This window comes from Paenibacillus sp. Marseille-Q4541, assembly GCF_018310695.1.
Lineage (GTDB): Bacteria > Bacillota > Bacilli > Paenibacillales > Paenibacillaceae > Paenibacillus.
In genome coordinates this window covers 112805-228147 of record NZ_JAGXCY010000004.1, presented here as the reverse complement: position 1 = coordinate 228147, position 115343 = coordinate 112805, and the positions used below count along the sequence as shown (strand labels likewise).

Annotated in this window: 113 protein-coding genes and 2 pseudogenes (1 of these 115 cut by a window edge); 92 read left to right on the top strand and 23 right to left on the bottom strand. The window is 43.1% G+C overall.

The window, feature by feature from the left end:
* Nucleotides 1-192 precede the first annotated feature (192 nt).
* A complete protein-coding gene (locus tag KFT32_RS07480) occupies nt 193-852 on the top strand; it encodes a YheC/YheD family protein (RefSeq protein ID WP_211746519.1) in 660 nt (219 codons plus the stop codon).
* Between the two features lie 327 nt (nt 853-1179).
* Entirely contained in the window at nt 1180-1323 is a 144-nt protein-coding gene (gene sda, locus KFT32_RS07475) for a sporulation histidine kinase inhibitor Sda (protein ID WP_211746518.1), read from the top strand.
* 357 nt (nt 1324-1680) lie between these two features.
* On the opposite strand, the gene KFT32_RS07470 is transcribed toward sda, so the two are convergent.
* Entirely contained in the window at nt 1681-2655 is a 975-nt protein-coding gene (locus KFT32_RS07470) for an NAD(P)/FAD-dependent oxidoreductase (RefSeq protein ID WP_211746598.1), read from the bottom strand.
* 557 nt (nt 2656-3212) lie between these two features.
* Between KFT32_RS07470 and KFT32_RS07465 the strand changes: the two genes are divergently transcribed.
* Nucleotides 3213-4403, top strand: coding sequence for an NAD(P)/FAD-dependent oxidoreductase (locus KFT32_RS07465; protein WP_211746517.1), 1191 nt, complete (start codon nt 3213-3215; stop codon nt 4401-4403).
* 3 nt (nt 4404-4406) lie between these two features.
* Nucleotides 4407-4661, top strand: a complete 255-nt coding sequence (locus KFT32_RS07460) for a hypothetical protein (protein WP_211746516.1) — start codon at nt 4407-4409, stop codon at nt 4659-4661.
* Nucleotides 4662-4716: 55 nt separating this feature from the next.
* Here KFT32_RS07460 and hemQ read toward each other — a convergent pair whose 3' ends face one another.
* Nucleotides 4717-5463 carry a hydrogen peroxide-dependent heme synthase gene (gene hemQ, locus KFT32_RS07455; protein WP_211746515.1) on the bottom strand — a complete coding sequence of 249 codons (747 nt, stop codon included), beginning with the start codon at nt 5461-5463 and terminating at the stop codon, nt 4717-4719.
* A 240-nt stretch (nt 5464-5703) separates the two neighbouring features.
* Here hemQ and KFT32_RS07450 point away from each other — a divergent pair, with 240 nt between their 5' ends.
* The 3 genes from KFT32_RS07450 to dnaI all read left to right on the top strand — a co-directional run bounded on the left by KFT32_RS07450 (nt 5704) and on the right by dnaI (nt 9000).
* Entirely contained in the window at nt 5704-5997 is a 294-nt protein-coding gene (locus tag KFT32_RS07450; RefSeq protein WP_211746514.1) for a YuiB family protein, read from the top strand.
* 264 nt (nt 5998-6261) lie between these two features.
* Nucleotides 6262-7800: a DnaD domain protein gene (locus KFT32_RS07445; protein ID WP_211746513.1), complete on the top strand. Its 1539-nt coding sequence runs from the start codon at nt 6262-6264 to the stop codon at nt 7798-7800.
* A 243-nt stretch (nt 7801-8043) separates the two neighbouring features.
* Nucleotides 8044-9000, top strand: coding sequence for a primosomal protein DnaI (dnaI, locus tag KFT32_RS07440; protein WP_211746512.1), 957 nt, complete (start codon nt 8044-8046; stop codon nt 8998-9000).
* Between the two features lie 133 nt (nt 9001-9133).
* On the opposite strand, the gene KFT32_RS07435 is transcribed toward dnaI, so the two are convergent.
* Nucleotides 9134-9292: a YqzM family protein gene (locus tag KFT32_RS07435; RefSeq protein ID WP_211746511.1), complete on the bottom strand. Its 159-nt coding sequence runs from the start codon at nt 9290-9292 to the stop codon at nt 9134-9136.
* Nucleotides 9293-9526: 234 nt separating this feature from the next.
* Between KFT32_RS07435 and trxA the strand changes: the two genes are divergently transcribed.
* Nucleotides 9527-9841, top strand: coding sequence for a thioredoxin (trxA, locus tag KFT32_RS07430; protein ID WP_191802012.1), 315 nt, complete (start codon nt 9527-9529; stop codon nt 9839-9841).
* Nucleotides 9842-10033: 192 nt separating this feature from the next.
* Nucleotides 10034-12007 carry an excinuclease ABC subunit UvrC gene (uvrC, locus tag KFT32_RS07425; protein ID WP_211746510.1) on the top strand — a complete coding sequence of 658 codons (1974 nt, stop codon included), beginning with the start codon at nt 10034-10036 and terminating at the stop codon, nt 12005-12007.
* On the opposite strand, the gene KFT32_RS07420 is transcribed toward uvrC, so the two are convergent.
* Nucleotides 11976-13685, bottom strand: a complete 1710-nt coding sequence (locus KFT32_RS07420; RefSeq protein ID WP_211746509.1) for a CPBP family intramembrane glutamic endopeptidase — start codon at nt 13683-13685, stop codon at nt 11976-11978. The two genes, uvrC and KFT32_RS07420, sit on opposite strands and share 32 nt — an antisense overlap.
* Nucleotides 13686-14068: 383 nt before the next feature.
* On the opposite strand from KFT32_RS07420, the gene KFT32_RS07415 reads away from it, so the two are divergent.
* Complete coding sequence (locus KFT32_RS07415) at nt 14069-15400, top strand: TrkH family potassium uptake protein (protein ID WP_211746508.1); 1332 nt, start codon at nt 14069-14071, stop codon at nt 15398-15400.
* Nucleotides 15401-15420: 20 nt separating this feature from the next.
* On the top strand, nt 15421-16086 hold the full coding sequence (locus KFT32_RS07410) for a potassium channel family protein (protein WP_211746507.1): 666 nt from the start codon (nt 15421-15423) through the stop codon (nt 16084-16086).
* Here KFT32_RS07410 and KFT32_RS07405 read toward each other — a convergent pair.
* Nucleotides 16076-16999 carry a LysR family transcriptional regulator gene (locus tag KFT32_RS07405; RefSeq protein WP_211746506.1) on the bottom strand — a complete coding sequence of 308 codons (924 nt, stop codon included), beginning with the start codon at nt 16997-16999 and terminating at the stop codon, nt 16076-16078. The genes KFT32_RS07410 and KFT32_RS07405 overlap by 11 nt on opposite strands.
* 245 nt (nt 17000-17244) lie before the next feature.
* On the opposite strand from KFT32_RS07405, the gene KFT32_RS07400 reads away from it, so the two are divergent.
* From KFT32_RS07400 to KFT32_RS07365, 8 genes are all read left to right on the top strand, one after another.
* The gene (locus KFT32_RS07400) at nt 17245-17907 is read left to right on the top strand and encodes a succinate dehydrogenase cytochrome b558 subunit (RefSeq protein ID WP_211746505.1); all 663 of its coding nucleotides are present in this window, start codon (nt 17245-17247) and stop codon (nt 17905-17907) included.
* A gap of 23 nt (nt 17908-17930) precedes the next feature.
* Nucleotides 17931-19673, top strand: coding sequence for a succinate dehydrogenase flavoprotein subunit (sdhA, locus tag KFT32_RS07395; RefSeq protein WP_211746504.1), 1743 nt, complete (start codon nt 17931-17933; stop codon nt 19671-19673).
* A 49-nt stretch (nt 19674-19722) separates the two neighbouring features.
* Nucleotides 19723-20496: a succinate dehydrogenase iron-sulfur subunit gene (sdhB, locus tag KFT32_RS07390; RefSeq protein ID WP_211746503.1), complete on the top strand. Its 774-nt coding sequence runs from the start codon at nt 19723-19725 to the stop codon at nt 20494-20496.
* 184 nt (nt 20497-20680) lie between these two features.
* Complete coding sequence (locus KFT32_RS07385; RefSeq protein WP_211746502.1) at nt 20681-21496, top strand: AAC(3) family N-acetyltransferase; 816 nt, start codon at nt 20681-20683, stop codon at nt 21494-21496.
* 27 nt (nt 21497-21523) lie between these two features.
* A complete protein-coding gene (locus KFT32_RS07380) occupies nt 21524-22483 on the top strand; it encodes a metallophosphoesterase (protein ID WP_211746501.1) in 960 nt (319 codons plus the stop codon).
* A gap of 56 nt (nt 22484-22539) precedes the next feature.
* Nucleotides 22540-23313 carry a metallophosphoesterase family protein gene (locus KFT32_RS07375; protein ID WP_211746500.1) on the top strand — a complete coding sequence of 258 codons (774 nt, stop codon included), beginning with the start codon at nt 22540-22542 and terminating at the stop codon, nt 23311-23313.
* 31 nt (nt 23314-23344) lie between these two features.
* On the top strand, nt 23345-23947 hold the full coding sequence (locus tag KFT32_RS07370) for a GNAT family N-acetyltransferase (RefSeq protein WP_211746499.1): 603 nt from the start codon (nt 23345-23347) through the stop codon (nt 23945-23947).
* Complete coding sequence (locus tag KFT32_RS07365; RefSeq protein ID WP_211746498.1) at nt 23925-24887, top strand: DMT family transporter; 963 nt, start codon at nt 23925-23927, stop codon at nt 24885-24887. Before KFT32_RS07370 ends, KFT32_RS07365 begins: the two co-directional genes overlap by 23 nt.
* A gap of 205 nt (nt 24888-25092) precedes the next feature.
* On the opposite strand, the gene KFT32_RS07360 is transcribed toward KFT32_RS07365, so the two are convergent.
* Both KFT32_RS07360 and KFT32_RS07355 read right to left on the bottom strand, forming a co-directional pair.
* Nucleotides 25093-25902, bottom strand: coding sequence for a histidinol-phosphatase (locus tag KFT32_RS07360; RefSeq protein ID WP_211746497.1), 810 nt, complete (start codon nt 25900-25902; stop codon nt 25093-25095).
* A gap of 17 nt (nt 25903-25919) precedes the next feature.
* Nucleotides 25920-26822 (bottom strand): LysR family transcriptional regulator, encoded by a 903-nt coding sequence (locus KFT32_RS07355; protein ID WP_211746496.1) that lies wholly within the window; start codon nt 26820-26822, stop codon nt 25920-25922.
* Nucleotides 26823-27341: 519 nt separating this feature from the next.
* Between KFT32_RS07355 and KFT32_RS07350 the strand changes: the two genes are divergently transcribed.
* The 5 genes from KFT32_RS07350 to KFT32_RS07330 all read left to right on the top strand — a co-directional run bounded on the left by KFT32_RS07350 (nt 27342) and on the right by KFT32_RS07330 (nt 32171).
* The gene (locus KFT32_RS07350; RefSeq protein WP_211746495.1) at nt 27342-27800 is read left to right on the top strand and encodes a chemotaxis protein CheX; all 459 of its coding nucleotides are present in this window, start codon (nt 27342-27344) and stop codon (nt 27798-27800) included.
* Nucleotides 27801-27904: 104 nt separating this feature from the next.
* A complete protein-coding gene (locus tag KFT32_RS07345) occupies nt 27905-28681 on the top strand; it encodes an SDR family NAD(P)-dependent oxidoreductase (RefSeq protein WP_211746494.1) in 777 nt (258 codons plus the stop codon).
* 141 nt (nt 28682-28822) lie between these two features.
* Entirely contained in the window at nt 28823-30175 is a 1353-nt protein-coding gene (locus KFT32_RS07340) for a DEAD/DEAH box helicase (protein WP_211746493.1), read from the top strand.
* 29 nt (nt 30176-30204) lie between these two features.
* Entirely contained in the window at nt 30205-30951 is a 747-nt protein-coding gene (locus tag KFT32_RS07335; RefSeq protein WP_211746492.1) for an ABC transporter ATP-binding protein, read from the top strand.
* Between the two features lie 2 nt (nt 30952-30953).
* Entirely contained in the window at nt 30954-32171 is a 1218-nt protein-coding gene (locus tag KFT32_RS07330; RefSeq protein WP_211746491.1) for an ABC transporter permease, read from the top strand.
* A gap of 124 nt (nt 32172-32295) precedes the next feature.
* On the opposite strand, the gene KFT32_RS07325 is transcribed toward KFT32_RS07330, so the two are convergent.
* The 3 genes from KFT32_RS07325 to KFT32_RS07315 all read right to left on the bottom strand — a co-directional run bounded on the left by KFT32_RS07325 (nt 32296) and on the right by KFT32_RS07315 (nt 34748).
* The gene (locus tag KFT32_RS07325) at nt 32296-32460 is read right to left on the bottom strand and encodes a hypothetical protein (RefSeq protein ID WP_349304875.1); all 165 of its coding nucleotides are present in this window, start codon (nt 32458-32460) and stop codon (nt 32296-32298) included.
* Nucleotides 32461-32650: 190 nt separating this feature from the next.
* Complete coding sequence (locus KFT32_RS07320; RefSeq protein WP_211746490.1) at nt 32651-33949, bottom strand: aminotransferase class I/II-fold pyridoxal phosphate-dependent enzyme; 1299 nt, start codon at nt 33947-33949, stop codon at nt 32651-32653.
* Between the two features lie 175 nt (nt 33950-34124).
* Entirely contained in the window at nt 34125-34748 is a 624-nt protein-coding gene (locus KFT32_RS07315) for a pyridoxamine 5'-phosphate oxidase family protein (RefSeq protein ID WP_211746489.1), read from the bottom strand.
* 132 nt (nt 34749-34880) lie between these two features.
* Here KFT32_RS07315 and pdxR point away from each other — a divergent pair, with 132 nt between their 5' ends.
* Both pdxR and KFT32_RS07305 read left to right on the top strand, forming a co-directional pair.
* The gene (gene pdxR, locus KFT32_RS07310) at nt 34881-36392 is read left to right on the top strand and encodes a MocR-like pyridoxine biosynthesis transcription factor PdxR (RefSeq protein ID WP_211746488.1); all 1512 of its coding nucleotides are present in this window, start codon (nt 34881-34883) and stop codon (nt 36390-36392) included.
* 94 nt (nt 36393-36486) lie between these two features.
* Nucleotides 36487-37272: a helix-turn-helix domain-containing protein gene (locus KFT32_RS07305; RefSeq protein ID WP_211746487.1), complete on the top strand. Its 786-nt coding sequence runs from the start codon at nt 36487-36489 to the stop codon at nt 37270-37272.
* A gap of 293 nt (nt 37273-37565) precedes the next feature.
* Here KFT32_RS07305 and asd read toward each other — a convergent pair whose 3' ends face one another.
* Nucleotides 37566-38387: an archaetidylserine decarboxylase gene (gene asd / locus KFT32_RS07300; protein WP_211746486.1), complete on the bottom strand. Its 822-nt coding sequence runs from the start codon at nt 38385-38387 to the stop codon at nt 37566-37568.
* A gap of 117 nt (nt 38388-38504) precedes the next feature.
* Entirely contained in the window at nt 38505-39602 is a 1098-nt protein-coding gene (locus KFT32_RS07295) for a YheC/YheD family endospore coat-associated protein (protein WP_211746485.1), read from the bottom strand.
* Between the two features lie 434 nt (nt 39603-40036).
* Between KFT32_RS07295 and KFT32_RS07290 the strand changes: the two genes are divergently transcribed.
* The 7 genes from KFT32_RS07290 (at nt 40037) to KFT32_RS07260 (ending at nt 46830) form a co-directional block, all read left to right on the top strand.
* Nucleotides 40037-41020 carry a glycosyltransferase family 2 protein gene (locus KFT32_RS07290; protein WP_349304874.1) on the top strand — a complete coding sequence of 328 codons (984 nt, stop codon included), beginning with the start codon at nt 40037-40039 and terminating at the stop codon, nt 41018-41020.
* A 15-nt stretch (nt 41021-41035) separates the two neighbouring features.
* On the top strand, nt 41036-42103 hold the full coding sequence (locus KFT32_RS07285; RefSeq protein ID WP_249435716.1) for a glycosyltransferase family 2 protein: 1068 nt from the start codon (nt 41036-41038) through the stop codon (nt 42101-42103).
* Entirely contained in the window at nt 42100-42849 is a 750-nt protein-coding gene (locus tag KFT32_RS07280) for a glycosyltransferase family 2 protein (protein WP_211746484.1), read from the top strand. Before KFT32_RS07285 ends, KFT32_RS07280 begins: the two co-directional genes overlap by 4 nt.
* A gap of 25 nt (nt 42850-42874) precedes the next feature.
* On the top strand, nt 42875-43606 hold the full coding sequence (locus tag KFT32_RS07275; protein ID WP_211746483.1) for a sugar phosphate nucleotidyltransferase: 732 nt from the start codon (nt 42875-42877) through the stop codon (nt 43604-43606).
* A gap of 13 nt (nt 43607-43619) precedes the next feature.
* The gene (locus KFT32_RS07270) at nt 43620-44636 is read left to right on the top strand and encodes a GT-D fold domain-containing protein (protein ID WP_211746482.1); all 1017 of its coding nucleotides are present in this window, start codon (nt 43620-43622) and stop codon (nt 44634-44636) included.
* A 16-nt stretch (nt 44637-44652) separates the two neighbouring features.
* Nucleotides 44653-46071 (top strand): glycosyltransferase family 2 protein, encoded by a 1419-nt coding sequence (locus KFT32_RS07265; protein ID WP_211746481.1) that lies wholly within the window; start codon nt 44653-44655, stop codon nt 46069-46071.
* A 141-nt stretch (nt 46072-46212) separates the two neighbouring features.
* Complete coding sequence (locus KFT32_RS07260; protein ID WP_211746480.1) at nt 46213-46830, top strand: DedA family protein; 618 nt, start codon at nt 46213-46215, stop codon at nt 46828-46830.
* Nucleotides 46831-46929: 99 nt separating this feature from the next.
* Here the strand turns inward: KFT32_RS07260 and galU are convergent, their stop codons facing one another.
* A complete protein-coding gene (gene galU, locus KFT32_RS07255; RefSeq protein ID WP_211746479.1) occupies nt 46930-47814 on the bottom strand; it encodes a UTP--glucose-1-phosphate uridylyltransferase GalU in 885 nt (294 codons plus the stop codon).
* Nucleotides 47815-48206: 392 nt separating this feature from the next.
* Between galU and KFT32_RS07250 the strand changes: the two genes are divergently transcribed.
* From KFT32_RS07250 to KFT32_RS07180, 15 genes are all read left to right on the top strand, one after another.
* Entirely contained in the window at nt 48207-49841 is a 1635-nt protein-coding gene (locus KFT32_RS07250) for a lactate permease LctP family transporter (protein WP_211746478.1), read from the top strand.
* A gap of 42 nt (nt 49842-49883) precedes the next feature.
* The gene (locus tag KFT32_RS07245; RefSeq protein ID WP_249435715.1) at nt 49884-50837 is read left to right on the top strand and encodes an L-lactate dehydrogenase; all 954 of its coding nucleotides are present in this window, start codon (nt 49884-49886) and stop codon (nt 50835-50837) included.
* Between the two features lie 132 nt (nt 50838-50969).
* Nucleotides 50970-51110, top strand: a complete 141-nt coding sequence (locus KFT32_RS07240; RefSeq protein ID WP_211746477.1) for a hypothetical protein — start codon at nt 50970-50972, stop codon at nt 51108-51110.
* 87 nt (nt 51111-51197) lie between these two features.
* A complete protein-coding gene (locus KFT32_RS07235; RefSeq protein WP_211746476.1) occupies nt 51198-51536 on the top strand; it encodes a hypothetical protein in 339 nt (112 codons plus the stop codon).
* A 279-nt stretch (nt 51537-51815) separates the two neighbouring features.
* Complete coding sequence (locus KFT32_RS07230) at nt 51816-52865, top strand: CgeB family protein (protein ID WP_349304873.1); 1050 nt, start codon at nt 51816-51818, stop codon at nt 52863-52865.
* Between the two features lie 43 nt (nt 52866-52908).
* Nucleotides 52909-54060 (top strand): CgeB family protein, encoded by a 1152-nt coding sequence (locus KFT32_RS07225; RefSeq protein WP_481856312.1) that lies wholly within the window; start codon nt 52909-52911, stop codon nt 54058-54060.
* 190 nt (nt 54061-54250) lie between these two features.
* Nucleotides 54251-55660: a glycosyltransferase gene (locus KFT32_RS07220; RefSeq protein ID WP_211746473.1), complete on the top strand. Its 1410-nt coding sequence runs from the start codon at nt 54251-54253 to the stop codon at nt 55658-55660.
* Between the two features lie 29 nt (nt 55661-55689).
* Nucleotides 55690-56781, top strand: a complete 1092-nt coding sequence (gene wecB, locus KFT32_RS07215) for a non-hydrolyzing UDP-N-acetylglucosamine 2-epimerase (RefSeq protein ID WP_211746472.1) — start codon at nt 55690-55692, stop codon at nt 56779-56781.
* Nucleotides 56774-57760 carry a polysaccharide biosynthesis protein gene (locus KFT32_RS07210; protein WP_211746471.1) on the top strand — a complete coding sequence of 329 codons (987 nt, stop codon included), beginning with the start codon at nt 56774-56776 and terminating at the stop codon, nt 57758-57760. Before wecB ends, KFT32_RS07210 begins: the two co-directional genes overlap by 8 nt.
* Nucleotides 57757-58587, top strand: a complete 831-nt coding sequence (locus tag KFT32_RS07205) for an SDR family oxidoreductase (protein WP_211746470.1) — start codon at nt 57757-57759, stop codon at nt 58585-58587. The genes KFT32_RS07210 and KFT32_RS07205 overlap by 4 nt, the downstream gene beginning before the upstream one ends.
* Nucleotides 58569-59516: an NAD-dependent epimerase/dehydratase family protein gene (locus KFT32_RS07200; protein WP_211746469.1), complete on the top strand. Its 948-nt coding sequence runs from the start codon at nt 58569-58571 to the stop codon at nt 59514-59516. Before KFT32_RS07205 ends, KFT32_RS07200 begins: the two co-directional genes overlap by 19 nt.
* A complete protein-coding gene (locus KFT32_RS07195; protein ID WP_211746468.1) occupies nt 59513-60235 on the top strand; it encodes a glycosyltransferase in 723 nt (240 codons plus the stop codon). The genes KFT32_RS07200 and KFT32_RS07195 overlap by 4 nt, the downstream gene beginning before the upstream one ends.
* Before the next feature lie 17 nt (nt 60236-60252).
* Entirely contained in the window at nt 60253-60834 is a 582-nt protein-coding gene (locus KFT32_RS07190) for a class I SAM-dependent methyltransferase (protein ID WP_211746467.1), read from the top strand.
* 17 nt (nt 60835-60851) lie between these two features.
* Nucleotides 60852-61553, top strand: a complete 702-nt coding sequence (locus KFT32_RS07185) for a glycosyltransferase (RefSeq protein ID WP_211746466.1) — start codon at nt 60852-60854, stop codon at nt 61551-61553.
* 19 nt (nt 61554-61572) lie between these two features.
* On the top strand, nt 61573-62619 hold the full coding sequence (locus tag KFT32_RS07180) for a glycosyltransferase family 4 protein (RefSeq protein ID WP_211746465.1): 1047 nt from the start codon (nt 61573-61575) through the stop codon (nt 62617-62619).
* A 122-nt stretch (nt 62620-62741) separates the two neighbouring features.
* Here the strand turns inward: KFT32_RS07180 and KFT32_RS07175 are convergent, their stop codons facing one another.
* Nucleotides 62742-64016, bottom strand: a complete 1275-nt coding sequence (locus KFT32_RS07175; protein WP_211746464.1) for an MFS transporter — start codon at nt 64014-64016, stop codon at nt 62742-62744.
* Nucleotides 64017-64188: 172 nt separating this feature from the next.
* Entirely contained in the window at nt 64189-65085 is an 897-nt protein-coding gene (locus KFT32_RS07170; RefSeq protein ID WP_211746463.1) for a LysR family transcriptional regulator, read from the bottom strand.
* Nucleotides 65086-65452: 367 nt separating this feature from the next.
* Between KFT32_RS07170 and KFT32_RS07165 the strand changes: the two genes are divergently transcribed.
* The 4 genes from KFT32_RS07165 (at nt 65453) to aroD (ending at nt 70569) form a co-directional block, all read left to right on the top strand.
* Nucleotides 65453-67438: an NAD(P)/FAD-dependent oxidoreductase gene (locus KFT32_RS07165; protein WP_211746462.1), complete on the top strand. Its 1986-nt coding sequence runs from the start codon at nt 65453-65455 to the stop codon at nt 67436-67438.
* A gap of 135 nt (nt 67439-67573) precedes the next feature.
* A complete protein-coding gene (locus KFT32_RS07160) occupies nt 67574-68437 on the top strand; it encodes a shikimate dehydrogenase (RefSeq protein ID WP_211746461.1) in 864 nt (287 codons plus the stop codon).
* 78 nt (nt 68438-68515) lie between these two features.
* Complete coding sequence (locus tag KFT32_RS07155) at nt 68516-69730, top strand: MFS transporter (protein ID WP_211746460.1); 1215 nt, start codon at nt 68516-68518, stop codon at nt 69728-69730.
* 65 nt (nt 69731-69795) lie between these two features.
* Entirely contained in the window at nt 69796-70569 is a 774-nt protein-coding gene (gene aroD / locus KFT32_RS07150; RefSeq protein ID WP_211746459.1) for a type I 3-dehydroquinate dehydratase, read from the top strand.
* 141 nt (nt 70570-70710) lie between these two features.
* Here the strand turns inward: aroD and KFT32_RS07145 are convergent, their stop codons facing one another.
* Entirely contained in the window at nt 70711-70926 is a 216-nt protein-coding gene (locus tag KFT32_RS07145; RefSeq protein ID WP_211746458.1) for a hypothetical protein, read from the bottom strand.
* Nucleotides 70927-71334: 408 nt separating this feature from the next.
* Between KFT32_RS07145 and KFT32_RS07140 the strand changes: the two genes are divergently transcribed.
* A complete protein-coding gene (locus KFT32_RS07140) occupies nt 71335-71796 on the top strand; it encodes a TrmO family methyltransferase domain-containing protein (RefSeq protein WP_211746457.1) in 462 nt (153 codons plus the stop codon).
* A gap of 450 nt (nt 71797-72246) precedes the next feature.
* Here the strand turns inward: KFT32_RS07140 and KFT32_RS07135 are convergent, their stop codons facing one another.
* Nucleotides 72247-73032, bottom strand: coding sequence for a polysaccharide deacetylase family protein (locus KFT32_RS07135; RefSeq protein WP_249435733.1), 786 nt, complete (start codon nt 73030-73032; stop codon nt 72247-72249).
* A 522-nt stretch (nt 73033-73554) separates the two neighbouring features.
* On the opposite strand from KFT32_RS07135, the pseudogene KFT32_RS07130 reads away from it, so the two are divergent.
* From KFT32_RS07130 to KFT32_RS07110, 5 genes and pseudogenes are all read left to right on the top strand, one after another.
* Nucleotides 73555-74086, top strand: a pseudogene (locus tag KFT32_RS07130) (GNAT family N-acetyltransferase).
* A gap of 238 nt (nt 74087-74324) precedes the next feature.
* A complete protein-coding gene (locus KFT32_RS07125) occupies nt 74325-74831 on the top strand; it encodes a GNAT family N-acetyltransferase (protein WP_211746455.1) in 507 nt (168 codons plus the stop codon).
* 461 nt (nt 74832-75292) lie between these two features.
* Entirely contained in the window at nt 75293-75739 is a 447-nt protein-coding gene (locus tag KFT32_RS27590; protein ID WP_211746454.1) for a LytTR family DNA-binding domain-containing protein, read from the top strand.
* Between the two features lie 13 nt (nt 75740-75752).
* Nucleotides 75753-76181 carry a DUF3021 family protein gene (locus KFT32_RS07115; protein ID WP_211746453.1) on the top strand — a complete coding sequence of 143 codons (429 nt, stop codon included), beginning with the start codon at nt 75753-75755 and terminating at the stop codon, nt 76179-76181.
* Between the two features lie 177 nt (nt 76182-76358).
* On the top strand, nt 76359-77666 hold the full coding sequence (locus KFT32_RS07110) for an alpha/beta hydrolase family protein (protein ID WP_211746452.1): 1308 nt from the start codon (nt 76359-76361) through the stop codon (nt 77664-77666).
* Between the two features lie 218 nt (nt 77667-77884).
* Here KFT32_RS07110 and KFT32_RS07105 read toward each other — a convergent pair whose 3' ends face one another.
* Together KFT32_RS07105 and KFT32_RS07100 are read right to left on the bottom strand one after the other, a co-directional pair.
* Nucleotides 77885-79291 (bottom strand): glycosyltransferase family 4 protein, encoded by a 1407-nt coding sequence (locus KFT32_RS07105; protein WP_211746451.1) that lies wholly within the window; start codon nt 79289-79291, stop codon nt 77885-77887.
* A gap of 20 nt (nt 79292-79311) precedes the next feature.
* The gene (locus KFT32_RS07100; RefSeq protein ID WP_211746450.1) at nt 79312-80382 is read right to left on the bottom strand and encodes a glycosyltransferase family 4 protein; all 1071 of its coding nucleotides are present in this window, start codon (nt 80380-80382) and stop codon (nt 79312-79314) included.
* 204 nt (nt 80383-80586) lie between these two features.
* Here KFT32_RS07100 and KFT32_RS07095 point away from each other — a divergent pair, with 204 nt between their 5' ends.
* The 7 genes from KFT32_RS07095 to KFT32_RS07065 all read left to right on the top strand — a co-directional run bounded on the left by KFT32_RS07095 (nt 80587) and on the right by KFT32_RS07065 (nt 88904).
* On the top strand, nt 80587-81627 hold the full coding sequence (locus KFT32_RS07095; protein WP_211746449.1) for an ABC transporter ATP-binding protein: 1041 nt from the start codon (nt 80587-80589) through the stop codon (nt 81625-81627).
* Nucleotides 81624-82337, top strand: a complete 714-nt coding sequence (locus KFT32_RS07090) for an ABC transporter permease subunit (RefSeq protein WP_211746448.1) — start codon at nt 81624-81626, stop codon at nt 82335-82337. The genes KFT32_RS07095 and KFT32_RS07090 overlap by 4 nt, the downstream gene beginning before the upstream one ends.
* A 4-nt stretch (nt 82338-82341) precedes the next feature.
* A complete protein-coding gene (locus tag KFT32_RS07085; RefSeq protein ID WP_211746447.1) occupies nt 82342-83730 on the top strand; it encodes a GldG family protein in 1389 nt (462 codons plus the stop codon).
* On the top strand, nt 83727-84686 hold the full coding sequence (locus tag KFT32_RS07080) for a DUF4340 domain-containing protein (RefSeq protein ID WP_211746446.1): 960 nt from the start codon (nt 83727-83729) through the stop codon (nt 84684-84686). Before KFT32_RS07085 ends, KFT32_RS07080 begins: the two co-directional genes overlap by 4 nt.
* A gap of 163 nt (nt 84687-84849) precedes the next feature.
* Nucleotides 84850-85686 (top strand): YhcN/YlaJ family sporulation lipoprotein, encoded by an 837-nt coding sequence (locus KFT32_RS07075; protein ID WP_211746445.1) that lies wholly within the window; start codon nt 84850-84852, stop codon nt 85684-85686.
* A 409-nt stretch (nt 85687-86095) separates the two neighbouring features.
* Nucleotides 86096-87721 (top strand): glycoside hydrolase family 13 protein, encoded by a 1626-nt coding sequence (locus KFT32_RS07070; protein ID WP_211746444.1) that lies wholly within the window; start codon nt 86096-86098, stop codon nt 87719-87721.
* A gap of 175 nt (nt 87722-87896) precedes the next feature.
* Nucleotides 87897-88904, top strand: a complete 1008-nt coding sequence (locus KFT32_RS07065) for a LacI family DNA-binding transcriptional regulator (RefSeq protein ID WP_211746443.1) — start codon at nt 87897-87899, stop codon at nt 88902-88904.
* 46 nt (nt 88905-88950) lie between these two features.
* On the opposite strand, the gene KFT32_RS07060 is transcribed toward KFT32_RS07065, so the two are convergent.
* The 4 genes and pseudogenes from KFT32_RS07060 to KFT32_RS07050 all read right to left on the bottom strand — a co-directional run bounded on the left by KFT32_RS07060 (nt 88951) and on the right by KFT32_RS07050 (nt 90837).
* Nucleotides 88951-89277 (bottom strand): hypothetical protein, encoded by a 327-nt coding sequence (locus tag KFT32_RS07060; RefSeq protein WP_211746442.1) that lies wholly within the window; start codon nt 89275-89277, stop codon nt 88951-88953.
* 411 nt (nt 89278-89688) lie between these two features.
* Nucleotides 89689-89778: pseudogene (locus KFT32_RS27180) on the bottom strand (helix-turn-helix domain-containing protein); the annotation flags it as partial.
* A 176-nt stretch (nt 89779-89954) separates the two neighbouring features.
* A complete protein-coding gene (locus tag KFT32_RS07055; protein ID WP_211746441.1) occupies nt 89955-90650 on the bottom strand; it encodes a hypothetical protein in 696 nt (231 codons plus the stop codon).
* A complete protein-coding gene (locus tag KFT32_RS07050) occupies nt 90640-90837 on the bottom strand; it encodes a hypothetical protein (RefSeq protein ID WP_211746440.1) in 198 nt (65 codons plus the stop codon). The genes KFT32_RS07055 and KFT32_RS07050 overlap by 11 nt, the downstream gene beginning before the upstream one ends.
* Nucleotides 90838-91348: 511 nt before the next feature.
* On the opposite strand from KFT32_RS07050, the gene KFT32_RS07045 reads away from it, so the two are divergent.
* The 27 genes from KFT32_RS07045 to KFT32_RS06915 form a co-directional block, all read left to right on the top strand.
* Nucleotides 91349-91624 carry a hypothetical protein gene (locus tag KFT32_RS07045; RefSeq protein WP_211746439.1) on the top strand — a complete coding sequence of 92 codons (276 nt, stop codon included), beginning with the start codon at nt 91349-91351 and terminating at the stop codon, nt 91622-91624.
* 354 nt (nt 91625-91978) lie between these two features.
* Nucleotides 91979-92416 (top strand): hypothetical protein, encoded by a 438-nt coding sequence (locus KFT32_RS07040; protein WP_211746438.1) that lies wholly within the window; start codon nt 91979-91981, stop codon nt 92414-92416.
* Nucleotides 92417-92458: 42 nt separating this feature from the next.
* Nucleotides 92459-94411 (top strand): hypothetical protein, encoded by a 1953-nt coding sequence (locus tag KFT32_RS07035; protein ID WP_211746437.1) that lies wholly within the window; start codon nt 92459-92461, stop codon nt 94409-94411.
* 20 nt (nt 94412-94431) lie between these two features.
* Entirely contained in the window at nt 94432-95682 is a 1251-nt protein-coding gene (locus tag KFT32_RS07030) for an SGNH/GDSL hydrolase family protein (RefSeq protein WP_211746436.1), read from the top strand.
* Between the two features lie 27 nt (nt 95683-95709).
* The gene (locus tag KFT32_RS27665) at nt 95710-97338 is read left to right on the top strand and encodes a hypothetical protein (RefSeq protein WP_211746606.1); all 1629 of its coding nucleotides are present in this window, start codon (nt 95710-95712) and stop codon (nt 97336-97338) included.
* Between the two features lie 615 nt (nt 97339-97953).
* Complete coding sequence (locus tag KFT32_RS07020) at nt 97954-98163, top strand: hypothetical protein (RefSeq protein ID WP_211746435.1); 210 nt, start codon at nt 97954-97956, stop codon at nt 98161-98163.
* A 12-nt stretch (nt 98164-98175) separates the two neighbouring features.
* On the top strand, nt 98176-98475 hold the full coding sequence (locus KFT32_RS07015; RefSeq protein ID WP_211746434.1) for a hypothetical protein: 300 nt from the start codon (nt 98176-98178) through the stop codon (nt 98473-98475).
* 242 nt (nt 98476-98717) lie between these two features.
* A complete protein-coding gene (locus KFT32_RS07010) occupies nt 98718-99245 on the top strand; it encodes a hypothetical protein (protein ID WP_211746433.1) in 528 nt (175 codons plus the stop codon).
* The gene (locus tag KFT32_RS07005; protein WP_211746432.1) at nt 99226-101112 is read left to right on the top strand and encodes a phage terminase large subunit family protein; all 1887 of its coding nucleotides are present in this window, start codon (nt 99226-99228) and stop codon (nt 101110-101112) included. The genes KFT32_RS07010 and KFT32_RS07005 overlap by 20 nt, the downstream gene beginning before the upstream one ends.
* 27 nt (nt 101113-101139) lie before the next feature.
* Complete coding sequence (locus KFT32_RS07000; protein WP_211746431.1) at nt 101140-101373, top strand: DUF6148 family protein; 234 nt, start codon at nt 101140-101142, stop codon at nt 101371-101373.
* A 14-nt stretch (nt 101374-101387) separates the two neighbouring features.
* The gene (locus KFT32_RS06995; RefSeq protein WP_211746430.1) at nt 101388-103004 is read left to right on the top strand and encodes a phage portal protein; all 1617 of its coding nucleotides are present in this window, start codon (nt 101388-101390) and stop codon (nt 103002-103004) included.
* Between the two features lie 19 nt (nt 103005-103023).
* On the top strand, nt 103024-104211 hold the full coding sequence (locus KFT32_RS06990; protein ID WP_211746429.1) for a head maturation protease, ClpP-related: 1188 nt from the start codon (nt 103024-103026) through the stop codon (nt 104209-104211).
* 2 nt (nt 104212-104213) lie between these two features.
* Complete coding sequence (locus KFT32_RS06985; RefSeq protein WP_211746428.1) at nt 104214-104606, top strand: head decoration protein; 393 nt, start codon at nt 104214-104216, stop codon at nt 104604-104606.
* Between the two features lie 15 nt (nt 104607-104621).
* A complete protein-coding gene (locus KFT32_RS06980) occupies nt 104622-105644 on the top strand; it encodes a major capsid protein (RefSeq protein WP_211746427.1) in 1023 nt (340 codons plus the stop codon).
* A gap of 12 nt (nt 105645-105656) precedes the next feature.
* Nucleotides 105657-106013: a DUF7210 family protein gene (locus KFT32_RS06975; protein WP_211746426.1), complete on the top strand. Its 357-nt coding sequence runs from the start codon at nt 105657-105659 to the stop codon at nt 106011-106013.
* A gap of 28 nt (nt 106014-106041) precedes the next feature.
* The gene (locus tag KFT32_RS06970; protein WP_211746425.1) at nt 106042-106401 is read left to right on the top strand and encodes a hypothetical protein; all 360 of its coding nucleotides are present in this window, start codon (nt 106042-106044) and stop codon (nt 106399-106401) included.
* Nucleotides 106398-106964 carry a phage tail protein gene (locus KFT32_RS06965; protein WP_211746424.1) on the top strand — a complete coding sequence of 189 codons (567 nt, stop codon included), beginning with the start codon at nt 106398-106400 and terminating at the stop codon, nt 106962-106964. The genes KFT32_RS06970 and KFT32_RS06965 overlap by 4 nt, the downstream gene beginning before the upstream one ends.
* Nucleotides 106961-107476 (top strand): hypothetical protein, encoded by a 516-nt coding sequence (locus tag KFT32_RS06960; RefSeq protein WP_211746423.1) that lies wholly within the window; start codon nt 106961-106963, stop codon nt 107474-107476. Before KFT32_RS06965 ends, KFT32_RS06960 begins: the two co-directional genes overlap by 4 nt.
* Complete coding sequence (locus KFT32_RS06955; protein WP_211746422.1) at nt 107466-107786, top strand: hypothetical protein; 321 nt, start codon at nt 107466-107468, stop codon at nt 107784-107786. Before KFT32_RS06960 ends, KFT32_RS06955 begins: the two co-directional genes overlap by 11 nt.
* A 2-nt stretch (nt 107787-107788) precedes the next feature.
* Nucleotides 107789-109228 (top strand): phage tail sheath family protein, encoded by a 1440-nt coding sequence (locus KFT32_RS06950; RefSeq protein WP_211746421.1) that lies wholly within the window; start codon nt 107789-107791, stop codon nt 109226-109228.
* A gap of 13 nt (nt 109229-109241) precedes the next feature.
* On the top strand, nt 109242-109766 hold the full coding sequence (locus KFT32_RS06945; RefSeq protein ID WP_211746420.1) for a phage major tail tube protein: 525 nt from the start codon (nt 109242-109244) through the stop codon (nt 109764-109766).
* An 18-nt stretch (nt 109767-109784) separates the two neighbouring features.
* Entirely contained in the window at nt 109785-110135 is a 351-nt protein-coding gene (locus KFT32_RS06940; RefSeq protein WP_211746419.1) for a phage tail assembly protein, read from the top strand.
* A 170-nt stretch (nt 110136-110305) separates the two neighbouring features.
* Nucleotides 110306-113182, top strand: a complete 2877-nt coding sequence (locus tag KFT32_RS06935) for a phage tail tape measure protein (RefSeq protein WP_211746418.1) — start codon at nt 110306-110308, stop codon at nt 113180-113182.
* Nucleotides 113182-113397 carry a tail protein X gene (locus KFT32_RS06930; RefSeq protein WP_211746417.1) on the top strand — a complete coding sequence of 72 codons (216 nt, stop codon included), beginning with the start codon at nt 113182-113184 and terminating at the stop codon, nt 113395-113397. The genes KFT32_RS06935 and KFT32_RS06930 overlap by 1 nt, the downstream gene beginning before the upstream one ends.
* The gene (locus KFT32_RS06925; RefSeq protein WP_211746416.1) at nt 113394-114515 is read left to right on the top strand and encodes a phage late control D family protein; all 1122 of its coding nucleotides are present in this window, start codon (nt 113394-113396) and stop codon (nt 114513-114515) included. The genes KFT32_RS06930 and KFT32_RS06925 overlap by 4 nt, the downstream gene beginning before the upstream one ends.
* Nucleotides 114516-114517: 2 nt before the next feature.
* Entirely contained in the window at nt 114518-114949 is a 432-nt protein-coding gene (locus tag KFT32_RS06920; RefSeq protein WP_211746415.1) for a phage baseplate assembly protein V, read from the top strand.
* Nucleotides 114946-115343, top strand: the 5' portion of a protein-coding gene (locus KFT32_RS06915) for a phage tail protein (RefSeq protein WP_211746414.1). The gene runs 7 nt beyond the window's last position; 398 of the gene's 405 nt are visible here — the first part of the coding sequence; its start codon is at nt 114946-114948; its stop codon lies beyond the right edge, outside the window. Before KFT32_RS06920 ends, KFT32_RS06915 begins: the two co-directional genes overlap by 4 nt.

Genomic DNA, 115343 nt, shown 5'->3' with positions numbered 1-115343 from the left:
GTGAAATGCTCCCTTCCCTATCGTAATCTATTTATTTAATATAGCGTATCTCGGGTGAAAATCCCAATTCTCTTTTCCCTCACAAAAAAGGCGTCTCTATAAGGACAGACATACAAGAGAAGAAAGAGTTACAGAAATATATATATATCAGGACTCTAGCTTCATTTTTTATGTTATGAAGGAGGGAAACGTATGGATCGGACCATTGGAAGCAAGTGGATTAAGACAGAAGTACTCCAAAAGAACCCTTTTATCGCCAATCATATCCCAGAGACAGCAATATTTAGCGAACAGCATTTGAAAACGATGCTAGAAAAACACAAAATGGTCTTCGTAAAACCGATTCATGGCGGCGGTGGCAACGGAGTCATCCGTGTTAAAAAAGAAGGAGAGAAGTATTCTTATACCAAAATGGCACATACTTCTAGCTTTTCAAGTTATGGTGCCATGTATCGTTCACTTATGAGTATCAAATTAAAAAGGAAATATTTAATTCAGCAAGGAATTGTACTTGCTCGTATTGATGGGCGCCCTATAGATTATCGTGTTAAATTCGTAAAAAAAGAAAACCAGTGGACGTTTACTGCGATGCTGGGAAGACTGGCTCGTCCGGGATTAGTTATAACGAATGTATGTAAAGGGGGAACGTTGCTGAAATGCAGGGTGGCACTCAGACGTTCTTTACCTCATATTCATGCCAAAACGAAACAGCAAGAAATGCGTGGACTTACTAGAACCTGTACCGTGCTTTTAGAAGAGGAGTTTCCGGGAATCGGTCAACTTGGTTTTGATTACGGGCTGGATAGGTCCGGGAAAATTTGGATTTTGGAAGTAAACACCAGACCCCAATAATTTGATAATGTACTGTTTAAAATAGATCGAAAAAGGGTAAAACTTCACAGTTATTTCTTTTCTCTTGTCTTTTCCTCATACATTTACTTTAAATCTAGCAATTTTCTTTGAAAAAAATATAAATATATTTTTTAAGCCAAAGTTATTATTTATCCTGTGTATAATTATTGTCCACATATTCTCCCTTACAAAACCTCAATATTTTCAATTTATTAACAGTTTATACACAGGATTTCCACAAATGGGTGTGGATAACAGAACGCTTGTTCTACTTTTTGTTCTCTGCTAGAATAGAGACGAGGAAAAAAAAGAAAGGGTGTGTCGGAGATGGCTATGCTTTCAGATGAGATGTTGCTCGATTCTTATCACATGGCAATCGAGCTCCAGCTTGAACGCGATTTCATCGCTCTATTATTAGGTGAAATCCTCAGGCGCGAACTGAACACCGACGTATCTGCCGTTCTTCATTAGAGATCCTCTTGGTTTAACGGTCAAATACTGCCAGGCACTTCCCATGTTTCCACAGCATAAGAAGTTTGTGTCATACAGTGAGGACAGAACATAAGGTGAATGCAATAGCCCTTGGCTTCAGGTATCGTAAGATAGACGGAAGATGACACATACGGGCTGTACGGCCCGGCGTAGTCTTCCTGTAATCCGTAATCCACGATAGGCTCATGGCAGGTGGGGCAAGGTTGTGAAGGTATATTTAGACCGTTACATAATGGGCACAAATAAGGCAAAGGGTATCCCTCCTGATGTAGTTATCAGGAGTAAGATACCCTTTTTTATTGGCTTCTTATTCTTTTACGTAGTGAATAGCCAAGGTTACATTTTCATATTACTGCTGTGTCCAGGAGACAATTTGGCATTAGGATCTACATATACTTTAGCATTATTGACTGCTGTTGGGGCTTCACCAAAGCCGACGGCAATCAGTTTAAGTTTACCCTCATAGGTTGTAATATCACCGGCTGCAAAAATACCAGGAATACTTGTCTCCATTCGAGTATCCACGACGATCGAGTTACCCTGAATATCGATTCCCCATTCTGCAATCGGGCCAAGAGAAGAGATGAAACCAAAGTTCACGATGACATCATCGACTTCAATTTCTTGTGTTTCTTTCGTTTTTACATGAGAGAGAGTTACTTTAGTAATGCGGTCTTCTCCGTGAAGCTCGGTAATTTCCGTTGGAGTGACCACATTGACCTTGGAAGCCATCAAATTCTCAACACTGTGCTCGTGTGCGCGGAATTTGTCACGGCGATGGATGAGAGTTACTTGTTCTGCGATTGGTTCGAGCATAAGCGCCCAGTCAACTGCAGAATCTCCGCCACCGCTGATTAGTACTTTTTTGCCTGCAAAACGGCTCAAGTCACTTACAAAATAATGAAGGTTTGTTTTCTCAAAACGTGCTGCACCCTCAAGTTCCAGTCTACGAGGTTCAAATGCGCCTACACCTGCAGTAATAATGACGGATTTGGCATGATGTACGTCTTTATCTGTCGTAACAACAAAATGGCGCTCATCTTTTTTCTCTACAAAAACTACTTTTTCTTCTAGGCGAATGTCTGTATCAAAACGGTCCATTTGAGAAAGAAGATTGTTTACCAGTTCTCCTGCTGTAACTTTTGGGAATCCGGCTACATCATAAATGTATTTCTCCGGATACAGTGCTGCGAGCTGGCCGCCAAGTTGAGGCATGCTTTCAACAATTTTCACAGATGCCTGACGCATACCGCCATAAAATGCAGCAAACATACCGGCAGGTCCTCCACCGATAATTAGCAAATCAGTCATTTCGTGAGTGGATTCTGGGGTCGTCACCTTGTAGAACACACCTTTCTCTCTATATTTTAGTGAATCAATTTCGTCACGGATGTTGTTCCACGAGATTCTCGATTCTTATGATTAAAGTCATTTTCATTATAGACACTACCGCAAATTGTTGCAAAGGTCATTTCGATTTGTTTTCATGAAGTTTTCATGATTATATATTAAAATTTCGTCTCCCTTGGACAAGACATTTTTTGACTTGCTATTTTGAAGGCGTATCGCTATTATTTTTGGTGCATGAAAAATTTTTCTTGATTTTTGAGTATTTTCCGTATATTTTATAAAGTTTTGAAACCTCATGACATAAGTTGTCGTTTTATTGAATAGGAATAGAACTATTATTATCTTTTAGGAGAGTAGTAATCGATTTCTATTCAGATTATTATGTTTTTGGGACAGCATTATAGGATGGAATAAGGTTTTTTTGGGAAGTCGACACTTTCACGCGTTAAATCCATGATACATACTTTAGTGACTTCTATAATGAGTTGTGAGTTGAATGATTTCGGAGGGGTAAGCGCATGAGTAACATTCCTAAGATTGTCATCCTTGGCGCAGGCTATGGCGGGATTTTAACCGCACAGCGACTTCAAAAGGAACTGAACTATAATGAAGCAGATGTTACGCTCGTAAACAGGCATGATTATCATTACATAACCACACATCTGCACATGCCAGCTGCAGGGACGGATTCCATTGAGCATGCAAGGGTACCCATCTCCAAGCTGATTGACGAGTTCAAGATCGATCTAGTGAAATCTGCTGTAAAGGATATCAGGCCGCACGAGAAGAAAGTAATACTGGAAGACGGAACCTTGTCATATGACATTCTGGTGATCAGTCTAGGAGGAGAACCGGAAACCTTTGGTATTCCGGGTATGAAAGAATATGCAATGACGATTCGCAGTATTAATTCAGTCAGGTTGATCCGTGAACATATCGAGTACCAGTTTGCGTGTTACAAAAATGATGGAGACGCAAGCCGGTTAAGATTTGTGGTTGGCGGGGCTGGATTTAGCGGAGTGGAATTTGTGTCAGAACTGGCAGACCGTTTACCTCGTCTGTGCAAAGAATTTGATGTGGACCCAGCCAAGGTTGAGCTTTATAACGTAGAGGCAGCACCGACTGCACTCCCTGGCTTTGATAAGGAACTTGTTGAATATGCAATGGACGTACTTAAAAATAAAGGGGTTTCTCTTCGTATCGGAGTTCCGATTAAGGAATGTCTTCCAGGCGGTGTCATTATTGGAGACGGGGAACGAATCGAAGCGGCAACCGTAGTATGGACAGGCGGAATTCGAGGCAACAAACTGATTGAAAATGCAGGCTTTGAAGTGACACGGGGACGTGTGAAGGTCGATGAGTATTTGAGAGCACCGGGTTATGATCATATCTATATTATTGGTGACAGTTCACTCGTATTAAATCAGGAGGGTCGTCCATATCCGCCAACGGCACAAATTGCGATGCAACAGGGGGTTAATTGTGCAAAAAATGTAGCTCTTTCGATTCGTGGGAAAAGTTTGGATAAGTTCACCTTTAGCCATAAAGGGACCGTTGCTTCTTTGGGTCGAGGCGAAGCGATTGCCATCGTGAATGGGAAGAAGTGGAAGGGATGGAAAGCTGCTCAGCTCAAAAAGGTTGTTGATATTCGCTATTTATATGTTATCGGCGGGATACCACTCGTACTCCAAAAAGGAAGGTTCTTTTAAACGATGAGACATTGTAGTGTACAGGTAAGGGGATTGCTGACGAGAGATGAACTGGATCGATATAATGCTTTGATGGAAGTGGGCAGTTATCTCGAGGAGCAGGAGAAGTATGATCTTTCTTATATCGTGCAGAAGGAAGTCGACATTTTAATCTTGCCAGCCATTGAAAGATTGAAAGAAAAAGGTCGCGATCGTGACCGGGCAACAGCTGAATTTCTGGAATCGTTAAAAAAGCTGGAAGAAGAAGAGAACGAATAAAAAAAGGATGCCGAATGATGGCATCCTTTTTTATATTGTCATTGTAAAATGGAAATTACACTTTCAGCATGCTTTCAAAGGATTCCGGTGTAAGCAGACTACCTACATAGAAGGAACCAAATTCACCGTAACGCGCGCTGACTTCGTCAAAACGCATTTCGTAAACCAGTTTTTTGAACTGGAGAGCATCGTCAGCGAATAGGGTAACGCCCCACTCCCAATCGTCAAAGCCGACAGAGCCGGTAATAATCTGTTTCACTTTACCTGCATAACTGCGTCCAATCAGTCCATGACTTCTCATCATGGCTTTACGTTCGTCCATAGACAGCATGTACCAGTTGTCGCTGAGTTCGCGTTTTTTGTTCATTGGATAGAAACAAATATATTGTTTTTTTGGTAGAACTGGTTTTAGACGAGCGACAACTTCTGGATTTTGCATCGGGTCACTGTCTTTACCTGCGAGATAATTACTTAGCTCGACAACGCTGACATAGGAATATGCCTTCGTTGTAAAACGGGCGAATGTCGTTTTGTTAAACGCATTTTCGATGGCATTCAGATCTTCCAAAGTTTCACGTAGATGCATCATTACAAAGTCAGCTTTTTGACCAACAATCGTATAAACGGTTGAGCTGCCTTTTCCAGCTTCTTCATCTGAAGCCCATTCTTGTAAAAATTCTTGCAGATCGTCCAAAGCAACAGCACGTGCTTCTTCATCTGCAGAACGCCAGGCGGCCCAGTTAATGGATCTGAAATCATGAAGGGCGTACCAGCCTTCCAGAGTCGATGCAGCTTCGTTCATTTGTTTCACTCCTATATGATATTTAATTTGTATATCAGATGTTTAGACTATTTTAATCAACGCTTACATTGTATCAAAGGCGGAAGCAGCAGAGCAAATGAAGATCTCATTAAAAATGACAAAAATCGCTACGCTGACCTAGAAAGTTCATTGCCGAGACACATTTTATAGGGTACACTATTTATTATCTATTATGGATCAGTGTTCATGATTTGGTAGAATGAAGGAGGATGTAAGCGAATGCAGTTCTTACCTGTGCTCGTGCTTATGATCTTGTTTTTTGTCATGATGTTTGGGATCGGTTTCATCTTGAATATGCTTATGAAAACAACCTGGTTTCCTTCTTATTTATTTGTAATCGTACTTATACCCATTGTTATTTTCTCTATGTGGGATCGAAGCATGAGCTTTGGTACGCATATGAATTCCTATGGACCTGTCGATTATTTGATTGGCCTTAGTGGTGTTGCAGGTGCCATTCTTAGTGGATGGACGATCCAAAAGCTACGGTTTGGCGGTTACAAAATGTTTTAATGACTATCAATTTGGTATGGTTACTTGCCCTCTTTTCATTTATTGAAAAGGGGGTTTTGTCATGAAAGGGTTCACTTTTCATAGAATAGTAGAGTACAATGGAACATCTGCATTCCAAAAATAGAGGGAATGCGAACATTTGTCGTATAAGAGGGAATAGCGGAAAGATTAAGCAGGAAATTTGGCTATTTTTGAAGATTTAAGACGTCCTTTTTTATGATAGAATAGAGTTCACTACAAATCGGAGAGAAGGAGTAATGAGCAATGCGCGTGAAGAACATGCTGCACTTTACCGAAAATCATCGTTACTGCGTTTTCCGCGAGTTTGGCCTTAGCAGCCTGGACGAACGGATGCTCAGCTCTGCCTATCAGCCGATGGTAGGCGCGTTTGCTATCAGTTTGTACCATTTGCTGTTTCAGCATGTAAGAGCTGATCAGATCGGCTACTCGGTAATGGAACAGCAACGCAAATTATTTTTGACTCTGGGACTTGAACCTAGCGAGAAGGGGCGAACATTCCTAATGGAGCAAACCTCCAAGCTGGAAGCAGTCGGTCTTCTGCAAACTTCCCGGGTTTATGTGCCAGATACAGATGAATATACCTACGAATATGAGCTTAGTCCTCCGCTGTCGCCTGGAGAATTTTTCAGGACACAGCATTTGACTCTGCTCCTCAGAGATAAAATTGGCAAGTTTGCTGTACTTGCTTTACGTTCGCAATTATGGACAGAAGATGCACCTGATGTAGACCTTTCTGTTATGAATAAAGAAAATATATCCGTTCCTTTTTATGAAATATTTGAGCTGAACACCCATGTTATTGATTATGAACTTGAGCAAGCTTTGACAGAAGTATCTAGTGGCAGAGCGGATCAAGGGATGTTATCTGTGCCGGAAGAAAGTAAGCTGAACTATGCCGACATTATTCTTCGGTTCCCAAGGGAATCTGCGAATCGTCGTTATGTGGAGCAGCTTAGATTTGATTCCGAACAGCTTGGCGTAATTAATTATGTAGTACACAAATACAGTTTGGGTGTTCAGGATGTATGCCGTTTGCTTGATGAAGATGGTGTATTTAATCCGCAAGGAGAGATTCTCCTTGATCGTCTCCAGCAGCTGGCAAGCCAAACCTTCCGTCAAGGAAAGAAACGTAAAGAAGAACAAAGCATTCATGCAGCGAAAGTCGTTAATCTTCGTCAGGCGGCTCAAAATGAGCCAAGCGATGATCTTCCTGTTGAACATGTGGTAGAAATGGAATATTATCTGGAAGTTCCGCCTCAATTTGCTTCGAAATGTGACATTCACCAATATAATATGATGCTGCGTAATGAGCCTTATTTACGTTTGCTACAAACCTTTTTCCCTGGCTCTGTGCCAGATAATTTGGTCGATATTTTTGAAAAAGTGGATCTCAGCTACAAGCTGCCTGCGGAAGTCATTAACGTGCTTATTCATTACCTAATGACCTTGCTTGTATCCGGTAGCGAACAGCGAATTAACCGTAATTTTGTGGAAGCTATTGCATCTAATATGCTGCTCAAACAGGTTCATACCTATGAGAAAGCAGTTCAATATATTCGCGATCAAGCGAAAATCAAAGGCAACAAGGAAAAGGCAGGATCAGGTGAACGGGTTACCAAAACGGGACGTCCTCGCTCTTACCAACAGCAAGCCCGCTTAAAACCGGAAATTCCTATTGTTCAGGATACAGGTGGTGGCGACGCGGTTAGCGAAGAAGAACTTGAAGAAATGATTCGTTTTGCAGAAGAGATGCAGGCGAAGAAAAGGACGATCGAATACTAAACGCTCGACTTTTACCTAAACCCCTCCGCTCGTTTCGCTTCGCGAAGCCGAAAGTCGGGTTTCAGTCAAAAGTCCCGCTGGTAGCTTAAGGGCGGGTAAAGGCCAGAACTAGAGATAAAGAATGAAAGATAGTGAGTCGAAATCTAAAAGTTATATATGACTAAGGTCAAAAGTCTCGCTACGCGAGGAAAAGGCTCTACCAAGATAAACAATCAATAAGAAAGGTGGGCACAAACCAAACCTATGGAATCTTTAGGCCAAATGTTGCAACAAATGAATCCATCCTTTCGTCAGCAATCGAAACGCATTGCAGATCAGCTCAAAGAAGACCCTTACGTACAAAGGTTCAGGGAAGAACACCCTGAGGTGGATGACTCCAGGTTTATGCTCTCATTAAGTAAATTTTATCAATTTTCGAAAGACAGTAATCATTGTGCGAATTGTCCGGGGCTTGCCAATTGCCCGAACGATTTTCAAGGACATTATTCCAAGCTTTCGGTTGAATATTTTAATGGACAACCTGAAATTATAGATAAGAAAACCCCTTGCTCCTTACAGATGAAAAGCGAGCATGATAAGCTGGTCAAGGAACGTATTCGCAGTTTCTATGTAGACGAACGTACGTTAAGTGAGGGATATAATGTAGCTGAGATTCTGCGTAAAGATCTGCAACGTGCTCCTGCTGTTAATAAAGTGTTCCATTACATCAATGAAACGAAGCAAAAAGGCTTATCACCAGAAGGGCTTTATCTGGAAGGTAATTTTGGAACAGGTAAGACTTTCTTAATGGGGTACTTACTCCATGAACTAGCCTTGCTTGGGCATACGGGAGTTATTGTCTACATGCCTGATTTTGTGGAGGATTTGAAATCCATGATTCAGGAAGGACAGAAGCTAAAGGAAACGACGGAAATTTTGAAAAACTGTGATTTGCTCATCTTTGATGATATTGGTGCGGAGAACTTAAGCCCATGGGTTCGCGATCATGTTCTAGGATCTATTTTGAATTACCGCATGAACCGTAAGCCTACGTTCTATACTTCTAATTACAGCTTAGACAGTTTGGAACAACATCTCAGCTTTACAAGCAAAGATGGGGAAGAGAGATACAAAGGACAGCGATTAATGGATCGAATTCGTCCATTCGTTGAGGTCGTTCCGGTACGCGGAGACAATCAGCGGGGAAAAAATAAAGCGTAAGGTTTTTATAGGTCACCGATAAAAAATGCATAATATACTGCTCTTGAAGACAAAATAAACAAAGTCTGATTCATTCCCGCGTTAGCTGGGTTGAATCAGACTTTGATGTCTCCTGCCAGGTATTCCCATGAGCTTAGATCATCAGGAATTTAATAATGACCATTCCGAAAAAGATGACAGTCATGAACAGGAACATTCCACCGAATCCGGCCATAAGATCGAATAAATCATTACGGGGTTCTTCATTCTGATGGGATCTTGGATCGTACGGACGAAGTACTTTTGGTTCCATAATGGACCCTCCTCATAAGGCTGTATACGCTATCAGCTCTCGGGAGATAACAGCGTGTACGAACTTCTTCAAGTATAACGGGTTTAGGAATATTTTGTAAAGAACTTGCAGGGATAGGAAATAATCATTCGTTTCACATTACGCATGGTTATATGCTATAATAAAGTAATCGTTTATTACAACGATAAGGTGTTTAAATAATACTAGTGCATTATATAGAAGGAGGACTTTCTCATGGCTATTGTAAATGTATCCGATCAATCCTTTAACACAGAAGTTGAAGGTACAGGTACGGTTCTTGTAGATTTCTGGGCGCCTTGGTGCGGTCCTTGTAAAATGCTTGCTCCGATTTTGGAAGAGCTCGCAGCTGACGTTGGTGACGACGTTAAAATCGCTAAGGTGAACGTGGATGAGAACCCTGAATCTGCTTCCCGTTTTGGCGTAATGAGTATCCCAACTTTGATTCTCTTCAAAGACGGTCAACCTGTTGATAAAGTCGTTGGACTGAACTCCAAAGAAAACTTGAAAAACCTAATTTCCAAGCACTAATAACGCTTGAGATTATGGAAAAACGCCTCTGGCCTTGTGCCAGAGGCGTTTTTTATGTTAACCACACGCTTCCACTTGAATAGAAGAAGCAGAAGCTATACTATAATATAGGGAACATGTATTCGATGATTTTCCAGGATGGGTCTATCCTGTTTTATATAAGCAAGTTCATGGTAGGGAGGGGAAACCGCGATGGATTCGCATTTTGAGAGTATACAAGAACAAGAAAAGGCACTTGAGAATATTAGGCATAAACTTGCTTTACTTCCGGATCTTCCCGGCTGCTATCTCATGAAGAATGCGCAAGGGACGATTATTTATGTAGGAAAAGCGAAAGTTCTAAAAAACCGTGTAAGATCTTATTTTACAGGTAGTCATAACGGGAAAACGCAAAGACTTGTTGCGGACATTCGCAACTTTGAATATATCGTCACGAATAGTGACAAAGAAGCACTGTTGCTTGAGCTGAACTTGATCAAGAAACACCAACCAAGGTATAACGTGCTTCTGAAGGATGACAAAACATTTCCATATTTGAAAATTACGAATGAACGACATCCGAAATTAGAGGTGACCCGGCGAGTATTGAAGGATAAAGCGAAGTATTTCGGACCGTATCCTAACTCTTATGCTGCCCATCAGACCAAAAAGCTGTTAGACCGGATGTATCCGCTGCGTAAATGCGGTGTGATGCCAAAGGAAGTCTGCCTTTATTATCACATGGGTCAGTGTCTGGCTCCTTGTGTTAAAGAAATTCCGAAGGAGACTTATGAAGGGATCAGTCAAGAGATGGCATCGTTTCTTGGCGGTGGTCACGAGGAAATTAAAAAAGATCTGCAGAAAAAAATGCAAGAAGCTGCAGAGGATCTCTATTTTGAACGGGCAAAAGAATTACGTGACCAAATTATGAGTATCGATGCACTTATGGAAAAACAAAAGATTACGACGACAGATACGAAAGATCGAGATGTGTTTGGATTTGCCGTCGATAAAGGCTGGATGTGTGTACAGATTTTATATGTCCGCCAAGGCAAAATGATTGAACGCCACGCCACGACCTTCCCGTTTTATGGAGATGCCTACGGCGATTTTATTTCTTTTGTAACCCAGTATTACAGTGACAATCCGGCGTTACCTAAAGAGATTTTACTTCCAGAAGCAGAAGAGATGGAAGAGCAGCTGGCGAAGAATATGGCCGAAAAATCGGTGCCTGACGAATTGCAGGTGCAGGAGGAACAGGATGAAACCAACGAAGATGCTTCTTCCGATTTGTCTCGAACTGAGAGTACGGAATCAAGTGGAACGCATGATCCGGTCGGAGCGGCTGCCCTTTTGCAAGACTGGCTGGGTATAAAAGTGCTTCTGCCAAAACGGGGCCTGAAACGTCAGATGGTTTCGATGGCTATCCAGAATGCGAGAGTATCCCTCGATGAGAAATTCCGTCTGATTGAACGCACCGAGGAACGGACATCGAAAGCGGCGGAACGTTTGGCTGATGCAATAGGTCTTCCGTCATTAAACCGGATTGAAGCTTTTGATAACTCTAATATTCAGGGAGCGAATCCGGTATCTGGAATGGTTGTGTTTATAGATGGAAAACCGGAGAAAAAAGAATATCGTAAATATAAAATTCGATCTGTACAGGGACCTGATGATTATGAAACCATGCGGGAAGTGATTCGGCGTAGATATGAGAGGGTGCTGAAAGAAGATTTGCCAAGACCAGACCTGATCATTGTGGATGGTGGGAAAGGGCAAATATCGGCAGCCCTAGATATTCTGCATAATGAGCTGGGGCTATTTATTCCAGTCTGTGGTCTCGTAAAAGATGCCAAACATAAGACATCCCAGCTGATGAAGGGGGATACTTTCGAAACGGTGCAGCTGGCTCGTGACAGCCAGGAGTTTTATCTGCTTCATCGCATTCAGGAGGAAGTTCACCGTTATGCGATTACGTTTCACCGTGAGCAGCGCGGAAAGTCCATGGTTGTTTCCAAACTTGATTCCATACCGGGAATTGGGGAAAAGAGACGCAAAATGCTACTCAAGCATTTTGGTTCTTTACGCAAAATAAAAGAGGCCAGCATTGAAGACTTCCGGCCTCTTTCTATCGGCGATAAACTCGCCAAACAAATTATTGATTCCCTTCAAGATGAGGAGCCGTAAATAACGGCTTCTTTTTTTTAGGTGCGGGATTGAATCGATAAATAACATAACCCACAATCGCGGGAAGGACGATCCAGAAAATTCCGGCAAAGACGTTCACCGCATCCATCATCATAATCAGGCTTACCCCCATCAGAATGCTGTTAAAAATAACATGGCTGAACATCGAAGTAATGAATCCATACCGTATCATAATGAAGCTGAATATGAGTCCAATAAGGGTAAGTTCAATTGGTCTTGTAATGACAGGGTAGATCGGGTACAGCGTATGCCCCATGGCCCAAATGACCGAAGTGATCAGACTTGCGACAATTGTGCTGCGTACCATTTTCTTGAAGATCCGAATACCGAATAGACGATACACCGCTTCCTCTCCAATGCCGGCCATCCAGGCGAGCAGAGGCATAAGCCATGGATACAACATGTTGTACGGAGACTGGCTCGCATCCGTTGTAGACCAAGAGCCCAGACCTTTTTCCAGAAAGATAAAGATAATGGACTGGATTCCAAGCAGGGCGAACGCCCATAGATACCCTGAGAACATACTGTTTAGTACATAGCGTCCATATCCAGCTTCTTTTGCCTGCGGCCACAAATTATAACCATCCTTGCGCCACAGTCCGTTACCCGCTACGAGTGAAAAATAGACGAGGCAAGTCATTGCTAAGGTAAATAAAGCTTGCACTCCGAACAGAATAACCATCATTCCGGCTGAATAACCTTCTGCCTGAAACGTAGGAAGCAGGTTCACTGTACCGACCATGGTAAACAGAAAATAGAAGATAGATAGCCAAATCCCTCTTTTGAAAGAGGTGTATGCTTTGGTGAGCACACTATAAACAACGGCAAGTACACCGAGTAGCATGGTGAATAAACCGTATCCTACGAGGGTCATAACTGTTGCCTGTGAAGTTTGTTTTTCCACGTATTCTGTATGAGCTGCGGGTACGGAGAACTGAGGTTCAAATGAGCGAATATCCCCGTTTTCAAATGTAAAACGGAGCTCAAGAACAGAATCTCCAATTTTCATGGAAGGATCTGTGTAGGTGAGTCCAGTTTCAGATTCATCCGTACTTTCAAGTTGCAGCGTATTTGGAGCATACCCTGCTTCCGCCAAAATAGGGGCTGCAAGACGCTGCTTTTCAGATATTGAAATTCCGCCTTCTGCAATTCGATTGCGAAGCATCACTTCTTGAGCTTCAGATTTCGGAAGCGCAGCGGTTTCTGTATAGGATGAAGAGGGTAGTTCACGGATATAGCCGACGGGTTTACCTGTATTCATATGAATATCTACACTGACAGACCCACCTGTTTCTGAATCCGGGATCCTAACACGGTACACATCATAGGGATACTGTTTCTCGAATTGTTCGTTGTATGACGTGAGTAGCTTCTTCTCCACCAGATAGCCGTATAATCCTGAACGAGACTGGTATGTAACTAGAACTTCATCATAAGAGACGTCATTTGTTATGCCGAGCTGCTGCTCCGCATAAGGAAGAGCGGCCTCATAGGCTTCTTGTTTCGTTAAAACTTCTTGCGTTTGTTGTTCAGTTGCCTGCATCGCGGTTCCTGGCAAAATCTGAAAGACGACAAACAAAATAAGGCCGATAGCTCCTAGCACTCCAAGCCACTTAAAATTAGGCTTCAGCACAAGGGGTTGCCCTGTTCGATTCATGTTATTCCTCCTTGTAACTATACGGGTAAATAGTCTGTTAAGATTACAGTAAAGATAGCATAGCCGCCAGACGAAAGCGAGTGGATCTAGCAATTCCATGATAAAGCGGTTTATTGGCTTGAAAATGTTCAATAATGTCTTATAATCTAATCTTTAACGACGTAAATCTGCTAATTTGAAGGAATTTCTTTCAAATTAACGATTCTTTCATTTTGTATTCCCGATCAGGTAAGACTTATAATCGGGGTTGAACTTCATATGGTCATGGGTAAACTGAATCCTAAAGTGAAAACAAGGGAACCAATACATAGAGCTAACGTATTAGCTCGGACAGGGTTCCTTTTTTTAATTGAGAAAACGAATGAGGTGAACATGTGTTCAACATGAGCGCCCGTATTTTTAAACTTAATCCACCGCAAATATTGGTGCTCGGCTTTGCGGGCATCATTTTGCTGGGTACCCTGCTACTCATGCTGCCTATCGCCAACACTACGGGGGAAAGCCTTGCATTTATTGATGCTTTTTTTACCGCCACATCGGCAACATGTGTAACTGGACTAGTAATTATGGATACGGGTTATTATTTTTCTACATTTGGCCAAATTGTAATTGCCGTTCTGATTCAGATTGGCGGCCTGGGATTTATGACGATGACCACTCTAATTGCCATTGTCTTTCGGCGAAAAATTTCGCTTCGAGAGCGACTTATTTTACAGGAAGCCTTAAATCAGAGTTCGATTGAAGGGATCGTTAAGCTAGTTCGAAAAGTGTTGTTTTATTCCCTCACCATAGAGGCGATTGGAGCAATCCTATTTACGATTCGCTGGTCCTTTGATATGCCATTGGGCAAAGCAATTTATTTTGGCGTATTTCATGCCATTTCCTTTTTTAATAATGCTGGGTTTGATTTGTTTGGCAAATTTCGCAGTTTAACCATGTATGTGGATGATCCCATCATCAATATCGTGAGTATAGGGCTTATTGTATTTGGGGGACTTGGTTTTGTTGTTCTTTCCGATCTTGTAGGGATTCGCCAAATCAAAAAGTTGTCATTGCATTCTAAAGTGGTTATTTCCATGACTTCGTTTCTGATTGTATTTGGAGCGGTTGTTATTTTTATTTTGGAATTCTCCAATTCCAAAACATTGTCGCCACTGGATACAATGGGTAAAATACTTGCTTCTATCTTTCAATCCGTAACAACCAGAACAACAGGGGCTAATTCGCTTGACATTGCAGGACTACGACAAGCTACCCAGTTCTTTATGATTATTCTCATGTTTATTGGCGCATCACCTGGGTCCACAGGGGGCGGTATCAAAACAACAACGTTTGCTATTCTTATTGGCGCTGTCATTTCTATGGTAAAAGGTCGGGATGATGTTGTAATGTTCCGTTACCGGATTGCACAAGAACGAATATTCAAGGCGATAACAATTACAATGTTATCTTTGATCGTTGTTATTGGAGTAACGATGATTCTATCAGCAACAGAGGATAGTCGGTTTTTAGTTATATTATTTGAAACAACATCAGCATTTGGCACTGTGGGGCTTTCGATGGGTCTAACGCCAGAACTCTCGACGATTGGCAAAGTACTCATCAGTTTGACGATGTTCGTTGGTCGTCTTGGTCCAATCACCTTGGGTTATGCACTTAGTAAAAAGAATAAAGAACTGTATAGACACCCCGAAGGCAAGATGATTATAGGGTAAAGGGAGTTAACGAGATAACGATGAAGAAACAACAATTTGTAGTGGTCGGGCTTGGCAGGTTCGGATCAAGTCTTGCCATGGAACTCGTTGAAAAAGGTTATGAAGTACTGGGTATTGATCGTAATGAAGAGATCGTGAACGATATGAGTGATGTGCTCACCCATACGGTTGTAGCAGATGCCTCAGATGAAGATATGCTGCGCTCGTTAGGTGTTCGTAACTTTGATTGTGGTATTGTGGCTATCGGCGATGATGTGCAGATGAGCATTCTTAGTACGATTTTGCTGAAGGAGCTTGGGGTGAAGAAAGTCATTGCCAAAGCGATTTCTGTACTACATGGTAGAGCTCTGGAGAAGCTGGGAGTGGATCGTATCGTTTATCCTGAAAGAGATATGGGCAAACGGGTCGCTCATCAGCTCGTTACTCCCAATCTGCTCGATTATATTGATCTGTCGGATAATTACACCATCGTTGAAATGACGGCTCCGCTGCACTTGGACGGAAAAACACTAAGCGAAGTAAATACGAGAGCACGTTTTAATTGCAGCATTGTTGCATTGCAAAAAAGGGAGGGCGTAATCATTGCTCCTACTGCCCTCGATGCCATTAAGAGTGGAGATATCATGGTCATTATCGGTACCCATACGAATATTGATCGTTTTGAAGAAGAAGTAATTAACGATTAAAGGGAAGACGCATCAGCGTAAGAGGCGGGCATGCAAAAAATTCAACCGTTTCCTGAATCCATTGTTTAGCCGTTGCGCTGAGCTCTTCTTTTTGTCCGTATATCATACAGGTTGTTCGGAGTGTCTGCTTCAGCTCTGGGATATGGACGGTCACCAGATCATTGTCCAGTAATAGCTGCGGCCTTACATAGGATTTGGGTAATAGGGCAGCAGCCTTACACGTAGGGAGCAAACGAATGATCGCCTCAAAAGAATCGATCTCCATCCGAATGTCTGGCATAATCCCGGAACGATGAAATAGATCATCTGTTAATTTGCGATACCATGTGCCTTTGGAGAACGTAATCATCGGCAGTTTTTGCAGATCTTCCATAAGTGACTCTTTGCCGCTTAGCGGATGAGTGCTAGGAACGACAAGTTCGAGATGATCTTCAAATAATGGGGTGCAATTGAGCCCCGGCTCGTTGATGGAAGAAGCAACGATGCCAACATCCGCTTGCTTATCGCGTACTGCAGAAACAATCTCATGCGTCTTGCCGGTGACGAGTTTGATCTCAGCATGCGGATGTTGATCCATAAATGCAGAGATTAACGGCGGCAGAGTGGTCTGGAGCGTTGTGAGGCTTGCTCCTAGTGTGATCATGCTATCCGTATCGTCCTTAAACTGAGCAAGTGTCTGCATAAATTTCAGCTGGTGCTGGCGCTGCTCAAGAGCGAATTCATAAGTTAGCCGACCTATGGAGGTCAGTTCAAGTCTTTTACCCTTCCGATTAAAAAGCGCTACGCCAAGTTCTCCTTCGAGCTTGGCTATTTTTCGTGATAGGGCGGGCTGAGAAAGGTTTAATAATTTGGAAGCCTGATTAAGACTGGATTGTTCTACAACGGTGGCGAAGGCTTGCATTTCTTCATACATATGGCTTGCACCTCCAGATTATCCTTCGAACGTTCTTATATGCTTATACCCTATAGTTATAACATGTAATAATTATATTGCAATTCCATTATAAGAAAAAAAGAGGTAACATAAAACGTGACACAAGTTGTTCACAAGTAAATATTTGGTGCAATTTGTCGATCCCTTTGAATCAAAGGGTAATGCGGTGATCTTTCAATTCAAAATATGAGAACGCTGTACATGGGAAAGGGGAACGTCAATTTATGAAAGGGTTTTATTCGAGAAAGCTCCACTCGCTTCTTGGTGTCATCCCGCTGAGCTTGTTTTTCCTCGAGCACTTAATTACGAATTTTTCAGCCGTTGAGGGCGGTCCGCAAGGTTTTAAGGATTCGGTTGCCTTTCTGAACAGTCTTCCGCTCGTTATTGTGATGGAGACGGTATTAATTTGGCTGCCTCTTCTGTTTCATGGGGTTTATGGACTGTATATCGCTTATCAGGCCAAACCGAATGTGGGCCGCTTCGGTAACGAGCGGAACTGGAGATATACAATGCAGCGGGTGTCAGGTGTCATCACGTTCGTATTCGTAGTATGGCATATTTATGAGACTCGGGTTCAAGTAGCTCTTGGCAACGTAACGCATGAGCAGCTTGGTAGTGTAATGCACGATATTGTTATGAATCCGATTTTCTTCGTTATTTATTTGATCAGCGTCGTGTCTGCTTCCTATCACTTTGCAAACGGCATCTGGTCTTTCCTTGTGAGCTGGGGAATTACACGCGGACCACGTTCGCAGCGCGTATCCTCTTACATCTGCATGAGTATGTTCGCAATCGTTTCTATTATGTTTATCGCATCTTTATTCGCATTCCGCGGCGTGGAGTTCGATGAAGCTTCCGCTTTGCTTGAAGTATTGAAGACAGTCTGAGGTTTAAGGGAGAGTGAACTGTAATGGCTACAACTAACGTAATCGTAGTGGGCGGTGGTCTGGCAGGTCTCATGGCTACCATTAAGGCAGCTGAGGCTGGCGTCCATGTTCATTTATTTTCTATCGTACCCGTAAAAAGATCGCACTCCGTGTGTGCACAGGGCGGTATTAACGGTGCAGTAAATACCAAAGGGGAAGGGGACTCTCCTTGGGTCCATTTTGATGACACCGTTTATGGTGGTGACTTCCTAGCGAACCAGCCACCGGTTAAGGCAATGTGTGAAGCAGCACCGGGCATTATTCACCTGATGGACCGGATGGGGGTTATGTTTAACCGTACACCGGAAGGACTTCTTGATTTCCGCCGTTTTGGTGGAACGAAGCATCACCGTACTGCTTTTGCTGGTGCAACGACAGGGCAGCAGCTTCTGTATGCACTTGATGAGCAAGTACGCCGCTGGGAAACAGCGGGGCTTGTAACGAAGCATGAACACTGGGAGTTCCTACAAGCTGTTGTAGACGACGAGGGCATTTGTCGCGGTATCGTAGCTCAGGATCTTCGTAACATGGAAGTGGTCACTTTTGCAGCAGATGCTACTATTCTTGCTACAGGCGGCCCTGGTATTATTTTCGGTAAAACGACAAACTCCGTTATTAACACGGGAACAGCAGCAAGTGCTGTATATCAACAAGGCGTAAACTACGCAAATGGCGAATTCATTCAGATTCACCCAACTGCAATTCCTGGGGATGACAAGCTCAGACTGATGTCTGAATCTGCACGTGGCGAAGGCGGACGTATCTGGACTTATAAAGATGGCAAGCCTTGGTATTTCCTTGAAGAGAAGTACCCGTCATATGGTAACCTTGTACCGCGTGATATTGCGACACGTGAAATTTTTGATGTATGTGTCAGCCAAAAGCTCGGAATTAATGGTGAGAACATGGTTTACCTCGACTTGTCTCATAAAGATCCGAAGGAGCTGGATGTGAAGCTCGGCGGTATTATTGAGATTTATGAGAAGTTTATGGGTGATGATCCACGTAAAATTCCGATGAAAATCTTTCCGGCAGTCCATTATTCTATGGGCGGCATGTGGGTAGATTACAACCAAATGACGAATATTCCAGGTTTGTTTGCAGCCGGTGAATGTGAATATCAATATCATGGTGCGAATCGTTTGGGTGCCAATTCCCTGGTGTCTGCCATTTACGGTGGTATGGTTGCAGGACCGAAAGCAGTGGAATACATCAAAGGCATGAAGAAATCAACACAAGATGTTTCTTCTTCTGTATTTGATGGGTACAAGAAACAACAAACCGAGAAATACAATCAAATTACTAAAATGCAAGGCAGCGAAAACGCCTATGTAATCCATAAAGAGCTGGGTGAGTGGATGACAGAAAACATGACTGTTGTTCGTCATAATAACAAGCTCGAGCAAACGATCGGTAAGATCAAAGAACTGAAAGAACGTTACAAGAACATCAATGTTAACGATACATCCAGCTGGAACAATGCGGGAGCTTCATTTACAAGACAACTGTGGAACATGCTCGAGCTATCTGAAGCGATGACACTCGGCGCATTATTGCGTAACGAAAGTCGTGGGGCACACTACAAACCTGACTTCCCAGAACGTGATGATGAGAATTTCTTGAAAACAAGTATTGCTAAATGGAGTAAAGAGGGACCTGAAATTTCTTATGAGGATGTTGACGTATCGCTGATTCCGCCGCGTATTCGTGACTACTCCAAAGATTAAATAGGATCGAAGTAATAATCCTGCAGTAATTAGTGAGGAGGGAAACATCATGGCAGAAACCAAGGTGACGAAACAATCATCTAAAAATGTGAAGTTTATTATTACCCGCCAAGATAAACCGGATTCCGCTTCTTATACCGAAGAATTCGAGCTTCCGTACCGCCCAGGCATGAACGTAATTAGTGCCCTGATGGAGATTCAACGGAACCCCGTGAATATCGAAGGCAAACAAATTGCCCCAGTGTGCTGGGAGTCCAACTGTTTGGAAGAAGTGTGTGGCGCTTGTTCAATGGTCATTAATGGTAAGCCTCGTCAGGCATGCGCTGCGCTCGTAGACCAGCTGGAACAACCGATTAGGCTCGAACCTATGAAGACATTCCCTGTTGTGCGCGACCTCGTTATCGATCGTGACCGGATGTTTAAAGCGCTCAAACGCGTTAAGGCATGGATTCCGATCGATGGTACCTACGATCTGGGTCCAGGTCCTCGGATGGCAGAGAAGAAGCGTCAATGGGCTTACGAGCTATCCAAATGTATGACTTGCGGTGTTTGTTTGGAAGCTTGTCCTAACGTGAATGAAAAAACAGACTTTATCGGACCAGCAGCTGTTTCACAAGTTCGCTTGTTCAATGCCCATCCAACGGGTGAAATGAACAAGGAAGAACGTCTGGAAGCACTCATGGACGATGGTGGTATTGAAGGCTGCGGTAACTCACAGAACTGTGTCCGCGCTTGTCCGAAAGGGATTCCACTCACGACTTCTATCGCGGAAATGAACAAAGATACGACAAAACATATGTTTAAACGTTGGCTCGGTGCGTAAGAGATACGGGAATTAACGTTTGTATAGCAAGAACTCCGTCATCTTTTGGACGGGGTTCTTTTTTTCTGGGAAAATAAAATTGCAGTTATGTATGTGAGAGGAACCTCTTCCATGCAACGCTAGATTCCTTACTCCGCCCGAGAATATGATATAATTTGAATAACTAGAAGGGAAGTGCAGCTCTATGGCAGACGCAATCAGAGAAAAGCCGGTTACCCGTTCTGAAATATCCGAAGGGCTTCGAAACCTCGGGGTAAAGCCAGGCATGACAATTCTCGTCCATTCTTCGATGAAGAGCTTCGGAGGATGGGTTCCAGGCGGTCCTCCTGCGGTAGTTTTAGCACTTCAGGATGTCATTGGACCGGATGGTACTCTCGTGATGCCGACCCAATCAATGGATTTAACTGATCCATCTACATGGATGAATCCTCCGGCAGACCCCCAATGGTGGGATTTGATCCGTGATGAGATGCCCGCATACGATCCAGATGTTACAGAAACAGCAGGAATGGGTGCTATCGTTGATGCCTTTCGTCAGGGGAAAAATACTTGCCGCAGCAGACACCCTCATGTCTCATTTGCCGCATCAGGACCGCTGTCCTCGTATATATTAGAAGACCACAGTTATGATTATGGCCTTGGTGAACAATCACCGCTCGGTCGTCTTTATGAACTGGGTGCGCATGTCGTTTTGCTCGGCTGCGGACACGGACGGAATACTTCATTTCATCTTGCGGAATATCGGGCGAACTTTGCAGGTAAAGAAGAGATCGAACACCGGGCTCCTGTATTGTCGGATGGCGTGAAACAGTGGATTACATACCAAGACTATAATATTTGCTCGGATGATTTTCAAAAACTGGGTGCGGATTATGAGAGTTCGGCTCTTTCTTCTTATACCAAAGCACAAATTCGGTGGGCTCCGTGTTTTATGGCACCGCAGCGTGCCCTGGTTGATTATGGGACAACATGGCTGAGTACGAATCGAAAACCGACTTGACGTTCAGCTAAGAAAGGGGGCCGAAGCATGAAGGAGACACCTAAAAACTCACAGCAAAATCAGAAAGACCATCGTAAACCCGTGAGACGTGCCGACGGGCGTGAAACGGTTCCTGCAATTTTTCCAGGTAAAGAAAAGGAGCATGATCCGTCCCGCAGGCGATTCCTTAAAAAGGCGAGCAAATTTGCACTTACGGCAAGCGCCGGGATTTTTACCGGGGGATATGCATGGCTATGGGAGCCAAGACGACTTGAGGTAGAGCATGTGGAGCTGAGACTGCCACGTTTGCCAAAGGCTTTTCAAGGAATGAAAATTGCACATTTCAGTGATATGCATCTCGGATTTCATATGGATGTGTCTGATATGGAGCGCCTTGCTTCGGCCCTAGAGAGACAAAGCCCAGATCTTATCTGTTTTACAGGAGATATGTTAGAAGGACGGGCAGAGCCAATGAGAGAATGTATCCCTTTGCTAAAAGCAATGAAGGCCCCACTCGGCAAATATGCAGTGCTTGGTAATCATGATTATCGAGGAAGGGAATATGAGCGTCTGGCTCAAATGTACAGGGAGGCAGGTTTTACCCTACTTGTGAATAAGCATGTAACCGTGGAGCGTGCGGGAGAACGAATGGCCATTGTTGGTCTGGATGATGCACTTAACGGAGTTCCTGACCCGGAATTGGCCCGAAAAGGGCTAAGCAAAGGGACATTCGCCTTATTACTTATGCACGAGCCGGATTATGCTGATTTCGCGAAGGAATATGATTATGATCTACAGCTGTCGGGACATAGCCACGGGGGGCAGGTGAGGGCACCCTTTTTTGGAGCACTCACGACTCCGCGCGGTTCTCAGAAATACATTCAAGGACTGTACTATACAGGGGAAGAAGGATCATCCATGCCTGTGTATGTGAATCGTGGAGTTGGGATGACCCAGCTGCCGATTCGTTTTCTATGCAGACCGGAGCTTACCATTTTTCATGTTTAGAATTCATAGCAGCTATAGAAGCGAAGCATGCACAAAGGGCAGAAAGGAATGATAACATGGAACGAATCGCAATTGTCTCCGACATTCACGGAAATATGACTGCATGGAATGCTGTGCTTGAAGATATTCGTAAGAAGGGGATTACTCGTATTTTTTGTCTGGGTGACCTCGTGGGGAAAGGCCCGGATTCTGTGGCTGCTGTTGACAGTGTCCGGGAAAACTGTGAAGTGGTAGTACGGGGAAATTGGGATGAACTTGTCGCGAAAAGACAGATTGGACCGCATTTTGAATGGCATGCCGAGTGTCTTGGCGAGCAGCGGCTATCGTACTTGTCGGCACTTCCTTTCAGTTATCACTTCCGGCTAAGTGGAAGAGTCATTCGGCTCGTCCATGCTTCGGCAATCAGTGTTTATCACCGTGTACAGCCGTGGGATAAGATGGAAGAAAGACTCGGCATGTTTGGACCCATTGCGGATTTGGCTTTCGTCGATAACGATCCTCGTGAGCCGGATGTGGTAGGTTATGGTGATGTACACAATGCATATTTACAGCATTTGAGCGGTAAAATGTTGTTCAACGTGGGCAGTGTCGGCAACCCGCTTGATCTGCCGGAAGCTTCCTATTGCATTATGGAGGGGACCTCAGAAGGGCAAGCGTATGCTGATGAAAAGGTGATCGTACAAAATGAACCATTTAGCTTACAGTTTGTTCGCGTTCCTTATGATATCGAAGCCGAAGTAACCAAAGCATTACAGTCCGGCGCACCAGACATTGATCTGTATATTAATGAAATTCGCACCGGCGTTTATCGCGGATTACAAGGAAAATAACTTTTCTCTAAGAAGGAGTATACCAACTTTCATGCATACAAAACTTGCGCTTAGACAAGGCCTGCCGGTGCTGTCTTCAGAGCGCTTGAGAATGAGAGCTTTGGAGCCAGACGATGACGAGGTCATTCTTCACTTTTTAAACGATAGTGAAGTGATACAATATCTAAATCGTGTGAATTTGCCTACGAAAATGCGGGCAAAACGCCTCATGAAGGAAATTCGAATTTCTGGGGCTAGGCTTGAATCTATTCATTACGGAATTTGTCTAAAGGGTACAGGGTGTCTCATTGGTATCATCTCGTTTCAGCAGTGGAAAGAAGGTCTGAAGCAAGCGCAGATTGGTTATATGTTTGATCGGAAGTATTGGGGACAAGGATATGCAGCAGAAGCGTTACAGCGACTTGTCAGGTTCGGGTTTGAAGAACTTGATTTTGAACGGGTGGAAGCAAGATGCCATGAGCAAAATCATCGTTCTCAGAAATTGTTAACAAAAAGCGGACTTATTCACAAAAAAACGCAACAACACTTTTCCTTTTTTCAGAAGCAGAATCAAGATATTCTGGTCTATGAGATGGACAAGGAACAATACAGACATTATAGAAGAGGTTATAATGAAAGCGGAAAATTGGTTTAGACATCCGGTAGGCATTATTGTTAGCTCCGCAGTAGCCACCTTGCTGTGGGGCAGTGCCATGCCCGTCATTAAAAAAGGATATACGGCTCTTAATATAGGAGCATCGGATATTAGCGAGCAGTGGCTGTTCGCGGGATATCGTTTCACTCTGGCAGGACTATTGCTCGTTGTATTTCACTATCTGTTCCAAAGAAAGAAGAGCGGGTCCAGTCAAAGAATCCGTAAAGGACGGCTTGCTCGTCTTGCTCTTATCCAGACATTTCTTCAATATTTACTACTTTATGTAGGGCTAAGTTACAGTACTGGAATTCAAGGATCTATCATTGTCGGATCGACTTCGCTCTTTCAAATGTTGTCTGTTCGGATGTTTGACTCATCAGAGCGTCTTACGTTCATGAAAATTTCGGGCTTGTTCCTTGGATTTGCCGGAATAGCAGCTGCCGGTATTGGGAATGGAAATACAGAAATATCTTTTGGATGGGGAGAGCTGTTACTACTCGGTTCAGCTATGTTTGGCGGGGTAGGAAATGTGCTCGCTAGACAGGAAACTAAACACGAGCCGGTATTATCCTTAACCGGAAGGCAGATGATGCTGGGAGGGATTATGCTGCTGATCGTCAGTTTGCCGGTTACTGGATTTACTCCGTTTCCGATGGACGGTACTACCTGGTTGTATCTATTATATTTAGCATTGTTATCTGCCGCTGGTTTTGGACTATGGAACACGATTATGAAATATAATGAAGTAGGACGCGTCTCTATGTACTTATTTCTAATTCCTGTGTTCGGAGTCATCTTGTCTTCTGTGATTCTTGGAGAACAGTTGTCAGGATGGATCGCAGTGTCTCTATCTCTCGTTGTTAGCGGAATTATTATTGTGAATCGTTCCGTGTCAGTTAAGCGTGTAAACCTTTTGAAATCGAAAAGAAACACGCCATGATATATCATTAACATATCTTTGTTACACAATTGAAATATTGCTGAAACTAAACTCTAACAGAGACAGGGTAAACTGATCTCATGACCCCCTTTTTGATAATATAAAATATGCAGTTAGGACCCGTGAGCTTGCTCAGCGGGTCCACTTTTTTGTATACAGGTAAAATAACGAACATTTCCAGCTAAGAAATTAGCATGGTATTAAATTATAACGGAACGACTTGCATTTCTTTTTGTTTGTAATAGACCCAGTTCTTGAAACCGATTTCCTTCAGTTTCCTGCGAACGTCATCCCAATCCTCCCCGACACGCTCTGGTTTATGTGCATCAGAACCAAAGGTAACGTAGACGCCATAATAATGTGCTCGCTCCAGAATATCATCAGCAGGGTACCATCCACCGCTAAGTTTCGTTTTACCGGATGTATTAATTTCAATGGCAATCTGCTCTTCTGCAATGACCTTCAACGTGTCGTCTATCGCTTGTGCTGCGGGAATCTTTGCAAAAGGAGGATAATTGCCTTTCATGGCATCAATATGACCCAGGATCTGAAACATTCCGCTTCTGGCTGATTGCCTAATCAATTCATAATAAGCTTTTTTCACCTTGATGCTGGCTTCTTCATCATGATCTTTCCAACGATTTTTGTTGAAAATGCTAATTCCGCCCGTACTATGTACAGAACCGATAATATAATCAAACGGATACTTGCATAGCGTTTCACGATATATTTCGGCAAATTCGGGGAAAAAGTCAGATTCTATCCCGAGCAGGACATCAATCTTTCCAGCATACTCTTTCTTGAGTGCAAGCACTTCCTGAACATAATTTGCTAACTCGCTTTTTGCCATCGCAATTTTCGGAAAAGGCTGTTCTTCTTCACTTCCAAAGTAAGGGGTATGGTCCGAAATACCAATCACTTGAAGTCCTTCGGATATTCCAGCTTCTACGTAATCCCTTATGGTTCCATTTGCGTGACCACAGCGGAAGTGATGGGTGTGCAGATCAAATTTCAAGGTGAAAGCCTCCTATTCTATTCGGAACTGACAAACTGAGTTTCCGGCATTCCTTTCAGGTCACTCAGAAACTGCTGCATAGCTGAATTCAAATATCGGCTGGATTTGTATATGACACCAACGGGATGGGCGACCTCAAGATCGCTGAGTGGGATCATAACGAGAGAACCCGAACGAAGTTCACTTGCAGTAGCCTGTTTGGATATAACTGCCGCTCCAAGATCCAGCTCCACCATTCTTTTTACTTCCTCACTACTGGACAATTCCATGACTACATTAGGCTCAATCTGGTGCTTATCTAGAACGGCATCCACAAAACGGCGTCCCACCGTATCGGGAGAAAGCATGATCAGAGGGGTTGTACCTAGTACATCAATGGTTGCATGTTTTTTCTTAGCGAGCGGATGATGGGGTGACACTACGAGTTCAAACGTATCGTAATAAAGCACTGACGTATTTAAATTCGGGTTACGTTCAATAAGATAACCGATTCCGACATCGATCATGCCACTTTCTACTTGTTCATAAATTTGAGAGGAGGGCATAGATTGTATGCTGGTTTTGATCAGAGGAAATTGATCTTGAAAATAGGACAGAATCCGCGGGAGAATCTGAATCGCGATAGAAGTCGTAGTTCCGAGCACAATATGACCTTGTGGATTTTGATCTAGGTCAGTAAGTTTGAGTTTGAGCTCATTCACAATATCAAGAATCCGTTCCGCGTGGCTCAGGAATACTTTACCGCGATCTGTTAGCGTAACCGGCTGCGTACGGTCAACAAGGACGGTACGAAACTCGTCTTCGAGGCTTTTGATTTGAGCCGACACGGCAGGTTGTGTCAGATTAAGAAGTTCTCCGGCTTTTCGGAAGCTCATCGTTTTGGAAATCGTGATCAGTGTCTCCAGTTGACTGATGTTCATGACGTGCCTCCTGACATTAAAGGGTGCGATGATTGCAAATCGTTATCCAAATGATCGTTAGCGTGGATGCCTGTGATCCCTGTTAATATAAATTATAGGTGATTGACTGGAGTAGGGCAACGCTGGGCGTGGTTTCCATGTCTTCATTTTTAATAGAAAACCTGAAAAATGGATTTGCCTAAAGGCGAAAAAGAAGTGATGGATGAAGGGAGGAAGCACTACTTGCCTACAGGACATGATTCTTTCTTTGGATTTAGGGACTGAATAATGAAAATGTAGGTGTGCGGAACTACCGATTATAAATTGACTGAATCTTTGGACTTATATGGGTTCGTTTCATTTGAATCGTTTGTACTTCTTATAAATGTATAAATAATCACTTCTTTCCTGTCGATAACAATTATTATAGGCCTTTGGCTTGAATTCGTAATGAATTTTAGTGTGGCTTCAAGTATAATATTGTTAATTAGAATGGGACTTTTGGTTCGTGACCATTAACCCAGTAAGGGGGCGTAATCGTTGAAAGCCGAAGTGATCAATCCGTTTTTGGAGTCCGCACGGCTCGTATTTGAACAACTGATTCAAATTTCACCTTCCACCGGTAAACTGGGTATCAAAAATGTGGAGCACGTTGAAGATCATATATGGATCATGATCGGAATGACAGGTCAACTGAACGGAAACGTTGTTTTTGGAATTCAGGAGCAGGTGGCACTACGTATCGTCTCAGCGATGATGGGTGGATTTATCATTGCCGAGATGGACGAAATGGGTCAAAGTGCAATTTCAGAACTGGGTAATATGATCAGTGGTAATGCAAGCACCATTTTGTACAATCAGGGTTATTCCGTTGATATTACTCCACCTCAGGTTATGAAATCCTCTCATCCAGGTTTGGATCTTGTTAGTCAGGCATTATGTATACCCATCACGATGGACGGTATTGGTGAGCTGGATATTCAGGTCATGATCTCTTAATTCCGTCTTTCCCTTGCAGCTCGCCTATACCATTTTGTTTTTTACATAAGAGTACATTATCATAGTAGGAATATAGCGAACTGCAGGCTGGAGGATAAATGTAGATGAAGTTACAAGGTCAGGTTGTACTGATTACAGGAGCATCAAGCGGGATCGGTGCGATATGTGCACAGAAGCTGAGTGCGGAAGGTGCTATTCCCATATTGACTGCAAGATCGGAGAAGAAGCTTATAGACATCAGTCAGTCTATTGGTGGCACTCATGAGTGGTTGAAACTGGATGTAACGGATGTAAGTGAAGTACAGACAAGAGTAGAGCAAGTAATAGAGAAATACGGAAAGATTGATATCGTGCTGAATAATGCAGGGTATGGACAATTTGAACAGCTCGTTGATATGCCGATCTCTGCTTTTGAAGATATGATGAATGTGAATTACATGGGAACGGTACGTGTAACGAAATCCGTGTTACCTTACATGCTGGAAGCAGGAACCGGACAAATTGTGAACGTTGCTTCGATGGCAGGGAAAATTGGTACTGCGAAATCAGCATCCTACACGGCTACAAAACATGCTGTTCTGGGATTCAGTAATGCACTGAGACAGGAATTAAGAAAGTCCGGTGTTCAGGTAACAACAATTAATCCAGGTCCTATTGATACCCCTTTCTTTGAACAGGCAGATCCTGATGGCGGTTATATCAAAAATCTGCGCGGGTTTATTATGAAACCTGAATATGTAGCTGACCAGATTGTACAGGCTATCATTCGGCGCAAAGAAGAAGTGAACCTTCCGCGTTCTGCGGCTTTTGGTATGCGTTTTTATCAGTTGTTTCCAAGGTTTGCGGACAAGTTGACCTATGGATTGATGAATCGAAAATAAGGGGAAGCTCCTGGGGAATTACATGCTCAGGGGCTTTATTTTTTTGTTTTTTTATACCTGGTATAAGAACGTATTTGGTACATTGCTCATTTTCGCATATAATGAAATGTAATTGATTTCTTAACAAAGGATGGACTTTTAATGACAACAAGTTTTGATTCACTCGGGTTGAACCCGGATTTGATACAACTTCTCAGTGAGAGAGGGATAACTGAACCTTCTCCAGTGCAGGAGCAGACGATTCCCGTTATACGGGAAGGGAAAGATGTGCTTGCTCGTTCCCAGACAGGAACAGGAAAGACGTTAGCTTATTTGCTGCCGCTCTTGGAAACCGTAGATACGGAAATTAAAGGCACGCAAAAATTGATTTTGGCACCAACGCAGGAACTTGCTATGCAAATTGTAAGGGAAGCAGAAATGTACGGTGCATATAAAGGAATTAAAACACTTGGACTCATTGGTGGTGCTGCGATCAAGCGTCAGATCGAGAAGCTGAGGGAGCATCCCGAGATTGTCGTGGGTACTCCTGGGCGGGTTCGTGAGCTTATTGAGGTGCGCAAATTGAAGATGCATCAGGTTAAAACCATCGTCATTGATGAAGCTGATCAAGTGTTCCAACTTGGCGGTGCAGGTGATGTGAATCACATCTTGCGTAGTGCCCTGAGAGATCGTCAGCTTGTTTTCTTGTCCGCTACGGTGGATGAAGGAACAAGAAAGCTGGCTGAACGTGAAATGAAAGACAAGGTCACAATAGGAATTGATCCGGAGCAAATGACGGCAACAGGATTGACGCATTTGTATTTTGTAGCTGGAGAGCGTGAGAAGATCGATATGCTTCGCCGTGTCGTTCGTCATTTTGATCCTTCTAAAGCGATCGTGTTTGCAAATAATGCCGAGACGATTTCCGAAGTGGAAGCGAAGATGAACTATCTAGGGATCTCTGCCGCAGCCCTCTATGGTGATGCTGATAAAATGACTCGAACTCGTGTCCTGGCAGCTTTTCGGGACGGACAGATCAAGCTGTTGATCGCAAGTGATGTAGCTGCACGTGGTCTTGATATTCAAGATTTACCGCTCGTTATTAACTTCGATCCGGCTTTCGATTCTGATCATTACGTTCACCGGGCAGGAAGAACGGGACGAATGGGCAAGACAGGTACAGTGGTATCGATCGTTGGCGAGAAGGAAACCTTTATTATGCGCAAATTTGCTAGGGAGCTTGGCATTGAGCTGATTGAACGGGCAATGCAAGGTGGGGAAATTAAAGATAAACCATTTGCTTCGTCAAGCAGACCACAGCGTTCTTATACTAAATCGAGTGAGTCTTCCCAGGCTTCCGCATTTCGGTCTAAACCTTCTGCACGGACAAGTAGTACGGGAAGTCGTTCAAGTGAGCAATCTTCTTCTGTTCCGGGACGCAAAAATGAAAGAGATCGTGATCGGAAGAACAAAGGAGCTCCGAAGTGGCTTAAGGATAAGAAGAAAGACCAATAAGTCTATTTAGAAGAAAGCGGGGGGATATCATGGAACAATCACCGATCCTGCAAATTAGCGATCTCAGCGGAGGGTATAGTGCCAAAAAACCTGTGCTGCATAATATTGATTTTCAGGTAGCTCCTGGTGAGATGGTTGGTCTGATTGGACTGAACGGGGCAGGTAAAAGTACGACGATGAAGCATATACTGGGTCTGATGGTTCCGCAGCAAGGAGAAGTTCGAATTCAAGGGAAACGTCGTGAAGAGGACCCCGAATCTTATCAAAGTGGGATGGCCTTTGTTCCCGAGTCTCCTGAGCTGTTTATGGAAATGACGGTTATGGAGCATTTGGAATTTACGGCTCGTGCTTATAACGTCACCCAAGCTGAGTTTGAGGAACGGGTGGATCATTTATTGGATCTGTTTCGGATGAGAGACAAGAAGGATACATTGTCTTCTCATTTATCCAAAGGGATGCGTCAGAAAGTGATGATCATGAGTGCTTTTGTCGCAAGACCGCCGCTTTATATTATCGATGAACCGTTCCTGGGTCTGGACCCGCTTGGTATTCGCTCCCTGCTGGATTTTATGATGGAGATTCGTGCATCAGGTTCTTCCATTCTGCTTAGTTCCCACATTCTGTCGACGATCGAAAATTATTGTGACAAGTTCATTATTTTGCACAGCGGGAAAATTATTGCTCAAGGAACTCTCACTGAGCTGCGTGAACAGTTTGGAATGAGCCAGGCTCCGCTGGAAGACCTATTCTATCAACTTGTACAAGGCAGGGATTGAAGATGGATCTGCAGCAGCTATGGAAAACTAGGCGCACGGCCTTCTGGAATCAGATTACACCTTATCTCGGCTACGTCCTGCAGAGCGGGGTAGCTGTGATGCTAGGGTTCTCTCTGATTGCTTTTTCCGCATGGTACACTTCATTGGTACAGGATATTCCAGAAGGATTTCCAATCCATCTGGTGATGCTGATTGTGCTTGCTCCGCTCGTGATCTTCAGCAGTTTCCGTACGTATCTACAGCAAGCGGATATCGTATTCCTGAGACCTCAGGAATATCGGATGAATCTGTATTTGCAGAAGAGCTTTGTAAGAGGGATCACATACAAGGCAGTAGGACTTGTGATGTTATTCGTTCTCTTGTGGCCGCTATATGTTCGCAGCGAAGGAGAACCAAAGCCCTTTTATTTATTTTTACTTTTGCTTCTGCTGCTTAAATATTTGGCTAGTTTCGGAGGCTGGACGGAGCAACAGATGTTATCACGCACGGCCCGCCTTACATATCGTACGATAAGGTATGTATTTGTCTTGCTAAGCCTATATGCTTTTATATGGCATGCGCTCGCGCCAAGTCTTATTTTTGTCGCCTTGCTTGCTGGATTATATTTGGCATCTCTCCGGATTCCAGTTAAACTGCCTGTCCATTGGGAACAGCTGATTGAGACGGAGCAGAATCAGAGTGCACGTGTGATGAAAACACTTGGTTGGTTCGTAGAGGTGCCTGCTTCTAGACAGCGAGTTCATGCTCGTAAGTGGCTGGCACCACTGGCTGAAAGACTTCGGTGGGGGCAGCAAACGGCATTTCGATACCTAATTACCAAAACATTCATACGCAGTGACTTACTAGGGATCACAGGAAGGCTTACTTTGATCGGCGGTTTGTTTGTATATTGGACGGCAGGTAGTTTATGGGGAAGCGGTGTCTATTTATTTTTCCTCTTTTTGCTAGGCGTACAGTTATCGGGTCTAAGGCGTAACCACCATGATTCTTTCTGGATTCATATTTATCCGGTCACACCGAAAAGTCGGAGAGATCAGGTACTCGGTTTTGTGTATGAATTGCAAATGGCAGGAGCCATCATTTTGTTTATCCCTCTTCTTTTTGGAGGGTGGGGCAGATGGGTAGAGACCCTAATTACACTCGCATTAGGTATACTCATTGCCCGCTGGTTCCGAAATTCGGAACGCAAAAAGTGGTCAAACGAGGAGGATGCGGAATAAATGGAAGGCGCAAGAGGGCTGACATGAAGAAGTAATGAGTCCTTGCCATTTATCCGCAGGAAGAAAACTGGGCCGGGCTTACCCGGCTTTTTGTTTTTTAATGATTACAAGAACAGGTCTTTAATTAGTAATGCATGAACGATTTTGAGATGATGACGAGCAAGATAAAGAGTACGAGGATCGCTCCAATACTTTTACCTCCGCCGAAACCTCCGCCATATTCTCCGCCATATCCATATCCGCTTCTTTCTTCATTTCCAGACATTGATCCAGACATTGATCCAGACATTGTACATTCCCCTTTCACATCGGTTATCGTGCGCCTCATACGAAGCATACAACGTATTCTATGATTAGGGTACCTTGAGGGTTTGGGCTAAGGCCTTTATGTATAAAAAAAAGGAATCTCCATTGCCTGCGGCGGAGATTCCTTTTTTAATGTTTATGGGGTGATCATTCATTTCAGACAGTACTAATGATTAGCCTTGTGTAAGGTCTTGAACCGCTTGATAAATCAGGTCAAACAGATCTTCCAGCTGACTTTCCTCAAGGGAAGAGAAAGCAATTCTGAGATCATGTTCACCGAGTGCAATTGTACCGATACCGTATTGATCCAGCAGATGACTACGGAGTTCTTCTGCAGAAATTTTGGTGAGCTTGAGACACATGAAGTAGCCGGAGTTGAAAGGATAGTATTCCCATGCTCCGTTATATTTACCACTGTCGAGCAGTTCTTTTACTTTATTGGCACGTGCTTTCATAATGACAAACTTCTCTTGTTTCTGTGCAGCAAAATCGGGTGAATTCAGTGCATCCAGTACAAAGGTCTGGGAAGGATGCGGTCCACTTGAAATGGTTGCACGAATAATACCCAGTGTTTTTTGTTCCAGCGCAGACAATACATCGGCATTGTCATAACCATAGGTAATGAAACCAACGCGGAAGCCCCATACGAATTCTTCCTTGGTTGCCCCGTCCACTTTGATAGGCAAAATACGTGGATGAATGCCTGTCAGACTTCCGAACAGTGATTCATGCAGGGAGTCTTCAAAGAAGAGCCCGAAATAGGCATCGTCTGTTACGACAACTACATTTATACCTGCGTCTGCCGCATCTTTAATTGCAGCAACAATTTCTTTGCCTTCCTCAGCTCCTGGAGTATAGCCTGTCGGGTTATTTGGGAAGTTGAGAACAACAATAGCTTTGCCTTGATCCTTCTGGGCGAACAGGGCTTCTCTAAGTCCTGTGCTGTTAAACTTGTTCTTATCATTAAACAATGGATAGTTTACGAGTCTTCCATGTCTGCGTACACCAAAAGTGAGCTCGTAATTTTCCCAGTTTTTATCTGGATATATAACTGCATCTCCTTCGTCTACGAATAGATCGGCCACAATACTGAGGCCATGGGTGAGCGCATTCGTAGCGATCGGATTACCAAATGATTTCCCTTGTAATGACGGGGACTCTTCGAGCATTTTATTACGCCATGCTACGCGGAGATCCGGTTTACCAGCAGGAGGTGCATAAGGGTACAAATCCTGTGGTTTATAGGCAGATAATTTTTCCTGAATGACTTGAAGATGCATCGGTTTACCGCCTTCTGTAGCGATCCCGATCGTTGCATTGTATTTCTTCGCACGGCTAGATGCTTCTGCCGATTGACTCAAAATACCTTCCTTCGGATAATAAAGTTCTTTGCCAAGCTTCGAGAGCATGTCGTACACATGATTGCTGCCTGCTTGAATGCTTTCGTTCAGCTGTAAAGCCAATGGGTTCATCTTTTTCATCCTTCCAAGTCTTTGAATTGCATCCGTTCTGACCTTATAAGGTGATAATAGAAGACACAGCCCGGATAGTCACCATTTTACACTGCCTCATATTATAGCACCAACACCTAGTGTCGTCACGGAAAAAAGGCATAGATAAAATGTATGCTACATTAACGCGTTACTATTATGATTTATCCGCATGGAAAGGACAATATTTGCGCATCAGTTCAGTCGTTTCGAGATCTTTCTCTGTTCCGCGCTCCTCAAGCCTGTCCAGAATTTCCTGGTGTTTTTGTGGCTCTAAATTTTGTCCGAATTTGAACTTAGCGGTTATCTCTTCAGGGATAATACGAATAACAGCTACAGCTTTGAGCTGCCCTGTATACGAAGTGTCATCTGCATCTATAGGCGTGTAACCGCCTTCGGGCTGCAGTTTTTTCATGAACAGGGAGAGGGCTTTTGCTTTTTCGTGAAGATCCGTTACTTTTTCTGCATAACCATGTACCGTTACACTTTTGAAATAAGCGGTAGCAGGACAGGCCAGCAAGGGATCACTGAAATAGGAAGGAATCAGCGCATATTCTTCAGCTACACTGAAGCTTACCCCGTCGTTCGCTTTTAGATGCTTCATTTTCTCTCCAGCAAGACTTCCATGAAAATAAAAATAGCTACCATCATATACGAAGTTCAGCGGTGTAACACCGGGTTTTCCCTTCGGACTGACAGTTCCAAGAAAACCATACGTTTTTTCTGCGAGGAAGGATTCTATTTCTTCTTCTTGCTCTATTGTAAACTCTTTTCGTCTCATTTATTAGTGGTACCTCCCTGTCGTTTTGTTTATCATAGAGGGGAAATTGTCATGAAAAAAGATCCAATATCCTATATTTTTATTAGTCCAATTAAATTGTATTTTGGATGTCCGCAAGAGGAGATGAGGAATATGGAATTCACGTTACCCTGGGAGCACTATGTAGCTAAATATCGATATAAATATAGCGCCCTATATCATGCGATACGAGATGGTATTCTAACGGGCACGCTCCAAAGTGGCAGCAGATTACCTGCAACTCGGGAACTCTCAAAACAATACAGTATCTCCAGAGGTTCAGCTGCGTCGGCCTATGATATGCTGCTGGCTGACGGATATATTGTTTCGGAAATTGGGCGGGGAACCTATGTGGCAGTTGTTCGTAAGGAAGACAAACATGCTTCTGGTAAACCCTCTCAATTACCACTGTCCGCTTGGGGGAAAAGAGTACTGGACCATCAAAGAAGACACGGCGAGATCAGAGGCTCACTGATTTCTTCTGAAACTGCGGAGAAGCATCCTTCGGATCTATTAAAATCTATAACGGATCGTAAAGACGATTCGATTCGGTTTGAAAAGGGGGATATCCCTTCAACAGATTTTCCTTATGCGGATTGGAAAAAAGCAGTCACCGCTGGAATGCGTGATGAAGAAATAGCAGGGTCTGATCCAGCCGGAGATTATTCGCTTCGAGTAGCTATCGCTAATCACCTGGGGCTAAGCCGTGGTATGGCTGTAGAACCAGAGCTTATTGTATTGTTTAGCGGTTCCATGCAAGGAATTGCCCTTATTACTCAGATTTTGCTGAATGAGGCGGAACGGGCCGTTATCGAGAATCCAGGGTTCACAGGTTTTCTACAAGCCGTACATGTCAGCGGTGGAGAACCTGTTTTCGCTCCAGTAGATGAGGAAGGGATTATCCCAGCTGATTGGGATGCTTCCCTCCTATATGTTACGCCAAGCCGTCACTTTCCTACCGGAGCGGTTCTTCCGCTTTCACGTAGGCTAGAAATTTTGTCTTGGGCGCAAAAAAACAATGCTGTCATTATTGAGGATAGTTATGATAGTGAGTTTCGATTTCGCGGGCGGCCCATTGAGCCCCTTAAGGTACTAGATCTTGAAGAGAGAGTCATTTATGTAGGTTCATTTTCAAAAACAATGTATCCGGGATTTCGACTTGGGTATGCTGTGCTCCCGAAGGGATTAATACAGGCTGTTCTTGCAGCCAAAACATTCTATGATCCGTTTCCTCCCGGCATTTATGAGCAGCGCGGGCTCGCGGAGTGGATGTCGAGAGGTGGTTATGCCAAGCATGTACGCAAGCTGACACGGATTTATGGTGCCAAATTAAACGTATTTATTGAAGCCATGCACGAGTATACACACGACCTTTTTCAGCTGCATGTGGGCGATGCCGGAATTAAAGTCTATGCAACCTGGAAGCAAAGCCGTGGGGATTACGTACGATTTATAGAAAAATGTAAGCAGCATCAGGTCTATTTTACGGATAGTTCCAGATATGAGATGACAGTAGGAGATACGTCGGCTGCATATTTTGGATATGTTCACCTGAGTAATGAAAGAATAAGAGAAGGAGCAAGACGGATGGCTGATGCGTGGAGGGACGTGAGGAACAAGAAGTAACTCTTCCAATGCGGTCATTGGTTTTTTTCCGAGACGTTTCACGTTATAATAGAAAAAGTACATAGGACCCACTTAAATAAGGAGGAAGGACGACATGTTACAGGCATCACCGTCGTCTTTTGTGATTTTGCCCGCCGTCGCCAAGATTGTCTGTGAGCCAGGCTGGAAATGGCAGAAGCGCGAAAAACCGATGCAAAACTATGATTTATTTTATGTATGGAGTGGAGAAGGTACCGTCATCTTGAACGATGAACCTCACCAAGCCCAAAAGGGCAGTTGTTTTCTGTTTCGACCTGGTGATCACACGAGTGCCACCCACAATCCGCAAAAACCATTTGTTTTAACTTATATTCATTTTGATGTGGAGGGTCTGGTAGAAGAAGTACCTGGACCTTATCGCAAACTTAGAGAAACCGTTGATTTTGAACATATGCTGGCTAGATATGTCCGTCTCTTCCTGTCCAATTCGTATGGTAGGGAAGTCGAAAGCAAGCTGATTCTTAAACAGCTGATGATTCATTTGCTTCGGCTTGATCATGAGGAACCTGCTGAGAGGAAAGTAAGTAATCAGCTCGCAGAGGCCATTCAAGAGATTGCAAATTATGTGAGACAGCATCCGGGCATCAATCATCGTGTGGAGGATCTGGCTGCAAGAGCAGGATTGTCCCCGCGTTATTTTTCCATTAAATTTAAAGAACTGATCGGTTATTCTGTTCAGTCCTATATTATAAAAATGAGAATTGAACGTGCCGAGCACTTGCTGGTTCACGCAGGTATGAACGTAACCGAAGTAGCTGATGCTCTTGGTTATCGTGACATCTTCTTTTTTAGCAGGCAATTTAAGCAATATACGGGAAAGAGCCCTTCTGAAATTCGGTAACGAAAGTATCCGTTTCAAACCTTCTCGTGCGGGGTATTTACTTGAAAAGAAGTTGTGATATTCCGCACAGTGAGGAGGGTGTCATCGTGAACAGAACACGAAGAGTTCGTAATTGTGGTTGCTCGGGTCAAGGATGGAATCTATTCCGCACTCGGATGCGCCGCAAACCGGCAGAAGATGTGTGGTTTTAATTTCGGGAATAGAGACGACTTACATTGGACATGCAAAACAATGATCGACCATAGATAAAAAGCAGCTAGCTTGTCAGGATATCCTGAAAGCGGCTGCTTTTTTTAGGTATGTGGATGAATCGATTCTGTGCGTGCTTTCTTCGGTTTCAACAGGCCAAGGGGCTGCCCCATTTGTACGTGTTGTCCAAGAGAAAGTTCATCGCTCGGTTCAAAGGTTCCTTTTTCGCAGAGCAGAACAACGGTGGAACCGAACTCGAAATAAGCAAGCTCGTCTCCTCGTTCCCAAGAAGTTGTTCGTTCATCTGTATATTGAATACTGCTAACATTCATCGCGCCAACTTTGACTACAGCGATTTCGCCAAATTCGTGTTTGATGTATGTAATCCGTCTTTCGTTCCGGCTAAGTACCGACTTCATATGACGAAGACCAAAATCATTCACAGGATATACTTTACCGCGGATATGTTCGCTTTCTACCAGTTTTCCCGTGACCGGAGCATGGATTCGATGATAATCCTTCGGACTGAGATACAGTACAAAAGCCCAGCCATTCTTGTACTTCTCGAGATGGGGTGAATGGTTGAGAAGATCTGAGAGTGTGTAATCATGTCCTTTTACATTAAGGAGAGAGCCTCCGGTAATTGGACTCATCGCTGTTATTTTGCCATCAACAGGACTCAAGAGCATGTTTGGATCTTCGTAAATCATTCTTGCGCCCGTCTGTAATCTCCTCGTAAAAAAGGCATTCAGCGAGGGATAATCTCTTGGTGCAAGTTCTGCCTCGTGTGCAGGGATCTCATAGGTTTTAATAAACCAAGGTATAAGCAGCCGGCTTGCACTGCTCTTGGAAAAAGTGCCAGTAAGCCGGGAGATCCATTTACGTGAAGAGAGCTCTGTCATGAGACGCAGCAATGGTTTCGACATGTATATCCCCCTTAAAAACGAGCTTCTAGACCGGGTCTCTACGGCCCGGCCACTCTGCATTATATTGACACAGAACGCAGGTGAAATCAATACAGCTTTTCTACAAATCAAATCTAGCTAAGAAGGATATGGGGATGCCTGCTGCTGGTCAAGTAAAAACCTTGCATAGGCTAGTGGATTTTGATAAGTTTCCATCCATTCCTTATCCATCCCGGCTTTACGAAATCCGTATCGTTGGTCTCTTCCGTTACATTCTATGAAGTAGATTTCCCCTTGCGCAGTTATACCCATATCAAAGCCTAGATCAGCCAAATGGGGTAAGGCTAAGGAAAGTTGCTTGGCCGCTGTAATGGTCAGATGCTGTATTTGATCAGTTATTGTGAGGAGCGAATGGGATGGAAGAACAAGAGGATGAATTTCTTCATAAGGCATAGCGGATCCACCCTGAGCAACATTCGTCACAAAGTTGTTTGGAGGGGCTACCTTTGCGTACATGCCTGTAACCATCCAGCTGCCTGAACCCCCGCGCTGTACAGAGACACGAAGATCAAAGGGACGTCCTTCATAAGTGGCAAGAGCAATTCGTTCCTGTACCAAATAGTTTTTTTTCTGAATACGTTTGTTTAGTACCTGAGGCAGCACCCCTCTTTTGAATGGATAACGGCACTGTTTACTGCGATTAGCCGAAGACAAGATGAGGTTCCCATCTCCATACCTATGCATCACACGCATGATTCCCTTACCAATACTGCTGCTGACTGGCTTCACAATCAAATCCGTATGTTTCTCCATCATTTGCTGGATGGTTGGAAGGGAAGCAAGCTCCGTTTGTGGAAGGTGAGGAGCAAGTTCTGGATTTTTCACGAGTAGACGATGAATTTCATCTTTGCCATATCGATTCCGCACATTATAAATACGAACCCCTCGCTGAATGAGACCGGCGATCTGATAATGACTGATTTTTGCAAAATACATTGCTCGGTTATGGATGACCTCAGGAATTGCAATATGATGAAGCTGATAACGGTTACCTGTAAGAATGTAAGCTGTACATTTTCCAGTAAAGAGATCTATATCCTCCAGTCTTAGGTAACAGGCAGTTAGACCATAGCTAGCAGCAGCGAGCTCATAGTAGAGAAGAGATTCCCGCCCTGTTCTACCAGCAGGGATTCCCCGAAACATGCTTGAATCCAGCAAAATTCCTACACGGTCCATCGCTATCCCCCTTTGCATACTATTTCCTATCAGTTTTCATTCTTTGCCTATTCTATGAAAAAAGAGAACAGCCCGAAAGGGCAGTAGCTGATCTTACAGAAATGATACAAGCCTGATTAAAGCCGGTCACTTCATTCATAAGTGACACTTCAGCGGCGGTATCACAAGGATCATCAGTGTCAGGAGCCTAGAGAACCGCATAAGATGCACTTAGGTATGTAATGCCAAAAGAGTGAATTTACTTGTGGTAGAAGGATCAAACTGCTCTAGATGTATTCCGTACTTTAGCGTCCTACTTAGAAAAACATTTTTTCTATCAAGAGATGAAGATCTTTATTCATGAGGACAGCTGCCGTTTCCAAAATCGGAAGTGGGCATAAGATATACGTGATAACCCCATCTATTTGCTCATGCCTGCAAGGGAGGTTTGTTACGTGGGAGATTTGAGTAAGCGAGGGCAGAAAGCAAAGAACGTTTTCATGAATAGCTCTATTTCCAGTAAGACTGGAAAGTCACCTGAGCAAACAACGCAAGGCTCATCCCTATATCCTCGAGCCCAGAAAACAAAGAAGTCTAGAAGAAAAAACAAAAAACAGATGAATATGGAATACGAAGTAGGGTGGGCATCGGTATCGCCCTTACATCAAAAGGAATTTATAAAACTCGCAAGTGAAATTCCTGCGGAAGAACTGCTTTTATCGGTTATTATACCTGCGATGAATGAGGAATCTACGATTGCGAATGTAGTGATTGAAAGTCTTGGAATTCATCCATCATGCGAAGTTATCGTCATTGTTAACGGATCTACAGATCAGACAGCAGAACGAGCGGAAGCTGCAGGAGCAAAGGTATTACACTATCACGAGCCACTTGGTCATGATGTAGGAAGACGAAGGGGTGCGGAAGAAGCGAAAGGACGTGTTCTCCTATTCGTGGATGGTGATATGGTAATTCCTTCACGGCAACTTCAGCCATTTGTTCATGCCGTACTGTCGGGAGTGGATATCGCACTTAATGACTATAAAGGTCCGGTGCATCGGACGCCGGTACATCCGGTGATAGAAGCAAAATATGCGTTGAATATTATGCTAGGGCGTCCTGATCTGCAAGGCGCCTCTCTTACGGCAGTACCTAACGCCATCAGTCGTCTGGCTTATGAAACTATAGGACCAAGTGTACTGGAGGTACCCCCTCTTGCACAGACCATAGGCGTATCGAAAGGGCTGGAGGTTCAGGCGGTCCACCCTATTCCAGTCGGACACTTGAACCCTTCTCGGCGCAAGAGCGACACGGACCCCCTGACAGAGATCATTCTTAGTGATCATCTTGTAGCGATTCGCTGGCTCACAGATGAACGAGGTCCAAGAGCGGGTTACACCGATCTATACCGAGATCGACAGCTGTTGCGAATGAAGTGAAGCGAGGTGAGGAGAATGAGGCAAACGATTCATAAAAAAACGATACCGCCACGTAAGCGGAATAACAAAAGCGCTAAACGAAATTCTTCTTCCCAAGTCTCACCCGTCCACAAATCACTGCGAATGCTTGGGATAAAGGAAGGAATATCTGCATCTAAAAATATGACTTCGGCACAGCTATCTGTAAAAGATGTGCATGCAGGCTTTACGTCATGGTACTTTGATACCGTAAAATCCTCACTGCCTTACAGCGAGGTGAGACAAATTGCAGAAGCATACCGCCACTCCTTTTATGGTAAGAAGCATGATAGAAGTATGCCAATGTTACTTCCACTTTCTCGTCCTGCGGCTGCAGTCGTATCGGCTTCGGACGAAGAAGATACGCTTGGAGCGGTTTTGAAGGAACTCAGCAGACTCCCGCTGCAAGAAATTATTGTAGTGCTCAATGGCTGCAGTGACAACAGTTATACCTTAGCGAGAGCATATCCTCTCGTGACAATCATACATGAACCGGAGCGAATAGGACATGATGTTGGGCGGGCAATGGGAGCTCAGATGACAACAGCTGAATCTATTTTGTTCACGGATGGAGATATCGTCATTAAAGCAGAACAATTGGCCCCCTTCCTTTATGCGGTAGACCAGGGAGTGGATATGGCATTAAATGATCTTCGTTCCTTCCTGCCATCGTTCGTGAGCCAAGATGGTGTAACACGTCTAAAAAGCTATTTGAACACCGTGATGAAAAGACCAGATCTTGGTGCCAGTTCGCTGATCTCCGTACCTCATGCCATATCAAGGGCTTGTATCCAAACGATAGGGTACCCGAATCTAATCACACCACCTCTTGCACAAACGATCGCACTGGAGAAGGGGTGTAGGGTGGAGGCGGTTGCAGCAGTCGATGTGATCTCAAAGAACCGCCGTAGAATAGGGAATGTGGGAAAGGGCAATGAGGTTGAACGTATGATTATTGGAGATCATTTAGAGGCATTAACTACAGTGCTTAAAAGTTCGAATACTGTTGCAGATGAGCTTTCGATAAGCAGGGCAGAGGTTGCTAGCTGGAGGAATGCCAAATGATTCAGTCCCATCTAACGAGTATTATTATTCCTTCTTTTAATGGGGTCGCTCTTCTGAAGCAATGCATCAGTTCCATCAAGCAATACACGGAGGAACCCTACGAAGTCATTGTAGTTGATAACGGTTCTACCGATAAAACCTTTGATTATTGTGCTTCTCAAAAGATACGGTTCATTTCTTTGCCAGAAAATCGAGGATTTCCTGCCGCCTGTAATGCGGGTTTGAGACTGGCCAGAGGAGATTCCTTATTACTACTTAATAATGATGTGACAGTCACGCGAGGTTGGCTTACCTTGCTAAAACAAGGGCTATATAGCGATCCTTCGATTGGAATCGTAGGTCCGGTAACGAATTATGCTAGCGGAATTCAGCAAATACCGGTTGAGTTTCATTCAATGGAGCAGTTTCAGCAAATAGCGGCAGTGCATAATCAGGCGGATCCTGAAAAATGGAAAGAGGTAAATCGAATTGTAGGACTTTGTTTTCTGTTCAAACGAGAAGTACTCGAGCAAATCGGGGAGCTTGATGAAATTTTTAGTCCTGGTCACTACGAGGATGATGACTACTGTTATCGTGCAAGGCTCGCTGGATACCTTCTGCTGGTGATGGGCGATGTTCTTGTTCACCACGAGGGAAGTGCAAGTTTTAAGAAGGAAAATACGGAAGCATTGCAGCAGCTTATTCGTCGGAATCGGATTTTATATATGCAAAAATGGAAGGTTGATCCACTGCAATTCATTGAATAACCTCAAAAGAGAAGGAGGAATAGACTTGAAGGGAATTATCCTTGCAGGAGGAACGGGTACACGCTTGCGTCCCCTTACACAATTGCTGAACAAACACCTGCTACCTGTAGGTAAATATCCGATGATCGTGTACGGGATCGAATCTCTGCGTAAAGCGGGAATAATCGATATCTTATTGGTTATCAGTAAGCAGTCATCGGGCCTATACACGGATTTTCTAGGCAGTGGAGCAACTTTTGGCGTAAATATTACCTACCGAATCCAGGAACAAGCGGGAGGCATTGCTGAAGCGCTTGATCTAGCAAAAGGGTTTGTTTTACCAGAGGAGAAATTCGTCGTTCTGCTTGGAGATAACCTATTTGCAGATGACTTGGGTGCCTATGTTGTATCCTATGCCAAACAGCAGCCAGGAACTGCCCGGGTGTTACTGAAGGAAGTGGATGATCCAAGAAGATACGGTGTTCCGGTTTTTGACACAGCACACAAAGAACTGATATCCCGTATCGAAGAGAAACCCGAATTTCCAAAGTCAGGGTACAGTGTAACTGGATTTTACATGTATGATACCTCGGTGTTTCAGCTGATCAGCGGTCTCGCTCCATCGGCCAGAGGAGAACTCGAGATTACAGACGTGAATAATATTTATGCTGCACAAGGTGGACTGGAGTATGACATTGTTCCAGGATTCTGGAGTGATGCAGGGACTTTTGAATCTTTACAGGAAGCCGCTGTAGAAATGAAGGGGTTACTGCCGTAGGAGAGTGGTTCTGATGGGGCGAGATGTACCCCGTAAACAGAAAGGGGAGCGATCAGGTAAACCTGCTTCTAGGCATAAAGGCGGTAAATCAGGTGCCAAACCCCGGGATTTACAACATGGTAAACGTGAACGTAAAAATCGTAAGCAGCGTGCTGACAAACAGAGGAAACAGAAGGGATCCCCAAATGATACGGGAACCCGTTCTCGCTCTTCTCTTCAATCACTTCATAGGGAAGCAATGTATTTAGGAGGAGAAGCCTTAGTTGAGAAGTGGATGCCAGAGGGAAAGCTACTCCCCCATATTACTTGTGAAGAACTGATTCAGGCAGGGCTTACCCAATATAAATCCCATATGATTCAGCTTGCAGGAACCTCTGAGATAAGAGACGTTTTGAGGACTGCCCTAGAGGAAAGGCAACCGTTATCCCTTGTGAGACTAGGTGATGGCGAGTTATTAAGTCTTGCTTATGAGACTGTGATGTCTCCAGCAGAAGTCCATGAGCTAGGGGCATTCCTTCCCTATGCAGGGGTGCCTGTACCTGATGCTTCTGTACGGAGATCTCTAGTGCATGCAATTCAGAGCGCTGATTATATCGGTGTACCCATATCCCGTAAACCGGCTTTTCAGTTACTCATGTTTCCATTGTTTGAATATTATAGTCTGTCAATCAGAGCGTTGAAATTAACGACCTCAACTATTAATTATAGTCTCTATCAATCTGGTTATTTGTTGCCGCTCCTCGAAGGAAGGCGTGTCCTTCTTATTGGTAACAAAGCAGAAAGTGTGGCCGAAGAGTTGAGAAGAAAAGGGATTCAAGTGACAGGAACGATCTATCCAGTCTCCGGGTTTCAGGACATTGATCGGGTCCTTGCCCTAAGTTCCCTGTATGAATATGATATCGGACTTGTGGCTGCTGGTGTTCCGGCGGTAATCATCTGTCAGCGAATAGCTGCAGAATACAAAAAGGTTGCCATAGATATCGGTCATGTAGCGGATGAAATCGTAAAGGATGCAGCTGTGCTAGGTTGAAAAGGAGGAGATAGGTATGAAGGGAACGAGTTCTCGAAAACCTGGGGAATCTTTAGTAAGAAGGAAACGAAAAAGATTGGCTGCTAATACTCGCAAGTCATACCCCGCTTATCAGGAAGGGTATCGTCTAGGCTACGAGGGAGGCGTAGAGGCTGGGACTAAGTCCTATGGGGCTTTGTTGGATGGAACGAGCATTGTCATTCCAACATTCAATCAGCTCGCTTATCTAAGAGAATGCATTGACAGCATTAAGGCACATACAGAGGAACCATATGAAATTATCGTAGTAGACAATGCTTCAACCGATGGAACAGCGGAGTATTTGGAGAGCCGGAGCTCCTGGATACGGTCTACGGTACTTAACGAGAATCGCGGTTTTGCGGGCGGAATAAATTACGGGCTAATGATGGCAAGAGGGAAATATATAGTGATGCTCAACAATGATACGGTCGTAACCCCCGGCTGGCTAAGTCATATGCTATCGTGCCTCAAGAGCGATGAGAGTATCGCTGCAGTCGGACCTGTCACCAATTACATTGGGGGAGACCAGCAGATCGAAGTGCCATACAAACGAATCAAGGACATGTGGAAGTTTGCAGAAGGCTATCGTATGCCCGATCCATCCAAATGGCGAGAAACCGATCGGCTTGTAGGATTCTGTCTTTTGTTCCGGCGAAATCTCATCTCAGAAGTTGGTTATTTAGATGAAGGATACCAGATAGGGAACTATGAAGATGAGGACTGGAACATTCGAATTCGCTTACTGAATAGAAAATTAGTTGTCGCAGGAGATAGTTTTATTCACCACTATGGCAGCGTCAGTATGAAGAAACTGGCTGATCAGTTTGAACAGACGAATGAGCAGAATGCGAAATTTTATACGTCCAAGTGGGGAAATCCACATGATCTTATTCACAGAACAAAGCGGATCATACAGGCAGGAAATATGCCGGTCTGGAAGAACAGACATGCGTACCACTTCTATCCGGTCAACCGAATGGTGCAAAGTGCGACGGGAACCCTATACTGGTTAGCAGATGGAGTGAAGCATCAGGTGAAAACGAGTGGAGACGAATCCATCACTTCTCATTTTCGAAAGAAAGCAGTGACTTTATCAAGGCCTGAACTTTGGAACATTCCTTCAGGGGAGGTCGTACATGCAAACTCTGAGCGAGAACTTTTGGCAATGATGAGAGTGCAAGGGAAAGCTTTCGGCTTGCCTGAAGGGAGTATCTTAGCAGAGAACGTCCTGCATGCGAATTCCGAATTGTATCAGCTTCATCAAGGGAAACGAAGACCTTTCGCGACAAGGTATGCTGCTGCATGCTGGTCCATAGGCGATAAGGATATACACGTCTTGCCTAGTCACCGGATCCATGCGTTACCGCTCGGGCTGCCCATTATTGCACCTCCTGTCATTCGTAATCCACTATAAATTTTTAATATCTCTTCTGCTTCCCTTATGATTCTTTAGAGGAGCAGAAGGGTAAACTTGATTAAAGTTCCAAGTTTGATTACTATTTTCTAGATAGGATAGAACATCGTTTTTTTATTTTTGTACATAAGAGGAGTCCTCATGAATCTGATAGATGTGGTAGAAAGATTATTTGATCAATACGGGTACTATGTGTTACTGATTGGGCTGCCTCTTGATTTCATTGCTTTGCCCATTCCTCCAGGAAATAGTACATTAACGTACACAGGATACCTTGTATATTTGGGCCTGCTGAACTGGCTGCCTGCCTATTTATTTGCTCTAACAGGAGCTATTCTTGGCGTAACGATTACATACAGTATCGGTTATCGATTCGGGACACCCCTCGTAGATCGCTTTGGTAAATGGCTGTCTATTCATCCAGAATTTTTGGAAAAAACGAGAAAAAGGTATGATAAATATGGGGACAAGCTATTGTTATACGTTTTTTTTGTTCCTGGGGTGAGACAGTTTATTGGGTATTTTATAGGCATTATCCGCCTTCCGTACCGTACAGTAGCAACGTATGCCTATGCAGGAACTGCCATATGGGTCACTGTATTTTTCTCAATCGGCTACGTGTTTGGCGAACAGTGGAAACAGGTGTTTAACATCGTAGAACGTTCGCTGACTCGAACTTTTATTCTGGCAGGGATTGTATTTGTACTGTATCAGCTTATTCGGTGGATCATTCGCCGATCGCATAAGCGAAAATCATAATATTTGTTCTCAAAATAAAATGACGATTAAAAGAGCGCCCATCGTAATTGGACTACGATAGGCGCTTCTTCATATGGAAAAATCCATGAATAAATGCAGTTAGCGATGCTGAGAGATAATGGTATCCATTTTATGTTGTAACATTTCTATCACTTTTTCACGGTAGTTAGAATTGGCCAGAGCAAATTCGATATTTGTGTCTAGAAACCCGAGTATATCCCCTACATCATAGCGTCTACCATCAAATTCATAACCGTATGCAGGAGTAGTCTGGTTCAGTTTCTCGATGGCATCGGTCAACTGGATTTCACCGCCGATGCCAATATGGTGTTCATCGAGCAAAGGGAAAATATCCGGAGTCAGTACATATCGTCCGATAATGGCCAGGTTGGAAGGTGAGGTTCCAGGTTGTGGTTTTTCCACAAATCGCAGCGCTGAATAACTCCGATTGTTCTTTTCAAGAGGCTCCATAATCCCATATTTGTACGTATCCTCGTCAGGAACCTGCATCACACCAAGCACGGATGCTTCCACTCTTGTATACTCATCAATCAGTTGCTTCAAGCAAGGTACAGGATTTACGACAATGTCATCTCCGAGGAGAACGGCAAAAGGTTCGTCTCCTACAAACTTCCTTGCACACCAGATGGCATGTCCAAGCCCTTTGGGTTCTTTTTGTCTGATGTAATGAATATTTGGAACAGTAGAGGAAGAAAGAACTTCTTCCAAGGCAGCGGATTTGCCCTTGTCTGCAAGTAGTTGCTCCAGTTCAAAAGCATGGTCAAAATGATCTTCAATCGCCCGTTTGCCTTTTCCGGTAACAATGATAATATCTTCAATTCCGGAAGCAATGGCTTCTTCGACAATATATTGGATAGTCGGTTTGTTTAGGATCGGCATCATTTCTTTGGGCATTGCTTTCGTGGCTGGAAGAAATCGGGTACCGAGTCCTGCTGCAGGAATGACGGCTTTTTTTACTGTCATGAATATGTCATCTCCGTTCTGGCATAATCTGCTTGTTCTCATCATATCAAGATTGGGGAGTAAAGTCACAGAAGATGATGCGTTTTCGTTTCAATATGATTGAAATGGATGAAAAATTTAGAAAACTTTCATTTCCACATTCTGTATTTTCAGAAAAATGTGAAAAATGTCATATTCTCAGAGCAAAAGCGACGCTATAGTAAGAACTCGGCTGAAGCTTTGTGACAATTATCATGTTCTGAAAAAAGGCAATGACACTTATCTCAATATAAGTGAATAATTTCACATGTATTGATGATAGACAAGCATCCATATTTTATCTGCTGTGTGAATAGGATAATCTAGCAAGGCTCACAATATCTAAACAATCAAGAATTAAGGAGTTGGAACAAGTGGGGGTTTGGAATCAAATATATGATCCAATGGGTAATATATGGCTATCTGCTTTGGTAGCAGCAGTACCCATTATATTTTTTATCGTAGCTCTAACTGTTTTTAAAATGAAAGGTTATGTAGCTGGTTTCCTGAGTGTCGCTGTTGCAGCATGCGTAGCACTCTTCTTCTACAAAATGCCTTTTCTTAAAGTTGTAGGTACCGGTTTTTATGGCGTGCTAGCAGGTCTTTGGCCGGTAGCGTCCATCGTTTTAGCAGCGATTTTCTTGTATAAACTGACGGTGAAAACAGGGAAATTCGATATTATCAAGAATAGTATAGCAACCATTACCGAAGATCAGCGTTTACAAGTTCTGCTGGTTGCCTTTTCATTCGGTGCCTTCCTGGAAGGTGCGGCAGGCTTTGGTGCGCCGGTGGCCATCACAGCTGTTATTTTGATTGGTCTTGGATTTAAGCCTGTATATGCAGCGGGACTTTGCCTTGTTGCTAACATTGCAGGGGGTTCCTATGGAGCCATGGGGATTCCTGTTACAACGCCAGCTACATTGACCGATCTTTCTGGTCTTGAAGTGGCGAGCCGGACATCGTTTGTGATACCGGTAATCAGCTTGATCATTGCTTTTTTATTAGTTTATTTAATTGACGGTTTTAAAGGAATGAGACAAACTTGGCCCGCAATTTTGGTTTGCGGAGGTTCATTTGCGATTACACAGTTTATTGTTCTTAATACACTAGGAGCTGTACTGGTAGACATCATCTCTGCACTTGTGAGTTTGGTTGCACTAGCTCTCTTCCTGCGTGTTTGGAAGCCGAAAGAAATTTATCGTTTGGAAGCAAAAGAAGAATTGAAGCAAGCGAAGCAAGGAATCAAGAAAGAATCCTACAGCCTGGGGCAAATTGCCTTTGCTTGGTTACCGTTTGTTCTTTTGACCATTATGGTTATTTTGTTCTCACTGAAACCATTCAAAGCGTTGTTCGCAGCAGATGGACCGCTGAATAGTCTGGTTTTCAGTTTCCCTATAAAAGGAGTTCATAACATGATTCTGCGGCAACCACCGGTTGTTCCAGAAGAAACACCTTACGCTGCTGTATTTAATCTGGATTTATTCTCTTCTACGACAACAGCGATTCTTATTGCGGGCATTCTGACCATTCTTATTTACCGCATTAAAGGAAGCATCATTAAAGATGCTGCCGTAGAAACGGTAAAAGAATTGTACATCCCGATCGTAACCATTTGTAGCGTACTTGCATTTGCTTACATTTGTAACTACTCAGGTATGTCTTCGACGCTTGGTCTTGCCTTTGCTTCAACGGGCAGTATCTTCCCATTGTTTGCACCGATTCTCGGCTGGATTGGCGTGTTCCTAACCGGTTCTGTTGTTAACAGCGGATCGTTATTTGCACCTTTACAAGCTGTCACTGCAAACCAAATTGGAATTTTGCCAGAAGCTATGGTTGCTGCGAACGTCATGGGTGGTGCAATGGCAAAAATGATTTCGCCACAATCCGTAGCAGTTGCTGCAGCGGCCGTTGGTCTCGCTGGTAAAGAGAATGAATTGTTTAAATTTACAATTAAGATCAGCGTAATTTTACTTGTTATTGTTGGGATAATAAATTGGGCTCTTTACTAGGACAAAAATTCAGCTTTCTATAATTGAAGGGAGATTTTTATTATGGTGGGTAACAAAATTAATCGTGTTGTATTAGTAGGTACAGGAGCAGTAGGTTGCAGTTATGCCTACTCTATGATCAACCAAGGAATTGCTGAGGAATTGATCCTTATTGACGTAAATGCAAGTAAAGCTGAAGGCGAAGCAATGGACCTCAATCATGGGATGCCATTTGCACCAGCACCAACGAAAGTACGGAGCGGTACGTACCAAGATTGCGGACAAGCTGATCTCGTTGTTATTACAGCAGGTTTGCCGCAAAAACCAGGTGAAACCCGTTTGGACTTAGTAGACAAAAATGCGAAAATCTTCAAAAGCATCGTACGTGATATTATGGACAGCGGATTTGATGGCATTTTCCTCATTGCTTCCAATCCAGTGGATATTCTCACTTATGTAACTTGGAAAGAATCCGGTTTACCTAAAGAACGCGTTATTGGTTCCGGTACGACACTGGATACAGCTCGTCTTCGTTACATGGTAGGGGACTACCTCGAAGTGGATACTCGTAATATTCACGCTGCGATTATTGGTGAACATGGAGATACTGAATTTGCTGTATGGAGCCAAGCTTCTGTCGGTATTGAAACATTGGCGAAAGTGCTTGATCGTCGTAATAACCCTGAGGATAAAGCAAAGCTGGATGAAATCTTCGTCAATGTTCGTGACGCCGCTTATCATATTATTGAACGTAAAGGGGCTACTTACTACGCGATTGGTATGGCACTCACACGTATTACAAAAGCGATTCTCAGTAATGAGAACAGCATTTTGACTGTCTCTTCCTTGCTTGAAGGTCAATACGGCCATGAAGATTTGTACATTGGCGTTCCTGCAGTTGTAAACCGTGGAGGAATCCGGGAAGTTATCGAAATCGATCTGAACGAAGAAGAAAAAGCGAAATTCGATCACTCTGCCAAAGTACTTAAAGAATTGATCACCAAAGTTTATAGCTAATCCCCTTGATATATAGGAACTGAGCTCCCCGGCCCGGCATATGCTACCAAAGGCAAATGTCGGGCCGGGGATTTTTTGTGTTTATCCTAGATTCGGATATCTGAGCTCAGTTGTAAAAGGAGGATCCGAGTTATGCAAAACAAATTGGATGAAATGCTTGGACACCTGGCTCATGCCCACCAGCAGGTTACCAGGGTTCTGGATGCTGAACGCGAGGTCAATGTCCATATGGCAGAGATGTTTGGGATCATTAAGCTGAAATCCACTGAATAAGGGAACTCCTGCACTACCATGGTATGTGAACCAGCAACTATCTTGCCGGGTTGCATCCCAAGATTGACATCAACAGGAGGAATAAGGATGAAAAGAAAAAAGTCCAGAAAGGTGCTATCCAAAAAGGAAGGCACCAACAAAAAAGTAGTTCGTCCTGCACGAAAAACAGGGAAACTTGGGAAGAAGCTGGCGAAAAAAACATCCCAAACAACGAAGTCTCCAATCAAGCGGAAATCGTCGTCGTCCAAGACCAAAAAATCTCTCAAACGAAAAGGATCTCAAACCACTACCGCCAAAATTCTCTCTCCCGCAAAAAAAACAGGTTCAAAACTTTACAACGAGGCTTACAACGAAGGGTTCAACGTAGGGTTTGCCAAAGGGTTCGAAGATGGCCACGCCCTGGCGTATCAAGGTAAAGAAACCTAGGATTATGATGCCGTCATCGATTGTCTGTCTTTTAATCATTAGGCACAAGAAGATGACGGCACCCGTGTCAGCTATAGAAAGGACAAGTTCCCCGTGTTAGTTATATGTACATATGGATAGAAGGAGACAAATGCCACCCGTACAAAAGCCAATTTTTCTCCGCTTGGACATCGGTCCATGATGCATTTGACCTTAGGGCATATAGTTAGAAGTGACTACATGAACTTATGATCAAGAGAGATAGGTGAGCAACAGGTGAAACTTACAAGGAGGAAGCAGGTGCGGAGTTACCTTGATGGATATGCTGAAGGCATCCGGTACGGCGGTTGTGAGGCAATACTCCAGAGAGTAAAGAAGACGGAGTCATCTGTTCGTAAAATGAAAGTGCTCTATGTCCCTCAAGGTTTCGAAGCCATTGATGATGGGGTCATTCAAGCACTTCAAACCACTGTATCCGAATGTATCGTGGCGGATGCCGCTCATATGAGAGAGCGCGCTGCCCTCTATATGCCGGATCTTGTTCTCGTCATGAACGGTCTTCATGTGTTCCCAGCGGATCATCTTGCTCAAATAGATGAGATTCGTGCGCTGGGCATTCGGACCGCTATCTGGTTCGTAGATGATCCTTACTTTACAGAAGATACAGCTTCCATCTGTCTTCACTATGATCTCGTTTTCACTCATGAAATCAGGGCAGTTTCATTCTACCGAAGCCAGGGTGCTGTAAACGTATATCATGTTCCGCTCGGTGTAAATACATCACTCTTTACTCCCCGCAAGACGTCTGCGAGTTATCAATATGATGTATGTTTTATTGGCAGTGGATTTTGGAATCGGATCTCTTTATTTGATGAACTCGCCCCTTTTTTGAAAAATAAACGTGTACTTATTGCCGGAGGGCAGTGGGGCAGGCTGCAGAGACAGGATTTACTGGGACCTTTTATCAAGACGGGCTGGATTCCTCCCACTGAAACAGTAGATTACTACAACGGAGCAAAAATTGTTATTAATATGCACAGGCCAACGGAACAGGGGTTAGATAATCGAAATACACACGATATAACTGCGGGTTCAATTAATCCAAGGACGTATGAGATTAACGCCTGCGGCACGCTTCAACTTACAGATATTAGAGAAGATCTGACGAGTTACTACAGACCCGGGTATGACATAGAGACTTTCGGGAATGTTTCCGAGCTGCAGAAGAAAATCGCTTATTATCTAACGCATGAAAAAGAACGGCTTGCCGTTGCTTGGCGAAGTCTATATACAACCCATGAGAACCATTCTTTCCAACAACGCATCAGTAAACTGCTTGATTATGTATGAGCTCTTGGAATAGCAAAAGAGAACAAAAAGGAGGATGGCAGTTGTGGCTGTAAAACGAGTGAAGACCCACCGAAAGAAACCACGGCGGGCAAAACCAAAACGTTTGCCCTATACAGCTCATCCAGTAGGTCAGAGTGTACCTTTCCAAAGGGGATATGAGGACGGATATTTACGCGGTCGCGCCAATTATGTAATGAATCGTGCGACGGAGTCTTTTCCAATTCGTCCTGTCCACGTGCTTTACGTTTCCTCAGGCAAGGGATTTCCTTATTCCCCGCTCGACGAAGCGATTAGAGGTACACTCCAAGATATGGTGATGACTCTTCATGTAGCCGGACCTAATGATTCCGTTGCAGAAATGGCAGCTTCTCTAAAGCCGGATCTTGTGCTGGTGCTGGATGGTATGTATTTTCCAACCGAGCAAGTAGATGCGATTCGGAATCAAGGAATCAGAACGGCAGTTTGGCTAACAGATGATCCTTACTATACAGATATGACGCTCAATACGGCTCCTCACTACGATTATGTATTTACACTTGAGCTGAATTGTATTGAACTATACCAGAATTATGGATGTCAGGAGGTACATTATTTACCCTTTGGTGCGTATCTTCCCCAGTTCCATCCGAATACGTTCCCTACCCAGCATCGTAGAGATATTAGCTTCATTGGCTCAGGGTATTGGAATCGAATCAACTATTTTAGCCCCATACTGCCCCAGATCATGTCGTACCAAACTGTGTTTAATGGGATATGGTGGGATCGCCTACCTAAATTCGAAAAATATAAGCACAAAATTGAACTTAACCGCTGGATGAATCCAGAGGAGACAAAAGATGTATACAACGGTACTAAAATCGTGCTTAACATGCATCGCTCCCATGAAGATGATTCCATCAATAACAACAGTCTCAAGATTCCGGCATTCTCTCCAAACCCACGCACATTTGAAATTTCAGCCTGTGCAACCCTCCAGCTTACGGACGCAAGACAAGATCTAAGTCGTTTCTATACTCCAGGTGTAGAGATCGAGACGTATGAAACTGCCTCAGAGATGATGGATAAAATCGAATACTACCTTGCTAATGAAGACAAGCGGAGAGAAGTTGCGCTCAGGGGATTCGAGCGAACCTGGAAAGAACACTCTTACAATAACCAAATTCACACCCTACTCCAAACGATTTTCGGATCATAGAACAAAAGGTTTCTTTATTATTGTGTGAATGTTGTGGTGCAAATGTCGTGCCGACATTTGCCGTCTTCCAATATATTGTGGTTAGAGAGTCATTTATCCTTCATTGCAAAACAGGAGGAGGTGAAGAAACGCACATCATTTTCTGCAAACCATTTTCCTAGTAGCTAGCAGAAAGGGTGTACGTTGTCTGATGACACAGAAGCCGAAACTGATGTTGTTCAGCCATGTCAGTCACAAGCGCAGCATCACAGGTGCTGAAAAGTTGTTGCTGCACTTTTGTCAGGAAATGAGACCCTACTTTAGCTGCGTACTCGTTGTCCCAAGTGAAGGGATGATTTCCTTGCTAGCTAGAAAGAATGGAATCCGAGTCAAAATTCAACCTTTTGATCTACTTCACAATATGTATACTCCCTACAATGGGATAAGGTATGAAGCGGATCAATTAATGAAAACTTCTTCGTCTCGTAACGTGATAAACCTTATTCGCAAAGAATCCCCACAAATGGTGTTAACAAATACGTGTGTTAATGCAGTACCTGCCATGGCAGCTCGAATCCTTAACATCCCTGTCATTTGGAAAATTACAGAAACGATACAAATGAATGATAGTACAGCAGAGGCAGTGCAAATTATCGATGACTTCAGTGACTGGGTGATTGGTATCTCACAGACGGTGTTAGAACCGTTACAGCATGGCTCGATTCCAGAAAAATCCACAATATTATGTCCAACTTGGGATGCATCTCATGCTCCTCGGCAACAATGGAACCTCCTTCGAGCAAAGAGACGCAGCCATCTCGGTCTTACCTCGAAACATTTCTGCGTTGGCTATATCTCCACATTTATTTATGGTGCTAAAGGTCTAAAGTCTTTTATACGGAGCGCCTTAACCCTATGTGAACGATATCCTCATACCAGGTACTGGATTATAGGGAATCCTGCCGATGAAGCCTATTACCACGAATGCTTGAGTTTGATTTCTAAATCTGGCTACAGTCACCAGTTCCTATTTACTCCTTTCTTAGTCGAAGTAAGCGAGGCTTATTGTGCTATGGATCTTACGGTTGTCCCAAGTGTAGTCAAGGAAGGCTTCGGGATGACTGCACTGGAGAGCCTTTATTATGCAACACCCGTTGTTGCATTTGGGCAGGGAGGACTTCAGGAGATGATGATGGCTGTTGGTAGTCCACATTTACTTGTGGAGCCAGGGAACGAAGCAGATTTAGCGCTGAAGATGGAGAACTGTATCCAGAATCCGAAAGAAAGTAGGCTCACGGGAGAACGATGCAAAGTAGAGGTAGAGCGGGTGTACGGTCCAGCAGCTTATTCGGCACGCGCGGCGGAGATGGTTCAGGAGTTAATGAACCGGTTGTCACTTCCTGAAAGGGTTCGTACTCACACGAAACATAAGTCTGCAGGGAGCAAGAAAATTTGGCGAAGACGAAGAAAGAAAGTGGCGGGTAGACGCAAGAAGAAGTTTGTAGCACGAAAGCATTCTCTTCGTAAGTCCCAATCTTCTCTTGTTAAGCGGTTAAAGAAGAAAAAAGGGGTAAGGAAACGACTTGAATTAAAACGTACGCGGTCTAAGAAAAAAAAGTAAATGACTCCATAACAAAGGGAGGGATCACCATGAAGATCATGACGGTGCTCGGAACAAGACCTGAAATTATACGGCTCAGTCTTATTATTCCCAAGTTAGACCGTTATGCTGAACGTCATATTCTTGTGCATACGGGCCAAAACTTTACGGAAAGTTTAAGCGGCCAGTTTTTTAAAGAATTAGGACTAAGAGCTCCGGACTATGTACTGCAGGACGAGGCGGCTTCACTTGGACAACAATTATCGGCGATGTTCGGTCAGCTTGAAACGATTCTGCTTAAGGAACAACCAGATAAAATCTTACTCTTAGGTGACACGAACAGCGCTTTGTCTGCCATTCTCGCTGAAAGAATGGGAATTCCAGTCGTTCATATGGAAGCAGGGAATCGGTGTTATGACCTGAATGTGCCGGAAGAGAAAAACCGCCGGGTCATTGACGCCATATCGACCATTAATATGCCTTACACGGAGCAGAGTAAAGCGCATTTGATCCGGGAAGGGGTCCCAAGTCAGCGTATTGTACTGACAGGGAATCCAATCTACGAAGTGATGAAGCATTATGAGAATCGTATGCTGGACAGTAACATTATGAAAACGTTGGGACTGGAAAAAGAACAATATTTTCTGGTTACTGCCCACCGAGCCGAGAATGTAGACCATCCTAAACATTTGGAAGCCATTATGACAGGACTTAATCAAGTAGCGATCGAACAGGGAAAACGGATTATATGCAGTATCCATCCTCGCACAGCAATCCGAATCAAGGAACATCTGAAGCTCGAAATGCATCCACTAGTCGAGTTCCATGAGCCTTTTGGTTTTTTTGATTTTCTTCTGCTTGAACAAAATGCATGTTGTGCTTTAACAGACAGCGGTACCGTACAGGAAGAATGCTGCATCATGGGAATCCCGACGGTAACGATGCGCAAAACAACCGAGCGACCAGAGACTGTCGATTGCGGCAGTAACATTGTTTCTGGACTTGATGCAACACGTATTGCAGCATCAGCGAAGCTGATGACAGAACTACATCGATCATGGGAGTGTCCAAAAGGATACCTAGCACAGGATGTATCGGATAAAGTAGTTAAATTTTTGCTTGGAGGGAATCTGCATGTTTGAAAATCAGCGCATCCTCGTAACTGGGGGAACAGGTTCATGGGGACATGAATTGATTAGTCAGTTGCTAACCCTGAATCCAAAGGAAATTATCGTATACTCTCGCGGTGAATCAAGTCAGGTTGCGATGAGCCGTGAATTTGAAGACAGTCGTCTCAGTTTTTGTATTGGAGATATAAGAGACAAGGATGCATTAGTTGCTGCTAGCCGTGAGGTAGATTATATATATCATTTGGCAGCACTAAAACATGTACCCGTCTGTGAAGATCAACCCTATGAAGCGCTAAAGACGAACGTCATTGGTACTCAAAATGTAATTGAAGCTGCAGTAGAGAATGAAGTGAAAAAAGTGATCTATATTTCCACAGATAAGGCAGCAAATCCCTCGAATTTTTACGGAATGACCAAGGCGATTGGTGAAAAGCTGATTGTCTACGCGAACTTACTCCGAAGCAAAACTGCGTTCGTGACGGTTCGTGGTGGGAATGTTCTTGGCACAAACGGCAGTGTGGTACATCTGTTCAAAGATCAGATCAAGAACAAAGGAGTAGTATCGATCACCGATATGGAAATGCCCCGCTTCTTCCTCACCCTTCGTGATGCAATTTCCTTGTTATTTGAAGCTTCTGTTAAAAGTGTAGGCGGAGAAATATTCGTCATGACGATGCCAACCTGCAAAATTGTGGATCTTGCAGAGGTGCTTATTGAAGATTCAGGAATTACAGGCGTTCAAATTGTGGAACGTGGCACGCGTCCGGGGGAAAAAATCCACGAAATTCTGATGAGTGAATTCGAAAGCAGAACTACGATTGTTTATGATGACCAGTATCTCGTTATTCTGCCAACGCTCAATTTACCAGAACTAAAAGCACACTATAAAAATTATAAGCCGGTGACCTTCTCCAGTTTCAGTTCCCAATTTAATCTGATGACGAAAGAGGAGATTAAGAATATCCTGCAGCGCGGGGGGTTCTTGGCATGAAACTACTCATAATTGGTGGCCATGGCATGGCTGGCCATATGATGGTCGATTACTTCAAAAAACAAGGACGCCATACCGTGTTTTATACGTCTCGTGATAAGAAAGACCCGAATGGACTTGTGCTTGATGTAAATGACATCCACAGCGTAGACCTACTCGTAAAAGCGGTTTGCCCAGATGTCATCATTAATGCAGTGGGGATTTTAAATCAATATGCGGAGAAAAATGTCATTCAGGCATACCATGTAAATGGATTTTTGCCGCACCGACTAACGAACCTTGCCGATCAAATAGGAGCAAGGCTTATTCATATCAGCACGGACTGTGTATTCAAAGGTGATGGAGCAGGCAGCTATACAGAAGAGGATGTAACAGATGGAGAAACGGTATATGCTATTACCAAATCACTCGGGGAAGTTCGTTCCCCGGGTCATCTTACGATACGTACCTCCATTATCGGCCCGGAAGTACGTAAGAACGGGATTGGTCTCATGCATTGGTTCTTCAATCAAAAAGGAGTCGTTCAAGGATATACAAAGGTGAGATGGAACGGAGTGACTACACTGATGCTCGCCAAGATGGTGGATGAATATTTGACCTCCAAAGTATCAGGGCTGATTCATCTGGCTCATCCTGAACCCGTCTCCAAGTATGAGCTGCTGCTGCTTTTTAAAGAAATCTGGAATCTCAAAGAAATCGTTATCGTCCCAAGCAGTACTTTTGTTCAGGATCGTACGCTCGCTGTCACTCGGGAGGATGTAGACTCCTTTTTACCGTCTTATCGTGACATGCTGAAGGAGCTGGAAGAATGGATACATCCGGACTGAGAGACAAGATTGTACTAGTAACCGGAGCTTCCGGGTTTACAGGGAGGCATGCGGTTCAGCTGCTAAGCGACTGTGGTGCAAAGGTGAGCGCAGTGGTAAGGATGATTTCTGCTGATCTATTCCCTAATCAGGTAAACGTACACCTGTGTAATCTGACAGACCGTCATGCAGTAAACCATCTTCTCAGCATTGTAAAACCCGATTATATCTTGCATTTGGCAGGGCAGAATTCGGTACCTGCCTCTTGGAATGATCCCGTATCCACCATCGAAATGAATGTTATGTCCCCGCTATACCTGCTTGACGCGATGCGTGCTCTGCCTGAATGCCGGGCAGTTATCGTTGGTTCTCGTCTGAAATACGTTCCAATTCCAGATGTTCCTTTGTCTCCTCCCCATCCATACAGTCTCAGTAAATACATCGAAGAACTAGTAGCTGTATCTTTCTCCGCTTTGTACGATCAACAGGTAATGTACGCTGAACCCGGAAACTTGATTGGCCCTGGGCCTTCGACGGGTATCTGCTCATTGCTTGCAGGGCATGTCTCTTCAGCAGAACGAGGGGAGAATCCAGCACCATTCCGTCTATCTTCCAGGGGTGATGCGCGTGATTATCTGGACGTAAGAGATGCCGTCCGGGCTTATCTGCTGCTTCTGCTGAAGGGTAAACCAGGTCAAGTGTACCCTGTTATTTCTGGTCAGGAGAGAACGCTTGGAGAGATTGCAGATCTGCTGATATCCTATGCGAAAGCAGATATTCCCCTGACATGGGGAGCCCCTTCTTCTGGACCTGGAGGGGCGTCCTCATCAGGGAATGAATCACGTTCTTCTCTCAAGGAGTTAGGGTGGGAACCGAAAATCCCTTTTTCCAGTTCTATTCTGGATGTACTAAATGATCATCGCCATAAGCAGAAAGGAGGGTGTGGATGAATACTCATCCTCTCGTCACGGTTGTGATTCCTTTTTATAATTGTCCATTTGTATCTCAGGCGATTAGCAGTGCACTTAGTCAAACATACCCTATGGTTGAAATTATCGTGGTGGATGATGGGTCTACGGAACATGTCGAACAAATTCATCCCTACCTTCCTTATATTCATTATCTTGGGAAGGAGAATGGAGGTACCGCCACTGCACTCAACCATGGAATTAAGCACGCATCTGGAGAGTACATTGTATGGCTTAGTTCAGATGATATTTTATATCCAGAAAAAATTGCGAAACAGGTACAGCTGATGATGGATCAAAGAGTAAGTATTTCCCATACCAACTTTAATTACATTAATGAACATAGCAGTTTGACTCAATATCGTGCTGGTGCTTCTCCGATGACTAGGCTTGAGATGTTACGTATCTTTATTTTGGGAAACCCGGTGAATGGATGTACAGTCATGTTTCACAAATCTCTGATTCAGGCGATTGGGATGTTTGATGAAGCACTTCCTTATACTCATGATTATGATTTATGGTACCGAGTACTACTTGCAGATTATTCTTTCGCCTATTTGGCAGAACCGCTCACTGCATACCGTAGACATCAGGGGATGGGCAGTGTGAAGCACGCAGAAGCAATTACTCATGAAATACGTTATACGCAAAACAGATATGCCGATCAGTTACGACACATGATCCAGATGCTCGAACGGTAGGAAGGGGGATTACAACGATGTATCATGAAATACAGAACGCCGATTTTTTGCCATTATTGTGTGAACTCCTTCGGTTCTCGGATAGTGTGCTTGATGTGGGTAGCGGTCTAGGTGTACTACTGGAATATTATGAGTGCAGACTCATTGTAGCTTTAGAAATCCATCGACCTTATCTCGAACATCGAGTATATCAAGCTCCGCATGTCATCCCCCTGAATGCAGACGCAAAATTCATGGATCAATTGTTTCTTCCAAACTCCTTCACTACTGTAACGCTAATTGATTCTCTTGAACATTTCACTAAAAAAGAGGGTACTCGTGTACTCCAGCAGGCAGAGCAAATTGCTAAACATCGAATTATTATCTTTACTCCGCGCGGTTTTTTTCCTCAAAAGGGTGTGGATCATTACAATTTGAAAGGTGAAGTTTATCAAAAACATTACAGCGGTTGGGAAGCTGAGGAACTGATCGATCTCGGCTATCACGTCATCGTGCTCAAGGGATTCCATAACACGAATAACCCTTCCTTCGAGGAGTCCTATGGTACAGGACATGAACCGGTCGACGCACTTATAGCTTGGAAAACCCTTGATGTATAGAGAGAGGTGAATAAGCGATGTACAACAATCCCGTCGTTTCCATCGTCATCCCATTTTATAATGACGGATACATCGCGGAAGCGATTGAAAGTGCGCTGATGCAAACTTATCCGCATATTGAAATTATTGTGGTGGATGATGGGTCAACCCAGCATACGGAACTTATTACACCCTACAAAGATCGGATTCTCTATCTTCCTAAGGTGAATGGAGGAACGGCTACAGCACTAAATACGGGAATTGTGCATGCGAAGGGACGATATTTTGCTTGGCTAAGCAGTGACGATGCTTTTCTTCCTAACAAAGTAGAGACACAAGTAAAGTACATGATGGAGAAACAATTGTCTTTTACCCACTCGGCATATCACTATATGAATGTTCTTAGTCAGGAGACAGAGACGATGTATCCGAATCTTGGCAGAAGATCAGCCATGATACAAACTCTTTTATCGTATTGTCCGATTAACGGATGCACCGTGATGCTCGATATGCAAGTGTTCAGTAAAGTGGGACTATTCAATCCCAATTTTCGGTATGCGCATGATTATGAGATGTGGCTCCGGCTTCTTCCTCACTTTGAACTGGGGTGTATCGATATCCCGCTCATTAAGTACAGGATGCATGATCAAATGGGAACGGCAAGGCATAGTCAGGAGATCGCAGAAGAGGTTGTCCGCATTCAGAATCTTCATAGACCTGCCTTACTGTCGTCCCTTTAATGTAAGGGAGGTGAAGGACTTGCGTTATATTATACCTATATATACATTATGTCACGGAGGGGCACAGCGGATGCTGTCTGAACTGGCTAATCGGCTTGTTGAAACTGGTCATGAAGTTCTTATCGTGATGCCTGCCCAAGGTGTTGTAGAGTACGAGATTAAAGCTCAAATTTTACAGCTAACCGACACGGCTTTATTATCACATCATTTTCCTAAAGGAGACGTTATATTATCTAACTTTTATACGACAGCCTATCCTGCTCAGCAAGCGAGTGAGGAAGGGAAAGGTCTTCATATTCGGTTATCTTTGTGTTATGAACCTACCTTTTTAAAAGAAAATCAATACTCCTTTCCATCGTACCATCTAACTCCACACTTGCTTGTATTGTCCCGGTGGCAGCAGGATATGATCTTTCTTAATCATGGAATAAGGGGCCGGATTGTACCTGTGGGTGTAAGTGGATTTTTCCATAACATGAATATTCGCAAGCAATTAAATGGACCTTTGAATATTACTTCTATCTACCGTAAGGAAGAAGGAGATTTTTCGTGGCATCGGGAACAAAAATATTTGCTTGCCCAGCTTGATCTTGTGAAGGCCGCCCATCCTGAAGTATCTCTTAATCTCATCACACCGCCTGGTGAGTATGCAGAATCTGAAGATATACAGTACCTACGATCCACGGGGAAATATAAAATGTACACCCCATTTAACGATGAAGAGTTACGATATCATTACAATCAAACGGATATCTATGTCAGTTCAGGTTCATATGATACAGGTTCACTTCCGGGACTGGAAGCCATGAGATGTGGAGCCGCTCTTGTTACATGTTATTCGGGCGGAAATACGGAGTATGCTGTGCATGAACGGAATTGTCTAATGTCCTACAGGTACGAAAATCGTCTGGCGAAAGATGTCATTCGGCTCATCGAAGATCGTAGCCTTCGAGAAAAACTTGCCAAGAAAGGTGAGCGTGACTCAAATGTCTTCACATGGGAGAAAAGCTACAATGAGCTAGAGCGGATTGTGAACGATATTGTGAGCCGAGCCAATGCAATTTAACCTGAGGAAACATAGGAACACTGGATTTATAAATTTGGATATGTTTTATGCTCAAAAACCCCCTGCTTGTGAGGTAGGGGGTTCTTTCACTGAGTAATCAAACTCAGAATGAGCAGGTTATATTAATACAGAAGGTCTTGTTTCTCTTTTAAAGAGGAAGACTTTTTCCTGAAAGAAAACGTTCTGGTTAGAAATACACTAGCGTATCGGTGATTGACAACGATCGCGAGAACAATGCTGATCAGGTTAATAGCAACGGCTAGTTCAAATACACTCGATACACTAAGACGTTCCAATAGAATACCCGTTACGAAGGGAATCGTTGTATATGAGATGGAAGTAGCCGTATAAATGAATCCGGTAATCTGTCCTTTACGTTCACTGAAAAACTCACTCATGACAGTTAGTGTTAACTGCAGCACACCTGATATAGAGAACCCAATGGCAAAGACATTCACAATAACAGCCATCGGAGATCTTACGGTCAGTAGCAGAATGAATGCAAAAAGGGAAAGAATAGGATATAACAGCACTACATTAACAGGTTTTAACCATTTGCGTAGTGCAATGACTAGAAAAACGACAGATACTAGAGACCCGATATTGTAATAGCTAATTAGTTTAAGTGAATCTGACTCTGTCAAACCAATGATCTGCTGCCCATAAGTAGGCAGCCATAACTGCATGATATATAAGAGGGCAGGTCCAGTGAACCCAAGTAAAATCAAGCATAATCCTTCAATCCGAAAACGCGGCTGAGAGTGAACAACCGGTTGTTGTGGTGTTTCATTATTTGTCGTATCTGTATCTACTTCATCTTTGTTGTTCATGCTTGGGAACTTAGCTTTATAGATGAAGACGGTATTCAGGAGAAAAATGACGGCAGGAAGGAAAAAGGCATAACCATAAAACCAACCTTGGTTCATAAAAAATAAAATCATAATCGGTAATAGTGCTGCTCCAACGGAAATCACGCCTCTAACTACTACGGTTGCCGAACCGGCAGATTTAGGAAAGGCTTCAATCAGTGCCGGGTAGGTACCCGAATCCATTGACGCATTGGCAATCCCTGCGAGTACCGCAAAAACAAGGGCAGTGCCCAAATTCGGACTAAGCGGAATACCAATGAGAAAGACGGCCATGAGTAGCCCGGCTGCAATAATAAATGGCTTTCGTCCAAGGCGGTCAGATAATACACCGGACACATAGAGTGTAAAAAGACGGCCAAAACCGATAGCGGATACTAAGAGACTGATACCGGCAGCATTTGTATGAAGGGTTTCGGTCAAAAATGTCATGTGAGATGCCAAAATAATATTGACCATACCGTATAGGAAATAGTTGATGTACATACCGGAAGCTGCATGGATGTAATTATTTTTCAGGATATGTTTCATGATGTACTCCACCTTACCGATAATGATAGTGAAAAAAATCACAAACGATGAGACAACAATATAAAAATTCAACTCGAACTCTCAATCTGGAGTATAAAGTACATCGTTATATAAATCAATAGATTATATTTAAGGGAAATATGGACTTGATTTCCATTTATCATTTCATGTTTTATTGAACCGTTCCTTGGCAGTAACCAATTACGAAATCACGAAACTGAACCGCGGCAGGTGACAGGTAACGGTTTTTTACAGTAGCCATATAGATATACCGCTGATAACTGGGGTTTGAAATGGGCAGTACTTTCACATCAAAGTGTTTTAAAGTGGAGATACGGGGCATAATACCAATTCCGTAATTTACAGTTACGAGGCCAGCCATCGCATTATCTTCCTCGATTTCGCAAATGATCTGCGGAGTCACATGAACTTGGGCAAACAGATCGTCAATAATGGGTCTGACCCCACTATCCTTATTAAAAAAAATAAAAGGATAACCCGCTGTATCCACCAAATCAATGTCATCCTGCTGAGCCAAGGGATGCTCCGGATGTACGATAACGACAAGTTCTTCTTTCGTAACCGGAATGAACTCAATTTCTTCTTGTTCCTCAGGGAGAAGGGAGCAGAATGCGATATCGAACTTATCATTCTTCAATTCCTGAATCAGATGTTGCGTATTCCCCTGATGAAAAGACAACGTAATATCTTTGAACTCTTCTTGAGAAGAAAAGGAATGAATCAGAGAAGGGGCAAAGTGGGAACCGAGCGTATAGATAAAAGCCAAATCGATTCTGCCATGACTTGGACTAGAAAGCGTCCGCATTTTTTGCTCTCCCTTTTCCAGTTCGGATAAAGCACGGTCGACATGTTCACGGAAGATACGGCCATATTTGGTCAAACGGACATTACGTCCTTTTTTTTCGAACAAGCGAACGCCAAGCTTCTTTTCTAGTTCTGCAATAGCATGGCTTAGACTGGGCTGGGTAATATGCAGTTTGGCAGATGCTTGTGTAAAATGTTCCATGTCAGCGAGCACCTGAAAGTACTGTAGATGTCTGAGGTTCAAGATAAATCATCCTTTCCTAATAAGTCACAATGAGAGAAGTAGACGTAGCAAATTATAGTGTAATATATAGACAAAATCTATGGATTTTCATAAAAAGATGAATTGGATTTATTAATATTCCCCATATATGATGATTGCATAACGTTCAGCTGAATAAAATTGAATGAGATAATGAATAGTGATTTGATTTACAAAACAAACGAAAAAGATGAAACATAGGGCCTCTCACCAAACATATTTAAGTAGCCGCCAATAAGAGCGGTTCTATTTTAGGACTTTTATGTGAAATAATTCACATTAGAAAAGTGCAAGACATAATGGATGCTGGCCTTGAGCAACATAGAATTGATAACTGGAGGAATAGAAAATGTATCCTACTATTTTTTCACCCTTAGCTGTGAAAAGCATGACCCTTAAAAACCGTATTGTTATGCCTCCCATGGGAACTAACTTTGCTGGTACAAATGGGGAAATGACGGCTAATCACATGAAATATTATGAGCAACGGGCAAAAGGTGGAACCGGCCTTATTATTGTGGAAAATGCTTGTTTAGATTTTCCGACCGGTTCCAACGGAACGACGCAACTTCGTATCGATCATGATCGATATATTCCAGGGTTCTATGAACTGACCGAACGTCTGCACAATCAAGGTGCTAAAGTAGCGATTCAGATCAACCATGCGGGTGCTTCTGCCGTACCTGATCGGATTGGTGGACAGCCGGTATCTTCTTCCAATATACCTTCGAAAGCAGGCGGAGCTATTCCTCGTCCACTCACAAAAGAAGAAATTTTGGAGATCGTAGAGAAATACGGTAAAGCGGCAAAACGCGTAAAAATGGCAGGGTTTGATGCCATTGAGATCCATGCAGGTCACTCTTATCTGCTGTGTCAGTTCTTATCACCACTATATAACAAACGTACCGATGAGTTCGGTGGCAGCTATGAAAATCGCGCCCGTTTTGCACGAATGGTCATTGACCGAATTAGAGCCGAAGTGGGACCTCTTTTCCCGATCATGCTTCGTATCAGTGCAGATGAATTTGTCGCTGGAGGCAATACACTGGAAGATTCGCTGCAATTACTTGATTACTTGAATGCTGAAGTAGACATTATCAATGTGTCGGCTGCAGTAAATGATTCCTTGCAATATCAGATCGATCAAATGAATCTGCCAGATGGCTGGCGTTCCTACCTAGCAAAAGCAGTACGTGACAAGTTCAATAAACCTACGATTGCTAGCGGTAACTTCCGTCATCCACAGGTGGCTGAGGATGTGCTGTCCAAAGGCGAGGCTGATTTGATTGCCATCGGCCGGGGACTCATTGCTGATCCGGATTGGGTAAGTAAGGTAAGCCGTGGTGAGGAAGAACTGCTGCGTAAATGTATTTCCTGTAACATTGGCTGTGCGGGACACCGGATTGCGCTGAACCGTCCAATCAAATGTACAGTGAACCCAGATGTGATTCATGGTGATGAGTATATGGAGCAACAGGTGAAGAGAAAAACCAATGTTGTTGTCATCGGCGGAGGTACAGCCGGCCTCGAAGCAGCATGTACTGCCGCAGAAGTCGGTTGCAACACATTCCTATTTGAGCAGAAATCGTATCTAGGCGGGCTTGCGAGTGAAATTTCAAGATTGCCTGACAAAAAACGTATTGCAGATTTCCCGAAATATTTGATTCAAAGAAGTAAACGATTGAAAAATCTAATTACTTTTACAGGAACCAAAGCAGATATCCCTATGATCGAGAATTTGAAACCAGATGTGATTGTCAATGCAACAGGCTCTAAGCCTCTGCTTCCACCAATTCAAGGATTGTTAGAACATATTGATAAGCCGGGAAGCCATGTTCATTCTATTTTCAGTCTGCTGAGTGATGTGAATCAGTTCCCTGAAATGGAAGGCAAGAAGGTGGCGGTCATTGGCGGAGGTGCTGTAGGATTAGATGTGGTAGAATTCTTTGCAGCACAAAAAGCAGAGGTTATCATTGTAGAAAGATTGCCTGAGCTAGGAAAAGATCTTGATATTATTACCCGATTGTCTATGATGAGTATGCTTAAGAAACATAATGTCGATGTGCGAACCAGCACTTCGTTGATTGAAGTTTGCGCTGATCATTTTAAACTAGAGTATGAAGGTGAAATGAATAATCTTGATTTTGACTACGGATTTGTGTGCTTGGGTATGAGACCAGAACGACCTGAACTAAGCGAGATCGAGCAACACTTTAAGGATCAGGATGTACAGGTGATTAATATCGGAGACAGCTTAGGTGCACGTAAAATTTTGGATGGGGTACGCGAAGGTAGAAATGTACTGTCCACCTTGAAAAAAATAGGTTCATTATAAAATGAAATCTGGTGAGCTGAGTGCTGGAACGATGCTTTAAGCACTCAGACCATCATTCACATAACAAAGTAGACCGAGTTTGGTCTTGTCTTTGAATAAATAATGAAATGCAGACAACTAAAGGAGATGTTAACAATGGCAGAACGTATTTCAGGAAAAACGAAACTTATTGGGTTACTTGGAACTCCGATTTCTCACAGCTTGTCCCCGAAGATGCATAATGAAGCTTTTGCAAAACTTGGTTTGGACTATGTATATTTGGCATTTGAGGTTGGTAATGAGCAGCTTCCTGGTGTAATTCAAGGTTTCCGTTCCCTTAATGTACGCGGCTGTAACGTAACCATGCCTAATAAAACGGTTGTTCTTCAATATTTGGACAAGTTATCACCGGCTGCTGAATTAGCTGGGGCCGTAAACACAGTAGTTAATGATAATGGAGTGCTTACTGGACATATCACGGATGGGGTAGGGTACATGAGAGCACTCAAAGAAGATGGAATTGACATCATCGGTAAGAAAATGACCATTGCTGGTGCTGGTGGAGCGGCTACAGCGATCAGCATTCAGGCAGCACTGGATGGTGTGAAGGAAATTTCTATTTTCAACAGAAAAGACGAATTTTATGACCGTGCGAAACAAACGATCAAAAATATTATGGAAAAAACAGATTGCAAAGTTCAACTATTTGATCTGGAGCAAACGGATAAACTTTATAAAGAAGTGGAAGATAGCGCTATTTTCACGAATGCAACAGGTGTAGGCATGAAGCCGCTCGTAGGTCAAAGTCTGATTACCGATCCTGCTGTACTGCGGAGTGACTTGATTGTATCCGATGTTGTATATATTCCGCAAAAAACGCGTCTACTCGAAATGGCGGAAGAACAAGGCTGCCGTACGATTAATGGTCTTGGCATGATGTTATGGCAGGGAGCAGAAGCATTCAAAATCTGGACAGGGGAAGATATGCCTGTTGACTATATTAAAGGATTGTTATTTTAGGAAGGTGGACACCTTCTTATGAGTGACTTTGTGAATTTTTTAACAATGTAATCTACTCTAAAGGAGCAGTGAACTTTTGTGAAGAATAAGTATATGCCGACGGCATTAGCTTTGTATATCAACTATTTTGTACATGGTATGGGTGCGATTATCCTTGCACAGAATATGGGGTTCTTGAGTGAACAGCTAAATACCGATAGTGCGGGGATCTCCTATGTGATTTCCGCGCTCGGTATCGGGCGATTACTCGTGCTGTTTATTTCGGGTGTACTGTCCGACAAACTGGGCCGGAAACCGTTTGTTTTTATCGGGATGGGGATGTATGCCGTGTTCTTCGTCGGGATTTTGTTATCTCCGAACGTGACCGTCGCCTTTATCTTTGCCCTGCTCGCAGGGATGGCGAACTCGGTACTCGATTCCGGTACTTACCCGGCACTTATGGAAGCTTTCCCGAAAGCGGCAGGTACCGCAAATGTTATCATTAAAGCATTTATTTCCGGTGGTCAATTTGCACTTCCTATGATCATCAGCGTGCTGATCAGCAGCAACTTGTACTACGGTTATTCGTTCCTGATCTGTGTAGCGATCTTTATCGTGAATGGTTTGTTCCTTATTCGCTTGCCATTCCCTGATCAAGAACAGCAGGAAGAGCAGCAGACATCAGTTAGGGATGCAGATGAGAATAACTCTGCAAGAAAACCTAGTTTCTGGATTGAAGGTCTGTGCCTGATTCTGATTGGATATACCGCAACAGCCACTTTTTATCTGATCTCTGTATGGCTGCCAACGTATGGAGAGCAAGTAGCAGGCATGACCAATACATCATCTTTGAAACTGATCAGTTATTATAGTGTTGGATCTTTAATCTCGGTATTTGTAACTTCTTATCTTGTAAAAAGTCTGGTGAAGCCTGTAACTTTTGTATTTATTTATCCGCTGATTTCTTTTATCGCACTGATTGTACTATGGGCGTTCCCATCTGCAACCGTATGCGTACTCGCAGGGTTTGTGATTGGTTTCTCTGCAGCTGGCGGCGTATTGCAGCTCGCACTTACAACGATGTCCGAACTCTTCCCGACCAGCAAAGGGAAAATTACCGGTATTGTTTATACGGCATCAAGCCTTGCTACATTCTCAATTCCTGTAATAACAGGTATACTATCCAAAACAAGTATCAGCAGTATTATCCTATTCGATGCGATCGTTACGCTTGTCGGTGTTATTCTGGCTATTGTTGTTAATATCCGTTACCGGAAAGTAATGAACGCACCACTAAAAGCAGTACACAGCTGAGGAGAATAGGCAGTTCTATCTTACATTAGTCATTTCTTATACAGAAGATAAAGGAGTCTATCGATATGCAAAACACCCTAAAACCTGTCATCGTTAAAAATGTTGCTATTGGCGAAGGTGCACCAAAAATTTGCGTTCCGCTCGTAGGAGAAACCGTTGAACAATTGAAAGAAGAGGCACGTTTTCTAGAGTCCCAGGATTTAGACGTTATCGAATGGCGTGTTGATTTTTATGAACATGTGGAAGATATAGAAAAAGTGAAAGAAGCGTTAACCGAAATTCGTACGATTCTACCGTCCTTACCTATTATCTTTACCTTCCGCAGCGCGAAAGAAGGCGGGGAAAAAGAAGTAAGCACTTCTTATTATGTAGAACTGAATCAAGCGATTGCGGCAACCGGTCAAGTGGACATCGTGGATGCTGAATTGTTTACTGGGGATGCAGAAGTGAAAGCTATTGTTGATACTGCACATAAACATAATGTGTATGTAATTATCTCGAACCATGATTTTGACAAAACACCATCCAAAGAAGAAATCGTATCCCGCCTTCGTAAGGCACAGGAACTTGGTGGAGATATTCCGAAACTTGCAGCAATGCCGCAAAGTGTCTCTGACGTACTGATGCTGATGGACGCAACTCATACGATGAAAGAACAGTATGCAGACAGACCGATCATTACGATGTCCATGGCGGGTCAAGGTGTAATCAGCCGTATTGCGGGTGAACTGTTTGGTTCTGCACTGACCTTTGGTGCTGCCAAAAAAGCTTCCGCTCCAGGTCAGGTGCCTGTTGGCGAGCTTCGCGATGTACTGAGCATGCTGCATAAGCATATGTAAATCAATTAGTCATCAGACGGAGTGAAGAGATTAGTATAAAAATATGTATGATAAAAAACGCTTGAGCTGTTATAGCTCAAGCGTTTTTTGTGATAGGGTATGGCTAAATTTGAGATGACCCAAATCTTTGGGTACGACGAACTAGGGTGCTGAGTCAAAGTTCGAGAAGTGAAATGGATCTATCTGTATCGAGTGTTTGTCTAATGTCTCAGCGACTGTGCTCTTAGAATCTGCAAAGGGTTCGGTTACGGGCGCTGTATTGCCTCCATAAATCTGAGATATAGTCACAACACCTGCGACAATCAGCATGACTGCAATTGCGCTATTCCTTAATCTTTTAAAGGGCTCTTTCCTCACTATGTATGTCTCCTCTAGGGTGTATTGGAATTCGATTATAGCCTAGTAGTATCCCTATGACAAAACTATTGCTTATAGTGCCCTGGATGTAAGAGATACCATGGCGTAAATTCAGAGCTTTTCTTTAAGAACCTTGGGTTTAATGCCAAGGTTTTTTTCTGTAACTGGTGATAGTAGGTGTAAAACCTTACTCGTTTATACAGAAGATTGTATAATGTTGCAGCGTCCATTAAGCTAACGGGCAGGTTAGTTGAACAAATTGAAAAATTCAGATATGATAAGTTCATAACATAAAACAAAACACAGTTTCACTGAGTGAAACAGTTTAAAGAGTAATACAAAGTTCGAAGAATTAGTACTACTGACATTGCTCACTGTTTACTGCTTCGAAAATTAGGAGGTAACATTATGAATATTAATATGAAACCAATTGCCTATGTCAGAAACAGTCGAGAAACAATAGAAGATGATAATTGGGGTGAAATTGTATCTTCTATAGAACTTGCAGATGGATATACTGAACAAAGTCTTTTAGGTATTGAGGATTTCTCCCATGTGGAAGTCATCTTTTACTTTGACAAAGTAAAAGATGACAATATTGAAATTGATGCAAGACACCCACGGAATAACAAAGCGTACCCAAAGGTAGGAATCTTTGCCCAACGTGGTAAGAATAGACCGAATAAAATTGGACTAACTACAGTAGAATTGATAAGGCGTGAGGGTAAAAAGATTTATGTAAAAGGTCTTGATGCCATAAATGAAACACCAATATTAGATTTAAAACCTGTAATGAAGGAATTTACTCAACTATGGGAGATTAAACAACCGCTCTGGGTCTCAGACCTCATGAAAAATTACTGGGTGTAACCGATTGGGTAATAAACTTCGAATATTATCTAGCGGAAACTGATAGCAAATGGATACAAGAGCTAACTCATAGCGAAGGTGTACGGGGAGACTTCGTAATTGATACGACACTGGACACATTTATGTACCAAGTGTCCCTAAACTAACGGGAAACATTAGAGCAAAAATAGCATGGAGCAGTTTGCCGGTGGGCAGCTGCTCCATTTTTCGATAAGCTAACGGGATAGGATACTTCTATGAAGACACAACGGCAGTGGACCTACGCGAACGGCTGCCGTTGTTTTGGAGCTAACAGAATGCATTATGCTTTATTGAAAGCAGATTTTGGGAAAGGAGATGCTTCTAATAGGTCTAAATTTTAGAAGAGCCATAGAAAGGCATGCTTTGACGCCTTTTATTTTTAGCGTTTAACTTAATGCTCCAATACGAATAGATGATTAAAATCCAATATCAAGGGAGTTTTCGAATAAAAGTAGCCATTGACTGATCGCCAGGTATTCGAACGCGATGGAGAGTTAAATATCCCTGTTTTTTCTCGGCGTAACCAGGTTTTGTCGTTACGGCAAATTCAAATCCAGCACGCTTAACGACCTGTATTACATTCTGATTGAATTTACCGGAAGGATAAGCAAAAGCAATTATGGGATGCCCCAATCTCTTCTCAAACCTTTGTTTAGCTCCCGAAATTTCGTCCTCAAGTTGTAACTGGTTGCTTTTTGTCAAATCTACATGATGCCGGGTATGCACACCAATTTCAATGAGTTCAGATTGTTCCATTTCCTTTGCTTGAGTCCAATTTAAGTGATTGGGTGAACCAATAAAATCGCTGGTGGCGAATATTGTTGCTTTCATTTGAAACTTTTTTAAGATCGGATAAGCGTCTGTAAAATTATCTAAATAGCCATCGTCAAAAGTAATCAAAATCGGTTTATCCGGGAGCCATTGACTCGTCTTCCAACTCATTAAATCCTTGAACGTGATGGGATTATATCCGGAATTCTTTAAATGTTCCATTTGTTTATAAAATACTTTTGGGGGCACAGAAAGCGTATTAGATTGATTGATGCTAATCGAATGGTACATCAAGATAGGAATAGATTCTGTGCTGTTGACTCGTGAGATCAATTGAGTTTCTGGTGCAGAATGTTTTTTCTCTATTTGTGATTGGAGAGGAGGATTCGCTTCTTCTTCCCATCCGCTTATTAACATACTAATGAACAAAAGAAAAATGTACATAATGTGCAATTTACTCCACCTCCAAATATATCTTGTGCATTTCAGAGCAAAAAAAAACTAGGGAATTTTCAAGTTTTCGCTAATAGGACACGATAATTGAATCATGACATAGCGGTAGCCAGTCAATTGACGAGTGATAAAAACATGTTCCCATTACCGATTAGGTGAATATCTAAGTGGGAGTTGGTGAGTCTTTTTTGAATGATTGAAAAGCAAAAGGCTGGTTTATGGTCAAGAGACTAGCTTCATTGCTCGGAAGTATCTCGACCTACTGTGACCCCATTTGAAATGGATACCAAGCTCATCTCAATGAGCACTTTGGCAAAAGAAATGTGAAAGCGCTTTTGGATGAAGAGGTGAAATATATACCGAGATCGTACTTTGTGCTGAACCTGTCATTCTTGAGGGACAAGAACTTGTACCGATTTTCGATTAATATGTATCTAATCGGTCTTCAACCGTTAATTCAGTAAATGCTCAAATAAATGTTGTTTCATATTTTAATTGAATTGGGGTGGCGAGATGATGAACTCAGTTGAGTTGGTGAAACCTTCAGCTGCATATAAGGACGAGTATATGTTTTTTTACAAATATTGGATGTAAAATGAGCAAGATATTACCCCGTGGGTAGTGAAGAAAGATCCTTCTAATTTTGATTCAATGATTGATTTTTTGTATTCGGAAGATACAGAGGATAAAATAGCGAACGAGAATGTTGTCCCCCATTCTACATTCTGGCTTATAGACAAATATTCAAATAAAGTAATTGGTGCAGTAAATATTAGACACAGACTTAATGAAAAACTCTTTAATTGCGGCGGACATATCGGTTTACGGAATACGTCCATCAGAAAGAAGAAAAGGCTATGCCTCCATACTATTAGCAATAACACTTGAAATAACAAGAGATATGGGATTAAACAAAGTTCTCCTAGTATGTGATAAAGGAAATTTTGCATCAGAAAAAACCATTATAAAGAATGGTGGTCAGTTTGAGTCTGAGTATGTGGAGGAGAATGGGAACGTTGTAAGACGGTTCTGGATACTCTTATGAACCTTTTTTTACTGTGGAATCTACCTATATATTCAAATTCATTACGCTAACGGGCAATTTAACATGGTTTATCGTAGTGGTTGGTGTTGAATTTAAGTCATGGGTGGAAGCCAACAAAAGCAGCTGGAAAAGTTACATACCATTCATGCTTCGCTAGTTGCGACTAAGCTTCTATTATAATTTATGATATTCTATTGATAGGATGAAGCGAGAGATCCAAGAAAGGCAGGCACATGTCATGAGGCTTATGTTTCCACACGTGAATACAGCGGAAGAAATCGCTGAGGTTGCTCGATTAGCGGAAGAAATATGGCGTGAATATTATGTTTCCATTATTACAATCGAGCAGATTGATTACATGATTGGCAAGTACCAATCAGTTCCAGCGATTACGGATCAGATCCATCATCAGGGCTACGAATATTACTTGATCCATAACGATGGCTCTGCAGTCGGATATATTTCGGCCAGACAAGAAGAGGGGAAGCTCTTCTTGAGCAAGTTTTATATAGGAAAGGAGTACAGGGGACGCAGCTATGCCAGCCAAGCGTTGGCATTCCTGGAGAAGCTGTGCAAAGACCGAAACCTAAGCCATATTTGGCTGACGGTCAATCGTCATAATGAATCCAGTATTGCGGTATATGAGAAAAAAGGCTTTCGGACCGTACGGGAACAAATTGCGGATATCGGGAATGGGTTCGTCATGGATGATTTTATTATGGAAAAAGAAATTCCGGTCCCATAAGCGAATAGAGGCGATACTCGTCTTTTGTTGAATGATTCACATGGCTCCCAACCTGCCCGCATATTATTTGGATCTGAAACGAATTGAAAGTAACTCATCATTTATGAACTCGTTCAACTAACGGAGAACGTTAGTTCAGTAACAACAAGTAAGCAGCCGCTTAAAAGTTCGGCTGCTTTTTCTTTAAGCTAACGGGCAGGATAGCGTGGTGTGCTAGTTATATTTAATCAATTAAAGATAACCATATATCAGTTATCTTTCAAGGCTAATTTGATGATAAAATACTTTGAAATCTAGATTGATGCTGTTGACACTTCGAATATTTGTATCTCTGAAAGGAAGTTGTCATATTATCAATGATTGATTTAAAAACGATTAAAGGAAACATTCGGAAGCTTACGCGTTTTCGTTGTATGCTTCACGTTATAAACGTTAACAAGTTTTAATTCGAATTTTCGAGGGTGATTTTTATCAAAATTTTCATCGAAGTAATAGACCATACAGAAGAAGAGGAGGTCCGCATCAGGTGTCACCAAGTAGACGAAGAAATACATGAGCTCGTTAATAAAATAAAAACCGAAACGCTCATTATACTTGGTTATCATGAGGATAAGATCAGCCGCATCAAAATTAGTGATATTTATTATTTTGAAGCTGTTGACGGAAAAGTGTTTGCGTATTGTAAGAATAACGTTCATGAAGTCAAACAAAAGCTTTATGAACTGGAGGAACTTTGCAAAGAGAAATATTGTTTTCGCGCCTCCAAATCCACCATTCTAAATATAGCTAAGATTTCCAGTATTCATCCGTCGATTAGCGGCCGTTTTCAAGCGTTATTGGATAACGGGGAGAAGGTAGTCATATCACGGCAGTATGTGCCAATGCTTAAACACATACTCGGATTATAAAAGGGGGACCTATATGAAGTATTCCGAGCTCATTAAAGAAATGATTAGAGATTTCTTAATTATATTCGCCTCCATCATTATAATCATCACTATTTTGCGGCAAATCTATGCTCCAGATGCAAATTTCGAATTAAAGACGATTTTTACAATTATGGCTTTCTCTTTTCTGGGTGCTTTGACTGGAATCATTTTATATACTCCGCATGCGATTAGCGAGAATAAAATGCGTTTCCGAGTGATTTTTCATTTCTTTTTTCTGGAAGCCCTTTTAATTTCTCTAAGTATCATATTGAATCTCGTATACAGCACATTCGATATAATATTATTGGCTTTGGAAATTGCAGCAGTATACGCTATCGTTCGCCTACTGACGTATAAGAATGACAAAAAGGAAGCTCAAAAGATCAATGAAAGACTAAAAACCTTTAAAAACGAGGTTTAGAAAACATACACAAACTTCTCCTAAATAAAGTCGTATTCGCAGCGTAAGTGCACTTGATTGCGTTGTTTTTACAACTTATTGGCTCTCAGCTACAGCTTATCGTTTATGCGTATACACCTGCTCGGTCATTTATTATGATGAACTCATAAAAAGTGGGAGAAGGAGCAGATAAGTCTTATGGAGATTTTAATACTTGTTGTTACGTTGGTCTTTGAGCTGGCAATTGCCGTTTATTCCATTGCAACCAAGCAAAGCCGCAGCAAGATAAAGAGTTGGACGAGAATCGCAATGTTTATAGGATTTATGATGCTGATCTTGGGGAAAGTTGTTGTATGGGACTTCACTTGGGGTTTGTTTCAAGGCTTGCTCTTTATATTAGCGTTCAAGGAAATCGTTGCTCTACTGCGCAAACAAACACACACTCCGCGATACAAAGCATTCTCTACGATATGGAAATTCCTTTTGTTAGCACTGACCGTTGTCGTTACCCTTGTTCCTGTTTTACTTTTTCCACAGCATAGGCTGCCGCAAGTGACAGGTCCGTATGCAGTGGCGACCGCCACTTACAGCTATGTGGACAAGAATCGTATTGAAGAATTTACGGATCAGGGAGACAATCGGTTTGTTAACGTGGAATTTTGGTATCCTGAACAGGCAGATGGAACATATCCTTTACTTGTATTCTCCCATGGATCATTCGGTATTAAAGCAAGCAACACTTCTACCTTTACTGAACTTGCGAGCCACGGTTATGTCGTCGTTTCGATTGACCATCCCTATCATTCTTTTTATACCGTTTCTGAGGATGGAAAGGTCGTGACGGTTAATCCCGAGTTCATGCAAGAAGTCAACGATGCAAATAAAGAAGGGGTTTATTCGCTTGGTGAGTTTTTCGAGCTTACTCAAAAATGGATGAAATTGCGAACGGATGATATGGATTTTGTCATCGATACGATTTTGGAACAAGCCGGGCAAAAAAAAGATTCTGCATATGAACGCATTGATACACAGAAAATAGGCGTGTTCGGTCATTCTATGGGGGGTGCGGCAAGCGTAGCACTGAGCAGAGAACGCGATGACATTGACGCCGTAGTAAATATAGATGCTCCGTTCTTTAGCGAGCTTTTGTATGATAAAGTTACAAACGAATTAACTGCAAAATCCGAAGCTTATACCATCCCGCTTTTTAATATTTATTCGGATGATGTGTGGATACAGCTCGACAACGCTTCTTCGTATATCGCGAATAGAATTTCTAATAAAAATTTTAAAGGTGCATACACCGTTTATTTTAAAGGCGCAAAACATTTAAGTTTAACCGATCTACCTTTATTCTCACCTATATTGGCAAACCTGCTGCAAGGAGGCAGAACAGCAAGTATCGATAAATATTATGCGATTGAAACTCAAAATGAACTTATCCTTCGTTTTTTTGACTATGCTCTAAAGAATCAAGGTCAGTTTGCTCCAAAAGCGACGTATTGAGTATCCAGTTCCGCATGCAGGAAGAAGAATCTGTAAATTGCAACTTAGTGTAACCGATCCACAATGTATTTTGCGTGTGAACAGAGCTTGGGTCATTTGGTGAAATAATCGCTTTTAAGGTAGATAGGAAAAATTGAGCTAACGAGAAACGTTATTCAAAGAAAAGCGACGATAATCAAATGAAGAGAAGCACGTAGACTGTATAGAATGCTTTTATATTACTCTATTTCTTTCAGCACCTTTGGATCGGGTAATAGATAATCCGCAGGAAGTTTACTCTGCAAATCTGCCAACAGTTCTGATGAAATGGATAGATGATGTAGAGGGGGAAGCGGCGATGCATCCATGGCGTTATTTCTACTATTTTTTATATCAGCTGGGCCATCGTGCTTCACCATTCTCCACTGATCAATATACTTCTGATAGACAGATAACGTATCTTCCGCCTGTCGTTCCAGTGAACGATATTCACGCGCCCAGGTACGTGCTGCTGCTCCGACACGAGTTCTTACATTATCATGCGTGAGCAGGTAGTCAAGTTTGTGAGCGAGAGCGGCTGCATCCGAAGGAGGAACGACATATCCGGTCTGCCCCTCTTGCACCATATCCGGCATTCCGGCTGCATCCGTTACAATGACCGGAACACCCGCAAGCTGAGCTTCCGTAACAGAGAAAGGCTGGGTGTCCTGCAAACTCGGCTGTACATAGATGTGAACATTCTTAAGGAACGAAGGTACATTATCAACCATCCCCCAGAATACGACGTGCTCAGAAACTCCTTTATGAACCGTATGTTCTCTATATAACTCCCCCATACTTCCCTGGCCAGCAATCCAAATGACAAAATCATTCCTGCGTTGTTTTAGAAGCCCAGCAGCTTCAAGCAGAACATGGATCCCTTTGATGTATTCCAAGCGCCCAGTAAAAGCGATTACTTTTTTGGCTGGAGGAGGCGTATAAGAAGTAACTTCGGCAGCCCGCTGATCATATCGTTTCAGATCCACAGCATAAGGAATAAGGTCAAAGTGAACCGGAGATGCGTGAAACTGCACCATCAGCTGCTGAATCCAGTTGGAAGAAACAATGAATCCATCGGAAGCAGCGATGCCGAGTTGTTCCATCGTTTTATAATATTTCCCTAACGGGTCAAGTAGGTAATCTTCTTTACGCGTACGAGGATTCATCTGCAGTTCATCCAAAAATCCTTCCAAATGCAGTGACCCATGATAACTCGTGACAAGCGGAATCGACCTCTTCATCACACGCGAAATAGAATATGCGCTAATGGGGTCTTGGGCATGAATCAGGTCGTATGATTCGGTTCCAAGGTAGGCAATCCCTAGCTCGTAGGCATATCGATTAAGTTCTAAGTAGGCTAGATAGGGGTCTGTATGCAGTGCCGGAACATGGTCAGCAGAGAGAGTCGATCGGAGGGCGGGTAGAACTGCTTTTTTCTCGAACAACCATCCTTTCTTTAAAATATAGACGGTCTCCTGCTGCATATCGGTACCGATGACATCGACTTCGATTCCATGCGCAAGAAGCCACTCCGAGAGTTGGCGGATGTACGTCCAGATCCCGCCGAGGTTTTGCAGTCCCCAAAAGGTTGCCATCAGTATTTTCATAAAGGCATTTCTCCTTTTTTCTAGAAAATAGCCAAGGCGTTCATCATCTGACGGAAAGAATGGGCGTAAGCACCCGGGGAAAAATGGGACACAAGATGCTCACGGCCTGCCTTCTGAATCTGTGTCCTTAGCGTTTTATTATTCATGAGTTCTAGTGCTTCGTAGGCTGCTTGCTCCACCTGACCGAGCGGATAAAATTTACCAGTCTGGTTATGTGTGATAAATGCTCTCACCCCATCCGAATCAGTACTTACAACGGGGCATCCACAACTAATAGCCTCGGCTACAGCGTATCCGAATCCTTCCATAATGGACGTAGAGATCATGACACCACCGGACCTGGCAACCATGGAGTAGTACATCGGCATTTTGGAATTGGGAATGTTGCTGAAAATACCGATTTTGTCCTCCAGATCGAGTATTTTTAAAGTTTCGTAAAACTGTTGCTCATCCGCTGTAACCGCAAGCGTGGGATCATGAAAAAACCATAATTTCGTGTCCGGTTTTTCCTGAATAATACGGTGTCCAATGTTGAGAAACTCCCGCCAATTTTTGTTGTATTCAAGACGCCCAACCCAAATTAAAGCTGGATAGGGAGGAATATCCGTTTCGAGCGGGGCAAAACTTGTTGTATCGAGCATTCCCGTAATAATAAAGCGATGCATAAAGGGGCACATGTCCATAAAAAGCTGATGCAAATGTAATGTTGGAGGAATTAGAACCGCATCTGCATAAGCTTGCAGGTAGGGGATTGCCATTTCGATCGTTTCAACCGCTGCTTCTCTTGTGCCGAGGCCCTGTGCTTCAAAGATGATTTTTCCTTTGTAATGAAGAAAAACGCGAAGCCGTTCTAACATATTGATGTCTGAGGTGGAGATGACGGCATCGTATTGTTGTTGTTCCAAAAGGAGCCTGATCTCCTCATTATCGGAAGTTGTGAATACCGTACCCGTATTGTTCTGAAGGCCGGTCCCAGGCATGAGATATAAGGTATGGGCTTCGATGCCATGATTGTTTAAGGCTGCACAACGTAGTCGATTCAACGTCTCTACACCACCGCTCGCAATAAAAAAGGTGAAAAGTACTTTCAAGACATACCCCTCCCGTTAATTCTTATACGATAAGGTACGTATAACACGGATGAGCGGTGTGGGTGGGTGGACAGTAGTTCACAGTTTAGACACAATATTTTAAGGATTCTTTTACCTTCATTTAAGAATCGTTTATTGTTACAAGGATATGCTGGGAATAACCGTCAATGAACGGAGAAGAGAAAGCAGAAAGGATGAAGTCTTTTGCTGAAGTTAGATCATGTAAGCAAAACTTACAACGGCCAAAGAGGCGTTCAGAACTTGGATTTTTCTATGGAACGCGGAGAGATCGTTGGTTTTCTGGGCCCAAACGGAGCGGGGAAAACGACAACCATGCGAATGATTACAGGCTATTTACGCCCGACCGAAGGCAAAATACTTTTGGATGGAATGTCTGTTCATGAGCAGGGGAGGAAAGTTCGTTCTCGCATCGGATATTTGCCGGAGACTCCGCCGTTATATCCTGACATGTCGGTCCTGTCTTACTTAAAATTTGTAGCGAAATTGCGAGATGTGCCAGCAAGAGAGCAGAAAAAAAGAGTCGATGAAATGGTAAGCAGGCTCGGACTTATTGGACGAGAACATCAGATGATACGGAGCTTATCGAAAGGATATAAACAGCGGACGGGCCTGGCAGGCGCCATTATCCACAAGCCGGATTTATTAATTCTTGATGAACCAACGTCCGGACTTGATCCCAATCAGATTATGGAAATTAGAGATTTAATTAAAGAATTAGGAGAAAATCATACCGTATTGTTAAGTACACATATCTTGCCCGAAGTAAGTACCTTATGCAATCGGGTTCTAATTATTAATCAGGGAGAACTTGTGCTTGATGGAGCGCCTGCTTCGATTGGAAGTTCAATGGAGAATTCTTTCCAAGTTCAAGTTACGGTAAAAGGAGAAGCTGATCATGTACTGCCGATCCTTACCTCATGGGGAAATACTCAGGAGCACCCCATTTCGCTAGGTTTACAAAATGAATCGGACGGAACGCTGAAGCTGGAATTTACTACACCTTCCCGATATGACTATAGAGAGGCTCTTTTTAACAAGCTTGCTTCAGAGAATATTCCTATCCTGGAAATGAAAAAACAGGACCAATCCTTAGAAGAAGTATTCCAAAAGCTAACGATGTCCGAAAAAGAAAGTTCCGTAGAACTTCCTAAGGAAGTCGTAGCATTAGATTCAACAGATGCGAAATCACCAGAAGCGTTAGAAGAAGGGAGCGAGCAGAAGTGAAACGGATGATGGCCATTTTCTATAAAGAACTTCAATCCTATTTTCTTGCTCCGACCACGTATTTTGCCTTTGCGGTTTATGTATTGTTGTCGAGCTTTTTGTTCTTTATGAGTTTCGTCTACTATCAGCCCAGTATAGTGGATTATAGGCTTGTCCTGGGAGATACCCTTTCATTACTCATCTACATTGTACCTCTGCTGACCATGCGTCTGATTGCAGAAGAGTTCAAGCAAGGTACAGACGAGCTCTTAATGACGTCACCAACGAGTGTAACCGAAATTGTGTTTGGGAAGTATCTAGCGTCTTTAGTCATTTTACTGCTTCTCATCCTATGCAGTTTAACCTATCCGCTCATTATGTCCCTCTATGGTGATATTAATGAAACGACCGTTTGGTTATCTGCTTTAGGCTTGTTTTTACTTGGGGCATCCATGATGGCGATTGGGTTATTTGCCTCCTCTTTATCTCAACATCAGATGGTATCCGCAGTAGCTGGATTCATTATTTTGTTTGTACTGTGGATGATGGACTCTTTTACAGGAAGCGACAGTGCCATAACCGCTTGGCTTGAGCCCTTTTCCTTATCTAATCGATTCATGAATTTCACGAAGGGCGTTATAAGTGGGCCTGATGTGATTTTCTATCTTACATTAGCCGGTGTTTTCCTGACGCTCAGTATTCAGGGCATTGAGCGGAAACGGTGGAGGTAAGAAAATGAAAAAATGGCTCAATCATACGAATAGTGGTGTAATTTCAGTCGCTGTCATCGGTATTTTTATCCTGTTCACTTTCTTTATGAATTCACTCGGTGGATTTCAGCTTGATCTAACAGCAGGGAAACAAAATACATTATCAGAACAAACGAAAGATGCGATTAAAGACGTAAAAGCAGATACCCGGATATTGGTGTTTACGGTAAACAGTTCGAGCGACGAGTTGTTAAACCGGGAAGTAACAGACTTGGTTGACGAATACAGTAAGTTAAATAATAAGCTGAAAGTGGAAAAATACAATCTTGAATCCGAACCTCTACTCGCCCAGCAATACGGTCTGACTTCAAGTTCTATCGTGATTTTACAAGAGGACAAGCAGCAGATCGTGTCCATGATTGATTTATTCTCGTCTGGTGAAAGCGAAGGTTCCTATTTGTTTTCTGGTGAAGAGAAGTTAACACAGGCACTATTGTCACTTTCTTCTGATGAAAAGCACAAGGTAGCGGTGTTAACGGGGCATGGAGAACTCGGACTATCCGCAGCAACGACGCTGCAAAGTTCACTCAATCAGAGCAACATCGAGACAAGCGAAATCTCTCTTGCAGAAGGAACTGCTGTCCCTGAAGATACAGATGTCCTGGCTATTTTAGGTCCACAGGCAGATCTGACCGATGCGGAGCTATCGCAGGTTCAGACCTATATGAGTAACGGAGGCAAGCTGCTGCTTACTCTTGGTTTTCATGAAGAGATGGCAAGTCAGTGGAAGAATATAGATACGCTGATGAAACAATACGGTGTTACAAATGAACATGCCATCATGGTGGATAAGGAGCAGTCTACGACGTACGGCCCTTTATGGTCCATGCCTGAACTTGAATCACATGCAGTGACTGAAAAATTAATTCAGAACAATCTTCAGCCTGTCTTCAGCTTATCCCTTGGACTCAACACGGAGAAGCAAGACAAGTGGACCGTAACTCCAATTCTACAATCCTCAGATACGAGTTATGGGGAAACGAATATTACAGCGCTTTTGGAGAATGAAACGAATAATGATACCGCTGAAGATCTCCAAGGACCGGTCGATCTCGGATATGCCGTAGATACAGCGGATGGCAAACCCAAAGCCGTTATTTTGGGAGCGACCACCTTTTTACAAGATTCGGAAATTGTGAGTGGAGGTAACAAGGATTTTGCGCTGAATACAATCAATTATTTGGCCGAAAAAGAAAATGGTTTAACCATTCGCCCGAGAGAACAGGCAGGTTATGAGCTGGCTTACTTAACCCAGTCTCAAGGCTCGGCAATTTTCCTTGTTGCTGTGGTAGTAATGCCGCTTATTTTTGTAGCCATTGGCATTATTTTATGGTGGAGGCGCAGAAAGAAATGAAAAAGTTTATTCCGACGATTGTATTGTTAGTCTTGCTGGCCGGAGGGTGGGCATTCGCTCACTCCCAAAATTATTTTCAGGAACAGGCTGACGAACCGGAAAAGCTGATGGGCACCGAAGTGATTGATTCCGCATCGATTACCAAGTTTCGAATTGTGAATGGTGATGAGACTACGGAGCTAACGAAACAGGATAGTCAGTGGGTAATGACTGCTCCTGAGTCGTACCCTGTTAACACCTATGCTGTGGATGAATGGCTGAACACCATATCAAGTGCGAACTTGGTTACAGTCGTCGAAGAGAATCCGACAGATCTTGAGAAATATGGTCTATCTCCAGAGGACAAAGGAATTACAATTACGACGCAGGATGGTGGGACAGTCCAGCTCGCACTTGGTAATAATCTTCCCAACGGAGATAATGTTTACGCCCAAATTGGGGGAGGGCAAGTTGTAAGTATTTCCGAGACTACGGCAACGAGTCTTCTTTTATCCCCGCTGCAGTTAATGGACACCACTCCATTTGAGTGGGATAACGATCAGCTCGTATCTCTCGAATGGGAAAGCAGCGATATTTCATGGGTGTTGAAACGTAAAGAGGAACAAGAGGGAGAAACTACGGCTTGGACCTTGAATGGTAAAAGTGTGGAACTTACAGATGCGGATTCACTGATGAATCAGTTGAAGACGATTGCTACCGATCAAGTGCTGCAAAAACCAGCGCAAGGTAAAATCTCTTTCACTGTGACCGCCGAACTTAAAGACGGAACGACACGTGTGTATCAAGGGCTAACAGATTCTTCACAGCAAGGTATGTTCTATGTAAAAACAGGACAGGATTCCTCGCTGGCTTATATCATTCCGGAAGAATCGCTGGATAAGGTATTAGACACAGCCAAAGGTTTATTGGATGAATCAGCTGCTGAAAAAGAAACAAAAAGCGATACAAATGAGTAAAACATGATTAAAACTTTAACCCGAAGACAGTCACTTTCCAGAAGTGGCATATCTTCGGGTTTTTCTATGGGTATGTTCCAAATCCTTTCAGCATAAGGGGTAAGCGCTTCGCGCATGATAACGAAGTGCCATAACAACTTATAATTGAAGCGGAGGATGAAACATGCCAGGAATGAGAAAAACCAAAGTCGTTACTCTTTCTTTATCAACAGCAATTCTTATGATGTCAGCCCTCACAGGTTGTGGAACAACAACTACAGACCATGGCGTGAAGACGAAAAGTGTCCGTAATTATTCTACGGAAATGAACCGTGCCGATCGTTATGGAATCAACTATGGCATGAATGGAATTAATCCAGATAGAGCCAGTGTGCACCGCACAACAAACCTTTCCGCCAGCAACCAACTATCAAAGGCTGTATCGGAAATGAACGGAGTGGGAAAAGCCCATGTTCTTCTTACTGATCACAACGCTTATGTTGCGGTTTCGCTCAAAGAGGGCGTCCAAGCTCAAAGCACAAGACATCATAACCGTAATCAAATGAATCAAAATTTAGGAAGCCTTGGTGTCAATGATGTAGGAACAAGAGCTCCTTATACTACAAGCGGTATTGCGCCAGGACTTCGCTCAAACAGCTATTCCCAAAGCAATATGGTGGGAGACAATGCGAATGGTCCACGCGGAGCAGGCGGGATTTTTAACCCGAATAGCGTTCGCATGAAGAGCACAAAAGGACCAGGTACGTATAGCAAAATGAACGATACCTTGGCTGAAGAAAAAGTAACAGATGAAATGAAACAAAAAATCGCGAAAAAAATCAAACAAATGGATCCGAAAATTAAAAATGTATATGTTTCAGCAAACCCAGATTTCGTACAGCGTGCTGAAGGATATGCAACCGATCTGACGAATGGTAAACCAATCAGCGGTGTCGTAGGAGAGTTCCAAATCATGATGGACCGGATCTTCCCAACGAAAGAAACAACAAACCATAAATAACCATAACCCCTTCTACCAGGGAGAGAAGTAACTTAAGCTATTATGGATTTATATCATAAAAAGACTTATGGGGATTTAGATAAGAGGCGTTGTCCATTAGGACAGCGCCTTTATTTCTTCATAAATGTAACCGTTGACAAAAATGATGAATAGACTTACACTTCGATTATTAATTAAACGTTTACGTTTAAACAAATCCACTTTCTCTAAGACATAGATTCGTCTTACAATTGCTTATTTGATCCTGATTACATATCATTTCGGTTATGGGAAGGATACAAGAAGGGGACACGTCCGAATGTCTTAAGAAAGATAAGGATTCATTTCATTCTAATTTCTTCTCATTTATTTATCATATTTACGTAAACGTTTACTTCTTGTGTTTATTCCATTTTAGGGAGTGAGTAGTTTGGAATCAAAATGGTGGCATACGGCTGTGATCTATCAGATTTATCCCCGCAGTTTTCAAGACAGTAATCACGATGGGGTAGGAGATATTCCAGGTATTATTCAGCGTTTGGATTATTTAGCGAAGTTAGGCATTACCGCAATTTGGCTTAGCCCAGTGTATCAATCACCAAATGATGATAACGGTTACGATATTAGTGATTATCAGGCGATTATGACTGAATTTGGGTCCATGGATGATATGGATGAACTTATAGAGCAGGCGGAACAACGAGGAATTAAAATTCTAATGGATTTGGTCGTTAATCATACTTCAGATGAGCATAAGTGGTTCATAGAATCTCGTCAAAATAAAGACAATCCTTACCGCGACTATTATGTGTGGAGAGATCCAGTGGATGGCAAAGAGCCTAACAATCTTCGTTCTACTTTTAGTGGATCGGCTTGGGAATATGACGAACCAAGTGGGCAGTATTATTTGCATCTTTTCAGCAAAAAGCAGCCAGATCTGAATTGGGAGAATGCGCAGGTTAGACAAGAAGTATGGGACATGATGAATTTCTGGCTAGAAAAAGGAGTCGGCGGATTCCGAATGGATGTTATTGATCTCGTTGGTAAAATTCCAGATGAGGGCATTACGGGAAACGGTCCTAAATTACATGAATACCTGCAAGAAATGAACCGCGAAACGTTTGGCAACTATGACGTATTAACGGTCGGAGAAACATGGGGCGCGACACCGGAGATTGCGAAATTATACTCTGATCCCAAACGAAACGAACTGTCGATGGTTTTTCAGTTTGAACATGTGGGTCTCGATCAGCAGCCGGGAAAAGAGAAATGGGACCTCAAACCACTGGATGTGAGTGAACTAAAAACGGTACTGAGCAAATGGCAGACCGCACTCGGTAACGAAGGGTGGAACAGTCTGTTCTGGAATAACCACGATTTGCCAAGAATCGTATCGCGGTGGGGCAATGATAAGGAGTATCGTGTCCAAAGTGCGAAGATGTTCGCAATCCTGTTGCACCTTATGAAAGGCACTCCATACATCTATCAGGGAGAAGAAATCGGGATGACGAACTATCCAGTACAGGATATTGAACAAGTTGAAGATATTGAAAGCAGAAATATGTACGAAGAGCGTTTAGCCAGTGGTTATAGCAAGGAAGAAATCATTGCTTCTATTAATGCCAAAGGCAGAGATAATGCCAGAACTCCGATGCAATGGAGTCGTGAGAAACATGGTGGTTTTACATTTGGTACGCCATGGCTCCATGTAAACCCGAACTATCAGGAGATTAATGCGGAAGCGGAACTCGCAAATCCAGATTCCATCTTTTATTGCTACCAGAAGCTGATTCAGCTTAGAAGAGATAACCCGATTGTCGTATGGGGAGATTTTGAAAAGGTTGAACATGTCCCAGATCAGGTCTTTGTGTACTTACGTCACTATGAAGGCGAGACCTGGGCCGTTGCTGCGAATATTGGAGAAGAAAAAGCAGAACTGAGATTGCCGGAGCTAAGTCAAAAAAGGGAATTAATCATTAGCAATTATGAGCGCCAATCCTTTGATTTTGCACATCTTATCCTGAATCCTTATGAAGCTTTTGCTGTGAAGTTATAGGATCAGAAGTAGAAAAAAAGTCGAAGCGTAACGTCTTTCTTTTTACTATAGAGGTAATCTCCAAAAAGCATTTTGTAGAGGGAAGCTACGAGGATTTGACAGAGTACACCTGCTTCAATATGCTTACATTAAACGTTTGCATAAAGGAATTACCCTAAGATAAAGAAGGTACGTTATGAATCCTCCTACAATAAAAGATGTAGCCAAAGCGGCGAATGTTTCCGTTGCTACCGTTTCTCGGGTACTGCATAATTTATCTGGGTATTCCGAGAAAACTAAGAAAAAAGTATTAGATACGATAGAGGAGCTTGGTTATCAGCCTAATGCAATTGCAAGGGGACTGGTGAACAAAAGAACGCAGACCATCGGGGTTCTTTTTCCCAATGTGTCTAGCAGCTTCTCATCCGAACTGCTTCACGGGATTGAAGAAGTGGCGCATGAGCAGGAATTCAGTATCATCGTTTGCAATACGGTTGCAGACGGTATTCGTACGATGAAATATCTACAGGTTCTTCGTGAGAAGCAGGTAGATGGCATTATTTTTACGAGTGAGTTACTAAGAGATGAATATTATCGCATCATAGAAGAGATGAAAATTCCAGTCGTTCTTGTGAATACCTATTCTCAGAAATACCAGATTCCATATGTAAAAACAGATGATCGGCAAGCGGCTTATCAGGCCACCGATTATCTTATACAGAAGGGCCATCGTGACATCGCCATGATTGCGGGGACAAAATCGGACATCATCGCGGGTATTCCTAGGGTGGAAGGATATAAGCAAGCCCTCACCGATAATCACATTGACATTGATGAGTCCAAAATCGTCTATGGTGACTTTCAGCTCCAAAGCGGCAGGGATGCCATGGAAACGTTGCTTGCAAACGAAACAAGGATCACCGCTGTATTTGCAGCCAGTGATGAGATGGCCATTGGGGCTATGGGGGTTGCGTACGAGAAAGGAATCAAGATTCCAGAGGAATTGTCCATTATGGGATACGATGATCTTAGTCTAGCTCAGATGGTTTATCCACCACTGACGACTGTTCATCAACCACTGAAAGAGATGGGGCGGATCGCTACAGAAAACCTGATCAAACTGATCATCGGTAAAGAGCGTGTTTCGAGTAACATTGTTACCCATCACATCGTGGAAAGAAAAAGTGTCACGGAAAAAGCCTAGATATCTAGGCTTTTTTTGTTGACTTAACAATTAAGAACCTATTGTCTCACAAAGTGAATATCCTTGAAGGGATCTCGCCATCAGAGTAATAGCGGACTGTTTTTCCCGTTTCTTTTGCATACAGAATCTCTTTTCTTGTGCTGTTTCCTATGTAGCCATCCACATCAATAACGAATATTTCATCAGACATATCAATTTTCTTAAAATGTAGCTCTCCGAGTAATTCAGCTTGTTCTTCTGTAATTTCAAATCCATCACTTTGCTCATAAAAGGCAACACTAATGACAATGTTACCTTGAAGGGTTAGAAATGCATTGGTCTGCTCGAATTGTTCTTTGAATTTTGTTGAACCACATAAGGTAATGATTCGCATTACTATTCCCCTCTCGGTTGATATGTAATTTATTCTTTCATTCGTTTGTATTTCCTTTTAGAAAATAAAATGATCCTGGGATTCAGTTTAATCCCTATATCAAAAAATCTTAAAGCCTCGTTGCAAAACGAATTGCAACGAGACCTAACTCCTCGCAACCAAATACGGGAGAAGACGATTTCTGACGTAACTTAACCTAGGGAATAAGGTGATTTCGAGATCGGAGCGAAGAGCCCGAAATAACCGTTTCCCTACCACATCAACTTCTCCTTCCGCTATCACTCAATCCCTATGTACATACATAGTCAGCCACAAGTCGCGTCCCTCTATATTCACAGTAAAAGCCCTCTTCTTTCATCCCGTAGGATCAACGAAGAGGGCTATGACGAAATTCAAGAAAACGCTTTTTCGTCAGATTTTTAATTCTCCTAGCTTGATTAATTCCACTACCGCTTGCGAACGACCCTTAACATTGAGTTTCTGCATCACATTTGTGATATATTTTCAAGCACACAAAGAAAAAACGCTGATTCTACAGGGGGTTTTCATGAATTCTAAAACTACAGTATGAGGTGAATGGTAATGGAGAACTGGAGCGTATTAAACTTCTTAGAGATTAAATAATAAAACAAAGGCACTGGCGTAATGATAAATCGCACGAGTGCCCTCCCTTTGTTTTATAACGATTTGCGACTTTTTTTAATTCTTTTATAAGTTTGAGATCTTTCTTTTATGTGGTCCTTAATTATGGAATATATCTCTTCGGATTTTTCTTGATGCTCATCTACCATTTCCTCAAATTTATCTAAACCCTTTAGTCTTATTGCTCCGTCGAGGTCCTTGTTATAAATCTTGTACGCTTGCATAAATTTAACTTTGTTTTTTAATTTCTGTATGAGTTCGAATTCGACATTACCATACAGTTTATCGAAACTTCCCTCTAAAGTTTTGATGAATTTAACAATCACTAAACCTTTAGTTTGTATTATGTAAGTTCTTTTTTCATTTTCATTTACAAACTCACCATTAGCCATCCTATATTGTTCTAACGCTATTTCCGTAGAAAGATAGATATTAGATATAAAAGTAAGCTTATCAGAAAGTTCGACTAGCTCTTTCATCTCCAGATCATACCCAGTTATAAAACTGTCCCTTCTTTCCTCAAGTAAAGTTCTCTTAACTCCAAACCAAGTTATTGATCCTCCGATAATAGCTCCTGCAAAAGAAAGCACATCCCAACCTTCTGGCAACTTCGGATATATCACTGTCAAAAAACTAATTAGAATACAGGCTAAGCAAAGATTACCAATCCACATAAGTACACTTGTTTGAATCTTAGAACTAAGGAAAGTTGCTTTGATCTTATTTCGCATACTTAAAGGTACACTCTCCTTTAATGTATGATTTACCTTTAATAATTACTGTCTTCTCCGCGATCTCTTCAATTACTCCACTATTTACTAATTCATTAGATTTAAAAACCAATACTGGTTCATTTTCTAGTTTAGCTGTATGGAGATGTATTCCTGAAGAGAGTTCCTTCATAAAACGACCAGGCACAAATCTCAACTCCCCAAATTAGAATATAATTCCTTTCGGCATATTTTTACATATTAATTAGTGCATTGAAAGTGTTTTAAAAATCTTTTTACATTTATTTAAAATACCTATAAACCATTAGGTTTCTGATAGGTTATATTTATAGCATAGGAAATAAAGAGAACAGCACCCGACACTCTCATATACCTGTTTGACGGTGGCAGGCAATAAGCCAAGCAGCACCAGTTAGCTCCTCGCCATAAGACCTGCAGGGAGCCGCAAGGGTAGAACAAGCGGGATGCTGTTTCTTTATGTCCTTTATTGATGTGTTGGCGGAATAGGTAGACGCACAACCTTAAGGGCAATAAAGGATACGGTAAGGGTGCAGCCCATTAAGGACCGCCCGTATCATGTAAGGTGCAAATCCTTACATACATCAAATACTACATTTGAAGGATTTACTTCTCCATTGTCGAAGTTTCATATTAAGAAATGTAATTTCCACGAATTACTGAGGACATTAGGAGGCATTATGAACGAAGAAGTGAAGGAAGATTTAGTCAGAGAATTATTAGCCCTTGATTTAGAAAAAACAGAGCATATTTTATCTCATGAAAAAAGCATTAGCGAAACCCGATTGGATAGAATCGATGCGAAGGATATCTATTTAGGGTTAGTTGCAAACAATCAAGAATATATGATTCCTTGGGATATCATAGCCAGTTATGCTAAAGAATCAGAAGGTATATCGCTATTTACTACTTTTTCTGATAAGCCTTTACGAATAGCCAAACGAGTTGGCAGCTAAGTAATTACATAAAAACTTTATATAGCAACAAAACTAGGCGTCCTGCAAAGGGCGTCTTTTCTTTTACATAAAATCCGCAGAAAGGGGGTGATTCGAGTGATAAGAAATCAAACAATATACATTGGTCCACCTTACAAAGGCCTGATACCTAATCAGGTCTTTTCTAATGGCATTCCAGAGCAAGCATTTAAGGCGTTGCAGCTCTCTGGACCTGTACAAAGGCTTCTGGTCCCCGTTCACCTCTTAGCTTCTGCAAAGAAGAAAACGAGGATTAAAGGGACTGAGGAATACAGGGCATATCAAACTCTACTGACCGCAAGAGGCGGTGAAAATAGCGAAGGAGTGAGTCATGTAATGAACAGCGAATATTATAACACCCCAGTACCGAATAAGCAGATCAACAGCGCTGGTGAGATTGTTAACCCAGCTGATTACTACGGTCCGAATGGATTGAAAGTGGATTTGTCAGGTGGATCAGTAGAAGCACAAGAAGAGTTTGTTTTTGCTAACGCAGTAACGACAGCTGGTAGCAAGCAATATACGGCAGCAGGGAAAAAGGATGTTGTAATAACCTTCCTTGGTCCAGGATCTGCAATATTTACAGCAAAGTTAATAAGCTATGGCGTTGCGCTACCAATTCAAGGAGTACGCAAAACTGGAGTGATTGATATTGTGGATACTGCAAAATCTGGTGAGATGGTGGAGTTCGAAAAACCTGCGGGGTCGATTTTAGAAATATCTTGGACAGCGCCAACAGGTGGAGCTGTTTCGGCAAAAGCGACGGTGAGTTAGTTGATCTTAGGTAGATAACAGATAAAAAAGGGGGAGGAGTTTTTGGACGATACTAGTGTAGTCGTTCTTTCCAAACTTGGACCTCTGGTAAGTGATCTTAGTTCCGAGACTTTCAAAAGTTCAACGGCGTGGTTTAACGAGCTTGAAAAGAGAATCGTCGACAATTCAATAAATATTATGGACAGAAAATACAACGCTTCTGGTTCCATGTCAGTCTACTCGGGTAGTATTGCCACAGGAACCAAAGTACTGACCATTAACGGCGGTGCGCATGATTACAAGAGGGGGCACGGAATATCATTGCGGACCTTTAACGGTGTGACTGCTGTTCAAACTCTGAAGGTGACCAACTCGCCTACAACTGCCGGGAAGTTTACAATTAATCTAGATGGTGGGACATTAACCATACCTGTCACGGTCGGAGAAACACCAACAGGTATAGCGACAAAAATTGCTTCTATCGGAACGAATGGAGACGGAAGCAACATCAGCCAAAAGCTAGATGGTACAGGGTGGACAGCGACGTCTTCCGGGGATACAGTAACCTTTCAACACGCTAACCAGGCGCCTAAAACATTAGGCGTTTTTAATGCTGTGAACACAGGTTTGACAGCGACATTCGCGAGTAAGACTGCTGGTTTTGATGGTCAATACTTTGAAACGAAGGTCGCCGCCATAGATGGGAGCAGACTCACGTTAAGGGACGTTTTCACTGGAGCGACTAATAACAGCATTCGTGTTGAACACGACGACACAGAAGCGGTACAGCAAGCGGTGCTTGATTGTTACGCTCGCGGTGGCGGAAAGGTACTGATTCCTTCATACAACTTCCCGGTGAGAGGAATCAAACTTCGTTCTAAGGTCGTCCTTGTTGGGGTTGGTTGGGAGTCGTGTTTATACCAAAGGAGTAGTTCAAACGTCGATGTGATCTCCTTGTTTACTCCTAGTGAGCAAATGACGGGGATATTTGATCTGTCCATAAACGGGCAGAAGAACACCCAGACGACCGGGAACGGGATTAACCTAGATAACACGGGTGGGACTGGGTTCACGTTCTACGACCCTTGCCATATCGTTGATAATGTGTTTATCCAAAACATAAAAGAAGATGGTTTCATTTCTGGAGGCACGAGGAACCTGACTTGCAGAAGCGTGGTTGTTTTCTCCGCTGATAAGAATGGTTTCAATATCACAAACACAGATTCATACTACTACGGTTGTACGTCAGCGAATGCAGGAACGAACGGATGGAGGATCAATTCTCCGAACTCCAAATTCGTTTCATGCAAAAGCTACGGAGCTGGTAGGTTAGACAGCGTGTTTGCTGGTTCTGGGTTTTATCTCGTCGGTCACAGGCAATCGATGTCAGTTTGTGAGGCTCAAGATAATGGACGTTTCGGATACTTCTTAATCGGCAGCTCGGGTAATGAAATTTCCGGGATATTTGCTGACTCTAACGGGAATAGAATGCCGACAGGAACGTCATTCGGTGTGTACTTATCAAACGGAGCGTCTAACAATCGCATTTCAGGTAATGCGTTTAACCGTGAAAATTACGTCCATCAAAACTATGCATTGCATGTGCTGGAAGATTGCCTAGGAAACACAATAACGCTCAACTCGCCTAACAATAAATCAGGTAATGTCGCTCTTGGTCAAGGCATGGGAAATGACATAACAATCAATAGTCAGAAGGGTACGCAACTGGCTCAATACGCTGCTGAGTTCGTTCCTGCCCCTTACAAGGGATCAAACATGATTGTCAACTTGACTGGCAATATCACAATCAACAAACCAGCTGAAGGACAATATCACCAAGGTATGACGATGACTTTTGTGTTGAAGCAGGATGCGACAGGTGGGAGGACGATCACTTTCTCATCTGACTACAAATCAAACTGGACTCCGGTTACTAATGCCAACAAAGTGAATACAACAACGTTTATTCATGATGGAACTAACTGGGTGCAAACCGCTTCTCATTCTGGAATCTAAAAGAAGGGAGGTTTTGAAAATTGGCTGACGCAATGGAGAATATTGCTTTTTCAAAAGCTAAGAAGTTAGAATTCACTTTCATGCGCCGGGAGATCATTCCGAAGAAGTTGAACACCTTACCTCCAGTTATGACGACACCGCCAACGATTACTTTAGGAGCAAGGAACGGAACTAGTGCAATCACATCAAGTGTGTTAGTCCTTGCAGCGGATATCACGACTGGTGTTCTCAATCCGAAATTTAGATTTGTAGGTGATCCCCAACGTTACGGTTCTGCTTACCCTGACAACAATTTCGTAAAGAACATGGCTGTTACCACAACACAATCAAATGGGAACTTGGTGGTTGAATTCTCGTTCCATGGCTCGAAGCTGGAGCTATATGAAAAGGCTCAAGCTGGGAAGTATCGGATTGCTGTTGATGATGGAAGTGGGTACAAATATGTATCCCTCCAAGTAGCTGAAGGTCCACCTGCTGATGGTGGTGTGTATCTCCGCTTAATAGAATTTGGAAGTGTTGCAGTTCGTGGGATACGCCTTGAATACAGCAATACTGTATTTGGCGGTATACGGATAGGTCCGAATGATTCTATATTCCCACCAACAGTTGCTCCAAGACCAAGAGTGATTATTTTCGGGGATTCGTTCACAGAAGCGGGCGCTTCTGGAGGGGCAATCAGCCATGGTTATGCTTCTATCCTTTGCGATCTACTAGGTTGGGATTGTTGGAATAGTGGAGTGGGCGGTACGGGCTACAATGCGACTGGTGCGGCAGGGTCGGGAAGGGTTAACTTCCAAGCTCGGGTTTGGCATGACATAATTTCGTACAGACCTGATGTTGTGATTATTGCCGGAGGAATAAATGACGAATCATATCCAATTGGTGATGTAGAAGCAGCAGCAAGGTTATTGTTTGCGACTATAAGAAATGCACTACCTGATACAGAGATCATCATACTGTCAAACTTTGCACCAGCTGGAAATCCTCCAATTAATCGTTTGGCGATCCGCAACGTTTTGAAGTCCGCTGCTTCTGATTACAGAGCACCGTTTATTGATGTGCTGGAAGGCGCTTCTTACGATGACTCCGGTAAGTTGATTTCGGATAAGTCCGGTTCCTGGATCACTGGCTCTGGTAATACTGGAGCGCCACAGGCGACTGGTAATGCAAGTTTGTTCATAACAAATGACGGGACCCATCCAAATAAGGATGGTCATTTTTATTTTGGCCATCGGGTCGCTGCTGAGATATTTAAGATTTACAACAATTAAGAGAATAATTTGAAAGGAGGTGGATTGATGGTCGATGTTGGTCATTTGGCTTATTCAAAATCCAAGCAGGTGGGATTGACTGTATCTGATGTGAGTGGGGTTTCTGTAGATGAATTCTCACAATTGGGAGATACATGCGATGCCGATTCGATAAACAGAGCTATTATACATTGTCAACAGACCGGTAAGGTGCTGAAGCTACCATACAGAGTTTACACAATAAAAAAACCAATCGTTGCCCAAACATCAAATCGCCAAAGCCCCCTGAAAATCGTTGGCGTTTCTGGTAAAAGCTCACGGTTCAATTTAAACAACTGCGTAACCATCAAACGACATAGTTCATTTGTTGGTGGTGATATGTTTCAAGCGTACGGACAGGGTTTGCATCTCGAAGATATTTGTTTTGACGGAAGCAGCATCCAAGGTAACGGAGTTAACATCAACAGAGGATTCGAGTTATATATGCTCCGCGTAAGAGCTTTTAATTGCCGTGGAACAGGACTGCTACTACGTTCCCTTTCAAACCCTAACATTATTCATTGCAACGTAGACAACTGTGGCGCTGATGATGGAACCGAAGCAGGTCACTTCCCTGCTTTTAAATTGACTGGTTCTGACGCTTCGGAACGTATCAGTAATTCGGTAAACATCGAATTTTTGAATGTTGAACGAAGTAATGGGACTGCGGTAGAAGTTGCTTACGGGTCAGGTGTAAATGATATAGCGGAATTCGTAAAGTTCTGGTTCCTCCATGTTGAACAGCCTGCTGATAACATTACTGGAGGTATATCAACTAGACCTGCTGTTGTCGTGGGAAATGCACGGAATGTCGATTTTGTTTCTCCGTTTATATACGGAGGCAAGGGTTCGCTTCTGGTTGTGGATAAGCAGCGTGCGGTTAGTAATGACAGAACGAGTGTACAAGTGACTGGTGGCACTATCATGGGGATGCTCATAACTGGCGGCTCGGATATATCTCCAACAAACACACCAGACACGTTAATCCATCTTAAAAAAGGTGATTTTTTTAGCATCGTAGGAACGTTGGTATCATTCGCACTGGTGGAACACATCAAGATTGAAGCGGAATTCGGTTCGGAAGTCCATTACAATTCGATAATCATTAATGATCGAGTTGGGGTAGAAAGAACAATAACAGACGCAAGAACAAATCGTGCTGGTATGAAAAACTCAAGTACGACATGGGCTGAAAATACATTCGGTCGAATTGATGGTACGGCAGGCATAAGGTTTCAGTTAGACGGAAACACGAAAGTTTTTGCCAACAACGGGCGTATTGATCTAGGTGATTCGAAAGGTGTGACATTGCCATTAGTAGACGACTTCACGTCCCCTGTTGGTAATCGATCGATGTTTGTTCAAAGCACAAATAAAAAGTTGGCGTATAAAGATGATTCCGGTGTTGTTAACTACGTTTCTAATCTTGGATTAGGAACGACGGGTTCAACAGCGGCAGCAGGGAATCACACGCATACAACCGCAAATATTACGGGGCTGGATACGGCTCTTGCTTCCAAACTCACCGCGAATAAAGTTGCTTCCCAGGCGCAAAGTACCGCGACGGATGTAGCCACTTTGATGGCTGACCATAACGCATTGCTTGCAAAGCTTAAAGCAGCCGGTGTTATGCTCTAGTGAACTCAAAATGAACTCGTTTAATGCCCGAAAAGTTGCCACAAAAAGTGACGATGAAGTAGGGCAATGGGTTCTAATTAATCAATCTACATATCCCTTCTTGGGGTATAATTCTCCACCAAAAAAAAAGATCTCTTGGGGTAGAGTTCTCCACCATAAACACCTATTTGTGGTGGACGATTCTCCACCACTAAATTATTGCCTGTATTTGCTCTTGGTGGAGAGTTCTCCACCGCTTGTGGTGGAGGATTACCCCCCTAAGAAAACTAAAAGAAATATAAAAGAGTAAATAATATATATAAGTAATATAGAGCAGAGGGTGAATGAGTAGATGTACAACATCAAGCTACTACAGATAATCCAACTGATAGTGTTGATACTAATCTACTATTGTGGGACAAAGATCATAAACAAGGCGAGTCGAGAAAAGAACATGTACAAAATTGTAGCGACAGGGATTACCCTTATAACGATGACGATATTTACAATGCTATCGAGGTGAAGAGTAGAACATGAGAAGAAGGAAGTACAAACATATGGCAAAGATAGGAGCGCTCATAGCGTTCCTTTTTGTTTTGAATGAACAAGAACAATAGGAAACGGTGGGTGGATGATATGGACAAAGTATTTCCTAAAGAAGCAATGCTATCTATAAACGAAAAAGTGATTGGCATGGTAAGAACAGATGGAAGGATTATTCATAAGACAGCGAATGTAGGCAGGTCTGAGATAGACTTCAGTATGTGTCGTTCAATACCACCACAGCCTATTGAGTTCACTGTACAGTTTGATGAAGAAGAATTAAAAGGCGCAACTCTTAAATAGGAGGGAAGAACAATGAACAGTGTACCAAGTAAGGCTGAAGCAATTGCTCATGCTGCCAAGGCTGTTTACACCGAGCTGAAGAAAGAGTTTGATGAAGATACAGCTAAGGATCTGCTGATAGCTTCAATGCCAACGATTACAGAAGATGTGGTCAAACCTACAGCTATTCGTTACTTCGATGGTGGACTGACTGATGGGATGGTTCTATGGGGTGACACTGAACCAGAGATCACTATTCCTCTCAATAAGAAACATGAAGGTAAAGAACCAAGATGGTTTAATGCTTGGAAGATGCATTCGAGAAAGCAATGAAGAAGATGAATAAAAGTATATAAACAAGGGGCGGACAGGCGATCACGGGTCCCTCTGGAGGTCGAGATGGGGTACGGGTGCGAATGACCCCGAATTACCTCCAGTTTTATTTTTGAATTTTTAGTTCCGATTCCGAACGCTATAGAGCTTCTATAAGCCTGTTTGAGCGGTTTCCTTCATTATATGGACAAATATCCAAACTCGTTATAAAAACGCCTTAAAACGGAAGTGAGGTGCCGATAATGGCGAATAAAAAAGAAGAACAAGCTTTGCCTCTACATGAACAGACTGTAATGACAAATCAACTCGCTGCCATTGTCGGCAAAACTCCACGTTGGATTAACCAACTACACCGTGAAGGCGTGTTGACTCAAGAAGGTAGAGGCAAATATGTACTGGGTAAGTCGATTCAAGATTATATGGAGAACCTGCTTGGCGGCAAAGAGGACAGCAAGAAGCCAAAACTGATCGATTACAAAACCGAACACGAAAAAACAAAAGCTGAGAAAGCGCGATTAGAACTGGAGCAGATCAAAGGACGGTTGCACGATGCAGCCCAAGTTGAGATGCTTCTTTCTGATTTAATCCTAACTACGAAATCCCGACTGCTCGCCATTCCAAGCCGAATAGCTACTGAATGCGAGAATGAATCTGCCAGTATGGTCGAGGAAGTAGTGAAAAGGGAGATCGAAACTGCGCTTGCTTCCCTGGCAAAATACACCCCAGGACAGGATGGGGGCGAATTCGACCATGGAAACAGTTCAAAATGAGCCTAAGAAGATTCACTTTGACCAGCAAACATTGGACTTATTCGCTCGTTCTTGCCAACAATGGGAGCCGAGAAGACGTCTAACCGTGTCTGAATGGGCTGATCAGAACCGAGTTTTGACCTCAGTGAGTAGTTCGGAACCGGGTCCATGGCGAACTTCAAGGGCTGAATACCAACGTGAAATCATGGATTCCATTGAGAGTTGGGAAGAGGTTGTGATTATGGCCTCGGCTCAGGTGGGTAAGACTGAGTTTCTTATGAACGTAACCGGATCTTATATTTCTCAGGACCCTTGCCCGATAATTCACGTCTTACCGAAAGACGACATGGTGGAATCTTATTCGAAAACCCGTTTCACTCCGATGGTTAATAGCACTCCTGCCCTTCTGGAGAAAGTGGGAGTTGCAAAAACTAGGGACAGCAGCAACACGATTAGTGAGAAGTCTTTCCCTGGTGGTTACCTGGCTATCGTTGGAGCCAATGTACCGGATAACTTATCATCCCGTCCGGTTCAGGTCGTGCTTTGTGATGAGATCGACCGCTTCCCTGTTTCCTCTGGTAATGAGGGCGATCCGATTGCTCTGGTTACCGCTCGTACCAAAACGTTTAAGCACAAGCGACGTCACCTGTTTGTTTCAACTCCAGTCGATAAGGAAACATCACGGATCAACCAGCTGTACGAGAACAGTACCATGGAACAATGGTTCCTTCCTTGCCCGCACTGTGAAGAAATGCAGCCGCTTCGATTCAAAGACGGTATCAAATATGATTATCACGTTGAGGACGGAGAGTTTATAGTCACTCGGGCTGAACATGTTTGCTTATATTGCGGTGCGCTTGGTAGTGAGAAAGAGTGGAAACGTGGTGAGGGACAGTGGGTCGCTCGTAAGCAACACACCACTCGCAGAGGCTTTCACATCAATCAGCTATCTTCTCCATGGTCTGACTGGAAAGAGATCGTTAAGTCGTTCCTGGTAGCTAAGAATGAGGGCGTCGATAAGCTGAAGGTTTTCATCAACACAGTTTTGGGTGAGCCGTGGGTAACGAAGAAGACTGGAATGGATGAAAAGACTCTTGCGGCGCGGCGTGAGGAATATGAATATGAAGTTCCAGATGGCGTCAAGATCATTACAGCAGCTGTTGATACTCAAGATGATCGATTTGAGGTTGAAATCATGGGTTGGGGTGCTGGTAAAGAGTCATGGAGAATTGAATATCAAAGAATTTATGGAGACTTGGACAGACCAGAAGTGTGGAAAGATCTGGACAGGTTTCTTTGTCGTTCCTGGATAGGGAAGGATGGACGTGAGTTCCGAATTGTGGGTGCCTGTATGGACTCAGGGGGTCACTATACGAAGGAGGTGTACGAATTCACAAAGGCGCGGGAACATCGCCGTATATATGCTATTAAAGGGCAGGGGGTTAACCCTAAAACTGCGGAGCATGTCCCGTTCATATCAAAACATACACGAACACAGATGAGTAACGCATTGCTTATCCATCTCGGAGTAGATGACGGAAAGGTGAAAGTGTATGACAGCCTGAAGCTTGAAAATCCAGGCCCACTATACTGCCACTTTCCAGATGATGAAGGTAAGGGATACACAATGGAATATTTCCTAGGGCTTACTGCTGAGACACATAAGATCGTCGTTAAAGAAGGGGTCAAATACAAAGCGTGGGTCAAAATTCGAGATCGTAATGAACCTTTTGACTTGGCTGTGTATAACCGGGCAGTTATAGAACTTCTTAAGCCGAATTTATCTCTTCCGATAGAGCAGCAGCCTAACGGTCCAAAAGTGAATCCAGACGAGCCGGTGGTGCGTGTTCGTAAGAAAAAGAAACAAGGAGTTTCAAGTAGTCTGTAAACCAATTAAAGGAGGTGCACAGGGGATATGCCTAAAATTACGTTGGAGGAAGCAAGAGAGAACTATGACCTCTGGAGAAATGCTGAAAAGGCGCTCGCAGGTGGACAGTCTTATAGCATTGCTGGTCGCTCTTTAACCAGGATCGGAATGAGCACGATTTTGGAAAGAGTACGATACTGGGGGAGGATTGTTGATGATCTTGAAAACCCGGGCAGACGCCGAAGATCAAAGACAAGAGTGTTTACCCCTTTTGATATATGAATCCGGTTGACAAGATGATCGGGTACTTTGCTCCTGGGGTAGCAAAAAAAAGAGCAGCAGCTCGGACGGAAATAATTCGTCAAGAAAAGATAGCTCAGGTGTTGGCTCAAGGGTACGGATCACATGGCGCTAGTCACACTAAAAAAAGCATGGTTCATTGGAATCCGGGCATTGGTGACGCAGAATCAGACATTCACGATCACTTAGAAACACTCAGAGCTCGCTCGCGTGATTTATCAGTTGGTGGCTCTGTAGTTACTGGAGCTATGAAGACAATGCGGACAAACGTAGTTGGAACCGGACTGAAGTTAAAGCCATCTTTTGATAAGGAATTCCTTCGACTAACTGATGATCAGTCAGCAAAATTGAAGAAACAAATTGACAGGGAATGGTCAATCTGGGCTGAATCAAAAAATTGTGATGCTTCCGGATTAAACGACTTCTATGGGTTACAACAGCTTGCTTTTATCTCACAGTTGAAAAGTGGAGACGTATTCGCTTTACTGCCAATGATCGAAAGAGATTTTTCGACGTATGATCTGAAAATCAAGCTAGTAGAGGCGGACCGTTGTAGTACTCCAAATGGATCAAGTTCAGACAAAATTCAAGCAGGGGTAGAAATTGACGACGATGGAATGGTTATAGCATATCATTTCAGCAGCCGTCATCCTGGTAGCGGCAGTAGTTACTGGGGCGGTGAACAGAAATGGACAAGGGTACTCGCTAGAGGTGAAAATTCAGGGAGATACAATGTGTTACATCTTATGGAATCAGAACGCCCTGACCAACGTCGAGGAGTACCAATCATAGCACCGGTCATTGAGGCACTGAAAAAATTAGACCAGTATACAGAGTCCGAATTAACGGCAGCTGTTATTCAGTCATTTTTCACAGTGTTCATTGAAACTCCTGAAGAGGATCTGGATGAGTTTGGTTTAAATCCACCTGATACTGACAATCTCGCAGGGGATCCATATGGAGGATATGAAAACGAGCAGGATTTAAAGATGGGAGCAGGGGCTGTACGCAAGCTGGATCCGGGAGAAAAAGCAACATTCGCTAATCCTACCAGACCAAGCGCAAACTTTGATCCGTTTGTTATCGCTATCCTGAGACAGATCGGATCTGCTTTGGAGATTCCGTACGAATTGTTAGTTAAACATTTTACTTCTTCGTATACAGCGAGCCGTGCAGCACTCTTGGAAGCTTGGAAAATGTTCCGTATGCGGAGAACCTGGCTTGCATCTGCATTCTGTCAGCCGATTTATGAAGAATGGTTTGTAGAAGCAGTAACCAAGGGGCGTATTGACGCACCGGGCATCTTTGATGACCCGGCTATTTTTCGTGCTTACACAAAGGCAGAATGGAACGGCCCTTCTCAAGGTCTTCTTGATCCATTGAAAGAAGTTAACGCGGCAATTACTCGAGTGGATTATAACTTTAGTACAGCCGAGAAGGAGACGGCTGAACTTACGGGAGGCCAGTGGGAAGCCAACGTGCAGCAACGTGCCCATGAAAAAACCACGCTAGCACTATACGGCATTGGTGAAGGAGCAGCGGCAGCTAGTCCAGCCACGCCCGCACCCTCAGATGTTGGGGATGAAGAGGACGACAGCGATGATAAATCGTGAAAGGGGGTGAGAAAAGATAATGCCGAAGAAGATCAAACTTAATGGCCCAGTCATATCTGATGGCGGTACGTGGGTATACGATTGGTTGAACATGCCATATATCAGTGCATCCAAACTGTCTAAAGAGTTAGACGACGCGCGCGGTGATGATATTGAACTTTATATCAATTCTCCAGGCGGATCTGTTTTTGTTGGGTCAGAGGTATACACACTCTTGAAGGAATATGCAGGTAAGGTAACTGCTAAGATCACAGGTGTAGCCGCTAGTGCAGCTTCATTTTTTTTAATGGCTGCTGACGAGATCAAAATGTCCCCACCGTCCCAGTTGATGATTCACAATGCAGCGACTAGAACCGAAGGAGATAAGAATGAGCATTCCAGTAACACTGAAATGCTTCAAGGAACTGATGTCGCAATAACTAATGCATACCGTCTCAAGACGGGAAAGAGCACAGAAGACTTGCTCAATTTGATGAATAAAACGACATGGATGAATGCACAGCAAGCTGTAGAATTAGGCTTTGCTGATGGGATTTTGTTTGATGAGGGAAATGTTCTTACTAATGTTTCAAACAGCATCAGTGGTGAGATTCCGGATGAAGTAATCAACAGGATAAGAGATTTTTTGATCAATAGCATGCTAAAAGAGGGCGGGGCCGAGGCTCTAATAACGAATAGTGATAAGTCGATATTAGAAGGTCTGGACTTGACCGCTATATTGCCTCAAGGCATCTTGCAGCTAAGAAACAGTATGGAAGATGTTGCTATTCAAGATCCAGTAAATGAACCAGAAATTAAGGAGGCTACCGAGAAAATGGATATAAAACAACTGAAAAACGAACATCCTGATCTATTTAATCAAATCACGAACGATGGAAAAGAGCAGGGGCGTAAAGAGGAACGTGAGCGAATTAATTCTTTAAATGTTTTGGCAAAAGCACCAGGAGCTGCCGAAATTGTAGCCAAAGCCATTGAAGATGGTCGAACTGCAGCTGAAGCTGCTATTGAAATTGTTAATGCTTCCGCTGTTCGCATCACAGAAGAAGGGAATTCACGAAAAAACGATGCTGCTGCAAGTAATGCGACTCAAGTACTTTCGCAGGAAGAAGATACTCCTGAACAACGCGCAGAGGCTGACGAAGCTAAAGCTCAAGCCGAGGCCGATGAGGTTATCGCAGAAATGAAACGACTAAGAGGAGGTAAGTAATTATGCCAGCATATGAAAGCCAACCATACGATATTTTGATTGCCGGGTATGTAGTACCGCTTTCCAAAGTTTCTATTATCGTGAAGTCCGGATCCGGAGTAGTTAAGCGAGGAACAGTGCTTGGAGTTGTTAGTCAGTTGCCTGAATCAGATCAATACCATGGAATGTATGTAGTTAAACCAGTGGACTCTACACAAGCAGATGGTTCTCAGGATCCGTTCACAATCTTAGATGATCTTGAAGTTGATGCAACAACAGAAGATGTGAGAGCAACAGGGTTCACCAGCGGCGAGTTTAATCGTCATGCTTTATTCTTCGGTGGAACAGATACCATTGAAGACCACGATGTAGCAATGCGTAAAATCGGTTTAATTACAAAACGGATCGTAGAATAAGGGGGATAAAATACAATGCCAGATATCTATTCATTTCCACAATTAGTTAAAGTCGTAGGTCAGCTTCCACCACCATCTGAATACATCCTAAGTACTTTTTTTGCTGAAGGAGAAACAGGACTCACAACTGAAATTGAAATCCAGACTTTGAAAGGTAACAAGCCTATAGCTCCGTATGTTTCTGACCTTCAGCCTGGTAAGGTCGTTGCTCGTAGCGGTTTTACAGCAAAGCAGTATGCACCAGTTCCTGTTAAGCCAATGCGTAATATCACCTATCATGATCTTAAGATCAGACAAGCGGGGGAAGTACTCTACAATCCAGATAGCATTGAGACTCGTCAACGTAAATTGATCGCGAAAGATCTTGTAGAGCTGAACGATACAATCATTCGTCGTAAAGTGGAAATGGCTACTCAATTGATTTTCTCAGGTAAAGTAATTCAGCTTGGTGAAGGGGTGAGTGATGAACTGGATTTTGATTTCACAAATAAACTTACCCTATCAGGAACAGATCTTTGGACTAATGCTGCTTCCAAACCACTTAGAACATTGGATAATTTGAGATTATCTATTCTGCAAAAGAACGGCCGGACTCCAAGACGTTTGCTTTGCGACTACAATGCAGCTGTAGCTCTTATGGAACATGCTTCAGTCCTAGCATTAGCTGATAATAGAGGTGTTAACTTCGGCACCATCGACACTACGCTTCTTCCAGATGGTGTGACGCACCATGGGTTTATTAAAAGTCTTGGATTGGATGTCTACAGCTACACCGGGACATACACTGATGACAAAGGAGAAGACAAGCCTTTCATACCTGCAGGTCATATTGTACTTCTTCCTGATGGTAAGCCTTTTGAATTTATGTACGGTGCAAATCCTGTGATGATTAATAAAGAAATTCGTCTGGTTAATACTCCGGTTGTAGCTCAAGTATTTGCTGATGAAAGAACCGCTGTACGTACTCTGGAACTTCAATCTCGTCCAATCCCTGTACCTGAAAATGTCGAGGGTTGGTACGTGGCCAAAGTTCTTTAAGGAGGAATGATCATGGACATTAAAGCGATTAACAAAATTTTGCATAATGGAAAAATGTACGGGGCTGGTGATAAACTCACTGGCCTTTCTGATGAAGAAGCAAAGCGCCTGGTTGTATTAAAAGATGGTATTGAAGTTGATCAAGAAATTCTTGAGGTAAAAGCGGACTCACTTCATGATCTTAGCGAAGGCAAAATTCTGCCTGAAGATTTAGACGATGACAGTGTTGCCTTAACTACTGAAGAATTTGAGAAACTTAATGCCCAGGAGCAAAAAGATGAGCTTCAATTGCTTGGTATTGAACCTGCTGGCAAAGAAGCAGAAAGAATTGAACAATACAAGAAATGGTACGAATCCGAGGATCAATAATCTTATCTGTGAAGAGTGGTGAGTTTTCTTGAACCTGAAAGAGCAAATGGAGAAAGATATTCAGTCCGTCTTCATGAACCCGAATGAGTTTGCCGAGATTCACACGGTTACAACTTACACAAATAATGATAAAAAGACAGGGCAGAAGGATCGGCTACTTAATATGATTGTGGAGAAATTCACTCTAGATGGCCGACCAATTCCAAGTACTGAAGGTGTTTCTGCTCATAATGCAATCGTTCATGTCGATCCGAAAGTTCTGGTGTATACCCCACGGGTGGACCAGAACTTTTATTTAGATTTGATGCAATATCGAGTGATGGGAGTATCGAACGATACAGGGATCCTAAAGATCGTCTTACAGGCTAACGGCGGAAAACAGCCATGAGCAATCTTATCGATGTAAAACATAATCTTAAAGCTGCGAATCGGTCGTTAAAGCAAATGGACAAGGCTGTACGTCAAGCAGTCTTGTCTAGTATTAACAGGGCTACTCAACGCTCGAAGACTGAGGCTGGTCGTAAGGTCCGTGAGAAATATGTGATCAAGCAAAAGGAAGTAGTTCAGACGCTTAGCATTAGAAAGGCAACAGGAAATGCTCTGCAATCTGTTATTACATCAAAGGGTCACTCGATACCTTTGATTAACTTTGCTGTTGCTCCTAAGCGTAGACTCAAACGAGCTCCCAAAGTGCTGAAGGCAGCAGTACACAGATCTGGAATGAAGAAACCTATTCCAGGTGCATTTATCGCTACTGCAGGAACTCACCTTGGAGTGTTTATGCGTACGAGTAAGAAACGATTGCCGATTAATGAACTTCGTGGTCCTGCTGTACCGTCAATGGTTGGTAATGAAGAGGTTCGCGAACATATCCAGCAAACGTATGGAGAAGAAATGCAAAAGAGAGTACCGCATGAATTGGATCGTGCGTTAGGGAGGCTGAAGATGTGACTCCTACGGTATTAATGAATAAGCTTCAAGTGTTTTTGCAGGACATCACCAAAGATATGTTTTTAGGACCAGACAGACTGGCTCCAAATATTTATATGGTCGATCTTCCTGCAAGAGCTACACCTGAGTATGAGGATCAGACCTTTGAGACTGATATTAAGCCAGCAGATACAACGATTGAGGATGAGAAAGATGAGCGATGGCCCTTTATCATTATTATCTTTACTGCTCCGGCAGAGGATAACGAGGATGGGTATCGTACGATGAACATGGATTTTATATTTGGTTGCGAGGGAAGTGGTTCCGATGGCTACATGGATGTTTTGCATCTGATGGAGCATGTCAGGACTGCTTTTTTGCGTGATACCTATAACGGATGGCCGGCACGTTTAACACGGCCGCTCTCATACGGATTTAACGAAGAGCAAGCGGATCCTTTTTGGACCGGCTACATGTCTACGGCATGGGAAATGCCATCTATAGTACAGGAGGTTTGGGAGCATGGCTATTAGTAAGAAGAAAGAACTGAAGAATCAAGAAGAGGTCCAGTCACTCGAAGAATTGACGACGACTGACGAGACGACAACAGAACCCGAACAGCTTATTTATATTGGTCCATCGATCAGGAAAAATGGTGTCGGGATCCGGACTAACAATGTGTTTATTGGTGGGCACCCATCGTATTACAAGGTTCTGTATGATGAGTATCCTCTGTTCAAATTGTTGTTTGTGCCAGTTGATCAGCTACAAGAGTCTTTAAAACAAATCAAACAGACGGGGACGGCATTAAATACCGCTCTCATGTCACTGAAAGGAGTTTAACCATGACTGAATTTCATGGCGTAAAAGCAACCGAGGTCTTTGAACCAAAGAAGGCAGTGCAACAATCAAATACCTTGCCTGTTTACTTTGGCACAGCGCCGATAAATCTCGCAGATAATCCTGCCGCAGCAGTAAATAGTGTTGTTTTGGTTGCTAATTTTGACGACTTTAAACGTAAACTTGGCTACTCCGATAACTGGAAATCATACACGCTCTGTGAAGCAGCTTATGCCCATTTCGTGGATTCTGAGCAAGGACCTGTGGCATTTGTTAACGTGCTGGATACTACAGACGTAGAAGTAACAGCTCCAGCTGCAGCGGTGATTGCTGATGGCATGCACACGATTAACAAAAAGGGAGTTTTGAAAGATTCTGTTACTGTCGCTGATAGCACGAAAACCTATGCACTAGGCAAGGACTTCGCTCTTACATTTAACGACGCTGGCGAACTTGTCATATCTATCGTGAGCGGCGGTACTATTCCGGTAGGCACTAGTTCTCTGCAAGTCGGATACAAAACTCTGAAACCTTCTGTAGTTAATGCTGCACGGATTATCGGTGGGTCTGACTCGCAATCAGGAACCAGAACGGGTATGGAGCTGATCGAAGATGTATTTTCCGAGACATCATTCGTTCCTGATCTTATCCTAGCGCCAGGACACTCTGATAATCCTGTTGTAGCTGCTGTTATGGTGGCAAAAGCTCAGAGCATCAACGGTCTCTTTGAAGCTCATGCGATTACCGATCTTGATGCAAGTCAAAAGTATATTGATGTCGTGCAGTGGAAAGAAGAGAACGGCTATACCAGCCATTTGCAGACTAATACTTATCCAATGGCAACTTACAAAGGGCGTGTTTATCACATGTCTACGCTAGTTGCTACTGCTATGGTCGCCACAGATCAGCGTAACGAAGGGTTTCCGTTTCAAACCCCATCGAATCAACCCATTGTTGCAGATGGATTAGTCTACGCCGATGGAACTCCGGTAAGGATCCCTTTTGATCAAGCGAATGTATTGAATGAAAATGGCATTGTTACGGCAGTACGTTGGACTGGAGAATTTAAAGCATGGGGCAATCGTACGGGAGCCTATCCAGAATATAAGGATGCCCAGCGAACTTTTATCCCTGTACGCAGGATGATGAGTCATATCAAGAATCAGCTGGTGTTGAGACACTGGCAACGTGTGGACAATCCTTTAAACCTGCGTCTAATCGAGTCTATCGCTGATGACTCAAACGTATGGCTGAACGGTCTAGTGGGATCTGGATACTTACTCGGTGGTCGTGTAGAGTTTCGTGAGTCAGACAATCCAACGGATCAACTCGGAAACGGCAAGATGGTGTACCGCATCTTTATAACTCCACCTTCTGTAGCTCAGGCCATTGAATTTATCTTTGCATACGACACATCATATCTGGCTGCTTTAACGGCGGCTTAAGGAGGTTTCATGCATGACTAACAAAATTCCAATTAAATTATCAGGTATGAACGTATTTAAAGAGGGAAGTAACAACAGTTTTGCAGTGGTTGATCTTACACTTCCCTCGCTGACTCTCATGACGGATTCCGTATCAGGAGCAGGTATTCTTGGTACAGTTGATGTTCCAGCTGAAGGCCATTTTGAATCAATGGAACTCGGGATTACTTGGAGAACCATTGATAAAGATATGTTTAGTCTAATGGGCTCTTCTGCTGGTCTGGAAGTCCGAGGTGCTTTTAGTGGATGGGATAATGCCAAAACAGCAACAGTGTACACACCGATTAAAGTCGTAGTTCGGGGTATGAGTAAGGGCGTAGATCTAGGAACCTTGGCACAAAACGCCACAACTGACTCGACTAACAATATCGAGGTTATTTACATCAAAATCTTCCTCGATGGTCAAGCAGCTCTGGAATTCGATAGGTTTAATTATATATACCGCCTGAATGGACAAGACATGCTTGCTGATGTAAGGAAAGCCCTTGGATTGGCTTAATAAAAGGAGGATAACAATATGAGCGATAAAGTGGTTAGCACAGAAAATTTAGAAGAAATCAAGAAGGCCGGGACGGTGATTAAGCTGTCTCGGCCTTTTACTTGGGAAGATCAGGAATATAAAGAACTGGTACTCGATTTTGAACGTCTTTCTGGGGACAGCATTATGGAAATCGAGTCTGATTTTATGGATTTTGTCATTGGTCAGAAAAATGTATTTGTTAAGTTCAAAAATGAACATCCGGCTTATCATGCAGTGACTGCTGCTAAGGCTGCTGGAGTGAGCCCGTTCATGCTTAAAAAGCTCCCAGCGCGTGACTTTTTGAAAGTGACAGGTGCTGCAAAAGATTTTTTGACCGGTCTGGTTTAGCTGATAATCCCATTCGTAAAGTTATGAAGATCTCGATAAGGTTGTCACGACATATCGAGGGAGATGTTTCTTATTTTATGAGTCGACCGATCTGGACATTGTACGAGTGGGATGCTGCTTTAGATGAAGTTTACACCGAAGATAAAGCTCGGAAGGAAGGGGGTTAGATTATGCCAAAAAAGTATGAAGTGTCATTTGAATTAAATGGTGATATCGACCCTCGACTAACGAGAACCTTTGATAATCTCAGCAAGGATGTTACGGGGCTCGAAAAAGATTTAGGGATGCTTGGAAAGACAAAGAGTTTTGATCGACTCAGCCGTGAAGCTGGACAGGCTGGAGGAGCCTTTGATGAGCTCCGCGAGGATGTTAGAGAGTTCGGTCAAGTTTTCGAACGAACACTCCAGTTCACAGGGGCTTACGCCATTATTGAGCAAGTAACTGGATCGCTTGGGGAGATGGTCAGCACCATTGGTCAACTCGACGCACAATCTGGTCAGTTGGGAGCGGCAACAGGAGCCATAGGAGCCGAATTAGAGGGCCTTCAAGATATCTCCCAATCTTTGTATCGTGAAGGACTTGGAGAGGGTGTAACGGACCTCACAGATGCTCTCGTCATTGCTCGGAATGTAACCAAGCAGCAGGGAGATGAATTGGAGACTACCACCAGAAACGCGATCGTTCTCCAAGATGTTTTCCGCTTTGATATTCCTGAATCCGTTAAGGCTTCGGACACGATGATGCGGCAGTTTGGAATCACATCTGAAGAGTCGATGAACCTCCTAGCTCAAGGTGCTCAAAATGGTTTAGATAAATCGGGAGAATTGCTCGATTCTGCGAATGAATACGCGCCTCAATTTGCCGCACTCGGTTACTCCGCAAATGAAATGTTCGATACATTTAATGCGGGTCTTGAAGCAGGAGCTTGGAACCTGGACAAAGTCGGGGATCTAGTTAAAGAATTTAATATCCGAATCCAAGATGGCAGTGAGAAGACAAGTGATGCGTTAGCAGCCTTATTTGCTCCTGAAGGTATCGAAGATTTCACCGCTGCTCTAACCAAAGGTGGAACAAAATCAGCCCAATATATGGAGCTACTTAAACACGTATCAGCAGATACAGCCAAAGAAATGGTTGAGAATCTCCAAAAGGGTGGCAAGAAAGCAGAGAAAACTTTTACTGCTCTCTCCGGAATTATGGGTGACGGATTTAGCATCCTGGACCAACTGAGTACTGGGGCGGTCAAAGGTAAAGATGTAATGCAAGATGTTATCACGGAATTAAACAGTATTGACGACACCGTTTATCGAAATATGATCGGTGTTGAGCTCTTTGGTACACAGTGGGAAGACCTTGAGAAAGAGGTAGTTGCTGCCCTTGGTTCTACACAAAGCCAGTTTGATATGACCAAGGAAACGATGGAAGAGATGGCAGCTGTAAAGTATGACAATCTCACCCACGATTTAAAGGTCTTAGGCCGAGAGTTAATGGATGAGTTAATTGTTCCGATCGGTGAGGATCTTATGCCTGTACTGAAAGATATGACAGCATGGGCAAAAGACAATAAAGACGTGATCAAAACAATAGGACTTGCGGTTCCAGCTGCTATACTCGCAAAAAACACTGTGGGTATCGCCAAGGACTTTGGCAAAGTGGGAAAGGCTGTATTTGATACAACAAATGGCGTGAGTAAATTTAGCGGCGCAATAGGATTGATGACAAACCCAGTCGGTTTGGCTGTAGGCGCAGTCGGTGCTCTCTCACTTGGAGTTATGGCATATAAAAAACATCAAGATATGGCTCGCCAGTCTCTGATAAATATGGGGGCTGAACTGAGCGAGGTTTCAGCTCAGTATGATCAAGCTACTGAGAAGGCTCAGCAAACTAATGATCTGGTTTGGACATACAATAATCTAAGTGATGCAATTGAGAACAGCAGTGGAAATTCTCATGAACTCGTCGTTCAAAAGGAGAAACTCGCAGAGGTTACTGCAAAGCTTCAAGACCTTTATCCTGAAACAATAACCCAGTACGATATTGAGAACGGAAAGGTTAGAGAAAAGGTCGGACTTTTAAAACAGGAATCTGACGCAGAACTCGAACTTGCGAAATTACGAATGGAAAAGGAAGTTGCGGAAGGGCAGAAGAAACTTCCAAAGCTTGAAAATGAAATTACTTCACTCGAAAAGCAAACCGCAGACTTGCAGGAACAAAAACAAGCTTTAGATACGGCTTTACCTGCTCTTAAAGAGTACCAAGCTCAGTTTGAGAAAATTATGCAATCTGGTGAATCTGAAGATCGCTCTGCGAAGCTTGAAGCTCTCAGACAAAAGGCAGATGAAGTCGGAGAAACAGTAGGTTTTGTTTACGAAAATATTACTCACTTGAATTCCTTAGATAGCAATATTGAGGATCTTACGAATGAGAGAATTAGCACGCTTGATGCTTATATTGCAAAAATGGAAGAGTTAGGGACGGCCAAGAGTAGTTACGAGGATTTATACCAAGCTCAGCTCAATCTTATTGAACTTGATTACGGTGCGGATTTGGAAAAACAAGCAGGTAAGTATTCTACTCTCTCTCAGGCGGAGCAACAACGTTTCGAACGGGCTATGCAAGATGTATCTGCTCTGCATCAAGAAATGAATCTTCTCCCTACAGATAAACAGATTAATATTGATGTATTATGGCGTCAGATTGGTACTCCTTTGAGCAACATGAAACAACCAAAGACTTTTGAATTGCCTCAATATGCAGATGGTGGTTATGCTAACCAACCATCCATTTTCGGTGAAGCTGGACCAGAAATGGCTATACCGATTCGAAACGATCAGCGGTCACGGGACTTGCATGCTATGACAGGTCGTATGCTCGGAATTGATTCTGGATCGGCTGGCGGTGGAGACTTTATATATAACCCTCAATACGTCATTAAAGGAAACGCCGATGTCGAAGCGATTAAAGAAATGGATAACCGCAACAGAGCAGATTTTAAACAGCAGTTCGAAGCATATAAACGTCAACAACAAAGGGTGAGTTTGGCATAATGAAAAATTATAGAACAATTCAGGGCGATACTTGGGATGGTATCGCCTTTTCTATTTCTGGAAAAGAATCTTTCATGGTTCCGCTCATTGATGCTAATCCTGATCATGCTGAGGTAGTGATATTCCCCGCAGGAGTAACTCTTAATGTCCCTGATATACCTATTTCTACAGCTTCTACTCTTCCACCTTGGCGGTTAGAGGATGGTGAGCAATGAAAACGGTAGAGGACGGTCGTCATGCATATCTTATGCTCAAGTACAACGGTAAAGAGATGGGTACAGAGTACCTAAGTAAGTATCTGATGGATTTTACTTATGAGGATTCTGCTCCAGGGGATCAGGACAGTATTTCTGTGACTCTGGATGATAGAGAAGCAAACTGGCAAGACACCTGGAAGCCGAAATTTGGCGATAAGCTCATTGCGGAGATCACAGTCGTCAATTGGGATAAACCAGGAGAGAAAGCCAAGCTACCGTGTGGATCATTTGAAGTTGATTCTATTGATATTGACGGTCCTCCTGACAAGGTGATGATCCAGGCACTAGCTTTGCCACTTGGCGGTGCACAGGCCAAGCAGGAGAATCGTACAAAGTCTTGGGAGAAGGTTAAATTAAAAACGATAGCCCAGGACATTGCAGGTCGTGCAAAGCTGAAATTAGTTTACTCCGCAGTAGCGAACCCCACATATGAACGTTTGGATCAGAGTGACCAAACGGACTTTTCGTTTTTGGTGGATAAAGCAAAAGACGAAGGTATAGCCGTCAAGATTTCAGGAGGCAGTTTGGTCCTGTTTGATGAGGCTGAATATGAAAAAAAACCTGCTGTTATTGATATTGTCAAAGGTAAAAGCAATATCCTTAACTACAGTTTTAGTGAGAGTAGCACAACAACAGCGTATGGGAAATGTGTTGTCACTTATCGACCACCGGCTTCAGCTAAGAAAGCAAAGAAGAAGGAAAAAGATAAGAGCAAGGATGATAAGCCTGCAACGATTAAAGCAGCTACTAACACACAGTCTACAACTAAAGTGATTACTGGAGAATACAGCTTGCCAAATGCGACGGGTCTTCCTGTGCTTCGCATTAATGAGCGAGTAGAAACAGTAGCAGAAGCAAACCGATTAGCGAAGAACAGACTGAGGGAACAGAACAAGAAATCTGGACTAGCATCATTTTCACTTGACGGTGACATACGATTTGCTGCTGGTATAACGATTAATGCAAAAGGGTTTGGTCGGTTCAATGGGAAGTACATCGTTGTTAGTGCTACTCATAGACTCGGCACAACGCCTTATGAGACGGAAATACAAATACGTAAGGTTCTGGGGTGGTAAGTATGTCTGCAAGTGCTTTATGGAATATATTTCGAATCGGGTTATGCTCCACCTCAGATCCGGAGTCAGGGACAATAACGGTTACCTTTGGAGATAGAGAGGATATGGTGTCTGGTGATCTGCCAGTGCTTAGCCGAGGAGGATGGGCACGAGGTAATGATCTGCCTGAACCTGGGCAAGAAGTGGCATGCTTATTTTTGGCAAATGGCTTATCTGAGGGTATCTGCCTTGGTGTCATCGATGACGATGATCCACCTGGAACTCCCGATCAGCGAGGTATCTGGTATGAGGATGGCTCTAATGTTTACTATGACCGATCCACTAAAAAGTTGATAGTCAAGGCAACCGGCGGAGTAATGATAGATGGTGACGTGACGGTAAAAGGTAACTTGGACGTTAGCGGAACTGTTAAACGAGGTGGTGAGATTTTATGATTGGACTTGGTGCGTTAGGGGATATCGTATTTATTTCGTCGTTTAAAACTCCGAGAAAGGTACGGACGTTCCAAGATTTCCAACGAGATTCAACAGCCCGTTGGGGAAATAATGATATCCACCTTCAGAAGCCCCGTAGCCAATTTCTAGGCCCGGGGCTTGATACGATTACTTTCACGATGAGTTTTGATGTGAATCTTGGTATGAATCCCCGTGTTGAGATGGAAAAACTCCTTAAATATCAGACGGAGGGGAAGGTGCTCCTTTTGCAGATTGGTGGAAAAGGTCTAGGTCAAGGGAAGTGGAAAATCTTGAACCTAGGGCAAGCATGGGAACGAATTGACCGAGACGGGAATCTGCTGAAGGCGTCACTGGCGGTATCATTGGAGGAATA

Bases quoted from the DNA above. Each gene is read 5' to 3' on its own strand.
- KFT32_RS07220 (WP_211746473.1), top strand. From the start codon at position 54,251: ATGACACAGAAGCCGAAACTGATGTTGTTCAGCCATGTCAGTCACAAG.
- KFT32_RS07015 (WP_211746434.1), top strand. From the start codon at position 98,176: ATGAACAGTGTACCAAGTAAGGCTGAAGCAATTGCTCATGCTGCCAAG.
- KFT32_RS07370 (WP_211746499.1), top strand. From the start codon at position 23,345: ATGCATACAAAACTTGCGCTTAGACAAGGCCTGCCGGTGCTGTCTTCA.
- KFT32_RS07125 (WP_211746455.1), top strand. From the start codon at position 74,325: ATGAGGCTTATGTTTCCACACGTGAATACAGCGGAAGAAATCGCTGAG.
- KFT32_RS07260 (WP_211746480.1), top strand. From the start codon at position 46,213: ATGAATCTGATAGATGTGGTAGAAAGATTATTTGATCAATACGGGTAC.
- KFT32_RS07460 (WP_211746516.1), top strand. From the start codon at position 4,407: ATGAGACATTGTAGTGTACAGGTAAGGGGATTGCTGACGAGAGATGAA.
- KFT32_RS07105 (WP_211746451.1), bottom strand. From the start codon at position 79,291: ATGAAAATACTGATGGCAACCTTTTGGGGACTGCAAAACCTCGGCGGG.
- trxA (WP_191802012.1), top strand. From the start codon at position 9,527: ATGGCTATTGTAAATGTATCCGATCAATCCTTTAACACAGAAGTTGAA.
- KFT32_RS06985 (WP_211746428.1), top strand. From the start codon at position 104,214: ATGCCAGCATATGAAAGCCAACCATACGATATTTTGATTGCCGGGTAT.
- KFT32_RS07280 (WP_211746484.1), top strand. From the start codon at position 42,100: ATGATTCAGTCCCATCTAACGAGTATTATTATTCCTTCTTTTAATGGG.
- KFT32_RS07065 (WP_211746443.1), top strand. From the start codon at position 87,897: ATGAATCCTCCTACAATAAAAGATGTAGCCAAAGCGGCGAATGTTTCC.
- KFT32_RS06925 (WP_211746416.1), top strand. From the start codon at position 113,394: ATGAAAACGGTAGAGGACGGTCGTCATGCATATCTTATGCTCAAGTAC.
- KFT32_RS06920 (WP_211746415.1), top strand. From the start codon at position 114,518: ATGTCTGCAAGTGCTTTATGGAATATATTTCGAATCGGGTTATGCTCC.
- KFT32_RS07175 (WP_211746464.1), bottom strand. From the start codon at position 64,016: ATGAAACATATCCTGAAAAATAATTACATCCATGCAGCTTCCGGTATG.
- KFT32_RS07060 (WP_211746442.1), bottom strand. From the start codon at position 89,277: ATGCGAATCATTACCTTATGTGGTTCAACAAAATTCAAAGAACAATTC.
- KFT32_RS07385 (WP_211746502.1), top strand. From the start codon at position 20,681: ATGGCAGACGCAATCAGAGAAAAGCCGGTTACCCGTTCTGAAATATCC.
- KFT32_RS07045 (WP_211746439.1), top strand. From the start codon at position 91,349: ATGAACGAAGAAGTGAAGGAAGATTTAGTCAGAGAATTATTAGCCCTT.
- KFT32_RS07020 (WP_211746435.1), top strand. From the start codon at position 97,954: ATGGACAAAGTATTTCCTAAAGAAGCAATGCTATCTATAAACGAAAAA.
- KFT32_RS07010 (WP_211746433.1), top strand. From the start codon at position 98,718: ATGGCGAATAAAAAAGAAGAACAAGCTTTGCCTCTACATGAACAGACT.
- galU (WP_211746479.1), bottom strand. From the start codon at position 47,814: ATGACAGTAAAAAAAGCCGTCATTCCTGCAGCAGGACTCGGTACCCGA.
- KFT32_RS07305 (WP_211746487.1), top strand. From the start codon at position 36,487: ATGTTACAGGCATCACCGTCGTCTTTTGTGATTTTGCCCGCCGTCGCC.
- KFT32_RS07375 (WP_211746500.1), top strand. From the start codon at position 22,540: ATGGAACGAATCGCAATTGTCTCCGACATTCACGGAAATATGACTGCA.
- asd (WP_211746486.1), bottom strand. From the start codon at position 38,387: ATGTCGAAACCATTGCTGCGTCTCATGACAGAGCTCTCTTCACGTAAA.
- KFT32_RS07195 (WP_211746468.1), top strand. From the start codon at position 59,513: ATGAATACTCATCCTCTCGTCACGGTTGTGATTCCTTTTTATAATTGT.
- KFT32_RS07355 (WP_211746496.1), bottom strand. From the start codon at position 26,822: ATGAACATCAGTCAACTGGAGACACTGATCACGATTTCCAAAACGATG.
- KFT32_RS07245 (WP_249435715.1), top strand. From the start codon at position 49,884: ATGGTGGGTAACAAAATTAATCGTGTTGTATTAGTAGGTACAGGAGCA.
- KFT32_RS07040 (WP_211746438.1), top strand. From the start codon at position 91,979: ATGAACAGCGAATATTATAACACCCCAGTACCGAATAAGCAGATCAAC.
- sdhB (WP_211746503.1), top strand. From the start codon at position 19,723: ATGGCAGAAACCAAGGTGACGAAACAATCATCTAAAAATGTGAAGTTT.
- KFT32_RS07380 (WP_211746501.1), top strand. From the start codon at position 21,524: ATGAAGGAGACACCTAAAAACTCACAGCAAAATCAGAAAGACCATCGT.
- KFT32_RS07140 (WP_211746457.1), top strand. From the start codon at position 71,335: ATGAATATTAATATGAAACCAATTGCCTATGTCAGAAACAGTCGAGAA.
- KFT32_RS07190 (WP_211746467.1), top strand. From the start codon at position 60,253: ATGTATCATGAAATACAGAACGCCGATTTTTTGCCATTATTGTGTGAA.
- KFT32_RS07270 (WP_211746482.1), top strand. From the start codon at position 43,620: ATGGGGCGAGATGTACCCCGTAAACAGAAAGGGGAGCGATCAGGTAAA.
- KFT32_RS07480 (WP_211746519.1), top strand. From the start codon at position 193: ATGGATCGGACCATTGGAAGCAAGTGGATTAAGACAGAAGTACTCCAA.
- KFT32_RS07205 (WP_211746470.1), top strand. From the start codon at position 57,757: ATGAAACTACTCATAATTGGTGGCCATGGCATGGCTGGCCATATGATG.
- KFT32_RS07295 (WP_211746485.1), bottom strand. From the start codon at position 39,602: ATGGACCGTGTAGGAATTTTGCTGGATTCAAGCATGTTTCGGGGAATC.
- KFT32_RS06990 (WP_211746429.1), top strand. From the start codon at position 103,024: ATGCCGAAGAAGATCAAACTTAATGGCCCAGTCATATCTGATGGCGGT.
- aroD (WP_211746459.1), top strand. From the start codon at position 69,796: ATGCAAAACACCCTAAAACCTGTCATCGTTAAAAATGTTGCTATTGGC.
- KFT32_RS06980 (WP_211746427.1), top strand. From the start codon at position 104,622: ATGCCAGATATCTATTCATTTCCACAATTAGTTAAAGTCGTAGGTCAG.
- hemQ (WP_211746515.1), bottom strand. From the start codon at position 5,463: ATGAACGAAGCTGCATCGACTCTGGAAGGCTGGTACGCCCTTCATGAT.
- sdhA (WP_211746504.1), top strand. From the start codon at position 17,931: ATGGCTACAACTAACGTAATCGTAGTGGGCGGTGGTCTGGCAGGTCTC.
- KFT32_RS07165 (WP_211746462.1), top strand. From the start codon at position 65,453: ATGTATCCTACTATTTTTTCACCCTTAGCTGTGAAAAGCATGACCCTT.
- KFT32_RS07135 (WP_249435733.1), bottom strand. From the start codon at position 73,032: ATGTACATTTTTCTTTTGTTCATTAGTATGTTAATAAGCGGATGGGAA.
- KFT32_RS07240 (WP_211746477.1), top strand. From the start codon at position 50,970: ATGCAAAACAAATTGGATGAAATGCTTGGACACCTGGCTCATGCCCAC.
- KFT32_RS27665 (WP_211746606.1), top strand. From the start codon at position 95,710: ATGGTCGATGTTGGTCATTTGGCTTATTCAAAATCCAAGCAGGTGGGA.
- KFT32_RS06955 (WP_211746422.1), top strand. From the start codon at position 107,466: ATGGCTATTAGTAAGAAGAAAGAACTGAAGAATCAAGAAGAGGTCCAG.
- KFT32_RS07160 (WP_211746461.1), top strand. From the start codon at position 67,574: ATGGCAGAACGTATTTCAGGAAAAACGAAACTTATTGGGTTACTTGGA.
- uvrC (WP_211746510.1), top strand. From the start codon at position 10,034: ATGGATTCGCATTTTGAGAGTATACAAGAACAAGAAAAGGCACTTGAG.
- dnaI (WP_211746512.1), top strand. From the start codon at position 8,044: ATGGAATCTTTAGGCCAAATGTTGCAACAAATGAATCCATCCTTTCGT.
- KFT32_RS07365 (WP_211746498.1), top strand. From the start codon at position 23,925: ATGAAAGCGGAAAATTGGTTTAGACATCCGGTAGGCATTATTGTTAGC.
- KFT32_RS06940 (WP_211746419.1), top strand. From the start codon at position 109,785: ATGAGCGATAAAGTGGTTAGCACAGAAAATTTAGAAGAAATCAAGAAG.
- KFT32_RS07005 (WP_211746432.1), top strand. From the start codon at position 99,226: ATGGAAACAGTTCAAAATGAGCCTAAGAAGATTCACTTTGACCAGCAA.
- KFT32_RS07400 (WP_211746505.1), top strand. From the start codon at position 17,245: ATGAAAGGGTTTTATTCGAGAAAGCTCCACTCGCTTCTTGGTGTCATC.
- sda (WP_211746518.1), top strand. From the start codon at position 1,180: ATGGCTATGCTTTCAGATGAGATGTTGCTCGATTCTTATCACATGGCA.
- KFT32_RS07340 (WP_211746493.1), top strand. From the start codon at position 28,823: ATGACAACAAGTTTTGATTCACTCGGGTTGAACCCGGATTTGATACAA.
- KFT32_RS07085 (WP_211746447.1), top strand. From the start codon at position 82,342: ATGAAAAAATGGCTCAATCATACGAATAGTGGTGTAATTTCAGTCGCT.
- KFT32_RS07450 (WP_211746514.1), top strand. From the start codon at position 5,704: ATGCAGTTCTTACCTGTGCTCGTGCTTATGATCTTGTTTTTTGTCATG.
- KFT32_RS07210 (WP_211746471.1), top strand. From the start codon at position 56,774: ATGTTTGAAAATCAGCGCATCCTCGTAACTGGGGGAACAGGTTCATGG.
- pdxR (WP_211746488.1), top strand. From the start codon at position 34,881: ATGGAATTCACGTTACCCTGGGAGCACTATGTAGCTAAATATCGATAT.
- KFT32_RS07445 (WP_211746513.1), top strand. From the start codon at position 6,262: ATGCGCGTGAAGAACATGCTGCACTTTACCGAAAATCATCGTTACTGC.
- KFT32_RS07185 (WP_211746466.1), top strand. From the start codon at position 60,852: ATGTACAACAATCCCGTCGTTTCCATCGTCATCCCATTTTATAATGAC.
- wecB (WP_211746472.1), top strand. From the start codon at position 55,690: ATGAAGATCATGACGGTGCTCGGAACAAGACCTGAAATTATACGGCTC.
- KFT32_RS07235 (WP_211746476.1), top strand. From the start codon at position 51,198: ATGAAAAGAAAAAAGTCCAGAAAGGTGCTATCCAAAAAGGAAGGCACC.
- KFT32_RS07420 (WP_211746509.1), bottom strand. From the start codon at position 13,685: ATGAATCGAACAGGGCAACCCCTTGTGCTGAAGCCTAATTTTAAGTGG.
- KFT32_RS06945 (WP_211746420.1), top strand. From the start codon at position 109,242: ATGACTAACAAAATTCCAATTAAATTATCAGGTATGAACGTATTTAAA.
- KFT32_RS06930 (WP_211746417.1), top strand. From the start codon at position 113,182: ATGAAAAATTATAGAACAATTCAGGGCGATACTTGGGATGGTATCGCC.
- KFT32_RS06965 (WP_211746424.1), top strand. From the start codon at position 106,398: ATGAGCAATCTTATCGATGTAAAACATAATCTTAAAGCTGCGAATCGG.
- KFT32_RS07265 (WP_211746481.1), top strand. From the start codon at position 44,653: ATGAAGGGAACGAGTTCTCGAAAACCTGGGGAATCTTTAGTAAGAAGG.
- KFT32_RS07055 (WP_211746441.1), bottom strand. From the start codon at position 90,650: ATGCGAAATAAGATCAAAGCAACTTTCCTTAGTTCTAAGATTCAAACA.
- KFT32_RS07330 (WP_211746491.1), top strand. From the start codon at position 30,954: ATGGATCTGCAGCAGCTATGGAAAACTAGGCGCACGGCCTTCTGGAAT.
- KFT32_RS07345 (WP_211746494.1), top strand. From the start codon at position 27,905: ATGAAGTTACAAGGTCAGGTTGTACTGATTACAGGAGCATCAAGCGGG.
- KFT32_RS06975 (WP_211746426.1), top strand. From the start codon at position 105,657: ATGGACATTAAAGCGATTAACAAAATTTTGCATAATGGAAAAATGTAC.
- KFT32_RS07320 (WP_211746490.1), bottom strand. From the start codon at position 33,949: ATGAACCCATTGGCTTTACAGCTGAACGAAAGCATTCAAGCAGGCAGC.
- KFT32_RS07315 (WP_211746489.1), bottom strand. From the start codon at position 34,748: ATGAGACGAAAAGAGTTTACAATAGAGCAAGAAGAAGAAATAGAATCC.
- KFT32_RS07415 (WP_211746508.1), top strand. From the start codon at position 14,069: ATGAGCGCCCGTATTTTTAAACTTAATCCACCGCAAATATTGGTGCTC.
- KFT32_RS07285 (WP_249435716.1), top strand. From the start codon at position 41,036: ATGAGGCAAACGATTCATAAAAAAACGATACCGCCACGTAAGCGGAAT.
- KFT32_RS07000 (WP_211746431.1), top strand. From the start codon at position 101,140: ATGCCTAAAATTACGTTGGAGGAAGCAAGAGAGAACTATGACCTCTGG.
- KFT32_RS07410 (WP_211746507.1), top strand. From the start codon at position 15,421: ATGAAGAAACAACAATTTGTAGTGGTCGGGCTTGGCAGGTTCGGATCA.
- KFT32_RS07075 (WP_211746445.1), top strand. From the start codon at position 84,850: ATGCCAGGAATGAGAAAAACCAAAGTCGTTACTCTTTCTTTATCAACA.
- KFT32_RS06995 (WP_211746430.1), top strand. From the start codon at position 101,388: ATGATCGGGTACTTTGCTCCTGGGGTAGCAAAAAAAAGAGCAGCAGCT.
- KFT32_RS07335 (WP_211746492.1), top strand. From the start codon at position 30,205: ATGGAACAATCACCGATCCTGCAAATTAGCGATCTCAGCGGAGGGTAT.
- KFT32_RS06950 (WP_211746421.1), top strand. From the start codon at position 107,789: ATGACTGAATTTCATGGCGTAAAAGCAACCGAGGTCTTTGAACCAAAG.
- KFT32_RS07470 (WP_211746598.1), bottom strand. From the start codon at position 2,655: ATGACTGATTTGCTAATTATCGGTGGAGGACCTGCCGGTATGTTTGCT.
- KFT32_RS07200 (WP_211746469.1), top strand. From the start codon at position 58,569: ATGGATACATCCGGACTGAGAGACAAGATTGTACTAGTAACCGGAGCT.
- KFT32_RS07115 (WP_211746453.1), top strand. From the start codon at position 75,753: ATGAAGTATTCCGAGCTCATTAAAGAAATGATTAGAGATTTCTTAATT.
- KFT32_RS07405 (WP_211746506.1), bottom strand. From the start codon at position 16,999: ATGTATGAAGAAATGCAAGCCTTCGCCACCGTTGTAGAACAATCCAGT.
- KFT32_RS07325 (WP_349304875.1), bottom strand. From the start codon at position 32,460: ATGTCTGGATCAATGTCTGGATCAATGTCTGGAAATGAAGAAAGAAGC.
- KFT32_RS07080 (WP_211746446.1), top strand. From the start codon at position 83,727: ATGAAAAAGTTTATTCCGACGATTGTATTGTTAGTCTTGCTGGCCGGA.
- KFT32_RS07435 (WP_211746511.1), bottom strand. From the start codon at position 9,292: ATGGAACCAAAAGTACTTCGTCCGTACGATCCAAGATCCCATCAGAAT.
- KFT32_RS07110 (WP_211746452.1), top strand. From the start codon at position 76,359: ATGGAGATTTTAATACTTGTTGTTACGTTGGTCTTTGAGCTGGCAATT.
- KFT32_RS07465 (WP_211746517.1), top strand. From the start codon at position 3,213: ATGAGTAACATTCCTAAGATTGTCATCCTTGGCGCAGGCTATGGCGGG.
- KFT32_RS06935 (WP_211746418.1), top strand. From the start codon at position 110,306: ATGCCAAAAAAGTATGAAGTGTCATTTGAATTAAATGGTGATATCGAC.